The following is a 115,343-nucleotide window of genomic DNA, read 5'->3' as shown; positions in this document are numbered from 1 at the left end:
CGAATACACCTCGGCTCATTGCGGTCCGGGCAAAAACTCCGTCAATATTCCGGCGGCAGTTTCCCGTTGCTCCGCGAACGAGCGATTCACGCCAGAACGGTGGCCGGGAGAGACCCGGCACCGCCCCGCCCTTTCCCTGTTCGGTATATCGGCCGCCCGGCCGGCCTTTAGCCCCGGCGCGGCAGCGCTTCCCGTACCCATTGGCACGCGTCCCGTCCCCATTGCCATGTGGCGGCCAGCCGGGGGTATCGCTCACGCGTTTCCCGAGAGGCGCGGTCCAGCTCCTCCATCAGCCGCTTGGAACGGTTCTCCATGTCCAGCTCGTCCAGGATCCGGTCGATCTCCGCGAGCAGCGCGCCATGGAGCTGCCACTGACGAGGGTGCCGCTGGACGCCCTCCAGCAGCAGCCCCGCCAGCCGTTCCCGGCTCGCGTTCGCCGCCTCCAGATCCTCCGCGAGCCGTGCCTCGGCGGTCTCCGCGCTCCGGCTGACCTCCGTGGTGACCAGTACGGCGAAGCTCACGACGGCGTCGGCGACCCGGGCCAGCAGCTCCTGGAGCGCGATCCCCACCTCCTGCGGGAACAGCGGCTCCTCCGTACGCTCCTTGGCGAGGTCGGTCAGTGTCCTGGCCAGTACGCGCAGCACCACCGTGCAGATCTCCAGGGTGTCGAGACCGGTACGCAGCACCACACGGCGCAGCAGCCCCTCCTTGACCCGGGGGTTGAGCCGGACGCTGTCCTCGGCCTGCCGGAGATCCGCGTCCACCTCGCTGATGTCGTGGTCGAGACGGCGTGCCTCGTGCAGCCGGTCGGCGGCGCGCTCCACCGGAGTGGTCTCCGTCAGCCCCTCCCCGATGCGCAGCAGCAACTGGCGCATACGGCGGGAGAGATCCTCGATGGACTGGCCGGCGGTACGGACCCACACCGGCGGCACGAACAGGAAGTTGAACAGCAGCCCCACCACCGCGCCGATCAGTGTCTCCAGCACCCGGTCCCAGGCGGTCGACGCCACCCGTGTCACCCCGAGGACGAGCATGGCGCTGATCGCGACCTCCGGCACGAACTCGTCCACCCGGACCAGCCGTCCGACGATCAGCGAGGCCACGATGATCAGCCCCAGGCTCCACCACGTCAGCCCGACCAGCACACTGAAGCCACTGGCCACCAGCACCCCGGCGACGACGGAGTTCACCCTGCGGATGCCGGTGGTGAGGGTCGAGTAGAGCGTGACCTGCACGACGAGCAGCGCCGTCAGGGGAGCGGTCAGCGGCGCCGGTTCGTCGCTCAGCCACAGGGCGACCACGTAGGCGATCGTCGCGGCGGCGGCCGACCGCATCGTCTGTACCAGGATCGGCTGCGGGCGCCGTCCCTTCACCAGCTCGGCCACCGGCTCTCCCACGGCGTTTCGGACAAGACGCACGACCTCACCCTTCCCCCGCCGGGCCCGCTCGGCTCGCCCAACTCGTCCGGACCGCCCGGTCGGGACACCCGCCGACGTCCCGGACACGCCCTGGGAGCCGACGCCGGGACCGCCCCGGGCGCGCGCGGCGGTGCCCACGGCAGCCCGCGCTTCATTCATCCGTCCGAGTGCCCCCGCACGCGTTATCCGGCTACGGCCCTCGGTGCGCGGCCGGCCGAGCGGTTCGGGGGCTTCCTGATGCAGACCCCGCGGTCGCTCTCGCGTACCCTGAATCAGCTCCGTACGAGCATGCTCACCGACCGGTGGGCGGTGCGCGGACGGGCACTCTCACCACCCCGGCCCGCACCCGGTGGAACCGGCCGACGCGGTACGCCGGAGGAGCAGCCGGGACCGGCGGCGCCACGCTCCGGCCACCTGCGGTGATGCGGGACGGGGAATGATGAGGTAGACACCTTCCCAGCGGGTCGATCGGCATTCGGGCCGCGCGGCCGCTCGACTCTCCGAACGGTTGTGCATGCCTTCTTCACCGTCCCGTCAGGATCCGTCGCAGGAACCGAGCACGGGGGCCGCGCCGAACGCGCGTCCGCAGCATCACGACATCTTCCTCGAACCGCGCTACACCGTGGAACTGCCACCGCTGCCCGACGGCGAGGGGGAGGACGAGCCGTCCATGGACAGCGTGTTCGACCGGCCGGCGGCCCGCCGCCGTACGCCCACCCCGCGCCGCGGATAGCCGGGGACGAGGCGCGGCGGACCGCCCCGACGGGCCGGGTGACACCGGATCATCACCCGGCCTGCCGGCCGTCCGCCCAGACGATCCCGTAGTACTTCAGCTGCTCGTCCTCCGAGACGAGCCGCATCCCGACCGCCGTCATGACGCGCTGGGACGCGGTGTTCTCATGGTCGGTGTCGCCCTGGACACGGGTGATACCGCTCGTCCGCGCGAACCGCAGCAGCTCGCGCAGGGCCTCGGAGGCGTATCCCCTGCCGTGCTCCGACGGGATCAGGCCGTAGCCGATCGTGACGGTGAGGTTCTCGTCCGGGGCGCCGTGGAAACCGAGCCCGCCTATGGCGTACCCGTCCTCGCGACGGCGGATCTCGTACGGGCCGAAGGGGTGGGGATCACCGGTGATCGCACACGTCGTCAGATAGCGTCTGGCCCCCACCATGTCGCCGTCGGCGGGATACCCGGGCGCCCAGCGGTCCCCGTCCGCCGGCTCGGCCGCGGCCACCCGCTCGGCCTCCAGAACACTCAACGGATGAAGCACGAGCCGCTCAGTCACAAGATCGTCCATGACACGGAGACGTATCACGCGCCGCGGTGGCACCACACGTGTTTCATCCGATGTGCATGCCCCGTCCGCCGCCCCGTCGGGCGCCCGCCCCTCCGTACGGCCCTGATGGCCGGTCCCGGGGCGTCAGGATCGCGTCAAGGTCCGCGCGGCCGGCAGCAGGGCCGCGTCAAGACCCCCGGCGGTCCGGGTTCCCGGCGGCCGCCGAGGGAAGATCACAGGTCGAGGGCCGTTCGGCGGTCCTGAATCCGGCGGCCGGACCGGATGGGTCCGGCGTCCGAGGCACGACGGCGAGGTGGACCATGAGATTCCCGCTTCGCGACCGCATCGCACTGGGCGCGGCGCTGATCGCCCCCCTCGCGGTCGCCCTGGTGCTGCTGCCGCTCCGTTCGGGCATGGCGAGCGCCGATCTGGCGCTGATCCTCGTCGTGGTCGTCGTGTCGGTCGCCGCCATGGGCAACCGTGTCGCCGGCGCGGTGGCCGCGCTGTCGGCGGCCCTGTGGTTCGACTTCTTCCTGGCCCGGCCGTTCGAACGGTTCAGCATCACCGGCGCGAACGACATCGAGACCGCGGTGCTGCTGCTGGCGGTGGGGCTCGCCGTGTCGCAGCTGGCCGCCCACGCGAGACGGCTGCATGTGATGACGGTGGTGGACGCCGGGCTGCTCGGCAGGATCCATGACACCGCACGGCTCGCGCAGTCCACCGGCTCCCCCGACGCCGTGGTCGACCAGGTGAGCCGGCATCTCGTGGAGATCCTGCGGCTGCGCGGCTGCCGGTTCGAGTACGGCAGTCTCCTCGGCCACCCGGCGCGGCTGGAGCAGGACGGCACGCTGACCGTGGACCGCAAGCCGTGGGACATCGAACACCTCGGCTGGCCCGAGGGCGACATCGAGCTGCGGGCCTCGGGCGGCGGGCACTACGTGGGGCGGTTCATGCTCCGGCCCAACCCCGGCCTCGTACCGTCCAAGCAGGTGCGGCTGGTGGCGGTGACGCTCGCCGATGACGCCGGGGCCGCTCTCGACACCGTGGGTCCGGCCCTGAACGCGGGCTGAGGGGCGGGACCGGCCCACACCGCGTGAGGCTTCACGCGGCGACTCAGCGCAGGGGGAAGGACTCGCCGCGTTCCGCGTCGGGCCGCGGGCCGAAGATCCGGCGCTCGCTCTCCGGGATGGGTACGTCGTTGATGCTGGCCTCCCGGCGGGACATCAGGCCGTTCGCGTCGAACTCCCACAGCTCGTTGCCGTACGAGCGCCACCACTGGCCGTCCGCGTCATGGCTCTCGTACTGGAAGCGCACCGCGATGCGATCGCCCTCGAAGGCCCACAGGTCCTTGCGCAGCGCGTACTCCAGCTCGCGTTCCCACTTGCGCGTGAGCAGTTCGACGATGGCGTCCCGGCCGGTGACGAACGTGTCCCGGTTACGCCACCGCGAGTCCTCGGTGTAGGCGAGCGAGACCTTGTGCGGATCGCGGGTGTTCCACGCGTCCTCGGCGGCCTGGACCTTCTGCTTCGCCGTATCGAGGGTGAACGGCGGCAGGGGCGGACGGGTGCTCATCACGGGCTCCTTCTGGCGCGGGGTGCTGCGGACCGGTGCGGACCGGTATCGGCGCGGACCTGGTACCGGTGCGGACCACGAGGGAGAACCAGCGTTCTCCGCTCTCGTTGCTACGCTAGAGAACGATGGTTCTCCGGTCAAGGAGGCCGGTCGGGGAACGACGGGGCGAGGAACGGGTGGGAAGCGTGGCGAGGACGGACGGTGCGGTCGCCAGGGAACAGGCGCTGGACGCGGCGGAGCGGCTGTTCTACGCCCGCGGTGTCCAGAGCGTCGGCATGGACGACATCCGCGGGGCGTCCGGGGTCTCGCTCAAGCGGCTCTACCAGCTCTTCCCCGCCAAGGACCAGCTGGTCGAGGCGTACCTCGCGCGGCGCGACCTCGTGTGGCGCCGGCGACTGGCCGACCGGGTGGACCGCCACCGGGATCCCGAGGAACGGATCCTGGCGGTCTTCGATCATCTGCACGCGTGGTTCGGCGAGCCGGACTTCCGTGGCTGCGCCTGGATCAACGCGTACGGCGAACTCGGCGCCACCTCACCCCGGGTCGCGGCGCAGGCGCGGGCGCACAAGCTCGCCTTCAAGCGGTATCTGGCCGGTCTGGTGGCCGACGCGAGGCTTCCCCCGGACACGGCCGATCAGCTCCAGCTCCTGGCCGAGGGCGCCATGGTGACCGCCGCGATACTCGACACCGCGGAACCGGCGCTGCGGGCGCGGGAGGCCGCCGTCCTGCTGGTGCGGACCGCGCGCTGACGAGCCCTCCACCGAGGAGACACTCCGGGGCGCGGACGGGCTGGTCATTCCTCCGCGTCGCGGACCAGGAGTGCGATCTGCACCCGGTTCTCGACCGCCAGCTTGGCGAACAGGCCGCCGATGTGTGCTTTGACGGTCGCGACGCTGATGTGCAGCCTCCGGGCGATCTCCGGGTTGCCCAGCCCGTCCGCGACGGCCCGAGCGGTTTCGAGTTCGCGTTCGGTCAGTGCGGACAGCTGTTCACGCGCGGCTTCGCGGGATGAGTCGCGGACGTGAGAGGACCGCGGGCCGGTGGCCGCGGCGATCACCCGCGCCGCGGCCGCTGGAGACAGCGCCGGGTCGCCGTCCGCGACGGCCCGCACCGCGTCGAGAATCCGCTGCGGCTGGCTGTCCTTGAGGACGAACCCGACTGCCCCGGCGCGCAGCGCGCCGAGCACCAGATCGTCGGAGTCGAAGGTGGTCAGCATGAGCACCCGGGGCGGCGCCGGTCGGGTGAGAAGCTCCCGGGTCGCGCTGAGGCCGTCGCGGCCGGGCATCCGGACGTCCATCAGCACGACGTCCGGCCGCTGCTCGGCCACCACCGTGAGAGCGGCGTCCCCGTCGGCCGCCTCCCCGACGACGGTCAGATCCGGTTCGCCGCCGATGACGAGCCGCAGCGCCATCCGTACCAACTGGTCGTCGTCGACGATGACGACACGCACCGGTGCCCGTTCGCTGTCCACTCATACTCTCTTTTCGTGGGTGGGGTTCGGCCAGGGCAGTCGTGCGGTGAGGACGTAGCCGTCCTCGGGTGTGGGGTGATGGCTGAGTTCTCCGCCGGCGAGGCCGACTCGCTCGGTGAGGCCGAGCAGGCCGAATCCCGACGCCGGTGGTCGTGCGGTTTCCGTGGCGGCCGGGGAATTGCGGACGCTGACGTGGAGTGTGTCGCCGGGCGTTCCTTCGAGGGTGATGTGGACAGGTGCGCCCGGAGCGTGTTTGGCGGCGTTGGTCAGTCCTTCTTGGACGATCCGGTAGCAGGTCCGTCCGACGACGTCGGACGGTGTTCCCGTCACGGTGGTGGTGAGCGCGACGTCCAGTCCGGATGTGCGGGCGTCGGACACCAGATCGGGGATGCGATCGAGGGAGGGCTGCGGTGGTTCCGGGCAGCCCGGGTCGGCCCGGAGCACACCGAGGACGTCCCGTAGTTCTTCCAGTGCTTGGCGGGAGCCCTCGGCGATACCGCGGACCAGCACGCGGCTCTCCTCGGCCCCGAGGTCGCCGCGGTGATCCAGCACGCCGGCCTGCATGGCGACCAGGGAGATCCGGTGCGCGAGCACGTCATGCATCTCGCGGGCGATCCGGTTGCGTTCCAGGGCCCGTGCCTGCGCTGCTCGCGCGGCCTGTTCCCGTTCCGCGCTCTCCGCCCGGTCCCGCAGGGACCGCACTTCGACACGCCGCGCGCCGATGGCCATGCCCGCCGCCGCCGCGATGCCCGCGGTCAGTGTCGGCAACGTGAGCTGGAGCCACCACGAGCCGGGCGTGCTCTGGACCGGATAGAACTCGACGGTGAACTGTGACGCGGTCACGTAGGCCAGCCCGACGACCCCGATCTCCACCGGTCGGCGACGCGTGGAGATCGAGCCCAGCGCCACCAGCGCGGTGCCGGTGGCGAGTGCCGACGCGGTGGAGGCGATCGCGATCGTCACGGCGACGGTGAGAGGGAACCGCCGCCGCCACAGAAGCGCCGTCAGGCAGCCGAAGGCCACCAGCGGATCACCGATGAGGAACCAGGAGCCCGTCTCCGCCGCCTGCCACCGCAGCAGCACACCGGTGGAGAGCCAGAGCGGTATGCCCACGGCCGCGGCGGCCGCCAGCCGCCAGGTCTGCTGCCACCACCCGAGCCGTGGCGCGACGTCGATGTTCACCCGGTCATTATCGCGAAACCACGCGGCCGCTGAATCGGACCGAGGGCCAACTCCCCCTGGACCAGAGTCGAATCACCGCCTCGCCCGGGGTCGAGGACGGTACGAGCCGCCGGGCCGATGTGCCGGCCGCGCCGCACGAACAGACTCCTTCATGTGCCGGGACAACCGGAACAGGACGCCGAACGGGCCGGTGGTTCCGGCGGAATCCGCGGCCGGCGAACGGCCTGGCCCGATCCGGCGCCCCCGTGCGCCCTTCAGGAGGACACCAGATGCACACGACCCTGTCCCTCGCTCTCGCCGCCACCACACTGGCGGCGACCATGATGCCGGGAACACCGGCGGCGGCGACCCCGTCCACACCGCGGTGGGGCCCGTGCCCGGAGAAGACCGCCTCGCTTCCTCTGGAGTGCTCGACGCTCGAAGTCCCCCTGGACTACCGGGATCCGGACGGCGGGAAGACGGAGATCGCGATCTCCCGGCTGGCGAGCGCGAAACCGGCCCAGCGCCGCGGCGTGCTGCTGACGAATCCGGGCGGCCCCGGCGCCGCGGGACTCGGCTACCCGGCCGTTCTCGCCGCCTCCGGACTGCCACAGGAGGTGCTGGACTCCTACGACGTGATCGGCTTCGACCCGCGTGGCGTCGGCCGCAGCGCGCCGGTGACCTGCGATCTGACGGCGGATCAGCTGGCACGTGGCAACTTCCCGCCGTACGCGCACACCGCGGCCGATGTCGCGCGGTCGGCCGCGAACGCGCGGACCATCGCCGAGCAGTGCGCCACCTCACGGACGGCGGGGACGCTGCCGCACATCACCACCGCGAACACCGCGCGCGACATGGACCGGATCCGGGCGGCGCTGGGCGAGCCGAAGCTGTCGTACCTCGGTGCCTCCTACGGCAGCTACCTCGGTGCGGTCTACACGACGATGTTCCCGGAGCGCGGCGACCGGATCGTGCTCGACAGCAACCTGGGCCCCGGCGGTTACGACGTCACGGCCCTGCGGATGTTCGCCCGGGGGCTGGAGGACCGGTTCCCGGACTTCGCGGCGTTCGCCGTCGCGCACCCCGAGTACGGTCTGGGCACCACACCGCGGCAGGTGACCGCGAGGTTCTTCGATCTCGCGGAGCGGCTGGAGGCGAACCCGGTCCAGGGCGTCGACGGGACGCTGTTCCGCGGGGTCACGCTCGACCATCTCTTCAGCGACGTGACCATGCCCCGGCTGGCCGGGATCTGGCAGGCACTCGACACGGGCGGGCCGCTGCCGCCCGGCCCGCCGCTGACCCCGCCGGACAACCTCTCCTCCAGCCGTTATCACGTCATCTGCGGTGATTCGCAGTGGCCGGAGACGGTCCGGGAGTATCAGAAGGACGTCGCCGTCGACCGGCTCAACCACCCGATGCTGGGCGGGTCCACGGCCAATATCGGACCGTGCGCGTTCTGGCCGGACGAGCGGGTCGAGCCGCCGGTGCGCATCGGTGACCGGGGCCCGTCGAACGTCCTCATGGTGCAGAACGAGCGTGACCCGGGAACGCCGCTGGCCGGCGCCCGGAAGCTGCGGAGGGCCCTCGGGGAACGGGCCGTGATGGTGACCGCCGACCAGGGCGGGCACGGTGTCTATCTCTTCGGCCGCAACGTGTGCGCGAACGACGCGGTGACGGCCTTCCTGACCGCCGGACAGCGCCCGCCCCAGGACCTCGCCTGCGCGGCCGAGCCGAACGGATAACGGGAACGGGAGCGGAGACGACAGCCGGCTGTCCGACCGCGAAACCCGCCCATGGGGATGACCTGTCAGCGGCGCCCCACCGGCCCGGGGCGCTCCTCCGGCAGCCGGCCCGCCGCGAGGGCCGCGGCGAGCGTGGCATGGTCGGCCGCGTTCCGGTCGGCGTAACGCAGCGCGAAGTCGGCCATGGCGCGGTCGAAGGCGTCGGAGCCGCCGAGGTAGTGCGCGATGGCGATCCGGTCGCCGGACCGGGCGTGCGCGCGGGCCAGCGCCGCGCCGCACAGCCGCGCGTAGTCGTGCAGCAGCGGCGGCGACATGTCCTCGACGACGAGGGAGCCCTTCATGTCACGCAGCTGACGCCAGTAGAAGTGCCGGCCCTCGGGCCCGGTCACCCACCCGAGGAAGATGTCGCTCGCCGCCTGGAGCAGCCGCTGTCCCGCCACCACCCGGTGGCCCTGGTGCGCGTAGGTGCTCTGCTGGAGATGGGGTTCGAGCACGGACCGCTCGGCCTCCCTGATCTGGAGGAACAGCGGATCCCCGGCGTGCCGGCCCTCCAGCAGCACGATGTAGCAGCGGGTCCCGACGCTGCTGACGCCCACGACCTTGCGGGCCGCGTCGATGAAGCGGAACCGGTCGAGGAGTGTGCGCCGCTCCTCCGGGAGCGTGCTCCGGTAGCCGATGAAGATCCGGCGGAGCACGGCCATGTCGAGCCGGCTCACCGGTTCGAGCAGGGGCGGGTCGGGGGTGATCCTGCGCTGCCCGTCCGGCGCGTCGGTGAGCATGTCCAGCGTCCGCAGCCCGATGCGCTCCCCGGCGCGCGCCAGCTGCGACTCGACCCGCTTGCGATGTTCCGCGCGCATGAGCGGAAGGATGTCCTCGGCGTCGAGACGCTCGTACCAGACGTCGAGTTCACCGCGGGCGGACAGCCGCCGCATCGACGTCCGGTAGGCGGCGGACGCGGTGTGCACGGCCTGCCGGGTGTGGGCCTCGGAGTGACCGTTCTCGCCCGCGGCGACCGCGATGCTCGCGGCGAGCCGCTTCACATCCCACTCGAAGGGGCCGGGAAGCGTCTCGTCGAAGTCATTGAGGTCGAAGAGCAGCGCGCGCTCGGGCGAGGCGAACACACCGAAGTTCAGCAGATGGGCGTCCCCGCAGAGCTGGACGGTGAGTCCCGTGCGGGGCTGGGTGGCCAGATCCGCGGCCATCACGGCGGCGGCGCCGCGCAGAAAGGCGAACGGGGAGGCGGCCATGCGCTCGTAGCGCAGCGGCAGCAGTTCGGGGACGCGGTTGGCGGTCTGGCGTGCCAGTACGGTGAGCGGATCGAGCCGGTCGGCGGCGGGTATCCACAGACCGTGCGAGGAGCGGGACGCCTCTTTGCGTGCGGCCCGGCCGCGCTCCGCCCGGTCCGCGGGAGTGGTCATCACGGCCCCGCTCCCTCCGCTCGTCGGTGACGCCGAATCGCCGTGAGCACGAGCATCGCGTTCCGGGGCCGGGGGAGCCCGGCGTGACGGCCATTCGGGTGGTTTTCACACGGGAATGCACCGTGACGGCGGACAGCGGAGCATTCTCGGATTACGGCGTGTCGGCCGACGACGCGTGCCATGCTCGATAAGCGCCCTCACCCCACGCGACAACGCAACACAGCACGTTCACAGGGCGATTCGGGGAGGTCGGATGGATCCGGTCCGGAAATCCACAGACACGTCGCCGGCCGGTACGGGCCGGTCGCCCGCGCGAACGGGACCACCACCCGCCGACGCGCGACCCTCGCCCCCGGAGACGGGTCCGCCGTCCGCCGGGACGGGCCGGTCCCCCGGGGACACACCACCGGCGCAGGACCGCACGGGCCAGACGCGCAGGGCACGGCGCCGCGAGCGGCTGCTCACGACCGCCACCGAACTGTTCACCACGCGCGGTTACCCGGCCACGTCCATCGAGCGGATCTGTGTCACCGCGCGGGTCTCCATCCGCGCGTTCTACGAGGAGTTCGAGGGGCGCGAGGCGCTGCTGATCGCGCTGCACAACGATGTCGCCCGTTCGGGCATGGAAGCCGCCCTGACCGTCCTCAGCGATCCCGCGGCGGAGTCCGCCGACACCCGTGACCGGATCACGGCCCTGACCCGCGCCTACGTGGACGCCGTCACCGCCGATCCCGCGGCCACCCGGATCGCCTTCATCGAGGTCATCGGCGCCGGACGCGCGGTGGAGGAGCACCGGCTGCTCTGGCGCGGCCTGTGGACCGATTTCCTGATCGGGGAAGCCGAGCGCGCCGTGGAGCGCGGCGAGGCCGTACGGCGCGATTACGCGCTCGCCATGGTCGCCCTCATCGGGGCGGTCAACGAACTGGTCGGGCACTGGGCCCGTAACGCCGACGCGTTCTCGCCGCCGCTGCTGGCCGACGAACTGGTCCACCACGCTCTCGCCGTCCTCGGTCTCTCCGTCCGCCCCGGCGGATCCGGTTGTCCCACGGACGGTGCGGACGGTGCGGTCGGCGAGGACGGCGAGGACCGTGTGAACGGTGCGGACGGCGTGGGCAGTGCGGACGGCGTCGGCAGTGTGGACGGCACGCGCAGCGGCCTCGCGGACGAAGGGAAATGACGCGATGACCGGACTCTGGCACCAGGTCCTGCGCACCATGTCCCAGCCGGGCGCGTCTCCCGACGACGATCTGCTCGCACGGGCGGCGGCGGACATCGCGCTGCGTGAACACCCTCATCCGCCCGCCGACGCCCAGGTGGTGCTGGAGATCGCCCGCAACGAGTTCGCCGCCGTCCTCACGGTCGGGCAGGCGCGGACGGCCCTGGACCGCGCGCGCCGGACGGCGAAGGACGGACCGGACCGGTGAGCGTACGGAGCGGCGGTGGGCCGGCGGCGGGCGAGGCGGCCACGCGGCGCGCCGAACCCGTACTGAACAGGCACCGCGTGAGCCTCGGGGCGTACGCCGTGCTCCCAGACGGATAGCCTGTGACCACGATGAACCGTTTGACGACACCCTGGGGCGAGTTCGGCCTCACCCGATTCCCCGAGCATCCCCGCGACACGCTGCGCGCGTGGGACGCCGCCGACGAGTATCTGCTGCGGCACCTCGCGGGAGCCGGCACGGGGCAGGGGGACACGGGCCGGGCGGACACGGGCCCGACCGACACGGGCCCGGCGGGCGACGCGCGGGAAGCCACCGAACCGACGGACCTGTCGGGCACGGTGGTCGTCGTCGGGGACCGCTGGGGCGCCCTGACCACGGTGCTCGCCGCGCGCCGGCTCGAACAGCTCGTCGCGGACCCGCTCGTCCAGATCACCGACTCGTATCTCACCCAGCAGGCGACCCGCGCCAATCTGCGCCGGGCCGGTGTCGGCGATGATTCCGTACGGCTGCTCTCGGCCAGGGACACCCCGCCGGAGCGCGTCGACGTGCTGCTGATCCGCATCCCCAAGAGCCTCGCGCTGCTGGAGGACCAACTGCACCGTCTCGCCCCGGCGGTGCATCCGGGGACCGTGGTCATCGGTACGGGACGGGTCACCGAGATCCACACCTCCACACTGAAGCTGTTCGACCAGATCCTCGGCCCGACCAGGACCTCGCTCGCGGTCAGAAAGGCACGGCTGATCTTCGGCACGGCCGCGCCGGGGCGCACACGCACGGCCGGCCCCTGGCCGCACAGCTACGCGCTGCCGGAAGGGCTCGGATCCGTATCGGGCCGTACGGTCGTCAACCACGCGGGGATCTTCTGCGCCGAGCGGCTCGACATCGGTACGCGCTTCCTGCTGCGCCATCTGCCCCGGCGCCACGGCCCCGAGCACGTGGTCGACCTCGGCTGCGGCAACGGTGTCGTGGGCACGGCCATGGCGCTGGAGAACCCGGCGGCCCGGGTGACATTCATCGACGAGTCCTTCTCGGCGGTGGCCTCGGCCGAGGCCACCTTCCGCAAGAACGTCGACGCCGGGACCGCGGCCGAGTTCGTCCTCGGCGACAGCATGACGGACGTACCGGCGGGGACGGTCGATCTCGTACTGAACAACCCGCCGTTCCACACGCATCAGGCGACCACCGACGCGACGGCATGGCGGATGTTCACCGGCTCGCGCGCCGCGCTGCGGCCCGGGGGCGAGCTGTGGGTCGTCGGCAACCGCCACCTCGGCTACCACATCAAGCTGCGGCGGCTCTTCGGCAACTGCGAGACCGTGACCAGCGATCCGAAGTTCGTCATCCTGCGGGCCGTCAAGCGCTGAGCCGGCTGTCCGGCGCCAGGCCGGCCACCGGGGCTTTCGGCGCTTCCTCCAGGCACCTCGCAAACGCGCTGGATGATTGACGTGAGAATTGTATGTGCGAGCGAATACGGCCTATCTTGTCGCACATGCAGTCCTACACCATCGGTCAGGCGGCCAGGCTTCTCGGGGTGAGCCCCGACACCGCGCGCCGCTGGGCCGACGCGGGCCGGGTCGCGACCCATCGCGACGAGGGCGGGCGCCGTCTCATCGACGGCCGCGCGCTCGCGGCGTTCTCCATCGAGCTCGCGCAGAACGACACGGGCGAGGAGGACGTCTCGTACACCTCGGCCCGTAACGCGTTTCCCGGCATCGTCACCGCCGTGAAGCTCGGTGATGTCGCCGCCCAGGTGGAGATCCAGGCCGGTCCGCACCGGCTGGTCTCCCTGCTGACCCGGGAAGCCGTCGAGGAACTGGGTCTCGAGGTCGGCGTACAGGCCACCGCCCGCGTGAAGTCCACCAGCGTGCACATCGACCGCACGTGACCCGCGCGGTTCCCGAGGCGTCGTGGTGTTCGTGGTGTGCGCCGCGCCGCCGCCGTTCCCCGGGCCCTCGCGGCCCGCTGGCCTTCCGTGTCGCGTTCCGTACCGTTTTTCGCGCCGATTCTTATGCCGCTTTTCGTACCGCCCCGAGGCGTCGCCCGTCCCCGGCGCTCCTGTCACTGTCCGCTCGCGTGCCCATACCGGGCCCGTACCGCCAAGGAGTCCCCCCTCATGTCTCTCGCCCTCACCCGGCGCCGTGCCGCGACCGTGCTCATGACCGCCGCCCTGCTCGTGCCGCTGGCCGCCTGCGGCGGTGAAAGCGACAGCGAGAAGGACTCCGACGCGGGCTCCACCGCCGAGGCCTCGGCGAGCGGCGCCCACGCGGCGGATCTGACCGTACTGGCCGCCTCTTCGCTGACCGATGTGTTCAAGACGGCGGGCGCCGCCTACGAGAAGGCGCACCCGGGCACGAAGGTGACGTTCTCCTTCGCCGGTTCGCAGGAGCTGGCCGCCCAGGTCAAGCAGGGCGCTCCGGCCGACGCGCTGGTCACCGCCGACACGAAGACGATGGACGGTCTCCGGGGCGACACCGGCTCCCCGGAGATCATCGCCAAGAACCGGCTGGTGATCGCCACCGGCGAGGGCAACCCGGACCGGATCGAGAGCCTGAAGGACCTCGCCGACCCCAAGCTGAAGGTCGTCCTGGCCGCGCCCGAGGTGCCCGTCGGCCGCTACAGCAAGCAGGTCCTGGACGCGCAGAAGATCGTGGTCAAGCCGGTCTCGCAGGAGCCGAACGTGCGTGCCGTGCTGAGCAAGGTCGAGCTGGGCGAGGCCGACGCGGGCATCGTCTACAAGACCGACGCCGAGTCCGCGACCGGCAAGGTCGACGCCGTCGCCATCCCCGACGCGCAGAACGCCATCGCCGAGTACCCCGCCGCCACCCTCAAGACCTCCCAGCACACCGAGGCCGCCGCCGCGTTCGTCAGCTGGCTCGGCGGGCCCGAGGCGCAGAAGATCCTCCAGGACGCCGGGTTCCAGAAGCCGTAGCCCCCTCCCAGCGACTCCACCTCCCAGGACCCCCGATGAGACGCATGCGCGCCCGAGGCACCGGCGCTCCCGTGGCGCTGGCGCTTCCCGCGCTGCTCGCGATCGCGTTTCTGCTGCTGCCCCTGCTCGGCATTCTCGTCCGTACCCCCTGGGGCGATCTGGGGACGCATCTCACCGCTCCTGGTGTGGTGGAGGCGCTGCGGCTGTCGCTGCTGGTCTCCTTCTGGGCGCTCGGTCTCTCCCTGCTTCTCGGGGTGCCGCTGGCATGGCTGCTGGCCCGGGTGAGGTTCCCGGGCAGGACGCTGGTACGCGCGCTGGTCCTGCTGCCGATGGTGCTGCCGCCCACGGTCGGCGGGGTCGCGCTGCTGCTCGGCTTCGGCCGGCGGGGGCTGCTCGGACCGTGGCTGGAGGACTCCTTCGGCATCACCCTGCCGTTCCACACCTCGGGCGCGGTGATCGCCGCGACGTTCGTGGCGATGCCGTTCCTCATCATCAGCCTCGAAGGCACCCTCGCCGGAATGCGGCCCGCCTACGAGGAGACCGCCGCGTCCCTGGGCGCCTCGCCGGTACGGGTGTTCCTCACCGTCACCCTGCCCATGGTCGCCCCGGGGCTCGCCGCGGGCGCCGCGCTGACCTGGGCGCGCGCTCTCGGCGAGTTCGGCGCCACGATCACCTTCGCGGGCAACCTCCCCGGCACCACCCAGACCCTTCCGCTCCAGGTCTATCTGCTGCTCCAGGACTCGCCCGAGGCCGCGACCTCGGTCTCCCTGCTGCTGCTCGCCATCGCGATGGGCGTACTGATCGCCCTGCGGGGACGCTGGACGGGCGTGACGGCCGACCGCGTACCGGGCCGTGCCCCGCTGCCGGACGACACCGACACGCCGTCCGCACCGCCCGGATCCGCCGGACCGGACGACACCGCCCTCACGCCGGGCACGGCCCCGGCCCCGGCCGGACAGTGGCCGCTGCACGCGGAGGTCACCGGCTTCAACCAGCTCGTCCTGGACGCCGAGCCCGGCACGACCATCGCCGTCGTCGGCCCCAACGGCGCCGGCAAGACGACACTGCTGCGCGCCCTCCTCGGCCTCACCCCGCGCGCCCACGCCGCACTCCGTCTCGGCGACCGCGATGTCACCGCCCTCCCGCCGCACCGCCGCGGTGTCGCCTGGGTCCCGCAGGACGGCGCGCTCTTCCCCCATCTCACCGCGCTCGCCAACACCGCGTACGGCCTGCGCGCCCATGGCGTCCCGCGCGCCGAGGCCCGCCGCAGCGCGGGGGAGTGGCTCGACCGGCTCGGCGTCGGACAACTCGCCCACCGCAAGCCGCATCAGCTCTCCGGCGGACAGGCGCAGCGGGTCGCGCTGGCCCGCGCGCTCGCCGCCCGGCCCCGGCTGCTGCTTCTCGACGAACCGCTCGCCGCGCTCGACCAGACCACCCGCGCACGGGTGCGGCACACCCTGCGCGGCCATCTCGACGGCTTCGGCGGGGTCTGTCTGATCGTCACCCATGACCCGGTCGAGGCGGTCTCGCTGGCCGACCGGGTCCTCGTACTCGACGACGGCAGGGTCCTCCAGGACGCCCCGCCCGCCGAGGTGACCCGCAACCCGCGTTCGCCGTGGGTCGCCCGGATGCTCGGGCGCAACGCCTGGGCGGGCAGGTCGGGGCCCGCCGGGTTCGAACTCGCCGCCGGCGGGCGGCTGATCGTCGCCGAGCCGCCCGCCGAGGGCGTGGCGGCCCTCGCGATCATCGCCCCCGAGGCCGTCTCCGTACACCGTGAGCGCCCTGCCGGCAGCCCGCGCAACGTCTGGCGCGGGACGGTCCGCGAGATCACCGCGCTCGGCAGCAGGCTGCGCGTACTGATCACCTCGGACGAGGCCCCCGATCTGGTCGCCGAGATCACGCCGCAGTCCGCCGCCGAGCTCGGCCTGGCCGACGGCGTATCCGTATGGACCAGTGTCAAGGCCACCGAGGTCACCCTCGTCGCCCTGTGAGACCGGGCCCGCCGGGGAGGTCCCGCCGGCGGCGCGGGCCTGACAGGGTGAGTACGCGGACCGAGCAGGGGAGCGAGCGATGTTGCTGCGTCAGCTGGAGTATCTGGTCGCACTCGCCAGGGAACGGCACTTCGCCCGTGCCGCGGCGGCCTGTTTCGTGTCGCAGCCCTCGCTGTCCGCGGCGATCCGCAAACTGGAGCACGAACTGGACGTGCCCATCGTCCAGCGAGGACGCCGCTTCGAGGGGCTGACCCCCGAGGGCGAACGGGTGCTGCTCTGGGCACACCGCATCCTCGCCGAGCGCGACGCCCTGCGCCATGAACTCTCCGCGATGCGCGACGGTCTGGCCGGTACCCTGCGGCTGGGCGCCATCCCCACCGCCCTGACCGCCGCCAGCCTGCTCACCACCCCCTTCGTGGAACGGCATCCCCGCGCCCGGGTCTCGCTCGACTCCCTCTCCTCCCGCGAGATCGCCCAGCGGCTGGCCGAGTTCGAACTGGACATCGCCCTCACCTATCTCGACGACGACAGCCTCGGTCACGTCCGCAGGAGTCCGCTGTACGAGGAGCGCTATCTGCTGCTCACCCCACACGACGGATCGATGACGGGCCGCCCCGCCGCCCGCTGGGCGGAGATCGCCGGGCTGCCGCTCTGCCTGCTCTCCCCGCAGATGCGCAACCGCCGGATCATGGACGAGTACTTCGCCGCCGAGGGCGTGACCGCCGTGACCCCCGCCATCGAGACGGACTCCGTCGCCGGTCTGTACGCGCATCTCACGGCCGGTCACTGGTCGAGCGTCATCTCCCACGCCTGGCTGCACATGTTCGGAGTTCCCGACGGGATGCGGGTGATCCCGCTGGAACACCCGGCGCGCGGACCGCGTGTGGGCCTGGTCATCGCCGACCGCAGTCCCGAACCCGTGCTGGCCAGAGCCCTGTTGGAGATAGCCAGGGAGGCGGGCGTACGGGAGGCGCTCGACCGGCTCCTGGACACCTATCTGAGTCCGGCGACCCCGCAGGGAGATCCGGGATAGCCGCTTCCTATCCCGACATAGAAGCATTCATTTTGACCATGACCCGGCGGTGCAGGAGTGTGGAAGACACCTTCCCGCAGCGATGAATGAGGAGCCGCAGTCATGGCAAAGGTGCTGTGTGTGCTGTACGACGACCCGGTCGACGGATACCCCAAGACGTACGCGCGCGACGACCTCCCGCGCATCGACCACTACCCGGGCGGCCAGACCACCCCCACTCCGCAGGGCATCGACTTCACCCCCGGGCAGCTCCTCGGCAGTGTCTCCGGTGAGCTGGGGCTGCGTACGTTCCTGGAGTCCCGCGGCCACACCCTCGTCGTCACCTCGGACAAGGACCGGGAGGGCTCGGTCTTCGACCAGGAGCTGGTCGACGCCGATGTGGTCATCTCGCAGCCGTTCTGGCCCGCGTACCTGACGGCGGAGCGCATCGCCAAGGCCGAGAACCTGAAGCTCGCCATCACGGCGGGCATCGGTTCCGACCATGTCGACCTCGACGCCGCCATCGCCAAGGGCATCACCGTCGCCGAGGTCACGTACTGCAACAGCATCAGCGTCGCCGAGCATGTCGTGATGATGACGCTGTCGCTCGTACGGAACTACCTGCCCTCGCACCAGTGGGTCCTGGACGGCGGCTGGAACATCGCGGACTGCGTCGCCCGGTCGTACGACCTGGAGGGCATGCAGGTCGGCACCGTCGCCGCGGGCCGGATCGGGCTCGCCGTCCTGCGCAGGCTGGCACCCTTCGACGTCGGGCTGCACTACACCGACCGTCACCGGCTGCCCGAGTCCGTCGAGCAGGAGCTGGGGCTCACCTGGCACGAGAGCGCGGCCGACATGGTCCCGCACTGCGACGTGGTGACGATCAACGCGCCCCTCCACCCCGAGACGGAGGGACTCTTCGGCGACGAGCTGCTCGCCACCATGAAGCGCGGCGCCTACCTCATCAACACCGCCCGCGCGAAGATCGCCGACCGCGACGCCATCGACCGCGCGCTGCGCAGCGGTCAGCTCGCCGGTTACGCGGGCGACGTGTGGTACCCGCAGCCCGCGCCGGCCGACCACCCGTGGCGGACCATGCCGCACCACGGCATGACCCCGCACATCTCCGGCTCCTCGCTCTCCGCCCAGGCCCGCTACGCCGCGGGTACCCGGGAGATCCTGGAGTCCTTCTTCGCGGACACCCCGCTGCGCGACGAGTACCTGATCGTCGACAAGGGGGCGCTGGCCGGTGTCGGTGCCCACTCGTACTCCGTGAAGAACACCTGATCGGGACGTTGGCCGGGAGTCCGACCGAGACACCCGATCAGGCGCTTGATCGGGATTTCTGATCTCGTGTCATAGTTCCCCGGCACAAAGCGTTCTGACATCGATTCAGCCGCTCTCGGCCCCACGCTCCCGGCCGGGGCGGCTGTGTCGCGTCCGCTCACCCGTTCGGCACACTGGTGCCGTGTCCACACTTCCTCACCAGGTACAACAGGGCCTTCCGACCGGCCATATGGTCGTCTGCGGCGACGACACCCTGGCCCACCGGCTGGCGAGCGAGCTGCGCGACGTCTATGGCGAACGGGTGACGCTCGTCGTCCCGCCGGTACGCCCCTCCCGGCTCCCGCCCGCTCCGCTGGCCGGTCCGGGCCGGGCCTCGGCCTTCTTCGGACGGATGTCAGCGGCCATGGCCCGAACGGCCGCGACGCTCCCCGAACCGGCGGGGGAGGGGACCAGGAGACCGGACGGTCCCCGCCTCCTCGAAGCGGCGGAACTCGACGAGGACGTCCTCGTCGACGCCGGAGTGGACGAGGCGGCGGCGCTCGCCCTCGTCCATGACGACGACGACATCAACATCCGGGTCGCGCTCGCCGCCCGCCGGCTCAATCCCCAGCTGCGGCTGGTCATCCGGCTCTACAACCGCAAGCTCGGCCAGCATCTGGAGGAGCTGCTCGACCAGGCCGCGGCCGTCGCCCTCCCCGGTCTCGACCGGGCGGCCCTGGACGCCACCACCACCGTCCTCTCGGACGCCGACACCGCCGCCCCCGCACTGGCCGCCACCGCCGTCGCGGGGACCAGCAAGGTGGTACGGGCCGACGGCCTGCTGCTGCGGGCCGTGGAGCGCAACCCGCCGGGGCCGGGCGAGGTCGCCGACCCGGGGCTGTGCACCCTCGCCCTGCTCTCCGCCACCACCAACGACCCGGCCGGGGCGGAGGGTTCGGACAACAGCGGTCAGGACGGCCCGCGACTGCTGCCCGACGACGCGAGCGCCGCCGCCGCCACCGGACGCGGCACGGTCGTGCTGGAAGCGGTCTCGCACGCCGCGCCCGACCTGCCGCCGCGCAGGCTCACGGGCCGCGGCGCCCCGCTCGCCTCACTGTTCTCCCGTCGGCTGCGGTGGTCCTTCGCCGGGATCATCGCCGCCGTGCTCGCCCTCGCGGTCGTGTCGTCGCTGGTCACCGGGGCGCATCCGCTGGGCGCGATGTACCTCACGCTGCTCGATCTCTTCGCCATCGGCGATCCCGCCGTGGGCGAGCCCGCGCCCCGGCAGGTCATGCAGCTGCTCGCCATGGTCACCGGAGTCCTGCTGCTGCCCGTGGTGCTCGCGGCGGTCCTGGAGGCGCTCGGCACGTTCCGTACGGCATCGGCGCTGCGCCGCCCGCCGCGCGGCATCTCCGGTCATGTCGTACTCCTCGGACTCGGCAAGATCGGCAGCCGGGTGCTCGTACGCCTGCGTGAGCTGGGCATCCCCGTGGTGTGCGTGGAGGAGGACCCCGACGCGCGGGGGATCGCGCTCGCCCGCGCCCTGCGCGTGCCGACCGTCCTGGGGGACGTGACCCAGGAGGGGGTACTGGAGGCGGCCAAGATCGAGCGGGCGCACGCCCTGCTCGCCCTCACCAGCGTCGACACCACCAACCTTGAGGCCGCGCTCTACGCGCGCTCCGTCGCCCCCGATCTGCGGGTGGCGCTGCGGCTGTACGACGACGACTTCGCGACCGCCGTCTACCGCACCCTGCGCGCCGCGCACCCCGGGGCGCTCACCCGCAGCCGCAGCGTCTCCACCCTGGCGGCCCCCGCCTTCGCCATCGCCATGATGGGGCGCCAGATCCTCGGGGCGATCCCGGTGGAACGCAAGGTGCTGCTGATGGCCGCCATCGATGTGGCGGGTCATCCTCGGCTGGAGGGCCGTACGGTCGCGGAGGTGTTCCGGCCGGGCGCCTGGCGGGTCATCGCGCTGGACACCGCCGCGCCCGGGGACCGGGTGCCCGATCTCGCCGACACCCGGCTCGATCACGAGGAGCGGCGGCCGGCCGGGCTGGTCTGGGATCTGCACCCCGGCTATGTGCTGCACCCCCGGGACCGGGTGGTGCTGGCCGCGACCCGCAGGGGCCTGGCGGAACTGCTCGGGCGGCGGTCCGCCTCCCGGACCCGCCCGGCGGGGTGATCCCCGGCCGCCCAGGCCGTGGCGCGGCCTTCCACCGGGGCCTACCGGGGATGCGGCGGGGCCCGGCGGGCACGAGAATGGCGAACACCGGATGAACGAGGAGGCGGCATGAACGCAGAGTCCACGGCGCAACCGGAGCCCGAGAGCGTGACCCCCGACCGGCTGCTGCACACCGGCGCGTGCGACCAGGTCACGGCCGAAGATCTCGCGCTCGCCTCCGGCCGCGATCTCACCCCGGAGAACATCGAATGGGCCAGGCGCCGACTGGCCGAGAAGGGCCGCGCGGCCATCGAGGAGCAGCTGCCGTAGCCGTACCGCGGGGGCGCGACCGTGACGGCCGCCGCGCCCCCGACCACGCGCCTCGCGCACCGAGCGCGCCCCGCCGAGCGGCGGGGCGCTTCTCCGTGCGGCGGGCCGGGCGTCATCTCCGTCGCGGCAGCCTCGCGGAACCACCGTGCACGACAGGGGAGTTGAGCGGTCAGCGTGGTTGGCGCAGTCCCGCGACGAGGAGCGCGACCAGTCCGCGTGCGTCGTAGTCGGGATCGCTGTCGGCGCCGACGCAGAGATTTCCGATGCCGTGCATGAGCTGGAGGGCGTCGAGGCCGGAGCGGATCTCACCGGCGGCGACAGCGGCGTCGAGCAGCTCGGCGCACACCGGCACGAGGCGGTCGAGGAAGTAGGCGTGCAGCGTCTCGAAGCGGGCGTTGTCGGTCCGCAGCGCGGCGGCGAGACCGTGCTTGGTGACCAGGAAGTCGACGAAGAGATCGACCCACCGTCCGAGTGCGGCGTGAGGTGTCGGGCCGGCCGCCAGCAGGACCGGCCCGGCCTCGGCGCAGGCGTCGACCTGATGGCGGTAGACGGCGATGACGAGGTCCGCCCGGGTGGGGAAGTGGCGGTAGATCGTGCCCATCCCGACGCCGGCCTTGGCCGCGATATCGCGTACCGGGGCTTCCACACCCGAGGTGACGAAGACCGTGGCCGCCGCCTCCAGCAGGGTCTGGCGGTTGCGCCGGGCGTCCTTGCGCTGGGATCCGGCCGCGCTTCCCGTGCTCCGGCTCCGGCCGCTGTCGTTCACCGCGACGCTCCTTCCGTGAGGTACAAAGCGGAACGATGATCCGTCTCGCGAATGGAGCAGGGTTCCGTTTCGCCCATGATGGCAGACCCGGAGGGCCGGGCGTCCGGCGCCGGCGACCGCGTCGATGATCCCCGGGCCCGTTTCCCCGCTGATCGCATCCGTAAGCTCGCGTCCTCCCGCGCGTCACCGAACTCGCCTACGCTCCCTCTCGGTTGACATGCCCAAGACATGCGCAACGGGAGGAACAAGGGATATGGCAAAGCTCCTTCGCACGATGGTGGCGGCCGGTGCCGTCGCCGTGCTCGCCTTCGCCACCACGTCGGCCGCCGCCGACGACACGAGCACGCTGCCGTACCCCTCCACCACCGGGGTCGGTGTCCACAACGCGTACGAGAAGGCCACCTTCCCGTACTTCGCGGACGCGCTGGACTCCGGTGCCGGGATGCTCGAACTCGACGTATGGACCAATGTGTTCGGCGCCTCCTGGCGCGTGTCGCACAGCAATCCGCTGGGCAACGACAACAACTGCGCCAACGCCACCACGGTGAGCCAGCTGCGTACCAACGCGAAGGACCGCGATCTGGCCGGCTGTCTGACCGACCTCAAGACCTGGCACGACGCCCACCAGGGCCACCGTCCCATCGTCATCAAGATCGAGATGAAGGACGGCTTCCAGGGCCAGGCCGGCCGTGGCCCCGGCGCCCTCGACGCGCTGCTCAACAGCAAGCTCGGCGACGCGCTCTACCGCCCCGCCGACCTGGCGGGCGACCGCGGCGACCTCGACCAGGCGGCCCAGGCCGGCGCCTGGCCCACGCGCGCGCAGATGGCCGGCAAGTTCATCGTCGAGCTGATCCCCGGCACGGTGGAGGAGCAGAATCCGCTCGACACCCTGTGGACCGACCGTGAGTACGCCACCTATCTGCGTGACCTCAAGGCGGCGGGCCGGCTGGGCGAGGCCGCAGCCTTCCCCGCCGTCCACAAGGCCACCGCCGGTGATCCGCGCACCCGCTACACGGACGCGACGATCAGGCCCTGGTTCGTGTTCTTCGACGGCGACGCCTCCGCCTACGCGGCCGGCACCATCGACACCGCCTGGTACGCGCAGCGGAACTACTTCCTGCTGATGACGGACGCCCACAACGTGCCGCCGGCCATCGACGGCTCCAACCCCACCGAGCAGCAGGCCCGCGACCGGCTGACGCTGCTGGCCCAGCGGAACGCCAGCCTGATCTCGGCCGACTGGCGCTCACTGCCGACGGTGCTCGCGACCGTCGTCCCGCGCGGCTGAGGAGCCCAGCCGGGCCGAGGAGCCGAGCCGGGCCGAGGAGCCCAGCCGGGCCGAGAAGCCCGGCGCGCCCGAGGAGCCCGGCGGGGCATAGGCACCCGGCGCGGAGCATCCCGCGGGGGACCGCACACGTCCCGGGGCCGGTACCGCTCACCGGCCCCGGGGCTCGCCGCCCTGCCGGGCGGCCCGGTCACACCGTCGCGTCCGTCCCGCGCTGTCGGCCGTGGTCCGGCACGTCGTGCGCCGCGAGGACCGTCTCGACCGTGTCCGCCTCGGTCGCGGGCTTGTCCTCGCGGTAGCGGACCACCCGGGCGAAGCGCAGCGTCACGCCCGCCGGGTAGCGGGACGAGCGCTGGAGACCGTCGTACGCGATCTCGACCACCAGCTCAGGACGTACGGTCACGGTGAAGCCGTCGTCACGGACCGCCAGTTCCCGCAGACGTTCCGTCTGCCACTCCAGCATCTGGTCCGTCAGCCCCTTGAACGTCTTGCCGAGCATCGCGAACGAGCCGTCCGGCCGGCGCGCGCCCAGATGCAGATTGGAGAGTCTGCCGGTGCGCCTGCCGTGTCCCCACTCCGCGGCGAGCACCACGAGATCCAGGGTGTGCACCGGTTTCACCTTCAGCCAGCCCGCCCCGCGCCGGCCCGCGCTGTAGGGGGTGTCGAGCGCCTTGATCACCACACCCTCGTGGCCCCGGGCCAGGGTGTCGCGCAGAAACGCCTCGGCGGCCCGCGCCTCCTCCCGGGCCGCGCCGGTGACCACGAGCCGCCGTACCCGCATCGGCTCGGGGACCAGCCGCGCCAGCGCCTCGTGCCGCTCCGCGCACGGCAGTTCCAGCACGTCCTCGCCCCCGGCGGCGAGGATGTCGAAGAAGACCGGTGACAGCGGCACGGCCGCGGCGGCGGACCGTACGTCCATCCGCGAGCCGACCCGGCTCGCGATCTCCTGGAACGGCCTCGGCCTGCCCTCCGCGTCCAGCGCGATGACCTCCCCGTCCAGGACGAAGCGGTCGCCCGGCAGCTCCAGGGCGATCGCGGTCACCTCGGGCAGCCGGTCCGTGATGTCGTCGAGCGTGCGCGTGAAGATCCGTACCGTCGGCCCGTCGCGGTGCACCTGCACCCGGATGCCGTCCAGTTTCTCCTCGATGGCGCACTCCCCGAGCCGGTCGATCGCCTCCGCGACGCTCGCCGCGCTCTGCGCGAGCATCGGCAGAACGGGCCGTCCCACCGTGAGCAGGAACTCCTCGAGCACCCGCGGCCCCTCCGCCAGCAGCCGCTCCGCCACCTTCTGGAGGGAACCCGCCAGCATCACCGCCCGGCGCACCGCGGCGGGCCGCGCGCCCGAGGTCTCCGCCAGCGCCTCGACGGCGACGGCGTCCAGCGCGCCCTGGCGCACCTCGCCGGAGACCAGCCCCACCAGGAAGCGCTGCTCCTCCTCGGTGGCCGCGCCCAGCAGTTCCTGGACCAGCCGCCGTCGCTCGCCCTGCGCCCCGCGGCCCGCCACGGCGGCGAGGGCGGTGAAGGTGGCATCGACCCGGTGCACGGTCAGCAGCGCGCGGTCCGCCGGCGGGGGCGGGTCCTTCAGCGCGTTCCAGCCGACTCCGATCCTGCCCTGCGGCAGCCGCCCGGCCAGATACGGAATGACGATGGGCACGTCCTCGGGTCCCGCCGTACGGAAGAGTCCGGCCAGCAGGGAGATCTTCCGGGAGCGCGCCGACGTCTCGGCGACCTCCCGGGAGACATGCGCGAGCGGTGCCAACAGCATGCTGCCATCGTGCTACGCCGCGCGCGAGTCCGCCCGTCCTGGCCGGATACCCGTTCGCATACCCGTCCGCGCGCGAGCCCGGCAGGGCCGGGTCGAACGGCCATTCCCGCCCGGGTGCGGTGGTGGCCGCCGCCGCGGCACATTCTCCGGGCAATGGCCGGGCTCGGCCCCCGACACCCGTCCCGCCCCGTACACACTCCAGGACGGTGCGGCCATACTGGACGGGCCGGGGAGGGCGCAGCGAGGCGACGGGGGCGACAGCACGCGATGGCGGACACCAGGCTGATCCAAGGCCGCTACCGGCTGCTCGACCGGATCGGGCGCGGGGGGATGGGCGAGGTGTGGCGGGCCCGCGACGAATCGCTCGGCAGGCACGTCGCGGTCAAGTGCCTCAAGCCGCTGGGCCCGCAGCAGGACCAGTCCTTCACCCGGATCATGCGGGAGCGGTTCCGCAGGGAGGCGCGGGTCGCCGCCGCCCTCCAGCACCGGGGTGTCACCGTCGTCCACGACTTCGGCGAGGACGACGGCGTGCTCTATCTCGTGATGGAGCTGCTCGACGGACGCAACCTCAGCCAGCTGCTGGAGGACAACCAGCAGCATCCGCTGCCGGTGCCCCATGTCGTCGACATCGCCGAGCAGGTCGCGGACGCCCTCGCGTACACCCATGGCCAGGGCATCGTCCACCGGGACCTGAAGCCCGCCAACATCATGCGGCTCTCCGACGGCACGGTGAAGATCTGCGACTTCGGCATCGCGCGGCTCGGCCATGACATCGGCTTCACCTCGCGGCTGACCGGCACGGGCATCGCGATGGGCACCCCGCACTACATGTCGCCCGAGCAGATCGGCGCCGGCCAGATCGACCACCGCAGCGACCTCTACTCGCTGGGCTGTGTGCTGTACGAGATCGCCACCGGCGCCCCGCCGTTCGACCTGGGCGACACCTGGGCGGTACTGGTCGGCCACCGCGACACGATCCCGGAGCCGCCGCGCAAGCACCGGTCCGAGCTGCCGGAGTTCTTCGACCGGCTCGTCCTCGATCTGCTGGCCAAGACACCGGAGGAGCGGCCCGCCGACGCGGGGGACCTGCGGCGCAGGATCGGCGCCGCGCGTACGGCCCCGGGCGCGGCGGGCACGGTTCCGGGGAGCACGGCGCCCGGGTACCCGGGCCCGGTCAGTACGGGCCCGGTGAGCACCGGGCCGCACACACCCCCGGCGTTCCCCGCGCGGGACGAGGCGGAGCCGCTGTCGGGCGGTTCCCGGCTGCCGTCCTGGGCCCGCTCCATGACCACCGGTCACAAGGCGACCGGTGTGTCCGTGCTGCGGCCCACCCCGCCCGACCACTCCGCGGGGCTCACCGGCGAGTGGACCCGGCCCGCCGATCCGCGCGCCACCACCGGCACGTACCCGGCCGCGGCGCGGCCCACCCCGTCACCCGAGCAGCTCGCGGTCCTCGTCAGCCGGCACAACGCCGGTCTGAGCCTCGGCCGGCTCGGCCGCTGGGAGGAGGCGGGCGAGGTGCACCGCGCGGTCGCCGCGGAACGCGAGCACGCCCTCGGCCCCGACCATCCCGACACCCTCGCCAGCCGGTACGAGGTCGGGTTCACGCTCAGCAGGACCGGGCGCGCGGCGGACGCGCTGCGCGAGTTCACCCGCGTCGCGGAGGGACGGGCCCGCGCGCTCGGCCAGGACCATCCGGAGACGCTGGCCGCCCGCCAGGAGACGGCGTTCGCGCTGGGGCAGCTCGGCCGGCATTTCGAGGCCCATGACGTGTTCGCCGCGGTGCTCGCCTCGCGCGAGCGCACGATGGGCCCCGACCATCCGGACACCCTGCGCTGCCGCCACAACCTGGCGTACAACCTCAGCCGTCTCGGCCGGCTGGAGGACGCGTACCGGCTGGCCCACTCGGTCGCCGTGGCGCGCGCCCGGGTGCTCGGCGCCGACCATCCCGACACGCTGGTCAGCCAGTACGAGGTGGGTTACGCGCTGGGGCGGCTCGGCCGCTGGCCGGAGGCGCTGGGCGCCTACCGTGAGGTGGCCGCCGTCCGCGCCCGCGCGCTGGGCCCCGACCACCCCGACACGCTCTCCGCGCGCTACGAGATCGGCATCAGCCTGGGACGGCTGGGCCGCAGCGAGGAGGCGCTCGATCTGTACCGCGGGCTCGTCGCCGACCGGCGCCGTGTCCAGGGGCCGCTGCATCCGGAGACCCTCCGGGCCCGGCACGGCTTCGGGGTCAACCTGGGCCGGCTCGCGCGCTGGGACGAGGCGCTCGCGGAGGCCCGTGAGGTGTGCGCGGCCCGGGAACAGGTCCTCGGCCCCGATCACCCCGACACCCTCGTCAGCCGCCGGGAGATCGCCGTCGGCCTGGGCTGGCTGGAGCGCTGGCCCGAGGCCCTGACCGTCTACCGCAGGGTCGCGGAGGCCCGGGACCGGGTCCTGGGCCCCGTCCACCCGGAGACCCTGGCGGCCAGGAACGACGAGGCGCACTGCCTGGAACAGCTGGGACGGGGAGCCGAGGCGGTGGAGCTGTACCGGCAGGTCGCCGCGTTGCGCCAGCAGCACGGCACCAGGGGCCGCTGAGCGCACCTCCCCGCTGCCGGCCCCCGTCGCCGGCCCCGGACCCCTGACGCGTACGTACCGCCAGACCCGCGCGTGTCTCGTACCACGCGGTCGTCGTCCGGGGCGGCCACAACCGTCAGTCCTCCGACGCCACCCAGCCGGCCGCCTCGATGCGCGCCGCGTCCTTCCGCCGCGCCTCGTCGAAGACCGGGCGCCCGCCGTCCTCGATCCGCAGCCCGTCCACGTACGCGCCGCGTCCCACGTACAGCCGGTCCGTCGTGTACCGCCAGCGCAGCCGTACCGCCGTGTCGCGCCAGGCCGCCAGGTCCGCGGTCAGCCGGTGCCAGACGCGGTCCGACCAGCCCGTGGCCGAACCCGCCGGGTGCGCCAGCGGCTCCCGCCCGGCGCGTACGGTCGTGAAGGGCACCGGCCGCCAGCTCGTCCCGGCGTCGGCCGACGCCTCCAGGAACAGCCCGTCCGTGTCCGGCTCGGTGTCCCACCACAGCGAACAGCGCAGCACCCCGGCGCGGGCCGTGACCGGGGGCAGGGTCAGCGTGGCCGTCGAGGCGCCCGCCATGCCGGAGAACCACGCGGTACGGCCGTGCGCGGGCCGCACCGCGACGGCGCGTGCCATCCGGTCGGCCGTCGCGACGCGCGGCGCGCTGCCGGACCGCCAGCTCCGCACGGGGTGCACCGAGTTGCCGAGCACGATCAGGAAGGAGTCGGTCGTCGGGTCGAGGACGAGACTGGTGCCGGTGAACCCGGTGTGGCCCGCCGTGCCCGGGGTCGCCATGGCGCCCATGTACCAGTGCTGGTAGAGCTCGAAGCCCAGTCCGTGGGCGTCGCCGGGGAAGCCGGTGTTGAAGTCGGTGAACATCAGCTCCACGGACTCGGGCCGCAGGATCCGGGCCCGGCCGTACGCGCCGCCGTTCAGCAGCGTACGGGCGAGGATCGCCAGGTCCCAGGCGGTGGAGAAGACCCCGGCGTGGCCCGCGACCCCGCCGAGGCTGTAGGCGTTCTCGTCGTGCACCTCGCCCCACACCAGCCCCCGGTCGAGCCCGGACCACGGCGGGCGCGCGTCCTCGGTGGCGGCGATCCTCGGTCTCCAGGAGGCGGGCGGGTTGTAGCGCGTGCGGTGCATCGAGAGCGGAGCGGTGATCTCGTCGTGGAGCAGTGTGTCCAGTGTGTGACCGGTGATCCGCTCCAGGATCAGCTGGAGCGAGATCAGATTGAGGTCCGAATACAGATAGGCCGTACCGGGCGGGCTCACCGGAGCCTCGTTCCACAGCAGCTGGAGCTTGCCCTCGTACGTCGGCGCCGTATAGAGCGGGACCCAGGCGCGGAAGCCGGACGTGTGCGTCAGCAGCTGGCGCACGGTCACGTCCTGCTTGCCCGCCCGCCCGAACTCCGGGAGGTACGTGGTGACGCGGGCCGTCAGCTCCAGTGCTCCGCGCTCGATCTGCTGGACGGCGAGGATCGAGGTGAACAGCTTGGAGAGGGAGGCGAGATCGAAGACCGTGTCCTCGGCCATCGCGATCCGCCGCTCCGGCGGCAGCTCCACTCCGGTGTCGGTCTTCTCGTCGTAGGCCGCGTAGCGCACGGCCGCACCGAGCGGCCGGTGCAGGGCGACCGTCCCGCCGCGCCCGGCGAGCAGCACCGCGCCCGCGTACCAGGGGTGCGCGGGGGAGGGGCCGAGGAAGGCCGTCGCCTCGTCGACCAGCCGGTCCAGCTGGCCGGGGAGGAGCCCGGCCCGCTCGGCGGAGCCGTGCCGCAGCGTCGTCCGCCCCCGGCCACCGGACCCGCCACGCGGTCCCGCCGCGGCGGCGCGGGCCGCGCCGTCGGCGAACGGGATCGGTGCCACGGCGAGGGCCCCGCCCAGGGCCAGCATCCCGCCGCCCAGCCTGCGCCGGCTCAGAGGCCGCGCGCCGCCCCGTCCGCCGCCCGCCGCGCCGCCCCCCGCGCCGGCCTCCGTACCGCTCGCTCCCTGTCCGTGCGCCCGGTCCTCCGCCATGCGGCAGCCCTCCCCTGAACGTCGTCTCCTGGGATCTCACCGTCAGGACCTCTTACCACAGCGGAACTGACACCGCATCACGGGCCACGGCACGGGGCCGCCGTACGGCGGCGTCACCGAGCGCACCACCAGCACCTCTGGCAGCGTGAGGCGCATGAGGATGAGCATCGGCATCAGGTCACTGGTGTCCCAGTGGACCGTGGTGGTGCCGCTGGTCGCGGTGGTCGCGCTGGTCCTCAGCTGGGGGCGCAGCCTGCCGGGCTTCGCGGTCGCGCTCGTCGCCCTCTGTCTCGCGGGCGCCGTGCTCGCGGCCGTGCACCACGCCGAGGTCGTGGCCCACCGGGTGGGGGAGCCCTTCGGCTCACTCGTCCTCGCCGTCGCGGTCACGGTCATCGAGGTGGCGCTCATCGTCACGCTGATGATCGACGGCGGCGACAAGACCGCCTCCCTCGCCCGTGACACGGTCTTCGCCGCCGTCATGATCACCTGCAACGGCATTCTCGGGCTCTGCCTGCTGGTCGGCGCCGTGCGCAGCAGGGTCGCCGTGTTCAACGCGGAGGGCACGGGCACCGCGCTGGCCACCGTCGCCACCCTGGCCACTCTGACGCTGGTGATCCCGACGTTCACCACCAGCAAGCCGGGCCCCGAGTTCTCGCCCGCGCAACTGGGCTTCGCCGCGGTCGCCTCGCTCGTCCTGTACGGGCTCTTCGTCGCCGTACAGACCGTCCGTCACCGCGACTACTTTCTGCCCGTCACCCAGGCGGGGGATGTGCGGGAGGAGGACTCGCACGCCCCGCTGCCCACCCGCTCCGCGACCGTCCTCAGCCTGGTGATGCTGGTCGTGGCACTGATCGCCGTCGTCGGGGACGCGAAGGCGGTGTCCCCCACCATCGAGTCGGGTGTGGAGTCGGCCGGACTGCCACAGGCCGTGGTCGGTGTGGTCATCGCGTTGCTGGTACTGCTGCCCGAGACGCTCGCCGCCGTACGCGCCGCCCGCCGCGAGCGGGTGCAGACCAGCCTCAATCTGGCGCTCGGCTCCGCCATAGCGAGCATCGGTCTGACGATCCCGGCCATCGCGCTCGCCACGATCTGGCTGAGCGGGCCGCTGGTGCTCGGGCTGGGCGCCATCCATATGGTGCTGCTCGCGCTGACCGTGGTGGTGGGCGCCCTGACCGTCGCTCCGGGCCGGGCCACGCTGCTCCAGGGCGGCGTGCATCTGGGGATCTTCGCCGCGTTCGTCTTCCTCGCCCTCAGCCCATGACCCGGACACGACCCGGCGGGTCCCGTGGCGGTCGGGAGGCGGTCCGGGGGATTGACCCGCGCCGCGGCGGCCCGGAGGATCGCGCCATGAACGCCGAGGACCACACCGCGCCGGAACCCGACGATCCCCTGCGGGAGTTGCTCGACAGCACCGTCGACGGCGTGGTGCGCCGTACCGCGGCCCGGGTGCCCGGCCGTGTGGCCGTACGGTACGCGGACCGCGCCTGGACCTACGCGGAGCTGGACGCCGCCGTTTCCACCGCCGCCGCCGAGCTGCGCGGGCACGGTCTCGCGGACGGCGACCGGGTGGCGTCCTACGGCCACAACTCGGACGTCTATCTGATCGCCTACCTCGCCTGCGCGCGGGCCGGGCTCGTCCACGTACCGGTCAATCAGCACCTCACCGGCGACGACCTCGGCTATCTCGTACGGCAGTCGGGCAGCGCGCTCGTCCTCGCGGATCCGGGACTCGCCGGGCGGATCCCCGGAGACGTTCCGGTACGCGCGCTGCGGGACACCGACGACTCGCTGCTCGCCGCACTGGCCGCGCCGAGGCCGTACGAACGCGCCGGCGACCCGGGCGAGCTGTCCCAGCTGCTCTACACCTCGGGCACCACCGCGCTGCCCAAGGGCGCCATGATGACGCACCGCGCCCAGGTGCACGCGTACGCCAGCTCCATCGCCGCCCTGGACCTGCGGGAGAGCGACCGGCCGGTCCACTCGCTGCCGCTCTACCACTCCGCCCAGATGCATGTCTTCCTGCTGCCGTATCTCGCGGTCGGCGCGGAGAACACGATCCTGGACGCGCCGGACGCGGAGGCGATCTTCGCACTCGTCGGCGCGGGCCGTGCGGACAGCCTCTTCGCGCCGCCCACCGTATGGATCGGCCTCTCGCGGCACCCCGAGTTCACGACGCGCGACCTGACCGCGCTGCGCAAGGCGTACTACGGCGCCTCGGTCATGCCGGTGCCCGTACTGGAACGGCTGCGCGCCCGGCTGCCCTCGCTCGCCTTCTACAACTGCTTCGGACAGAGCGAGATCGGCCCCCTCGCCACGGTCCTCGGACCCGACGAGCACGAGGGCCGGATGGACTCCTGCGGCAGGCCCGTCCGGCATGTCGAGGCACGGATCGTCGACGAGAGCGGCGAGGACGTTCCGGACGGTACGGCGGGCGAGGTCGTCTACCGGTCGCCGCAGCTCTGCGCGGGGTACTGGGACAAGCCGGAGGAGACGGCGGAGGCGTTCCGCGACGGCTGGTTCCACTCCGGGGACCTCGCCGTGCGGGACGCGGAGGGTTACTACACGGTCGTGGACCGGGTGAAGGACGTCATCAACTCCGGCGGGGTGCTGGTCGCGTCCCGGCAGGTCGAGGACGCGCTCTACACCCATCCCGGCGTCGCCGAGGCCGCGGTCGTCGGACTGCCCGACGACCGCTGGATCGAGGCCGTCACCGCCGTCGTCGTCCCGCGCGGCGAGGTCACCGAGGCCGAACTCCTCGCCCACGCGCGCGAGAAGCTCGCCCACTTCAAGGCGCCGAAGCGGATCGTGTTCGTGGCGGCGCTGCCGCGCAACGCCAGCGGGAAGATCCTCAAGCGTGAGCTGCGGGACCGTCTCGGCCGGTCCTGAGGCACTTGCGCGGCACCGGACGCCGGGGACCGGGCGTCGGGCCCGGTGGCCGGGCCGGGTGGCCGGGCCCCGGAGGGCAGGACCGGAGGGCAGGACCGGAGGGCAGGACCGGAGGGCAGGACCGGAGGGCAGGACCGGAGGGCAGGACCGGCGCCCGGGACCCGAGGGCGGGACCGGCCGGGGTCCGGGACCCCGGGCTCAGTGGGGCCGGAGGTCCACGATCCGCTTGATCTTGCCCACCGAACGTTCCAGCGTCTCCGGATCGACGACCTCCACCGCCACCGAGACCCCCACCCCGTCCTTGACCGCCGTGGCGATCGCCCGCACCGCGTCCGCGCGCTGCGCGGAGGTCGCGTCCGCACGGGCCTCGGCCCGTACCGTCAGCGCGTCCATCCGGCCCTCGCGGGTCAGCCGGAGCTGGAAGTGCGGGGCCACCCCCGGCGTACGCAGCACGATCTCCTCGATCTGGGTGGGGAAGAGGTTCACCCCGCGCAGGATCACCATGTCGTCGGACCGGCCCGTGATCTTCTCCATCCGGCGGAAGACCCGGGCCGTACCGGGCAGCAGCCGGGTGAGATCCCGGGTCCGGTAGCGGATCACCGGCATCGCCTCCTTGGTGAGCGAGGTGAAGACCAACTCGCCCTCCGCGCCGTCCGGCAGCACCTCCCCGGTGAACGGATCGACCACTTCCGGATAGAAGTGGTCCTCCCAGATGTGCAGGCCGTCCTTCGTCTCCACGCACTCCTGGGCGACCCCCGGGCCCATCACCTCCGACAGCCCGTAGATGTCGACGGCGTCGATCGCGAACCGCTCCTCGATCTCGCGCCGCATCTCCTCCGTCCAGGGCTCCGCGCCGAAGATGCCCACCTGGAGGGAGGTCGTACGAGGGTCCACACCCTGGCGCTCGAACTCGTCGAGCAGCGTCAGCATGTACGACGGCGTCACCATGATGATCTCGGGGCGGAAGTCCTGGATCAGCTGGACCTGCCGGGCGGTCATGCCCCCGGACGCCGGGATCACCGTGCAGCCGAGCCGCTCGGCGCCGTAGTGCGCGCCGAGTCCGCCGGTGAAGAGGCCGTAGCCGTAGGCCACATGGACCTTGTGCCCGGGGCGGCCACCCGCCGCCCGGATCGAGCGGGCCACCACATCGGCCCAGGTGTCCAGATCCCGCTGGGTGTATCCGACGACGGTCGGCCGGCCCGTGGTGCCGCTGGAGGCGTGGACGCGCCGCACCTCCGACTGGTCCACGGCGAACATCCCGAACGGATAGTTGTCCCGCAGATCGGCCTTGACGGTGAACGGGAAGCGCGCCAGATCGGCGAGCGAGCGGCAGTCCTCGGGACGCAGCCCGGCCCGGTCGAAGGCCAGCCGGTAGTGGCCGACGTTCTCGTAGGCGTGCCGCAGTGTGGCGCGCAGCCGCTCCAGTTGCAGCACGGCCAGCTCGTCGCGGCTGAGCTGTTCCGCCGCGTCCAGCAGAGATGTCATGGGCGCTCTCCCGGTCCCTCGGACAGTGCGGTCCGATCGACCGATCATTCGGTTGATCGTCCCGGGATCAGTAATTCAGGAGTGCCGGTGAGCGTCAAGAGCCGCGACACGGCCCGCGCGGTGATTCCCCGCCCCCAGGCCCGCCCGCCAGGCCCGCCCGCCAGGCCCGCCCGCCAGGCCCGCCCCCCGGCATCCCCGGCAACGATCCCGTTCGTGAGCGGCAGGTCGTGGAGACGGTCGCGCGGGCGGCCGGGCAGCGCGCCGCGCCGTACCGGGGCGGTGCGCGCCGCGCCGTACCCCGGCGGTGTGCTGCCCGCCCCGGCGGTCCCGGCGGGCGCCGAACTGCCGCTGGACACACCGCATATAACGGCACCGCGCCGCGCCCTCGGCTCCGTCCGCCGGCCATGACCCGTCCCGCACGGACCCTGCGGCGCGGCCTGTCCGGGACCGGCGCCGGTCGATAGGGTGGCCCCGGGACGACGCAGTGGGAGGAGCAGGACGTGGCTGAGAGCACCACCACCCATAAGCCGCTTTCGGGCTGGGACAAGCCGGAACTCGATCTGAGCAACGCGGACTGGCAGTCGAGCAGCCGGGGCACCGGCGACGTCCAGATCGCCTTCGTCGAGGGGTTCATCGCCATGCGCAACAGCGGCCGGCCGGAGAGCCCGTCGCTGATCTTCAGCCCGGCCGAGTGGCGGGCCTTCGTGATCAACGCGCGCGACGGGGAGTTCGACCTCACCTGACGGAGCGGAGCCGGCGCGGGCGGCGCCGCCGGCGGAGCGCGTCCCGGCTGACAGAGCGTGGGCGGCCGGCTCCGGTGGAGTGGTACGACCCCGTACCATGGTGGGATGTCCTTTCTCCGCCGCCGCAGCGCCGCCACACCCGCGGGCCCGGACTTCGATGTCCTGGCCATGGACCCGGGTGACTGGCCCGGCAATCTGGGGGCGGGGCTGCTGCCCGCGCCCGATGGCAGCTGCCAGGGTGTCTTCCTCCGGTACGACCTGTTCGGTGGCCGTGGCCCCGCGATGATCATCGGCAATCTGCCCGCGGGGTCGCCCGCCCGCGAGCTGGCCGACGGGCAGATCCCGTTCGAGGTGGCGCAGCTGCTGCTGGCGCTGGAGAACGAGGAGCCGGTCGAGGTGACCGGGGCCGAGGACATTCCGGTGATGCAGGGGGACAACCTCCTGATCGTGCGCCGGCTCAAGCTCTCGGAAAGCCGGATCTCCTGCGTGCAGTTCGACCGCAGCGACGATGTGCTGGTCACCATCGCCAGCTGGGACCGGCCCATCACGGACGATCTCTACGCGCTGCTGAAGCCGCTGCCCGCGGAGCTGTTCCAGCAGGGCTGAGCCAGGGGCGGAGCGGAGCCGGGCCAGGAGCCGATCGCTCCCGCGCGGTGTGGATCACGGGTCGGAACCGGCCGTGATCGCACCGCCCGGGAGCGAATTTGTCATGTCCCTTGCCCTTTCAGTCATCGGACTTTTACCGTGCCTGCCATGACCCCTGGGATGAGCCGCAGAACCACGATCAAGTCCGCGCTCGGGGTAACGGGCGCGCTGACGCTGGGTATTCCGGCAATGTCCGGATCCGCAGCCGCCGTTAACCCCTCCGATGAATTGACGCTCAGGTACCACACACCCGCCGCCGACTGGGAGCGCGAGTCGCTGCCCATCGGCAGCGGCGCGCTCGGCGCGAGCGTGTTCGGCACCCTCGCCACCGAGCGCCTCACCCTCAATGAGAAGACCCTGTGGACCGGCGGCCCCGGTGCCGCCGGATACGACCACGGCAACTGGACCCAGCCCCGGCCCGGAGTCCTCGCCTCCGTACAGCGGCGCCTGGACACCGAGGGCAAGCTCACGCCGGAAGCCGTCGCCGCCGAACTCGGCCAGCCGAAGCACGGCTTCGGCGCGTACCAGGTGCTCGGCGATCTGGAGCTGGCCGTACCGGGCGCCCCGTCGGCCCCCGACGGCTCCTACCGCCGCACCCTCGATCTCGCGTCCGCGCTCGCCGCCGTCACGTACACCCACCAAGGCGTCGCGTACACACGGGAGTTCTTCGCCTCCTACCCCGGCAAGGTCATCGTCGGCCGGTTCTCCGCCAACCAGCCGGGAAAGATCGGCTTCACCCTCCGGTACACCTCGCCGCGCACCGACTTCACCGCCACGGCGAGCGGTGACCGGCTCACCGTCAAGGGCGCGCTCCAGGACAACGGAATGCGGTTCGAGACCCAGATCCGGGTACGGACCGACGGCGGCCGGGTCACCGCCGGGGCGAACGGCACCCTCACCGTCACCGGTGCCAACAGCGCCTGGTTCGTCCTCGCCGCCGGTACCGACTACGCCGACACCTATCCGCGCTACCGGGGCGCCGACCCGCACGGCGCGGTCACCGGCGCGGTCGACACGGCCGCCCGCCGCTCGTACGACGCCCTGCGCACCGCCCATGTGAACGACCACGGCGCGCTCTTCGGCCGGGTCTCCCTCGCCATCGGCCAGCAACTCCCCGACCTGCCCACCAACCAGCTGCTGGCGCAGTACACGGGGGGCGGCAGCGCCGCCGACCGGGCGCTCGAAGCGCTGTTCTTCCAGTACGGCCGCTACCTGCTGATCGCCTCCTCGCGGGCCGGCTCCCTGCCCGCGAACCTCCAGGGCGTATGGAACAACGTCACCAACCCGCCCTGGTCGGCGGACTATCACGTCAACATCAACCTCCAGATGAACTACTGGCTCGCCGAGGTCACCAACCTCGCCGAGACCACGGCTCCCTACGACCGCTATGTCGAGGCGATGCGCGCGCCCGGCCGCGTGAGCGCGCGGGAGATCTTCGGCTCGGCCGGCTGGGTCGTACAGAACGAGACCAACCCGTTCGGCTTCACGGGCGTGCACGACTGGGCCACCTCGTTCTGGTTCCCGGAGGCCGCGGCCTGGCTCACCCAGCAGCTCTACGACCACTACCGGTTCAACGGCTCCACCGACTATCTGCGCTCCACCGCCTACCCGGTGATGAAGGAGGCCGCGGAGTTCTGGCTCGTCAATCTCCGCACCGACCCGCGCGACGGGAAGCTCGTCGTCACACCCAGCTACTCACCGGAGCACGGGGACTTCACGGCGGGGGCGGCGATGTCCCAGCAGATCGTGTACGACCTGTTCACCAACACCCTGGAGGCCGCCAGGACCCTGGGGGACGCGCCCGGCTTTCGTACCCGGCTGGAGACCGCACTCCGCGACCTCGACCCCGGGCTCCGTGTCGGCTCCTGGGGTCAGCTCCAGGAGTGGAAGACCGATGTCGACGGCCGGACCGACGACCACCGCCATGTCTCGCATCTCTTCGCTCTCCACCCGGGCCGGCAGATTGTCGCGGGCAGTACGTGGGCCGAGGCGGCCAAGGTCTCGCTGACCGCGCGCGGCGACGGCGGGACCGGCTGGAGCAAGGCATGGAAGATCAACTTCTGGGCGCGGCTGCGCGACGGCGACCACGCCCACAAGATGCTCTCGGAGCAGCTCAAGAGCTCCACCCTGCCCAATCTCTGGGACACCCACCCGCCCTTCCAGATCGACGGTAACTTCGGCGCCACCTCGGGGGTCGCCGAGATGCTGGTCCAGAGCCAGCACGGCCCGATCGAGATCCTGCCCGCCCTGCCGGGCTCCTGGCCGGACGGCCGGGTGACGGGACTGCGGGCGCGCGGCGGCGTCACGCTCGACATCAGCTGGAGCGGCGGCAGGGCGAGCCGGATCACGCTGCGCGCGAGCCGTACGACGGACCTGACCCTGCGCAGCACCCTGCTGCCCGGCGGTGAACGGACCTTCCGGGCGACCGCGGGACAGACGTACGAGTTCACCCCGTAGGTCTCGGACGGTCTCGGACCGGGGCCCCACCGGCCGTACGGCCGGTGGGGCCCTCCCGGCCGGGCGGACCGCCCCTCCTGCGGAACCGGGCGGAATCGCGCAAGATGGATGCACGAGTGGGGGCCGGCGCGCCTGTCCGCCCGCCGCCGGACCTTCATCGAGCGAAGGGACAGCATGGACAGCAATGGTCTGAACCCCGACGTCCTGCGGGAACTGCGTGCGCCACGCACCTATCCGGCCGTGTCCCTGACGATGCCCACGCACCGCCGCGAACCCCACCACGAGCAGGACGCGGTACGGCTGCGCAATCTGCTGGCCGAGGCGGGACGCCGGCTGGAGGCCGAACCCGGTCTGGACAAGCGGACCCGCGCCGCCGTCAGAGGCCGGCTCGACAAGGCCGTCGCCGAGGTCGATCTGCGCCATCTGCTCGACGGGCTGCTGCTGCTCGCCGACGCCGGGGAGTTCCGGGTCTGGTACCTGCCGCGCGAGGTGCCCGAGCGCGTCGTCCTCTCCGACACCTATCTGACCCGCAACCTCGTGGCGGCCACCGCGCAGTCACGGCCGTTCTGGGTGCTGGCGATCGCCGCCGACCGCGCGACGCTCTGGAGCGGGTCCGGGGAGTCCCTGCGCGAGCACCGCGAGGACGGATTTCCCCTGACGCCTCCCGAGGACACCTGGGACGTCGAACGCGAGGAACGGATCGGTGACACCCCGAGCACCTTCACCGACGAGGAGACCCGCCGTTTCCTGCGGTCCGTCGACGAGACCATGGGCGCGGTGCTGGCGCGCCGCCCCCGGCCGCTTTATCTGGTCGGCCTCGCCCCCGCGCTCGCCCTGCTGGAGGAGACGGGCAGCGCCACCCGTACGGCCGTCGGACGGCTGGTCAAGGGCGGTCTGACGGACGGCCCCGCCCCCGTCCTGCTGAAGGAACTCCGGCCCGTGGTCGAGGAGTACGCGCGCCGGGAGAAGGCCGAGGTACTGACCCGGCTGGACGACGCCAAGGGCAGGCGCACCTTCGCCGCAGGACTCGACGAGGTCTGGGAGTCCGTACGCGAGAAGCGGGCCGAGCTGGTCGCGCTCGAAGAGCACTACCGCCGTACGGTCCGCGTCAGCGACGGGCATCTGATCCCGGTCGACGACGAGTCCGCCACGGGCCCCGACGTACGCGAGGACATCGTCGACGAACTCGTCGAAACGGCCCTGGACGGCGGCGCCGAGGTGGTCTTCCTCCCGGACGACGCGCTCGCCGTCCACGACCGGATCGCCGCCGTCCTGCGCTACTGACTCCGACTCCCCGGCACCACACCGCCGTGCCACCACACCGCCGTACGCAGCCGGACGGATCACCTCCCCGGACCGACCACGTACCCGGACAGACAGAGGCCGGGCGTCACCGGCTCCCCCGCGGCCGGCGACGCCCGGCATCCCCCTGCCGGTTCGGTATCAGCGTGCCGGGCGTACCTCCACGTCGGCCGCCTTCACATAGGCGACCCGGTGCCCGAACTGGATCTCGTAGTACGTGTCCTCGCCCCGCACCACCCGGTGTCCGGCGGTGTCGAAGGTCGGCGCGAAGAAGTACTCACTCGGTGCCTGGGCGCCCACCACATAGCGCTGGCCGGCGAGCAGCTTGTAGGGGAACGCCGAGACCGTCTGGACCGGAACCCCCTCGGGGTAGGCCCCGGCCTCCGGATAGGCCCTTCCGTACACCGGGATCTCCGCCAGCCCGGCCTTCGGCGTCAGCACCTGCGCCGTGGCGCCCACGGCGACCGGCTTCGTACGCGGGTTGTGGAACCACGCCTTCTGGCCGAGATACCAGATCGCCGTCCAGTCGCCCTGGCGGCCGGCGACCGCGTACTGCTGGCCGGTCGAGGCGCGGGCGCCCAGGTCGTTGACGTCGGTCGTGGAGTCCTCGCCGCCGGGCCGCAGCCCGATGTCCTTCACGAGCGGCGCGTCCGCGGCCGGGGCGGTGTGCAGCCGTACGGCGCCCGAGCCGTGCGGGGCGCAGGCCTGGCCCGCCTTCTCGCAGCCGGTGTAGGACGGCTGGTTGGCCGCGTAGTCCGGACGGATCGTGACCACGGACGCCGCCGGCCCCGCGGTCGCCCTGAACGGCTTTCCGAGCAGCTGGAAGTAGTGCGCCCAGTCCCAGTAGGGGCCGGGGTCGGTGTGCATTCCGGGGATCGTCGAGGTGGTCGTGCCGGGCACATTGTCATGGCCCAGGATGTGCTGACGGTCCAGCGGGATGTCGTACTTCTTCGCCAGGTACCCGACCAGCCGCGCCGAGGTGCGGTACATCGCCTCCGTGTACCAGGCGTCCGGCGCGGTGAGGAAGCCCTCGTGCTCCAGACCCACCGACTTGGAGTTGATGTACCAGTTGCCGGCGTGCCAGGCGACATCCTTGGTCGCCACATGCTGGGCGACATGCCCGTCGGACGAGCGCAACGTGTAGTTCCACGACACATACTTCGGGTCCTGGATCAGCTTGATGGTGGTGTCCCAGGAGCCCTCGGTGTCATGAATGACGATGTAGTCGACCGACTGGGACCTCGGCCGGTCCGCCTTGTCGTGGTTCCCGTAGTCGCCCTCGCCGAACTCCGCGTACGGCGCCGGGATCCACTCGCAGGCGACCGTACCGGGACACTCGGCCCGTCCCGCGTCGGCCTTCCGCAGACCGAGCCGCGCGGTCTGCGCGGTGTCGGGGGAGACCCGGGGGGCCGCGCGCAGCGCCACTCGCTGGCCGCTGTCCGTCGTACGGTGCTCGCCGTTCCTGATCACGTCGTACACGTCATCGGCGTAGGTCGCGGCCGTCGCGGAGTCGTCCGCCCCGGAGAACCGGGCCACCGCTCCGTACCAGTCGGCCGGATCGCCGCTCAGCGGCTGTCCCAGCTCCCGCTGGGCCGCGGCCAGCAGCGCCGCGCCACCCCGGACATTGGCCGCGGGGCTGCGCCGCAGCTCCTTGGCGGGCAGCCCGGTCAGCTCGGCGGCGCGGTCCAGGGTGCGCAGCCGGGCGGGCAGTTCGGAGGTCTTCGGCAGCGCGGCCCCGGTGACGGTCTTCGCCGCGCGCGAGGTGTCCCCGCGCGGGTCCTCCGTACCCTCCGAGTGGTGCGGCGCGTCGGCGAGCGCGGTCCTGGCGTCGGTCAGATGCATCGGGCCGTAGCCGCCGGTGACGCTCGGGGCGCCGCTGTGCGTGTCCCAGCGGGACTGGAGATACGAGACACCGAGCAGCACGCTCTGCGGCACCTGGTACCGCGCGGCGGCGGCCGCGAACTCACGCTGCAACGCGCCGGATCCCGGCTGTTCCGCGGTGACGGACGGAGTGGCGGAGACCAGGGGCAGCAGCAGCGCGGCGGACGCCACGACACCCCCCGCTCGCAGCGCGCGACCACGCGGGAATCTCGGTCGTGGGGGGACGGAACCTTGCAATGCAGCCTCCAGTGACGGGTGATGCGCGAAGGGGCCTGCCGGGCCGACTGGACTACAGGGGTATCGGCTTCCGGAGGATCCGTCAATCATCAGGCATGGAGGGGATTTCGCACGTCAGCGTGGGTGTCACGGAGTTTCGCGGCGGTGGGGTCCGGGCCTGCGGCGCGTCAGTGGAATGGACCAATGATCAGACATGCGCCCCTGGGAGCGGCCCGAAGCCGCCCGGGGAGGCCGGATAGGCCCGGGAGTCGCGCGGTACCGGGGCCGGCCCGGAGATACGCCGGACGCGCCGCGCGCCCCGTGGTCCGCGCGGGGCGTGCGGCACTGTTCGTTCTCGCCCGGTGCGGCCGGCCGGCCGGATCAGCGGGTCCCCACCGCCGCGCGCACGGCCCGCCGCGCCATCGCGCAGTCGTCGTGCAACCGCCGCAGCAGCAGCCGCTGCTCCTCGGCCGGCGTCAGCCCGCTCTGGTGCACGGACGGCGACGGGTGGGCGGACGGCCCGGTACCGGATGACGGCGTCTCACGCAGCGCGCGCTGCACCGCCGTCTCGTACATCCGGATCTCCCGGGTCAGTACGAGCATCAGATTGACCAGGAACGCGTCCCGCGCCACCGGTCCACTGGCCTGCGCGAGCTGACTGATCCGGCGGCGCGCCAGCGGGGCATCCCCGAGCACCGCCCAGAGCGTCGCCAGGTCGTAGCCCGGCAGATACCAGCCCGCGTGCTCCCAGTCGACGAGCACAGGACCGGCCGGGGACAGCAGGACATTGGAGAGCAGGGCGTCGCCGTGACAGAACTCCATGCCCTGTCTGGCGCCGGCCAGACCGTGCAGCAGCTTCTGCAGATCGCCCAGGTCCCGGTCGGTGAACAGCCCCAGCTCGTGGTAACGGGCGATCCGCGACGCGTAGTCGAGCGGCTTGTCGAACAGGCCGGCCGGGGGCCGCCAGGTGTTCAGCCTGGTGATCGCGCCGAGCGCGGCCCGCAGATCGGCGCGCGGCGGCGCCTCCACCGGATGGCGCGTCAGCGCGGCGGCCCGCCCCGGCATCCGCTCGATCACCAGCGCGCAGTTCTCCGGGTCCGCGGCGATCAGCCGGGGGACCCGTACCGGCGGCCGGTGCCGGACGAAGGAGCGATAAGCAGCTATTTCGTGCCTGAACCGTTCGGTCCAGACGGGGGAGTGGTCCAGCAGGCACTTGGCGACCGCGTTGGCGCGCCCCGTGGTGCCGACGAGCAGAACGGAGCGCCCGCTGCGCCGCAGTACCTGCACCGGGTTGAACTCCGGGCAGACCCGGTGCACCGCCGTGATCGCCATGCGCAGCTGCGCGCCCTGGGGGCCGGACAAGTCGATTCTCCCGCTGAGCGGTTGGGTGACCGTCCCCGCCCTGAGCCGCGGCCGCCCCGCATGCGTGGGGTCGAGATACGGCCCGCCGCCGGGGGCGACCGTACGCTGCGACCGGGGCGGAGCGGACACGGAGGACGATGCTGTGTACATGGGCGATACAGATCCCTTCGTGTGCCGACGAATTACTCGCGCCTCCCGCCCGGCAGCCATGGGGCACCCTGGGGAGTACGTCCGGCTGCCGGGCCGGGATGGCGCGTTCCTACCTGACACCGTCGACCCCCTGGCACACGAGCTGGCGAAGCCTGGCGAACCGTGGCGAATAGTCGCCACGCCTCTGACAGGCGGTTACTGTCAACTCAGCCGAGAACCTGGGGGCTTGACGTGAGCGGAGAACCCAACACCCGTCTGTCGGATCTGTTCGGCCTGGCCGGCTGGTCCAAGGGCGAACTCGCACGGCTGGTGAACCGGCAGGCGGCGGCCATGGGCCACCCCCAGCTGGCCACCGACACCTCGCGGGTGAGGCGTTGGATCGACATGGGGGAGACCCCGCGCGATCCCGTGCCGAGAGTGCTGGTAGCCCTGTTCACCGAGCGGCTCGGTCGTGTCGTGACCATCGAGGACCTCGGGTTCGTACGGAGCGGGCGCGCGGGGAAACGACGGGACGCCGGGAACGCGGACAACCCCGACGCCCTCCCCTGGGCGCCCGACCGGACGGCTGCGGTCCTCACCGAATTCACGGGAATGGACCTCATGCTCAACCGTCGCGGCTTGGTGGGCGCGGGTGCCGCGCTCACCGCAGGCTCAGCACTCACCAGCGCCATGCATGACTGGCTGCACTCCGACCCCGCACTCTCGTCCGACGCCCCCCGGATCGACGATCCCCTGCACGCGGAACCCGCCGGGTTCGACCGTTACGAGGCCGCCCCCATCGGGTCGCAGGAGATCGAGGCCCTGGAGCGATCCGTCGAGGTGTTCCGCGCCTGGGACGCCGCCCGGGGCGGCGGGCTCCAGCGCAAGGCCGTGGTGGGCCAGCTCAACGAGGTGGGCGGCATGCTCGCCTACCGTCACCCCGACCATCTCCAGCGGCGCCTCTGGGGCGTCGCCGCCAACCTCGCCGTACTCGCCGGCTGGATGTCCCACGACATCGGTCTCGAACCCACGGCCCAGAAGTACTTCGTCATCGCCACTCACGCGGCGCGCGAGGGCGGCGACCGGCCCCGCGCGGGCGAGGCCCTGTCCAGGGCCGCTCGTCAGATGGTCCACCTCGGCAGGCCCGACGAGGCACTCGATCTGATGAAGCTCGCGGATTCGGGTTCGGGCGAGGAGGCGCTGCCCCGCACCCGGGCCATGCTGCGCACCATCGAGGCATGGGCGCACGCGTCCATGGGCCGCGGCAAGGCCATGCGCCGCACCCTGGGCGAGGCGGAGGAACTCTTCGTCGCGGACAAGCAGGATGTCCCGTCGCCCTGCTGGATGCAGATGTTCGACGAGGCCGATCTGCACGGCATGGAGGCCCTGGCCTTCCGTACCCTCGCCGACCACGAGCCCGCGGCGGCGATCACCGCGCAGCAGCACGCCAAGCGCGCGCTGGAACTGCGCGGCAACGACCGGCAGCGCTCCAAGATCTTCGACTACATCTCGCTGGCGTCCGCCTGCTTCATCGCCGACGATCCCGAACAGGCCGACCGCTACGCGCGGCTGGCGCTGGTGTCGATGGGGGAGACCTCCTCGCACCGCACCTGGGACCGGCTGCGGGAGATGTACCGGCTCACCGGCCAGTACGCGGGGTCCGAGAAGATCGACGATCTGCGCGAGGAACTGAAGCTGGCCATGCCGAGGGGGCCGGTGAAGCGGACGGGGAAGGCGGATGTCTGACGTCCCTCCGCTGTACGGAGCCGCTTTCGGGGGAGCCGTGCTTCCGGGAGCCGCCCTTCGGGGAGCCGCCCTTCGGGGAGTCGCTCCTCGGGGTCGCCCGGGGATTCTCCGTCAGTCGGGACTTCTCCGTCAGTCGGGACTTGTCTGTCAGCCGGGGATCCTGACGACCATCAGACAGGCGGCGTCCGCGCGTTCGGCGCTGTCGCACTCCTCGGCGATCAACTGAGCCCACTCCCGCGCGGAGCGGGTCCCGGCCGCCCGGGGCGCCAGTCCGATCAGGCGCTCGCGCGTCGGCCCGTCGCCGTCGGTGTGCAGCACCAGGAGATCCCCGGGCAGGAGCTGGACTTCGGCCTGCTCGTACGCGGCCCCCGAGGTCGCCCCGAGCAGTACGCCGTCCGGCGGCGTGAGCGCGCGCCCCGTCCCGTCGCGGAACAGCAGCGGGGCGGGGTGGCCCGCCTGCGCCCAGGAGAAGGTCCGGGTCTCCGGGGCGTAGCGGGAGCAGAGCGCGCTGCCCAGCGCCGGCTGTTCCGAGGACTCCAGCAGCTGGTTGAGATGGCCGAGCAGGGCTCCGGGCGCGATACCCGCCACGGCCATTCCGCGCAGCGCGCCCAGCAGCATGGCCATCGAGGACGCCCCGGCCACCCCGCGTCCGGTCAGCTCGCCGATGGTCAACAGCGACTCCCCGGAGGGGAGTTCGAGGGCGTCGAACCAGTGACCACCGGTCGCCGGGTGCGCCGTGGCGGGGAGCCTGCGGGCGGCCAGGTCCAGCGCGTCGGGCCCGCTGCTCGGCAGATACGAGGAGCCGTGCCAGGCGGGGAGCACCGCCTCGTGCAACTCGGCCACCAGCCGGTGTTCGGTCTGCGCGAGATGGTGCTCGCGCCGGAGGGAGTCACGGGAGTCGCGTAAGGACCGCTCGCCGTCGCGCAGCACGCTGATGTCGCGCATCACGGCCCACATGGAGGCGGTGCAGCCGTCGGTGTCGAGGACGGGCTCGCCCATCATGTGCAGCGTACGGACCTCGCTGTCGGCACCGACGATCCTGAACTCGCCGTCGATGGGCTTCCCGTCGATCAGACAGTCCGTCACCATCACGGTGAGCAGCGCCTGGTCCTCGGGGAGCACCAGGGACGGGAGTTCGTCGAGTGTCAGCGGTCCGCTCCGCGGATCGCGTCCGAGGATCCGGAACAGTTCCTCCGACCAACTGACCTCGTCGGTCAGGAGGTTCCACTCCCCGCTGCCCACCCGGCCGGGCCGTGTTCCGGGGCCGTCCTGAGCGGAGTCCTGGTTCGGGGAAGCGTCCTGTGCCGGACGGCCGGACGCGCCTTCCGTCTCCGGCCTGCCCGCCCTGAGCTGGTCCAAGTGGGATCCCAGCTGGTCCAGTTGACGTACCGCCAGATCGCAGAGCGCCCGCTGCCAGCGCCAGAGCGTGTTGCCGTCGTCGACCTCGGTGTCCCGGCGTACGGCGTCCACGTCACCGCGCAGCCGGCGGGTCCGGGTGATGAGCGCGTCCACCGTCCCCGGCTCGGCGGGTTGCGGCGCGGGGCGGTCCGCGAACAGAGGGGACGGCATCTCGTACTCCGATACGGGGTGGCGCGGCCTGTCGGTGGGGGGACCATGACGACTGTCGCACAGGCGCCCCGGGCACGTAAGGCGTTTGGCAACACTCGGGTCGATCGTGCCTTTGGCATATGCCGCAGGCTGTACGTCTCGCATGCACGCACCGCCGTTCTCGCCCTCGCCGTGGTCACGCACCGCCGGCCGGACCGGCCTCGCGCCGTACTCCTCCGCCGGGGCGCTCAGGCGACCGGCATACGGTGCAGCGCCACCAGCAGCCGCCAGACGCGTGCCGCGATGTCCTCCGGCGTGTCCTCGATCAGCCCGTGCAGCCAGTCCGCCAGCACCCCGGCGAAGGCGGCGGCCACCGCCGACGCGATCAGCTCGGGCGCGGGCGCCCCGGCCAGGGTCCGCTCGACGCGGCTGCGCTCCCGCAGTTCACGGTGGAGCAGTTCGCCGAGCGGGCCGCTCCCACCCGGGCGCAGCAGCGTCCGGTAGAGCGCGGCATGCGGAGTGAGGCCGGTGAAGAACGAGGTCAGCGCGGGCGGTGGGACACGTGGATCGGGGGTGCCGCGCCAGGCGTGCAAGGCGTCCACGGCGTCCCGGACCACCTCCGCGCAGGCGTCGACCGCCAGCGCCTGAAGGTCGGGGTAGTGCAGATAGAACGTGGCCCTGCCCATCCCGGCGCGGCGCACCAGGGCGGCGACACCGACCTCCTCGAACGGGTGCTCCGCGCAGGCGTCGAGCAGGGCCTGCCGGAGCCTGGCCCGGGTCCTGGCCGTACGGGGATCGCCCGTAGGCCCGCTCGCGGGCGGTCCCGCCGGTGCGCCGGTCATCCCGCCGCCAGCACCGCGGCCAGGGTGACCGCGCCCGGCAGCGCCTGCACGAACAGGATGCGCCTGTTCGCGGTGGCCCCGCCGTACACACCGGCCACGACCACGCAGATGAGGAAGAAGAGCTGGACGCGGTGCCCCGTCGGGTCCGCGGCGATCAGTCCCCATATCAGCCCCGCGGCCAGGAAGCCGTTGTAGAGACCCTGGTTGGCGGCGAGGGGCGCGGTCGCGCGGGCCATGTCGGCGTCGAATCCGGACAGTTCACGGCCGGGCTTGCGCTCCCACAGGAACATCTCCAGCACCATCACATAGACGTGGAACGCGGCCACCAGGCCGACCAGGACATTCGCGGCGGTCTGCATGATCGGGTCTCCTGGGGTTCGGGCACTGCTGGACAGGTGTCCATGAATCATAGACACCTGTCCAGTAACTGCCCCGGGCGGGGTGCGGTGGCGGCCTCCGGGCGGTGCGCCGGTGGCTACGGCAGCCGGAAGGCGTCGGCCAGCGTGTCCATCTGGGCCGTCAGCAGGGTGCTCGACCGGTGCCCCATCCCCCCGTACAGGCCGGAGACCTCCAGGCTCACCGTGCCGTGCAGTTGGGACCAGGCCAGCACGGTCCCGGCGAGCGCCGCGCCGGCTCCCGCCGCCGGTGCGGCCGTGCCGGTGTACTCCGTCAGCCAGTCGCCCACCGTGCCGTCGTCCCCGGCCCACGCGTCCATCTCGGCGACGACCGGCCGAACCGCGTCGGTGGGTTCGGCGCCCGCGAACACCTTCAGGAACGGGCCGAGCGCGGCCCGCGCGCGCAGCAGGGTGTCGGGCGGGGCCGCGTAGCCGGGGACCGGCGTCCCCTGGATCAGCAGATAGCGGTGCGGCTGGGCGACGGCCCAGTCGCGGTACGTCCCGGCCAGTACATGCAGGGTGGCGCGGGCGCTCCCGGGCGGCGCGCCGGCCGCCGCGCGTTCCATGGTCCGCGCCACCTCGTCGTAGGCGTCCCGGATCAGCGCGCTGAGCAGATCGTCACGGCCGGCGAAGTACCGGTACAGCGCGGGCCCCGAGAGGCCCATCTCCTTGGCGATCCGGGTCAGCGCCACGGCCTGCACGCCGCCCTCGGCGAGCTGCTGGAGCGCCGCCGACTTGATCTCCGCGCGGGTCTGTTCGCGGTAGCGCGCCCGGGGGGTCCGTGCCGCGTCGGCCATGACGTCCTCCTGTGTGCGTGATGGTGCCTCGTGAAGATTACAGGCCATAGCTCCTCAGGGCGGGGTACGGAACGGGCCGCTTGTGATTCACCATCGCGAGAGTTATGGTCAATAACAGAAGTGAGCGACAGTAGCTCTACGGGGGCTCACAACACCCCTCGGACTCCGAACGAAAGGGACTCGTCATGTCCGCTGCCGACCGCGACCTCCACACCGTGCTGGGGGCGGGCCCCGCCGGCACCACCCTCGCCGTCGAACTCGCCCGCCGCGGCCGTCCCGTACGACTCGTGGACCGCGCGGGGGCGGGAGATCCCCTCGAAGGCGTGGAGCGGTTCGCCGCCGATGTGTCCACTCCCGAAGGGGCTCTGGCCGCGGTGGACGGCGCCGCCGTCGTATACCACTGCGTGAACGTCGCCTATCACCTCCAGGTCGAGGCGATGCCCCGGATCCAGCGGGCGGTACTGGGCGCGGTGGAGGCCACCGGCGCGCGCCTGGTGGTGCTGGACACCCTCTATCCGTACGGCGAGACGCACGGCGAGGTCATGACCGAGGACACGCCCTGGCGGGCGACGTCACGCAAGGGCCGGATGCGGGCGCGGCTCGACGAGGACTATCTCGCCGCGCACCGCGACGGGCGGGTTCGCGCGGTGCTCGCCCGGTCGGCCGACTTCGTCGGTCCCGGCGTGCTCAACTCGTCGCTGGGCGGGGCCACCTTCCCGGCCGCGCTGACGGGTGGTGAGGTACTCGCCCTGGGCGACATCGACCTGCCGCACAGCTATACGAACATCGGTGACGTGGCGACGGGACTGGCCACGCTCGGCGAGCGGCCTGAGGGTGACGGGCGGGTCTGGCATCTGCCCACCGCGCCCGCCGTCACCACCCGCGAGATCCACGCGATGATCGAGCGGCGGGTGGGCGGCGCGCTCAAGACGTTCGTGCTCGACGCGCCGCGCCCCGTCGGGCCGTTCGACGAGGTCTTCATGCGGGAGTACGAGGAGATGTTCTACCAGCACACCGAGGCGCAGATCATGGACTCGTCGGCCTTCGAGCGGACGTTCGATATCCGGCCCACCCCGCTGTCCGAGACCATCGACGCCACGCTGGACTGGTACCGCGGCCTGCCGGCCCGGTAACCGGTAACGGCACCGGTCGCGGGCCGGACGCCGGGCCACGTACCGGGGTACGCGCCAGGGCAAGCCGAAGCCCCCGGGCGAAGCGTGTCCCGGGGGCTCGGCCAGCATTCCCCGCTGGGGGCGCTTGGAGTTAACGCGGCACAGTCTGGCACCGCGGGCGATCAGGCGCGGGCAGGCCGCGCCGTGATCACCGGACGGCCCGCACGATCACCAGATGGACTCCACCCATTCCGGGTGGTCGATGAACGGGTTGCGGTTGTGCTGGAACTGGTCGTATATGACCTGGTTGCGGCGCTGCTCGAAGGCGTCCGGCGGGTCCTCGTCGTTCCACTGCTTGAGTACGGACAGCTTCCCTATCGCGGGGCTCGATCCGTTGTTGACCCGCTCGTTGGGTTCGAGGTCGGGCCAGGAGTCGTCGCCCTCGTACCGTACGGCCATGTACAGGATCATCCGGGCGACATCGCCCTTCACCGCGTCGCGCGGCTCGAAGGAGTCGGAGTCCGTGTAGTTGCCGGGCGCGCCGGAGACCGCGCTGCCGCCGTTGTCGAAGTCCTTGTTCCCGCGAATGGAGTTGACGCCGACGTCCTCCGGGCGCAGATGGTGGACATCGGTGCCGGGGCCGGTCGCCTCGCCGAAGTCGCCGTGGGACTTGGCCCAGACGTGTTCGCGGTTCCACTGGCCCGAGTTGCCGCCGTTGCTCGACTTGGAGATGGACCGGCCGGTGTACAGCTCGATCACGTTCGACGAGTTCTTGGGGTCCTGGTCCGTGGCCTTGAGCGCGGTCCAGACCTGGGCATAGGTGATCTTCGTCTGGTTCTTGATGATCGAGTGCAGCGACGACTTGAGCGCGGCGCCGGTCTTGCCGATGGCGCCCTGGTAGTACGTGTCGTCGAGCGCGGCGGTGGCCGCGGCGGCGGGTGCGCTCTCCTGGGAGGCGACGGCGGGTGCGGCGGCCGCGGTGGTGGCGAGCACCGCGGTGGCGGCGCAGAGAGCCAACAGCGTGCGTCGGGTGGGACGTTGGCGACGGGACATGGGGGAGCTGTCCTCTCCGGCGGGACCACCGCGGCGCACGGCCACAGGGTGGGGGGCAGCGCGGCGCGTGGTCGTGAAGTAACGGTTCAGCGGGAGCCTTCCACAGGGCATGTGTCCTCGTGTGAACGCCCGGTGTCGGTCATGTGCAGGTCAAGTTTTGGCTTCACTGTCCGACGTCATCCCGGCGTCATCCGGCCTGGTTGTGGCGGGTCTGCGTTCATATGTATGGGCGCTGGACGTAAATCTGGTCAACTTTGGTCCATACCAGCTTCTTGACGGCCCCTCGCACCCTCCCTTAAATCAAGTATTGAAATAAGCGCCCGAGGCGGCTCTCCCCGAAGCTCCCGGGCGTGTGCGATGTCATGCGCATGACCCCCCACTCGAAGTGATGTGATGACCTGTGCGAATCCCCATGGGACGCCGAATTGCGCTCTACGCGCTCGCTCTTCTCTGCTGTTCCAGCCTGGCGGCGGCGGTCCCCGCCGCCGCGGCCCCCGCACCCGAGCCGTCGGCCGGCGGGGTCGGGGCGGCGGCGGTCACGTTCTCCGACGACTTCAACGGCGCCGCGGGATCGGCCGTCGACGGCGGCAAGTGGCAGATCGAGACCGGCGACAACGTCAACAACCACGAACGGCAGTACTACACGGCGGGCAACAACAACGCCGCGCTCGACGGCCAGGGCAACCTGGTCATCACCGCGCGCAAGGACAACCCCGGCAACTACCAGTGCTGGTACGGCCGGTGCGAGTACACCTCGGCCCGGCTCAACACGTCCGGCAAGTTCACCTCGACCTACGGACGGGTCGAGGCCCGGCTGAAGGTCCCGCGCGGCCAGGGCATGTGGCCCGCGTTCTGGATGCTCGGGAACGACATCGGCAACGTCGGCTGGCCCAACAGCGGTGAGATCGACATCATGGAGAACGTCGGCTTCGAGCCCGGCACGGTCCATGGCACCCTGCACGGCCCCGGCTACTCCGGCTCGGGCGGCATCGGCGCCGGCTACACCCTGCCGAACGGCCAGGCGTTCGCCGACGCCTTCCACACCTTCGCCATCGACTGGTCGCCCAACGCCATCACCTGGAGCGTCGACGGCAACGTCTACCAGACACGCACCCCGGCGGATCTCGGCGGCCGTTCCTGGGTGTTCAACAAGCCCTTCTTCATCATCCTGAACCTCGCGGTCGGCGGCTACTGGCCCGGCGACCCCAACGGCAGCACGCCGTTCCCGTCCCAGCTCGTCGTCGACTACGTGCGCGTGAGCACGATCGACGGCGGCTCCGGCGGCACCGGGGGCACGATCACCGGACTCGGCGGCAAGTGCATGGACGTGGCGTCCGCCAGCTCCGCCAACGGCACGCCCGTACAGCTCTACGACTGCAACGGCTCCGCCGCCCAGAAGTGGACCGTCGCCTCCGACGGCTCGCTCCGCGCGCTCGGCAAGTGCCTGGACGTGAAGGACAACAGCACGGCGGACGGCGCGCAGCTCCAGCTGTGGGACTGCACCGGCGGCCCCAATCAGCGCTGGGCCGTCCCGGACGCCCGCGACATCGTGAACATCCAGGCCAACAAATGCGTCGACGTGGCCGGCAACAGCTCCGCCAACGGCACCCGGCTCCAGATCTGGACCTGCACGGGCGCCGCGAACCAGAAGTGGACGGTGAACCGCGCATGACGACGGTACGCACCCTCCGCACGCCCCTCAGATCCTTCGCCCTGCTGGCGGCGCTGCCCCTCGCGATCGGCGCGTCGCTCGTCACCGCGCCCACCCCCGCCACCGCGGCGGTCGCCGCCGTCGGCACGATCACGGGCCTGGGCGGCAAGTGCGTGGACGTGGCGTCCGGCAGCTCCGCCAACGGCGCGGCCGTACAGCTCTACGACTGCAACGGCTCGGCCGCCCAGCAGTGGGACGTCGCCTCCGACGGCTCGATCAGGGCCCTCGGCAAGTGCCTCGACGTCAAGGACAACAGCACCACGAACGGCGCGCAGCTCCAGCTGTGGACCTGCACGGGATCCGCCAACCAGAAGTGGTCCGTCTCCGCGGCCCGCGACATCGTCAACACCCAGGCCGACAAGTGCCTGGACGTGACGGGCAACAGCTCCGCCAACGGCACCCGGCTCCAGATCTGGACCTGCACCGGAACGGCCAACCAGAAGTGGACCGCGCCCCCGGGCGGCGGCGGCAACCCCGCCCCCGGCGGACCCATGGCGGTCGCACCGTACATCTACAACGGCTGGGGCAGCCCGCCCAACCCGACCACCGTCATGAACGCGACCGGCGTGAAGTGGTTCACCCTGGCGTTCGTGCTCAGCAACGGCTACTGCAACCCCCAGTGGGACGGCGGACGCCCGCTGACCGGTGGAGTGGACCAGCAGACCATCAACACCGTGCGCGGCGCGGGCGGCGACATCATCCCGTCCTTCGGCGGCTGGAGCGGCAACAAACTGGAGAGCTCCTGCTCCAGCGCGGGTGAACTGGCCGCGGCCTACCAGAAGGTCATCAACGCGTACGGCCTCAAGGCGATCGACATCGACATCGAGGCCGCCGCGTACGACAGCCCCACCGTCCAGCAGCGGACCGTGGACGCGCTCAAGACCATCAAGGCCAACAACCCAGGCATCAAGGTCTATGTCACCTTCGGGACCGGCCAGAACGGTCCGGACACCAGCCTGATCAACCGCGCGGCCGCCGCCGGGCTCACCGTCGACAGCTGGACGATCATGCCGTTCAACTTCGGCGGAGCCGGACAGAACATGGGCACGCTCACCACCCGCGCCGCCGAGGGCCTCAAGAACGCGGTCAAGAACGCGTACGGGTACAGCGATGACCAGACGTACCGCAGCATCGGCATCTCGTCGATGAACGGCATCACCGACAACAACGAGACGGTGACCGTCGCGGACTTCCGCACCATCCTCGCCTACGCGCAGCAGCACCATCTGGCCCGGCTGACCTTCTGGTCGGTCAACCGCGACCGGCCCTGCACCGGCGGCGGAGCCGACACCTGCTCCGGCGTGAGCCAGCAGGCGTGGGACTTCACCCGCGTCTTCGCCCAGTACGCCGGCTGACCGGGCGAGGAGCCTCCATGAACCAACACCTCGACGGCGGCGGGCAGTCCCGCCGCCGGCTCCACCCGCTCACCCTGCTGCTGACCGTGGTGGCCCTGTGCGCCTCCCTGATCGGTCTGCCCCAGCAGGAGGCCGCCGCGGGCACCACCGCGGCGGCGGCCCTGCCCACCGGCTGGGCCACGATCAGCAACAAGGGCAACGGCAAGTGCGTGGACGCCCGCGCCGCGGCGACCGGCAACGGCACCGCGGTGCAGCAGTACGCCTGCAACGGCAGCCTCGCGCAGAACTGGTCGCTGACGGCGACCGGCGCCGGCTACGTCAGGGCGGGCAACCGCAACGCCGACAGCCAGGTCTGGGACGTCACCGACGTCTCGGCCGCCGACGCCGCCACGATCCAGCTCTGGACGTACAGCGGAGGCAACAACCAGCAGTGGCAGCCGGTGGAGGAGGCCGACGGCGCCTACCACTTCGTCAACCGCAACAGCGGGAAGTGCCTCGACGTACCGAGCGCCTCGACCGCCGACAGCGTCCAGCTCCAGCAGTACACCTGCAACGGATCCGCCGCCCAGTCCTTCCGGGTGCAGGCCGCTGATCCGCCGGCGCCCCCCGGCACCCCGGATCTCGGTCCCAACGTCGTCGTCTTCGATCCGTCGATGTCGGCCTCCTCGATCCAGAACCGGGTGAACGCGACCTTCCGGCAGCAGGAGACCAATCAGTTCGGCGCCCAGCGCGCGGCGTTCCTGTTCAAGCCGGGCACCTACGACGCCGATGTGAACGTCGGCTTCTACACGCAGGTGGCCGGCCTCGGACTCTCGCCGGACGACGTCAATATCCGGGGCGCCGTCCATGTGGAGGCCGACTGGTTCCCGCCGCAGAACGCGACCCAGAACTTCTGGCGCAGCGCCGAGAACCTGTCCGTCACCCCCACCACCGGCACCGACCGCTGGGCCGTCTCGCAGGCCGCCCCGTACCGCCGGATGCATGTCCGCGGCAACCTCGCGCTGGACGACGGCGGCTGGGCCAGCGGCGGATTCATGGCCGACTCGAAGGTCGACGGCCAGGTCAGGTCCGGTTCGCAGCAGCAGTGGCTGTCCCGGAACACCGAATGGGGCAGCTGGACGGGGTCCAACTGGAACATGGTGTTCGTCGGCGCCCAGAACGCGCCCGCGAACAGCTTCCCCAACCCGCCCTACACCACGGTCGACCAGACGCCGCAGGTGCGCGAGAAGCCCTTCCTGTACGTCGACTCGGCCGGCGCCTACAAGGTGTTCGTGCCCGCGCTGCGCAGCAACTCGAAGGGCACGACCTGGTCGGGCGGCGCTCCCGCGGGTACGTCGCTCCCGCTGGACCAGTTCTACATCGCCAAGCCCGGCGCGACGGCCGCGGACATGAACGCCGCGCTGGCGGCGGGCAAGAACCTGCTCGTCACCCCCGGCGTCTACCACCTCAACCAGACGCTGAGGATCACCCGTCCCGACACCGTCGTCCTCGGCCTCGGCCTCGCCACCCTCATCCCGGACAACGGCATCACCGCGGTGTCGGTCGCCGATGTGGACGGCGTCAAGGTGGCGGGTGTGCTCATCGACGCGGGCACGGTCAACTCCCAGCGGCTGATGGAGGTCGGCGCCGACGGCTCGAACGCGAGCCACGCCGCCAACCCCACCTCGCTGCACGATGTGTTCTTCCGCATCGGCGGCGCGGGCGTCGGCAAGGCGACCACCAGCCTGGTCGTCAACAGCCGCAATGTGATCGGCGACCATATGTGGATCTGGCGCGCGGATCACGGCAGCGGGGTCGGCTGGAACACCAACACGGCGGACACCGGTCTGGTCGTGAACGGCGCCGACGTCACGATGTACGGCCTGTTCGTCGAGCACTACCAGAAGCATCAGACGATCTGGAACGGCAACGGCGGCAGAACGTACTTCTACCAGAACGAGATGCCGTACGACCCGCCCAACCAGGCGGCCTGGATGAACGGCGCGACCCAGGGATACGCCGCCTACAAGGTGGCCGACTCGGTGACCAGCCATCAGGCGTACGGCCTCGGCAGCTACTGCTTCTTCAACGTCAACAACAGTGTGACGGCGGAGCACGCGTTCGAAGTGCCCAACAACGCCAATGTCCGCTTCCGCAACATGGTGACGGTGTCGCTGGGCGGTACGGGCACCATCCGGCATGTCATCAACGACAGGGGAGGCCCGTCGAACTCGGCCACCAACGTGGCCAATCTCGTCAGCTACCCCTGAGCGGGCAGACCGGGTCCTGACCCACGGGCGGACCCGGGGACGGACCGAGGAACAACGGGAACACCCCGGGCACCGGAGCGACATGACGGTGCGCGGGGTGTTCCCGTTTCTGTCCTCGCCCGTCCTCCACCGGGCGGGCGCGGTCGGGAAGCGGCTCAGGAGGCCGGCTCCACCTCCAGGAAGCGCCGTCGCCGCGGCCCGCGGTAGAGCAGGGCCTCCCACCCCAGGCGCGTCAGTACGGCGGCGCACTCCGTCAGGGCCCGTTCCTCGTCCTGGGCGGCCCCTCCGCCGTGCGGGCCGAGCCACTCCACCCGTACGGCGGCGGGAGTCCCCCCGGCCCTTGCGGCGGCCGGGGGATCAGCCGCGCCTACGCGATATCCCGTCGCGACGCGCTGTCCCGAGCCGTCGACCGCGGACGCCGGGAGACCGGCGGCCTCCAGCGCGAGCGCGACGGCGCGCACCGGCCGCCGCCGCTCCCACGGGGCGGGAACCGCCGCCGCGTCCCCCGGCCCGGTGTGTGTCAGCCGTCGGATCTGGAGCAGTCCCTCGAAGGCGACCCGGACCTCGGCCGTACGCTCCCGGGGCGTCGTCCCGCACACCGGGCCGTCGCCCGTCGCGGCCTCGAAGCCACCGGGCCGCTCCGTCCCCTCGTCCTCGCTCGTCATCCCCGCCGCCGTCCCCTTCCGCCCCGCTCTCGCGCCCGGACCGACAGAAGACCCCGACCGGACGGGGGACGCCGGTCGGGGTCGTCATCAGGGAGAGCGTGGATGGCGGTCGCCTCGCGGCGATAGGCTCCATGGGGCTTCAGCCGAACGATCTTCCCCATGGGCGATTCTCATATGGGGCCCGGGGACTCAGTTCCATCCACACCCTCACTGGGTCCAACGGCGGACCCCCGCCGATTGTTCCCGGGGGTACGGTCAGGACGGGAGCACCCAGATGGGGTTCGAGTAGAACCACAGGTCCTTCCACGGGTCGGCGTCGCCCAGCACGTCCATCGCCGGGCCCACGGGGTCGACGGACGCGCCGTTCGGCCCCACGGCGGTGCGGTTGCCGTCCGTGCCGCGCAGCCGGACGTAGAGCGGTCCGGATACCCGGCCGAGCCGGTACGTGAGCCGCACGGTGCCCGTCGACTTGTTGACCTCGAAGGACTTCGCGACCCTGGCGGTCGGCGCGGTGAAGGTGTCCCTGTCGTGGACGTGGCCGGTGACCTGGCCCTGGATGACATCGACCCGGGCCAGCTTCGGCACGAACTGCGCCCAGTTGGTGCCGTTGGCCAGCGCGATGTCGATGGACAGCTCGACGTCCGTACCGCGCTTGACGTGCAGTGCGCCGCCGAGCGTGGCCCAGCGCCCACCGCCCTTGACCCGGGCGTCCAGACCGCTGATCAGACCGCCGTGGTCGACCCAGATCCGGCCGGCCCGCATACCGTCCATGACCGCCGCGTACGAGAACCGGTCCGCGCCGACATGCGTACGGCTGTAGTGGCCCGGCCAGTAGTCGCCCTTCCCGAGGTCGAGGCCCGTTCCGTACACGGGGTCGGAGTGCTTGCCGTTGGCGTTGAAGTCGTCGTCGGGCCCGATCACGGACGGCTCGGCGTAGACGCTGTGCGAGTCCGAGTTGGCGGTGATCCACCACGGCTTGCCCTCGGCCAGCAGACTGTCCCAGAGACCGCCGACCGTGGAGGTCATCCAGTCGAAACCGCCCCAGGTGCGGTAGCTCTCCGGCGGATACGCGGCGAAGGAGTTCGCGCCGGGCGCGTTCTCGTAGTAACCGCGGCCGCCGCCGCTGCCGACCGGCTTCGGCAGACCCGCCGCCTGGTGGCCGGGCGCGCCCTCCATACCGATGGCGATGGGGTGGCCGGCCGAGGTGGCGTCGCGCCAGCCGCGGATCTCGTGGGGCGAGTCGATGCCGTTGCGGGCCGGGTGGTTGGCGAGCATCACCGCGTCGTCGACCTTGCGCCGGCGCACCTGGTCGGCGAGGAACTGGAGCCCGGAGACGGCCAGTGCCTCGTTCGTGGCGTTGGAGGTACTGGGGTGCAGGCTGCCGTCGTAGTCGGTCTCGAACTTCTTCAGCACCTCCACCTCGTTGCGGCCCGGGTGGACGAAGACCGTGGCGTGCTCGGCGCCCGGGATGTTCCACTCCAGGCCCTGGAAGACGAGCTGGTCCTTGTAGGTCTCGCGGGCTTCCTTGATGTCCGGGTTGACCTTCTCCACACCGATCTTGGCGTGCGCCGCGCTGCCGTGGTCGGTGATGACCATCCAGTCGAGACCGTGCGCCGTGCCCTGGCGCACCTGGTCGACGACGCGGTACTTGCCGTCGCTGCTGTACTGCGTGTGGATGTGGTGGTCGCCCGCCAGCCAGAGGAAGCCGTCGCTCTTGCCCCGGCCGGACGCGTTGCCGGAACCGCCCGGACGCGCGGCCGCGGCGGCGGCCCCGCCCAGCACGCCCGCTCCCGCCAGGCCCGCGCCGAGCAGACCGGTGCGGCGCAGCATCGAGCGGCGGGACAACTGGCTGGGCGACAGCTCACTGTCCGGCACGCCGGCGTCGAGCGCCGGAGGCAAGGGGCCGGTTTCGGCCTGGACGTGGTGCGTGTGGTCGTGTGCGTGGTCGTGCGGGTGGTGATGGCCGTGGCCCATTGCTGCTCCTCGCCGATGCCTGTGATGCCCAGCGGGTCAGATGTTCGATTACTGGGATGACGGCGCGGCGACGGGAGCGCGTACGTGCGATGTTGAATGCCGTACGGAGTCCTGGTCCGGGTACGTCGGTGCAGGTCGTACGGGTGCGGGGCGCCGTCGCTGAACCTCCCCGGGAAGGAGGGCGGCCCGCTATGCACTGCATGTATACGCGCTATGTATAGTGCGGGTATGTCATTCGGCCATGCCCTGTCCGGGCGAGTGAACTCCGCTTCGCCGTGCCCGCTGCCCGCGGCGGCGCCCCGCCGCGTACGTCGTGTGTTCGGTGTGTTCGGCGTGTTCCGGATGGCATAGCCGACTCGCCGGGCCCTCCGGGGCCGCGGCCGAACCGACGTCACCCGGCGCGCCGTCCCGCGCGCCGGCTCCCACCCAGGCCCGGTGCGGGCTCAGTGCTGCGCGACTGAGGCCCTCTCTCCCACCGGCCACCCAGCCATCGGAAGAGGGATTTGTCATGCCAAAAAACACTTCGGTACGCGGCCTGAGGGCAGCGAGCGCGCTGGCGGCGGTCGCCGTGCTCGGTCTGATGCTGACCGGCTGCTCCTCGTACGACGGCCACTCGCCCGCCGACGCCAGAGGCGACGCCGCGAACGGGGCGAAGGTCGCGGCCGGTGCGGTCGACTGCGCGAAGGAACGCTGTATAGCCCTCACCTTCGACGCGGGACCGTCCGAGCACACCCCCGCACTGCTCGACCTCCTCAAGAGGGAGAAGGTCCCCGCGACGTTCTTCCTGCTCGGCAAGAACCACGTCGTCAAACACCCCGACCTCGTGCGCCGGATCGCGGCCGAGGGCCACGAGGTGGCCAACCACACCTGGTCGCACGAGATCCTGACGGACCAGGACCCCGACGCCGTCCGCGAGGAACTCTCACGTACGCAGGACGCCATAGCGGAGATCACCGGTCGCGAGCCCACGCTGATGCGCCCGCCGCAGGGCCGTACCGATGACGAGGTCACGAAGGTGAGCCGTGAGCTAGGCCTCGCGCAGATCATGTGGAGCGCCACCGCCAAGGACTACTCGACGACGGACTCCGCGCTCATCGAGAAGCGCATCCTCGACCAGGCGGACCGTGACGGCATCATCCTGCTGCACGACATCTACGACGGCACCGTGCCCGCCGTCCCCGGGATCATCGAGGAGCTCAAGAAGCGCGGCTACACGTTCGTCACGGTCCCCCAGCTGCTGGCGCCGGGACACGCCGAACCGGGGAAGGTCTACAAGCCCTGACCTCCGCCGCCTCCGTCACCCCCGGGTTCCCCTCCTGCTGGCGGTGGCGGAGGACCGGCCGTACGGTGAAAAAAAGGCGACTGACTCGAAGTGACCTGTGCGAGTGACCTGTGCGGTCGGACGGGCGGCGGCGTGATGACGGAGAGCGGAGAGCGCGTGGGAGGGTTCATCTGCGGTCATCTCGCGGATGTGCGGCCGGTGACCCCGGACAGCCCGGACAGCTGTACCGACTGTGTCGCCATCGGCGACACCTGGGTGCATCTGCGGGAGTGCCAGGGCTGCGGTCACATCGGCTGCTGCGACTCCTCCAAGAACAAGCACGCCACCGCGCACCACAACGCGTCCGGCCACCCCCTCATCCGTTCGTACGAGCCGGGTGAGGGCTGGTGGTGGTGTTACGAGGACGAGGTCGTCTTCGAGGTCGAGGGCATGCCGCCGGTACGGTCCGCCTGACGGGCCGGCGCGGCGCACCGCACCGGCCCGAGGGGCACCGGCCGGACGGTCACACGCCGGACGCCCCCGCTCCGTCAGCCCGACGTCACGGTGAACAGCGCGCCGTCGGGATCGCGCAGCGCCGCCTCGGCCGGGGCCGGTGACGCGTCCGGCGGCGAGAGCAGCGCGCCGCCGCCCTTGAGTGCAGCCTCCACCGAACCGGACACCTCCGGCACCCGGAAATACACATGCCAGCGCGGGCGGATCCGCGGATCGGGCGTGGCCTGTACGGCGCCGCCGCGGATCTTGGCGACCACATGCTCGTCCTGCCGCAGCACCGCGTGATCGTCTTCACGGACGAGGGTGAAACCGCCCTCGGTCTCCGGCGCCCAGCCGAGGACCTGGCTGTAGAACCTGGCCGCGTCGTCGGTGTCGCGGGTGTGCAGCTCCAGCCAGGCCGGGGCACTGCCGCGCCCCACGGTCCAGTCGGAGCGCACCGCGCCCTCCCAGATGCCGAACGCCGCGCCGTCGGGGTCCGCGGCCAGTGCGGCCCGGCCCGAATGGAACGCCAGCGGACCCACCGCGACGGTCGCCCCGCGCTCCCTGATCCGGGCCGCGGCCTCGTCCACATCGGCCACCGCGAAGTACGGCGTCCAGGAGACGGCGACCTGGAGCGAGGCCGCCAGCGCGCCGATGCCCGCGACCGGCATTCCGTCGGAGAGGGCGACGCAGAAGTCGTCCCCGAGCCCCGCCGGCCGGTAGGTCCAGCCCAGTACATCGCTGTAGAACGCCTGGGCGGCGGGCAGTTCACGGGAGAGCAGCGTCACCCAGCAGGGACCTCCGGCCACCGTCTGTGAGTCAATCTTGTCCTGCTCCACACCGTTCACTCCACCCTCGCCCCGACTCTTGTCGCTCTCCGACACCACTACCTGCTGCCCCCGTTCGGTGCCCCTACTCTGCCAGGCCCGGCGCCACTTCCCCGACGGGGCAGCGGTTCCGGGGGTCCGCCCCGCCCGCGGACCCCCGGAGCGACTCAGCGCCGGGCGGCGGCCGGTGCGGTGTCCGCCCCGGCGCGGGTGGGCTGCCAGAGCGTGGTGACCGGCTCCCAGACCCGGATGCCCGCAGGCGACCCCAGGGAGGCGGCGTCGAACCGCGTGCCGTGGTGCGAGGGGTCGCCCGCGACGGTCAGATACGCGACCGTACGGGAGTCCTCGGCGGCCGGGTCGATGGTGCGCACCACGGCGTACGCGGTACCTCCGGCGGCGAGCCTGTACGGCGCGCTCTCCACGGGCGGTACGGGCTGGGCCGTTCCGTCCAGATCCCCGAACGTGACGGTCGGGATGTGGTCCACGGCGCAGGCGCGGCCACTGTTGTTGGTGACGCTGATACGGATCTGGTCGACCGTGCCGGACGCGGTCGCGGTCACCTTGACCGCGCCTTCGCGGCAGGTGGCGAGCGCCGCGGGCGTGAAGATCCCGGCGGGCGCGGGAACGGCGGCCGAGGCGCCCGTGGCGAGCAGGAGCACGGTGAGGGCGGCGGCCGCGGGGGCGACGAGGGCAGGACGGATACGCATGGACGGATTCCCCGTTTCGGTCGATCGGTGATGAGCGGCACGGCGCCGGACAGCGGTCCCGGCCGGCAGTGGTCGTGCTGTACCGCTTGCCAGAGATGACACGCGAACGGCTCCGGCGGTTGTGCCGGACCGGCGAGATTCGATCACGGGGTCGCCGGATGCGCGCCGGCGTGCGCCGGTGTGTGCTCCCGGCCGCCGGGGTGCCGGTGTCGCCAGAACCAGAACACGGTGACGGACACGAACGCCCAGCCCGCCAGGACGGCGAAGGGGAACACATGCTGGGCGTGGCCGAAGTACACCGCGGTGTGGTTGGCGTTGATCGAGGCGCCCGGAGGCAGCCACCGTCCGATGTGCCCCAGCACGGAGGGAAGCAGCGGCCAGGAGACGGCCCCGCCGGAGGAGGGATTGCCCAGCAGCACCATCAGCCCCCAGGTCGGAAGCATCGCCCACCGGCCCATGAGGGTGTTGAACATGGAGAAGACCATCCCGGATGTGAACATGGTGAACGCCAGGATCAGCCAGGACTCCAGGAACGGAAGATCGAGCGCGCCGAGCCACCAGTCGACCACGGACGCGATCGCGAAGGCGCCGAGCAGGGAGTACGCCACGGTGAAGGCGATCCGTTCCCAGGGGTTCAGCTCCCGCGCGTGGACGCTCAGTTGAATCGCCCCGACGAAGCCGATGATCACGGCGGCGAGCGAGACGTAGAAGAGCGCCAGCCCGCGCGGATCGCCCTTCTGGAGCGGTTTGACGTCGCTGATCCGCAGGGGGAGCCCGGCGGCCTTGGCCACGGGCAGGGCCGTCTCCGTGAGCAGTTGCGCGACGGAGGCGCCCGCCGCACCGGCCACCGCGAAGTCGGCGCGGTCCGTACGGAACGTCAGAATCGCGAAGACTTCCTGCTCCTCCACCCCGCGCCGCGCCGCCGTGTCGCTCGGATAGCGATGAAGTTCGAGCGCGCCGTTCAGGGCCTTCTCCATGCCGTTCACGAACGCGGTGGCGTGTGCCGTGCCGGTGGGCCCCACCACGGCGGCGGGGATCCGATGGGGCGTCGGATTCGCCATGTTGTACGTGTAGGAACCCGCGAAGAGCCCGGCCGCCGCCGCGAGGATGAAGGTCAGGACGATCGCGGGGAGGAAGGGGGAGGCGGTGAAGGCGGACCAGCGTTCGCGCATCGTCCGATGTCTGCCGTGCGCACCGCCGGAGCGTGGGTGACCTTCATGATCCGCGTCCATGGAGGCACCGTAAACCACCCATATCGGAATGGCCGTACATGTCCTCCGCGCCCGGCGGGCAGTGTGGGGACGCGGTTCAGCGCAGCAGAAGCTGTAGGCCGCCGAGGACGGTCGCGCCGATCACCAGCCGCTCGAAGACCCGTTGGTCGATCCGGTCCACGCACGCCTTGCCGATGAGGGCGCCGGGGAAGACGAAGAGCACGAGAGCGGCGTCGAGCAGCAGGGAACGGCCGTCGATCAGGCCGAGTCCCACGCTGAAGGGCAGCTTGGACGTGTTGACGATCAGGAAGAACCACGCGGAGGTGCCGAGGAAACCGAGCTTCCGGAAACCCGCGGAGAGCAGATAGAGCGACATGACGGGGCCGCCCGCGTTGGCGACCATGGTGGTGAAGCCGCCGAGCACGCCGTACGAACGCGCCGTGACGCGACCGGCGGACGACGCCTTCGAGTTGCCCTTCCCGGGGACCGTCTCCGGCGCCTCCTTCGCGCCGCCCGAGCTGCCCGTGTTGTCCGCGCCCTGGCGTCGCCGCCAGATCGTGACGCCCGCCATCAGCAGCAGGATCGCGCCGATCGAGGTGCGGACGGCGGCGTCATCGGCCCGGAGCAGGAAGACGGTGCCCGCCACCACCCCCGCGGCGACCGCGGGAAACAGCCGCCAGAGGGTCGGCCAGTGGGCATGCCGCCGGTAGGTGAGCACGGCCACCACATCGCCGACGATCAGGATCGGCAGCAGTATGCCCGTCGACTCACGCGCCGGCAGCACGGCCGCGAAAACGGCCAGACTGACCGTATTCGCGCCGCTCACCGCCGTCTTCGAGAAGCCGACGAGCGCCGCCGCCGCGGCGAGCGCGGCGAATCCCCACCAAGATATGTCCATTTCGGCAAACGATGGTATGCCCTGGTGCGGGACCGCTGCGGGGCGGGCGGCGCTCGAAGTGGCACTCAGCCGGGTACCGGCCGGGTCGCCGGAGCGGTCAGCCGGCCGCCGCGCGCCAGTGCGAACACCGCTCCGGCGCAGGTCAGGCCCGTACAGGTCAGCATCGCCCAGGGCAGCCAGCGGGCGTCGTGGCGCTGTGCCACATCCCACAGCGCGCCCGTGCCCAGATTGCCGAGCGTGATCCCCAGCCCGGAGACGGTGTTGTAGAGGCCGTAGTGGGTGGCGACCAGCCGGTCGCCCGACAGCGCGACGACCGTGTCCATCTCGAACGGATAGACCACCGCGCTCCCGACGGCCAGCGCGACGACCGCCGCCACCAGCGCGGCGAGCATCCACAGCCGTACCGTACGCCCGTCACCGGCGGGGACCAGAGCCGGCGGGACGAACGCCAGCCCCATGACGGTCAGCCCCCGCGTCAGCGCTCCCGGCGCACTCCAGCGCCGCGTGGCCCAGCGCGTCAGCCGGGTCTGCCCCACCACCGCGACGGCGGCCGAGATCACGAACAGGGCGCCCGTGGCCTTCTCGGCGGCCGGCCCCAGCGCGTCGGAGGCGGCCAGCGGCAGGGCCAGATAGACCTGGAACGTCAGTACGTACGAGCCGATCATCGCCAGCGAGAACAGCAGGAACGGCCGGTTGCCCAGCACCGTGCGCCACTGCGCGCCCACCCCTGAGGGCCGTTCACCCGCGCGCTCCCCGCCGCCCCGTGCGGGCAGCGCGCGCCACTGGAGCGCGGTCAGCGCGGCGAAGATCACCGCGGCGACCACGCACACCAGCCGGAAGTCGGCGGCGAGCAGCACGAGACCCACCGGCGGACCCAGCAACATCCCGGCCTGGTAATGGACGTTGAAGACCGCGAAGGCCTCGACCCGCCGCTCGCCCGCCTCCGCCGCCAGATACGCGCGTACCGCCGGATTGAACAGCGCGCCCGCGAACCCGGTCGCCGCCGACGCCACGATCAGCGCGGGCAGTTGGTCCACCCAGCCCAGCAGGGCGAAGCCGCCCGTGCGCAGCAGACAGCCGGCCATGATCGGCGCCTTGTAGCCGAAGCGGTCGGCGAGGGCGCCGCCGATCAGGAACATCCCCTGCTGCGAGAGCGTGCGTACGCCGAGGACCAGACCGACCGCCCAGGCGGCCAGCCCGAGCCCACCGGCCAGATGCGCCGCGAGATAGGGCATGAGCATGTAGAAGGCGAGATTGATGGCGAACTGGTTCACCATCAGCAGACGTGCCGCGGGCGGAAAGGACCGGGTCGTGGCCCACAGGCCCGTCGTCCGGGCATGCGGGCCGGGGGCTGTCACGGATCCCTTCACCGGGCCACCCCCGCCAGGCCGGCGCCGCCCGCTTCCGGACCGGTCGCGGCGAGCGGGTCCACCACCGTGGTACAGCGCGTCCACCGGGTGACGGTGCGTTCGCCGGGATGCGCGATCTCCCGGGGGTGGTCGGCGGGCCGGTGGCCCAGCAACCCGTGCTCACGGCAGTACGCGTCGTCGAAGACCGTCCCGACATAGCGCTGCGGCCCGTCCGGGAAGACCGCCACGATCCGCTCCTCGGGCGGCCGTACGGCGGCCAGCCAGCGCGAGACCAGAGCGACGGCCCCGACGCTCCAGCCGCCCGTCGCGTAACGCGCCCGCGCCAGCGCACGCGCGGCCCAGACCGCTTCCGGGGCGGCCACCCAGTGCACTTCGTCGAAGAGGCCGTACGCGACATTGCGCGGATGGATGCTGCTGCCCAGACCGCGCATCAGCCGGGGCGTCGCGGGCTGGCCGAAGATGGTCGAGCCGGTGGTGTCCACGCCCACCACCCGCAGGGTGGGGAAGTGGTGGCGCAGCACACTGGCGATCCCGGCGGAGTGCCCGCCCGTTCCGACACTCGCCACCAGCGTGTCGATCCGGCCCAGTTGGGACACCAACTCCTGGGCGAGCGGACGGTACGCGGCCACATTGTCGGGGTTGTGGTACTGATCCGGGCACCACGCATCCGGATGCGCGGCGAGCAGCTCCGTCACCCGGCGCCGCCGGGCCTCCTGCCAGCCACCCACCGGATGCGGCGCCCGTACCAGCTCGATGTCCGCGCCGTACGCCGTCAGCAGCCCGGTCACCAGCGGTTCCATTCCCGGATCGGTGACGACGGTGACGGGATGGCCGAAGGTCACCCCGGCCAGTGCCAGCCCCAGGCCCAGCGTGCCGGAGGTGGATTCCACGATCCGTGCCCCGGGCGGCAGTTCGCCGCGCTCCCGGGCGCGCGCCACCATGTAGAGGGCTGTCCGGTCCTTGATTCCGCCGGGATTGTGTCCCTCCAGCTTGGCCCAGAAGCCACGGCCGGGGGCCGTGAACGGGGCGCCGATCCAGAGCGTCGGGGTGTCGCCGACCAGCGCCGCGGGGGTGTGGGCCGGCTGAGGGGCGGGGGAAATGTCGAAGTGGTCCATCGCGCAGAGCTCCAGTGGCCGGCCGCGCGGGGGCGCGACCGGGCCGTGGTGAGGGGGTGAACGGTCGGAGGGTCTGGGGGGCCACCGGCGGTACGGGCGGGCAGGACCGCTCGCGCACCGTCAGAGGCCCGGGGCCCTCGTCAGTTCCGCCAGACACCCAGCGCCGCGCGCCGTCGCTGTTCCGCGCCCCGGCCCCCGGGGGCGTCCCCGCGCGCCGCAGGGGCACGCGCGCCCATCGCGTTCCGTACGGCGGTGTCCGGCGCGTTCGGTCCGTCCGCCGTGAGGGGCACGGGGGAGGCGTCCGGGCGCTGCGGCAGGAGGCTCGGCTCGTCCGCGTCGGTGCAGGAAGCCGCCCCATGACTGGCCCGGCCGGCGCAGCCGGCCACCGGCGTGGACGGGCGACCGGGGGCGGGGTACTGCGTCGCGACCGCCGCCGTGGGTGCCGCCACGCTCCGGAGCGGCGCGGCGGAGACCGGACCGTGCGCGCAGCCCAGCACATGCAGGAGCGCGGCCAGCACGGTGAGCAGCACGAGGCAGGACCTCGACCCGCGCCCGCTCTCCCCGCTCCACGCCGCACCGTTCATGTAGCGCAGCGTATGTGATCGGTCACCCCAGGTCGCAACCGGAGGTCGCTCGCCGCGCTGCGCGGCGCGCGGCCCGTGGGACCTCTGGCCGCCCCGGGCGGCAGGCCCCGCGCGCGGAAAACTCGGAGGACACCGGCTTCCGTGATCCGTAACCTCCCCGGTGGCGCGGCGCGCGAAGACCGCGCCGGTTTCCACGAGTTGACGCGTACGACGGACACGCCCGAGGGCGCGTACGACGCATATGACGGGCAGGACGGGCATGGAGAACGCGATGGACGCTGTCGGCCGACCGATCCTCGATCTGCTGTCCCGGTACCGGACACGGGATCCGGGTGAGGCCGCCGACGCGGCCCGCGTCCGCGCGCTCGCGGAGGGCGCGGAGGATCCCTGGCTGCGTTCGATTCCGCTGCATGTGACGGCGTCCGCGTTGATCGTGCATCCCGCGAGCGGACGGGTGCTGATGCGCTGGCACGCCCGCCAGGGCTCATGGCTCCAGGTCGGGGGCCACGGCGATCCGGGGGAGAGCGATCCGCTGGACATCGTGCTGCGGGAGGGCCGGGAGGAGACCGGGCTCGGGGATCTGGTCCCGTATCCGGAGTCGCCCGCCCGGCTCGTACAGGTGGTGATCGTGCCGGTCGCCGCGGGCGGCGGCGAACCCGCGCATGAACACGCGGACCTCCGGTTCGTCCTGGCCACGGCCGAACCCGACGCGGCGCGTCCCGAGAACCCCGAGGCCCCGCTGCGCTGGATGACCCCGGCCGAGGCGCGGCAGGCCACCTCCGAGGAGAACGTCCGTGAAGCGCTGCGCAGGGTCGAGGAATTGCTGACCGTCACCGCGGAGCGCGGCTGACCGGTAGGCGGCGCGGGCCGGGCGGCCTCAGGCGGCGGAGTCGTCCGGCAGGGCGGTCGGCACCGGTGCCAGCGCGAAGACACCGGCGGCGCCCGCCACCAGGACGGCGGCCAGCCCCACCACACCCGCGAGGGTCGTCTGAAGCAGCAGCGCGCCGACCGCCGCCCCGGCGAACATGGTCAGCACCGAGCCGATCTTGCGGTGTGGTTTCCGGCCGATGCCCGCCCCGAGCACGCTCTCCGCCGAGAGCCCGGTGAGTGTCTGGGTGAGGACGGTCGTCATCAGATCCCGGGGGGCGAGCAGGCGCACCGTCGCGTTCTGTAGCCCGCTGCACGCACCGAGCAGTGCGATGATCACGAGAGTGATCCGGCCCTCGGCGCGCAGCACCCCCGTGGCGAGCAGCAGCGCCGTCAGTGTGAGTCCGGCGGCCTGGCAGGCGAAGGCGCAGACCAGCCAGAACCGCGGCCGGCCGCCGAGGAACCTGCTGAGCCGCCCGCCGAGAAACGCCCCCAGCACGAAGGCCGCCATGGCCACGATCGGTGCCAGCACCGGCAGCCGGTACCGCTCGGCGAGGGAGAACCCGAGGAAGACGACGTTGCCGGTCATATTGGCGACGAAGACGTGCTCCAGCCGCAGATAGCTCACCGCGTCCACGAGACCGGTCGCGAAGGTCATGGTCAGCAGTGCCCCCACGGCCCACCGCGGTGCCACGGGAAGTCTTTCGGGCACGGGGGTACCTGCCTTCCTTCGCGCTCTCCGCACCGGCGCACGGCGTCCGCGGGCGCCTTCCCCCGGACGACTTCCCGCACGGACCGCACGGACCGGACGGACCGACACCCTAGCCCCGGGGTATTGGTCGTCCGGCCCGCACCACGCGGACCGGAGCCGCGGGCGCATGAGGTAAGAAGTACGGGAGCGGGCGTGCCACCACGTCGGACCGCCACACCGGACCGCCGAGCCCCGAGCCCCGAGCCCCGACCGCAGACTCCGACCAACAGACCCCGACCCACAGACCCCGACCCACAGACCCCGACCCACAGACCCCGACCGCGAAGAAGGAGAACTCCGTGCTCCAGCCGCCCGGAAGCCCCGACGTTCCCCGAGACCGGGCCATACCCCCCGTGATGAGGAACTGGGCGGGCAACATCACCTTCAACGCGGCGCGCGTCCACACCCCGTCCTCGGTGGAGCGGCTGCGGGAGATCGTCGCCGGGAGCGGATCCGTGCGCGCGCTGGGCAGCGGCCACTCGTTCAACACCATCGCGGACACCCATGGCGATCTGGTCTCGGTGGCCGGACTGCCCCGGATCGTGGAGATCGACGAGGCGGCGGCCACCGTCACGGTCAGCGCGGGCCTGCGGTTCGCCGAGTTCACCGGAGCCGTCCACCGGGCGGGCCTGGCGCTGCACAACCTCGGCTCGCTCCCGCACATCTCCGTCGCCGGTGCCTGCGCCACCGGAACACATGGTTCCGGGGCGGGCAACGGCACACTGGCCTCGGCGGTACGCGCGCTCGAACTCGTCACGGCGGACGGCGAACTGCTCGTTCTCGACCGGGACGACCCGGACTTCGCGGGGGCGGTGGTTGCCCTGGGCGCGGCCGGCATCGTGACCCGTATGACGCTGGACCTCGTCCCCGCGTACGACGTCCGGCAGTGGGTGTACGAGGGGCTCCCGTACGAGCGACTGCGCGAGCGGTTCGACGAGGTGCTCTCCGCCGCGTACAGCGTGAGCCTCTTCACCAGCTGGCGTACGGAGCGGATCGAGCTGATGTGGCTCAAGGAGCGTATCGGCGACGGCGCTCCGGATCCGGCACCGGACCGCCGGTTCGGTGCCGTACGCGCCGACGGCCCCCGGCACCCGGTGCCCGGCATGGACCCCTCGACCTGCACCGAGCAGTCCGGCGTCCCCGGGCCGTGGCACGAACGACTGCCGCACTTCCGGCCCGAGTTCACGCCGAGCAACGGCGAGGAGCTCCAGAGCGAGTACTTCGTGGCGCGGGAGGACGGGCGGGCGGCCTTCGACGCGCTGGCCCGGATCGGGGAGCGCATCGCGCCGGTCCTCCAGATCGGTGAGATCCGGACGGTCGCGGCCGACGGACTATGGCTGAGTCCCGCCTATGGACGGGACACCGTGGCCTTCCATTTCACCTGGCACCCGGACACCGAGGCCGTCACACCCGTACTGGACGCGATCGAGGAGGCGCTGGCGCCGTTCGAGGTCAGACCGCACTGGGGGAAACTGTTCACGATGGGCCCGGAACGGGTCGCGGGGCTGTACGAGCGGTACGCCGACTTCGAGGCGCTGACGGCGAAGCTGGACCCGCGGGGCGTCTTCCGTAACGAGCTGCTGGAACGATACTTCCCGGGCGGGCGCGGATAACGGCGGACGGCGGTCCCCGGCCGATCCGCACCGCGTAAACATGGCGGGATTTACCCCGGAAGATCCTCCTATCCCGACCTCGGGGACCGTCGTTTTGCGGCACGCTACTCGGGTGAGCGCGAACCCCAACGAAGCGGCGGACGATGAGACGGCGGACGACGAGTCCACGGGCGAGTTATTCGATGACGCCGCGGCCCGGCGGCTGCTGGAGCTGGGCCGGCGTGAGGAGGCGCTGCGGCGCAAGTTCCCGGTGAGCGGTCCGGACTGGGAGCGGACGTCGGTCTCCCACTACACGGCGTATGCGGCGATGCTCCATGAGGACGGGGGCTGGCGACAGCTCTTTCCGGCCGTTCCCGCCGAGGAGGAGGCCAGGACGGATCTCCGTGATGTGCTGCGGGTACGGGCCCTGGACGCGGGCGAGCTGGGGCCGCGCTTCAGCCGGGCCGCCGAGGCGGTCGTGCGCGGCGAGGACCAGGTGATCATCGGCGGTGATGTCTACCGTGTGGTGCGCATCGAACAGACCATCATCATGACCGGCCATGGTCCGCAGCCGCCGCAGCCGCGCGACCAGGAGTTTCCCGAAGTCCTCGACGAACGTCCGGGGCCCCGGGGACCGGGACGGGCACTGGACGACTGACCGGAGCCGGATCCCGCGGGGCCGGCGCGGGCCCCGCGAGGACCGGGATCACTCCCGGCGTGCCACCACCAGGGCGCATCGGGGGCTGCCGTCCGGGCGTTGCCCGAGGTCCGTCAGCGGGAGGAGGCGCGTGGTGAACCCCGTCCTGGCCAGATCGTCCAGCACGTCGGGCAGCTTGAACGTGCGGTAGTACATGACGAACCGCGGATGCCAGAGCAGATTGCGCAGACGCATCGCCGTGTCGAAGCCCCAGAGCGCCCAGTAGAGCGGGGAGCCGACGCGCGGCGGGGCCGGAACGGGAAAGACGAAGAGGCCGCCCGGCCGCAGCACCGCGTGTGCCTGCGCGAAGAGCACGGGCCGCTCGGCGGGCAGGAAATGGCCGAACGCCCCGAAGCTGACGGCCAGATCGAAGACCGGCGCGAAGGGCAGGGCGCGCGCGTCGGCCCGTACCCAGTCCACGGCCGCCGAGGTGAACTCCGGGGAGGCGGCGGAGGAGGCGGAGGCGGCGGCCGCGGTGAGCATGCCCGCGCTGAAGTCGACACCGGTCACCCGCTCGTCGCACAGCCGCCGCAGCGCACCCACTCCGGCCCCGGTCCCACAGCAGACGTCGAGTCCCGTGGCGAACGGGCCGAGCGGCCGGACCGTACGCACCACCGCGTCCAGCAGATGACCGGGCGTACGGAACGGGGTGTGGTCGAACTTCGGCGCCAGCAGGTCGTAGCCGTGCTCGATGGAGGAGAACGCCTGCACGGCGAGTTCGCGGAGGGTCGGGCCCTGGGGTGTGAACATCAGGGCCCAGGGTAACGACAGAGCCCCACGTGCCGTCCATGTATCGGCCCAGGCGTCGCTCCCCGCGCCTCGGGAGGTGGCGGTCGGCGAGGCGCTCCGGATGGTCACCACCGCTCGGCAGGGGCGTCAGAGGTGGAGGTTGCGGCCCAGCCGCCACAGCGCGAGGGCCAGTTGCAGCCGCAGCCGTCCCCGTGGCTCGTGCACCGGCCAGCCGAGCCAGTGCTCCGCCTGCGCCAGCCGGTCCTGAAGCGTGGAGTGATGCATGTTCAGCTCCGCGGCGGCGGCGCGCAGGCTCGTGGCGTACGCGACCGTGTGGAGTGTGCTTGCCGCCCACGGGGCCGCGGCGACGGCCCGGTCGAGCGCGCGTACATCGGGGATCGGTTCCGTGTCCGGGCCGACGGAGGCCGCCAGCACGGCGAGACCGCCCAACTCGTCCGCGTACACCGCCCTCGGCCCGGGATCCCGGTCGGTGCCCTCCGCGGTGAACCGCAGCGCGGTCCTGGCCGCCGCCGCGGACGCCGGCAGTTCGAGCACGGGCACCGCGGGACCGACGCCCGCGCGCCGGCCGTCGGACAGCGGCGGGGCTTCCGGGGCGCGCACCACCTCGACCACCGGCACAGCGCCCGCGGCGGCCACCACCCGGGCCAGTGCCGCCTTCCGCAGCCCGAGCCGGCCGGCCGCCTGCCACCGGGCGTGCTCCGGGGCCGACGCGTCGAGCAGCACCTCCACCGAGGCGGGATCGGCGGCCGGGCCCGCCAGCGGCGCCCGGCCGCGGGTCCGGTCGAGGACCACACGGGCGGCGGCCACGGTCCGTTCCAGCACCATGCCGTGGACTCCGCCGGGCGGTCCCGCGCTCTCCAGCCAGACCGCCGGGGCGCCGCCGGGTACCAGCGGGGCGGACATCCACGACGACAGCGCCGGTCCTGCCCGGTCCTGGCGTATCCCGTCGGCGTCGACCCGGATACGTACGCCCCGCTCGTCGTCCACCAGCCGGGCCGGGCAGCCCGACAGCACGGCCGCGCCGCGCACCAGCGACTCCAGGCCCGCGCGGCCCTCGATCAGCCGGTCGAAGTACGCGATCACCTGGAGGGCCGCCCCCGCGTCGGGGTCCAGCGCCGCGAGCCTGCCCGCGAGTTCCTTCACACCCTCATCCTGCTTCTCCGAACGGCCGGCGCCAACCACTCCCGGGCTCTTTCCGGAAGATCACGGTCCGTTCGCCTTCCCCTCGGCCGGTCCTGATGTGGTCCGGTCGCGCGTCCGGCTCCGGGTCCGGCCGCCGGTCGCCTCGTCAGCCGGCGGCGAGCAGTCTGCGCAGCCATGTCAGCTGCGCGTTCCGCGCGTCCTGGGAGATCACCGCCTGCGGCGCCAGGCTCTCGAACCCGTGGAAGCCGCCGGGCCACACATGCAGCTCGGCCCGGCCACCGGCCTGCCACAGCCGGCTGGCGTACGTGACGTCCTCGTCCCGGAAGGTCTCCGCGGAACCGACGTCGATGAACGCCGGAGGCAGCCCCGACAGATCCTCGGCACGGGCGGGCGCGGCGTACGGGGAGACATCGGGGCCGCCGCGCCGGTCCCCGAGAAGCGCGGTCCACCCCGTCTGGTTCGCCGCCTTGTCCCAGATCCCGAGACCGGCCATCTGATGACTGGACACGGTGTCGTTACGGTCGTCGAGCATCGGGCACATCAGCATCTGCCCGGCCAGCGCGGGGCCGCCCCGGTCGCGTGCCATCAGTGCGACGGCGGCGGCCAGGCCACCGCCCGCGCTGCCGCCGGCGACGATGATCCGCCCGGGATCGATGCCGAGTTCACCGGCGTGGCCGGCGGTCCAGACGAGCCCCGCGTAGGCGTCCTCCACCGGCGCGGGGTGCGGATGTTCGGGGGCCAGCCGGTACTCCACCGAGACGATCACCAGGTGGAGTTCCCGTGCCACGTCGAGGAAGGGCATGATCCCCGACCTGTTGTCGCCGAGGATCATCCCGCCACCGTGGATGTTGTACAGCGCGGGCAGCGCCGTGCCGGCCCCCGTCGGCCGCGCGATCAGCAGGGAGATGTCCGGCTCGCCCGGCGGGCCCGGTACCGCCCGCTCCTCGATCTCGAACGCGCCGTCCTGTCGCAGGTCGTCGTCCGAGAGCCGGTCGATGATCCCGGTCCCGCGCATGGCGGGGATGTCATCGAGGTTCAGCACGGTGCCCAGGCGCTCACCGATGACGCCGAGCGCCGCGGCGAGTTCCGGATCGAACGGCGGAGGTGGCGGACCGGGCCGGCCGGCCCGTACACCGGAGGACGGAGTGGCGTTCATGGGTACCTCCCAGAGTCGCGGTCACGCCCCTGTGACCGGTGCGGCCATCCTGCCTCCGGACCCGAGCCCGTCGGGGGTGCCGGACGGCGGAGATCGTCCGCCGGACGGCGGGTGCCGCGCGGGCTGCGCGCGGTGTGCGTGGTGTGCCCGGGGTGCGGGCCGAGGGGGCCGCGTGAGCTGCCCGGCGTGCGGGCACGAGCCGGCCGGGGCGCGGTGGTGTGCGGCGTGGCACCGAGGGCCTGAGGGGCGGATCCCGGCCACACGGGCCCGCCCACCGGCGGAATTCATGCGATCGCAATGCCCTGATCTCGACAGAGCCCCCCGCACGGTGCCACTCTCCCGCCATGCACCTCACCGCCCGAAGCCTTCTCCCCGCGCTTCCCGCCCTCCTCGTCATCGCCGCCGCCACGGCCTGCGCCCCGCAGGACACCTCGACCGGGGCCGACGCGTCGTCCTCCGGGTCCTCCGCGTCCGCCTGCGACCCGGGCGCACTGGCCACGCGAGCGAAGGGGAAGCTGACGGTGGGTACGGACAAGCCGGCCTACGCGCCCTGGTTCCAGGACGACGACCCGGCGAGCGGCAAGGGCTTCGAGTCGGCGGTGACATACGCCGTGGCCAAGGCCCTCGGGTACGAGAAGAACCAGGTCGTCTGGCAGACCGTGCCGTTCAACAACTCGTTCGCACCGGGCGAGAAGAACTTCGATTTCGACATCAACCAGGTCTCCATCAGCGACGAGCGCAAGAAGGCCGTCGACTTCTCCTCGGGCTACTACGACGTACGGCAGGCCGTCATCGCGCTGAAGGACTCCCCGTACGCCAAGGCGACGACCGCGGCCGGTCTCAAGGACGCCAAGCTCGGCGCGCAGGTCGGCACCACGAGCCTCGACACGATCAACCAGATCATCAAGCCGACGCGGCAGCCCGCCGTCTTCCAGAAGAACGACTTCGCGAAGTCGGCCCTGCGCAACGGCCAGGTCGACGCGATCGTCGTCGATCTGCCCACGGCCTTCTACATCACCGGGGCGGAGGTGCCGGACGCGAAGGTGGTCGGCCAGTTCGCGGACTCGGCCGGTGTGGCCGAGCGGTTCGGACTCGTCCTCGACAAGGGCAGCGCACTCACGTCGTGCGTCACGCGGGCCGTCGACGGACTGCGGGCGGACGGCACGCTCGCCGCGTTGGAGAAGCAGTGGCTCTCCGACGCCGTGAACGCCCCGGTGCTCAAGTGACCTCCTCGAACACCGTCCGGCTGACGAAGGGCGAAGGAGAGGGCGAGGGCGAGGGCCAGGACGAGGGCCGGCCCGGCGCCGGGGGCGAGGACACCTACACGCCCTCGGCGCGGCGGATCGCGCGCGAGCGGTACAAACGCGCCCGTGCCCGCCGGGCCACCGCCGTCGCCGCGCTCTCCACGCTGGTGACGGGTGTGGTCCTGTTCCTCGTGATCACCGGCTCGCCCGGCTGGCAGCGCACCCGCGAGACCTTCTTCAGCGCCGAGTACGCGCGGATGGCGCTGCCGAAGGTCCTCGACGGACTGCTGCTCAATCTGCGGCTGCTGGCGGTCTGCGGGGTGTGCGTCCTGCTGCTCGGGCTGCTGCTGGCCGTCGCCCGCACCCTGCGCGGCCCGGTCTTCTTCCCCGTGCGCGCCCTGGCCACCGCGTACACCGACTTCTTCCGCGGGCTGCCGCTGATCATCTGCCTGCTGATGGTCGTGTTCGGCGTCCCGGCGCTGCGGCTGGAGGGCGTCACCACGGACCCCGTGCTGCTGGGCGGGACGGCGCTGGTGCTGACGTACTCCGCGTATGTCGCCGAGGTCTTCCGGGCGGGCATCGAGTCCGTACACCCCTCCCAGCGGGCGGCGGCCCGTTCGCTGGGGCTGTCCAGCGCAAAGACGCTGCGGTACGTCGTGCTTCCGCAGGCCGTACGGCGCGTCGTGCCGCCCCTGCTCAACGACCTGGTGTCGTTGCAGAAGGACACCGGTCTCGTGTCGATCGCCGGTGCCGTGGACGCCGTGTACGCGGCACAGATCATCGCCGGAAAGTACTTCAACTACACGCCGTATGTGGTCGCGGGCCTGGTCTTCGTCGCGCTGACGATTCCGATGACCCGCTTCACGGACTGGGTCACGGCCCGGATGGACCGCCGACGCGCCCAGGGAGGAACCGTATGACGGCCGACGACACCCGTACGGAGGCCGCAGGTACGGAGCCCACCGGCGATGGCCCGGTGCTGCGACTGGACTCCGTACGCAAGACCTTCGGCCGGGACCGGGTCGTCCTGCGCGATGTCAGTCTCGAGGTGGCCCCGCACACCGTCACCGCGCTGATCGGCGCCTCGGGATCCGGCAAGTCGACCCTGCTGAGGTGCGCCAATCTGCTGGAGGAGATCGACGACGGCGCGATCTTCCTCGACGGTGAGGAGATCACCGACCCGCGGACCGACCCGGACGCGGTGCGCCGCCGTATCGGGGTGGTGTTCCAGTCGTACAACCTCTTCCCGCACATGACGGTCCTCCAGAACATCACACTCGCGCCGCGCCGGGTCCTCGGCGTCCCCCGCGAGGAGGCGGAGTCGCGGGCGCGCGAACTGCTGGTACGGCTCGGCCTCGGGGACAAGGCGGGGGAGTACCCGGACCGGCTCAGCGGTGGTCAGCAGCAGCGCGCGGCGATCGTACGCGCGCTCGCGGTACGGCCGCGGCTGCTGCTCCTGGACGAGATCACCGCGGCGCTCGACCCCGAACTCGTCGGCGAGGTGCTCTCGGTCGTACGCGACCTGAAGGGCGACGGGATGACGATGGTCCTGGCCACCCACGAGATGGGCTTCGCCCGCGAGGTGGCGGACCAGGTGTGCTTCCTGGACAACGGGGTGGTGCTGGAGCGCGGTACGCCCCAGCGGGTGTTCGGGGATCCGGAACAGGAGCGTACGCGGCGCTTCCTCCGGCGGATCGTCGAGGCGGGCCGGCTGTGACGCGGGCGCGCCGGCCACGCCGAGGCGACCGGTATCCGTCGGCCCGGCCCTAAGCCCTGACGGTCCTGTCGGCGGCGGTCCTGTGGGAGGACGGTCCTATCGGCGGCCGAGTCCCGGCCGCGGAGAACTCCACGGGAAGGGAGACCGGAATACGCGTCCAGGGGGACGGGCGCCAGGCCACCCGATCGGCGGGGATGGTGAGCCTCATGTCGGGCAGCAGATGGAAAGCCGTGCTGACGGCGGTACGGGTGATCAGGCGTGCGGGTACCTGCGCGGGGCAGACGTGGGGGCCGGCGGAGAAGGCGAGGTGGGCGCGGTTGCCGGGTTCTCCGGCGGTGTCGTCGGGGCGGATGGCGGGGTCGTCGTTGGCGGCGGCGATGCCGAGGATGAGGACGTCACCGCGGCGGACGCGCCGGCCGCCGAGTTCGGTGTCGTGCAGGGCGTAGCGGGCGGGCATGTTGTGCAGGGGCGGGTCGCGCCAGAGGGCCTCGTCGAGGGCGTCGTCCACGCCGAGCCGGCCGCCGTGCGTCCGGGCGGCGAACCGCGGATCGGTGAGCATCAGCCGGAGTGCGTGTGAGATCCAGGCCGTGACGGTCCCGTTCCCCGCCGAGAGCATCACCGCCATCGACTGGAGGCGCTCCGCGTCGCTCTCCAGATTCGTATGGCTGATGAACGCCGTCGTCAGATCGTCCGTCGGGTTCTCCCGCCGTGCGCGCAGGGTGCCGGCGAGGATCTCCTCGAAGGGGCGGTCACCGTCGTGCGCGTCGTCGGCGCTGTCGGCGGACAGCGCGGTGAGCGCCCGCAGCAGTTCCCGGCCCTCCTCGCCGCCCAGTCCGAGCAGGGAGGCGAGGGAGAGCGAGGGCACAACCGTGGCGTACTCGTCCACCAGATCGGCCCGGCCCCGCCGGGCGAACCCCTCGATCAGCTCCGTGCACAGCGCTTCGACCTGGAGCCGTGCCCTGCGCTGGTCGATCCGCGCCACACCGTCGTCCAGCGGCTTGCGCAGCCTGCGGTGTTCGGGGCCGTCGGCCCCTGTCACGTCGGGGCGCCGGGCCATCATCGGCAGCAGCCCGGAGCGCGGTGAGACGACCTTCTTCGTGAGATCGCGCCAGTTGCGGGCGTCGCGGGAGAAGACCTGCTCCTGCCGGGTGATGGTCAGCAGCTCCCGGTAGCCCATGACGAGCCAGGCGGGTACGCCCGGTTCCAGTTCGACGCGGGCGACATTGCCGTACCGCTCACGCAGCCCGCGGTAGACCTCGCGGGGGCGGTACGCGCCGGTCGCGGCGGGGAGCGGAAGCAGGTCCGTGTCGAGAGAGGCGGAGGAGGAGACGGAGGCGGAGGGGGAGACGGAGGCGGAGGCGGAAGGCAAGGAGGAGGGGCCGGTGGAGTGCGCCGGGCACCCGGGCGGCGGGGAGAGCGCCGGGGGCGGAGCGGGCGGGGAGGAGCGGTTCATGACGCGGTCTCCTTGGTACGTACCGTACCGACGCTCGACACGTACTCGACCAGGCTGATCAGCGCGTCCACCGACGCGGCCCGCTCCCGCGCGTCGCACATCACCACGGGAGTCTCCGGCAACAGGTCGAGCGCGGTGCGCAGTTCCTCCACCCCGTACTCCTCGCTGTCCGGGAACTGGTTGACCGCCACCGCGAACGGCAGCCCCCGCAGCTCCAGTTGTTCCAGAACGTCGAAGCTGTCCTCCAGCCGTCTGGTGTCGACGATGACGAGCACACCGAGGGCACCCTCGGCGAGGCCGTCCCACAGATCCCAGAACCGCCGCTGTCCCGGGGTGCCGAACAGATAGAGGACCAGCCAGGAGTTGAGGGTGATCCGGCCGAAGTCCATGGCGACCGTCGTGGTGGTCTTGGTGCTCATGCCGGCCAGATCGTCCACGCCGACACTCGCCTCGGTCATCACCTCCTCCGTGCGCAGCGGTGAGATCTCGCTGACCGAGCCGACCAGGGTGGTCTTCCCGACGCCGAAGGCGCCCACCACGAGAATCTTGACGGCCTGCTGGACCGTGTCGGGCAAATAGCGGTCAGCGGAGCCGACGGAGACCATCCAGTACCTCCTGAAGCAGTTGCGAGTCGGGCAGAACGGCCTGCGGAACGCCGGAGCGCGCGGACAGATGGCCACTGTCGACGAGATCGGATGCCAGCACCTTCACCAGACTCACCGGCAGTTCGAGATGGGCGGCGGCCTCCACCAGCGACAGCAGGCGCTCGCACATCCGCACGAGCGCGCGCTCCTCCCGCGTCGCGGAGACCGGAACGTCGCGCGGGGGATCGACGGCGATGAGGAGGGTCTCGACTCCTATGGTGTTACGAGAGGGCCTGGAGCGTCCCTTGGTAATCACATAGGGACGTAACGCACTGGCCGAGTACTCACCGTCCGGTTCACTCACCGCGCGGACTCCTGTCGCGGCGGGCTGCTCAGATTGCCGGCGCCGATCTTCATGACCTGCGCCTGCATCTGACGGGCGACCAGCTTCGGGTCCACCACGGGGCCCGTCACCACCGCGAGATGGGCCCCGTTGGCGCTGCGCATGAACAGGAACCCGCCGTTGAACTCCACCATCTGCTGATGGACGGCCCCGCCCTCCTCACCGAACTCCCGGCCCAGGCTGCGGGCCAGGGACTGGAGACCCGAGCAGTTCGCCGACAGCCGGTCGGCGGAGTCCCGGTTCATCCCCTCGGAACTGGCCAGCAGCAGTCCGTCGGCGCTGAAGACGATCACCTCGCGCACCCCGGGAACCGCGGCGACCTCGGCGATCATCCAGCCTCGCTGCTCCGGGTTCTCCACGTAACTCATGCTCACGTCAGTCCTTCCGGTGAATCGGGGGTGGGGGAGGAAGAGCCGTCCTGGCCCTCGTACGGGACGGAGCCGGACGGCGGGATGGACCGGCCGCCCTCGAAGAACTGCTCCATCCAGTCACCGGCCTGTTCCGGTGTGCCCGGAGGTGTGAGGGCGGTGGGGGCCGCCTCCACCGCGGGCGCGTACTCGTCGCGACGTGAACGGCGCTGGGGGAGCCGGCGGCCGTTCCGCGACGGGAGGGCCGGCGCGCCGGACATCGGCATGTCCCGGCCCGTCGCGTCGCGTGCGGCGGGCACCGACACGTCCGGCGCCGGCGCGGCGCTTCCGGGGGCGGGTTCGGGCGTTGCGGGCCGGGATGCGACCGGCTCGGTCGCGGCCTCCGGAGCGGTGGTTCCGGGGACGGCGCTTCCGGGAGCGCTGGCTTCGGCGGCGGCGGTGCCGGGAGCGGCGGCTTCGGGGAAGGCCGGCCGAGCGACGGCCGGCCGGTCGGCGGCGGGGCCCGTTCCGGCGGCGGGCCTCTCCTGCGGGGTGCCGCTCGCGTCGGGCGCAGAGGTGGGCTGGGGCACGTGGGGTACCTGGGGTACGGGAGGGACGGGCTTTGCCGTGGTACCAGCGGGGGCGAGGGTCTCCAGTACCCCCGTGGGCACCAGCACCACGGCGCGGACCCCGCCGTACGGCGAAGGGCCCAGGTCGACCTGGAAGCCGTGCCGGTCGGCGAACCGGCCCACGACCGCGAAGCCGGTCTGCGGGATCTCACCCACCTCGCCGACCCCGAGCAGCCGGCAGCCGGAGACGATCTCGCGCGCCTCGGTGAGCCGGTACTCGTCCATGCCGAGACCGCCGTCGTCCACCTCGATGACCGCGCCGCGCTGCACCGTACGCACGGTCACGGGCACACCCGTCCGCGGCGGTGAGTACTCCGTGGCGTTGGCGAGCAGTTCGGCCAGCAGATGGATCAGCGGTTCGACCACCGACGGTGTGACCCCGACGTCCGGGTCGCCGGTGACCTCGACGCGCTTGTACGCCACGATCCGTCCGGACGCGGCCCTGACCACATCCACCATCGCCAGCGGCTTCTGCCACTGCTGTCCCGGCCATTCGCCGCAGAGCACCTTGAGGCTCTGCGCGTGCCGGGCCTGCTGGGTCGCCGCGTGATCCACCTGCATGGTGGTCTCCAGCAGATCGGCGTCACCGGGATAGCGGTCCGCCAGCCCCGTCACCGCCGCCTGGATCCGGTGTGCCGAGGTCTGCACCCGGCTGGCCAGCTCGACCAGCGCGAGCCGCTGCGACTCCTCACGGTGGTCCACCGCCTCGGCGACCTCGGCCAGCAGCCGGCCGAACCAGTCGGTGACCCCTTCGCCCAGCCGTTCGGCGCCGTGCAGCGGTCCGGGGATCTCGGTCCTGGCGAGCGCGGCGGGCAGCCTCTCCTTGACGAGATGCTCGACCTCCTCCCGTACCAGCTCGGACTGGTGCTGGACATGGGAGCGCCAGCGGGTGTCGCGACGGGCCGTTTCCGCCTCCCGCTCCCGTGTCTCGTCGCCGTAGCGGACCACATCGGACTCGGCGCGCCGGTGCTGCCCGCGCAGCACCGACAGGGAGACGAAGACCAGCAGCGCGACCACGCCGTAGGCCGTGGTCGGGCCGGCCCCGAGACGCGTTATGGGCACGATCGCGACGGCGAATGAGGCGAGGGCGGCCACCAGAGTCGTCGACCAGAGCCACGGAGACCTGCGGGTTGGGGGAGAGGGCGCGGGGGAACGTGCCATGGAGAACCTTCGAGTTGGCTGAGAATGTGGTGCGGAGGATTCACCCGGCAGTGGTCACGGGGAGTGGGGGCGGCGCGGCGCCGGTACGACTGCCAGGTGCGAGGGTGTCCGTCGGCCGGGTATCTCAGTCCCACCACGGCCATGCGACTTGATCATGGTTTGAACTACCTCTTCACCAGACGTTGTTGAGGGATCGTATATCCGCCGGGCGTCACCTGAAGTCATATCCCGGCCACCGAGGGTGGCGAATAGGTGCTCCATGACCGGCGCACGCCGGTGTTGTTCTGAGCATGATCGACGCGGTGACGTCGACGAGCCGGAGCCTCCACGGCCCGCCTGGCGAGGCGGTTTTCCTCTCGGAACGTCTCATTCCGGGGGCGCGGGAAAGGGCTCCGGGTGCCTCGTGTATTCCCTTCGGCGTTCCGGGGATGACGGTTGGCGCCAGGGCAAAGAAAAGGCAAAGATCGATAGACGTGGTGTCATACGGGTGGGGTGTGCTTCCGCGACGGTCGGCGCTCCACGGAAAAGCTTCACGGAAAGCTTCACGGGAAAGGGGGTTGACCGATCCTTTGAGCGAATTCGCGCGTTTCTCAAGCGCTTCGGGGAGCGAATCCGTGAGTCTCGTGGAGCGGGAAAGGGAATTCGCTTGTCCCGGGGAGCCGTTGGCGGGCCGCGGGGAAGGGGGAGCGGAGCCGTCGCGGGCCGGGGCCGTCGCGGGCCGGGGCCGTCACGCCGCTCGGCCGGGGCGGCGGGTTCAGCGCTTCATGCGGTCGATCTCGCGGATCTTGTTGGTCACATCGAGGGCGGCGACCTTGTACGACTCGGCCAGCGTCGGATAGTTGAACACCGCGTCCACCAGATAGTCGACCGTACCGCCGCACCCCATCACGGCCTGGCCGATATGTATCAGCTCCGTCGCCCCGGAACCGAAACAGTGCACGCCGAGCAGCCGCCGGTCCTCCGGGGAGACCAGCAGCTTCAGCACGCCGTGCGCGTCCCCGACGATCTGGCCCCTGGCCAGTTCGCGATAGCGGGAGACCCCGACCTCGAACGGCACGCGCTCCTTTGTCAGCTGGTCCTCGGTCCGGCCGATGAAGCTGATCTCCGGGATGGTGTAGATACCGATCGGCTGTAGATGGTGCATCGGATTGACCGGCTCGTCGCACGCGTGGTAGGCGGCGGCCCGGCCCTGCTCCATCGAGGTCGCGGCAAGGGCGGGGAAGCCTATGACGTCGCCGACGGCGTAGATGTGCGGAACCTCGGTGCGGTAGTGCTCGTCGACCGTGATCCGTCCGCGCGCGTCGGCGGAGAGACCCGCCTTGCCGAGGTCGAGTTCCTCGGTCAGTCCCTGGCGCCCGGCGGAGTACATCACGGCGTCGGCGGCGATCTTCTTGCCGCTCTCCAGAATGGTGAGCGTGCCCTGCTCGTGCCGTTCGACCGCCGCCACCGTCTCGCCGAAGCGGAACGTCACCGCCAGATCCCGCAGCCGGTACTTGAGGGCCTCGACCACCTCGACATCACAGAAATCCAGCATCCCGGCGCGCTGTTCGACCACAGTGATCTTGCTGCCGAGGGCGGCGAACATCGACGCGTATTCCATGCCGATGACCCCGGCGCCCACGATCACCATGGACCGGGGCACCTTCTCCATGCTGAGCACACTGTCCGAGTCCATGACCGTACGGTCGTCGAACTCGACGCTCGCCGGGCGGGCCGGCCGGGTGCCGGTGGCGATCACGATGTGATCGGCGGTGAGCAGCCGGTCCTGGCCGGAGGCGTCCCGTACGGCGACCGTGTGGTCGTCCACGAACCGGCCGGTGCCCGCGAGCAGTGTGATCTGGTTCCTGGCCAGCTGACTGCGTACGACGTCGACCTCCAGGCCGACGACATGCTGCGTCCGGGCCGTCAGATCGGCGACGGTGATCTCTTCCTTGAGCCGGTAGCTCTGGCCGTACAGATCCCGCTGAGCCAGCCCCGTGAGATAGAGCACCGCTTCGCGCAGGGTCTTGGAGGGGACGGTTCCGGTATGAATGGAGACGCCACCGACCATGTCGGGGCGGTCGATCACGGCGACCCGGCGACCGAGCTTGGCCGCCGCGATGGCGGCCTTCTGGCCGCCCGGTCCTGATCCGATGACAAGCATGTCGAAGTCGGGCACGGGAGGAGTCTGTCAGCCGTGCGTGTTTCCCGGAAGAGCCGGCTTCACGGTGAGACGCTGACCGGGCCTCACGGAGGGGAAGCCGGGGCCTCACCGAGGGGGAAGCGGCGCCTCACCGAGGGGAAGTGGATGACCAGATGGTTCTGAAGACATTCAGATGGGCGTTTGTCGTCACCGCGGCGGGCCTCGCCGTCGGGGCGCTGTACGGCGGTTGGGCCGCCCTGTGGATCGTCGCCATCCTCGCGGTCCTGGAGATCTCGCTCTCCTTCGACAACGCGGTGATCAACGCCGGGATCCTGAAGAAGATGAGCGCCTTCTGGCAGACGATCTTCCTCACCGTCGGGGTGCTGATCGCCGTCTTCGGCATGCGGCTCGTCTTTCCCGTCCTGATCGTCTCCCTCACCGCCAAGATCGGCCCGGTCGAGGCGGTGCGGCTGGCCATCAACGACAAGGACCGGTACCAGCAGCTGGTGACGGACGCGCATCCGTCGATCGCCGCCTTCGGCGGGATCTTCCTGCTGATGATCTTCCTCAACTTCATCTTCGAGGACCGGGAGATCAAGTGGCAGGCCTGGCTGGAGAGGCCGCTGGCGAAGCTCGGCCGGATCGACATGCTCGCCGTCTGTATCGCGCTGATCGTGCTGCTCGTCGCGTCCATGACGGTCGCCACCCATGCCCACCAGCACGGCGGCGCACACGCGGACAAGGCCCAGACGGTCCTGACGGCCGGCGTCGCGGGGCTCATCACCTATCTGATCGTCGGCGGGCTCTCCCGCTTCTTCGAGAACCGCATCGAGGACGAGGAGGAACGGGTCGAGGAAGCCGCCAGGAAGCGCGGATCCGGCTCGGCGGTCGCGCTCACCGGCAACGCCGCGTTCTTCATGTTCCTGTATCTGGAGGTGATCGACGCGTCGTTCTCGTTCGACGGGGTCATCGGCGCCTTCGCGATCACCAACGACATCGTGCTGATGGCCCTCGGCCTCGGCATCGGCGCGATGTACGTCAGGTCCCTCACGGTCTATCTGGTCCGGCAGGGGACACTCGACGACTTCGTCTATCTGGAGCACGGCGCGCACTACGCCATCGGCGCGCTGGCGCTGATCCTGCTGATCACCATCCAGTACCAGATCAGCGAACTCATCACCGGACTCGTCGGTGTCGTCCTGATCGGCTGGTCCTTCTGGTCCTCGGTCCGCCGTAACGCGCGCCTGGCCGAGTGACCCCCGGGCGTGGCCCGCTCACGCCGAGACGATCGTGAAGAGGCCGCCGTCGGGGTCGCGGAGGGTGGCCTCCTCACCGGCCGGGGTGAGGCCCGGCGGAGTGACGACGACCCCGCCGGCCGCGGCGGCGGCCCGCGCGGCGGCGCTCACGTCGGCCGCCCGGAAGTACACATGCCAGCGCGGTCTGATCTGCGGGTCCGGGGCGCTCTCGACCGCTCCGCCGCGCAGCGCCGCGACCGTGTGCGTGCCGTCGCGCACCAGTACCTGATCGTCCTCGTAGTGGACCTCGCAGCTCGCCTTCTCGTCCGAGCCCCAGCCGAGGACCTGCCCGTAGAAGATGGCGGCGGCGAACGCGTCCCGGGTGCGCAGCTCCAGCCGCGCCGGCGCGCTGCCCCGCCCCACGGACCACCCGGCGACGGTCCGGCCCTCCCAGAAGCCGAACACGGCGCCGTCCGGATCGGCGGCGAGGGTGGCACGTCCCGTGTGCATGGGGAGCGGCCCCACCGCCACGGTCGCGCCCCGCTCGCGGATACGGGACGCGACCAGGTCGGCGTCATCGACGGCGAAGTACGGGGTCCAGGCGACCGCGGCCTGGAGGCTCGGAGCCAGCGCCCCGATCCCCGCGACCGCCGCGCCGTCGTCGAGCGCGAGACTGAACTCGTCGCCCAGGGCCGTGGGCCGGAACCTCCAGCCGAGGACTGCTCCGTAGAAGATCTGGGCGGCCTTCAGGTCGCGGGCCATCAGACTCACCCAGCAGGGGGCCCCGGACACGGGGTGACGTGACGCCGGCATGATTCCTGTCCGCTCCCTTCCGGCCCTCAGCCCATCGCCCGGTCGAGGTTGATCGCCGAGCTGATCAGGGCGAGGTGGGTGAACGCCTGCGGGAAGTTGCCCAGATGCTCACCGGTCAGCCCGATCTGCTCGGCGTACAGCCCCACATGGTTGGCGTACGTGAACATCTTCTCCAGCGCCAGCCGCGCCTGCTCCACCTCGCCGGTGCGGGCGAGCGCCTCCACCCACCAGAACGAACAGATCGAGAACGTGCCCTCGGAACCGTCGAGCCCGTCCGGGGCCTGCGACGGGTCGTACCGGAACACCAGGTTGTCCATCACGAGCCGGTCCGCGATCGCCTCGACGGTGGACAGGAACCGCGGATCGACCGGCGAGATGAACTTGACCATGGGCATCAGCAGCAGCGAGGCGTCCAGGATGCTCTCGGGAGGCCGGCCGGGCTCGGCGGAGAGCCGCTGGACGAAGGTACGGGTCCGCGGGTCCCAGCCCCGCTCCATGATCTGGTGGTAGATCTCGTCCCGGGCGGCCGTCCAGCGGACCAGATCGCCGGGCAGTCCGCGCTGGCGCGCCATCCTGATCATGCGCTCGACGGCGACCCAGCACATCAGCCGCGAGTACGTGTGGTTCTGCTGGCCCGCCCTGGTCTCCCAGATGGACTGGTCGGCGGAGTCCCAGTGCCTCAGCAGCCACTCCAGGATCTCGCACAGATCGGTCCAGCTCTCGTGCGAGATACCCGCGCCGTACTTGTTGAACAGATAGATCGAGTCGATCAGTTCGCCGTAGATGTCCAGCTGGCGCTGGTCGCTGGCGTTGTTGCCGACACGCACCGGATGCGAGCCCCGGTACCCCTCCAGATCCCCGAGCACCTCCTCGGGGAGATGGTCGTGACCGTCGATGGAGTACACGACGCGCAGCGGGCCCACCCTGCCGTCCGTCGCGTCCCGCAGCCGCTCGGCCAGCCAGCTGATGAACCCCTGGGCCTCCTGGGTGAACCCCATCCGCAACAGCGCGTACAGGGAGAACGCGGCGTCCCTGATCCATACGTAGCGGTAGTCCCAGTTGCGCGCGCCGCCGAGCTGTTCGGGAAGCCCGAGCGTCGGCGCGGCGATGATGGCACCCGTCGGTTCATGCGTCAGCAGCTTGAGGGTCAGCGCCGAGCGGTGGACCATCTCCCGCCAGCGCCCGGTGTACGTCGACTGCCGCAGCCAGCGGCGCCAGAAGGCCACGGTGGCCACGAAGAGCGCCTCGGCGGCCTCGGCGTCGACCGCGCACGGATCCGGCCCGGTGTTCCCGCCGATCTCCGCGTCCGCGGCGGCATACGCGGAGGCATAGTCCGTTTCGAGGTCGAACAGGGCCGTCTCGCCCTCGTCGAGATCGAACGTCGCGTAGGCGTCGGTGTCGTCGAGTTCCAGCGCGACGGAGGACCGCAGCGACAGCGCGAGGACGTCGCCGACGAACCGTACGCCGTCGGGCATGCGCTCCAGCCGGTGCCGGTCCCGGCCGTAGTTCAGCCGCGGCGCGATCCGTACCCCCAGCCGCATCCGGCCACGTACGTTCACCACCCGCCGCACCAGCCGCTGCCGGTGGTGCGGGTCCTGCTCCCGCACGATCGGCATGAAGTCCTGGACCTCCACGATGCCGTCGGCGGTGAGCATCCGGGTGATCAGGATGTTCGTGTCGGGGAAGTAGAACTGGTTGTGGGTGGAGACCTGGCACACCGGCCGGATGTCCCAGGAGCCGCCGCGCTCCGCGTCCAGCAGGGATCCGAAGACGCTGGGGGCGTCGAAGCGGGGAGCGCAGAACCAGTCGATCCGGCCGTCGGTGCCCACCAGCGCCGCGGTCCGCAGATCCCCGATCAGACCGTGCTCGGCGATCGGCAGATACGCCTCGCCCCGCTGGTCACCGACCGGGGTGTCCGTCTCCTGAGCGTCCTCGTTCATGGTGCTGTCGAGTCTCGCGCACCGGCCCCCGGCCCGCATGTCGGTTCAGGGGGCGGCGTGGTTCGGGAGGCGCGGTGTTCAGGAGGCGGCGCGGTTCAGGAGCGGGCGCCGTACACCCGGAGGTAGTCGACCCCGTACGACATCGCGGTCACCCCCGGCTGCGGGGCGGGGTGGTACCGGCCGGCGCAGACGGAGAGATTGACGATGAGGTGGGCCCGCCAGTCGCGGCCCACGCCCCTGCCGTCGGCGAAGACGCGCCGGCCGTTGACCCACCAGACGACCGTCCTGGACCGGAACTCCACCTTCAGCGCCACCCGCGCGCCGGGGCGGATCGCCTGGTCCGTGTAGTAGCGCTCGCTGCCCCGCACACGGTTCGACAGCTCCAGCAGATGGGGGTTGTCGGGGTGGTACTCGAAGACGTCGATCTCGTTCCCGCCGTCCAGCCAGGTCCAGATCGCGGGCCACGCGCCGGTCTCGGTGGGCAGCAGCACGCCCGTCTCCAGCACGTCTCCGGTGCGGACGGTGAACTCCTCGGGGCTGCCCTCCGTGGTCAGCAGCCCCGTGTTCCACCAGCCGTCGGACCGGAGCGTCGCCCGGAAGGTGCCACCGCGGCAGTACTCCGCGTCGGGCACGAGATGATCGAGCTTGTTGTCCCCCGGATTGGTCGGCCCGCCGCCGGGATACGCCCACGAGCGCCCCGCGACCCACTGCTCGGTGGACGCGAAGTCGGCGGTGAAGCGCGGCGTACGGGCTGTCAGGGACGGATCGGGCGTACCGCTGCTCATGACATCCCCTCATGGGACCCGGGCCACGCGGGCGGTCGCCGGGGCCGCTCGGTTTCATGCTAGGGACCGGCGGCGGGCAGTGGGGGCGCGGTGCCACGCGGGCGAGGGCGGCTGTTTGTTCGTACGTCACCCCGTCCGTGGCCGGGGGGCGGCCGGAAGGCGCCGGGCCCACACCAGGACCAGGACGGACGCCACCGCCGCGAGGCCGCACCAGGTGGAGATGAACTCCAGCCGCCAGAGCGTCACGCACAGCACCGCCGCGTACGCGACGACCACGCCGAGCAGCCGCACCGTCGGATCACCGCCGATGAGCAGCGCCCCGACGGTGGCCAGGGCGTAGGCCCCCACCAGCAGCGGGACGTGCGGAAGATCGAGCGCGAACCCCATGGTGTGGCCGCGGATCTCGGCCCTCGCCGTCCGGTGGACGAGGTAGTACGACAGCACCGCGGCGGTGCCGAGCCCGATCACGGCCGGAATCAGCAGCCGGCGCCGCGCCCGGGGCGGCGCGGCGAGCAGGACGGCGAACGGCACCCACACCGCCAGGACCGGCAGTGCGATCACGACCCAGGCGAGGGTGGCGGGGCCCGCACCGCCGCCGGAGCGCCACACGACCGATTCGATGATCTGGTGCGCCCCCAGCAGCAACGGCAGCGCGGCGAGCGGCAGATCCCGGACCCTGCGTACCCGCGACACACAGGCCACGCCGACCACGGTGATACCGGCGCCCACCACAAGATCGGCTGTCGCACTCCAGCACACGCGTCTCACGGTACGCGTCACCGGATTTCCTGCCAGGCGTCCCGGCGGCCCCCGGCCCCGACGCCTGGGTGCGGCGCCCCGGCGGACGGGGGCGGAGCCCACGGCTCCTGAATATCTGTGGTCGCTGGTGCAGAAATTGGCTTGATGCGTGATGAAGATTTGTGGCACGGCGGACGGAGTGATATTGCCTGCCGTACCCGGCCGCTCGCGCCGTGCTACTGTTGATCTCAGTTGCAGTTGTGGTTCCCAAAGACTTCAAGTGCTCTTACCGGCTTTATGTGCCGGTGGGTGCGCTTTTGTATTTCCGGGCTTTCTCCGGACGGGGTAATCATCGCGGTGACGTGGGGTCCGCACAGTGCGGGCCTCCGGGCTAAATGCCCCGAAGGAGATCAACATGGCCAGTGGCACCGTCAAGTGGTTCAACGCGGAAAAGGGTTTCGGCTTCATCGAGCAGGACGGCGGCGGCGCCGACGTCTTCGCCCACTACTCGAACATCGCCGCCCAGGGCTTCCGTGAGCTGCAGGAGGGCCAGAAGGTGAACTTCGACGTCACGCAGGGCCAGAAGGGCCCGCAGGCGGAGAACATCGTTCCCGCCTGACGCTGAATTCATGACGTAGCTGGGGTCCGCACCTAGAAATGCGGGCCCCAGCTCGTTGTTTTTATATTTTTCACGTGGTTTTCCCGTAATCTTCCACGTTTCGACAGAGCCTGTTCCGCGTGCCCTGATGGTGTGCGGAACGCGACGCACGGTTCCGGCTGTTCTCCGCCCCGGCGCGGCTCTGGTCTCTGTATGTAATCGGCTCGTTCTTGCGATTCTTCGTGCGGTGTTTCTGCCGGGAATTCTCGATACGTGCCCATCGAGAAAGGTTCTGAATGAACCGCGCAGCACGCACGAACGACCGTTACTCCCGCACACGCACGGGCGGCTCCGCCGGCTCCGGCCGTGGCGGCAGGTTCGGCTCGGGTGCCTCCAGCCGTTCGGGTTCCCAGGGACGCTCCGGCGCCCCGGGCCGTTCCGGTGGCGGACATGGGCGGCGCCCCGCCGCGCTGAAGGGCGAGTTCGCCCTCCCGGTCACCCTCACCCCGGCGCTGCCCGCCGTCGCGGCCTTCGCCGACCTGGACATGCCGTCCGAACTGCTCAAGACGCTCGGCGGCCTGGGGGTCACCGAGCCGTTCCCGATCCAGGCGGCCACCCTGCCCAACTCGCTGGCCGGCCGGGACGTTCTCGGCCGGGGACGTACCGGCTCCGGCAAGACCCTCGCCTTCGGCCTGGCGGTGCTGGCCCGTACCGCCGGACAGCGCGCCCAGCCCAAGCAGCCGCTCGCCCTGATCCTCGTCCCCACCCGGGAACTGGCCCAGCAGGTCACCGACGCGCTCACCCCGTACGCCCGGTCGCTGAAGCTGCGGCTGGCCACGGTCGTCGGCGGTATGTCGATCGGCCGCCAGTCCAGCGCGCTGCGCGGCGGCACGGAGATCGTCGTCGCCACCCCGGGACGGCTCAAGGACCTCATCGACCGCGGCGACTGCCGGCTGGACCGGGTCGCCATCACGGTGCTCGACGAGGCCGACCAGATGGCCGACATGGGATTCATGCCGCAGGTCACCGCGCTGCTCGACCAGGTGCGCACCGAGGGCCAGCGGCTGCTGTTCTCCGCCACCCTCGACCGCAATGTCGATCTCCTGGTCCGCCGCTACCTCCACGACCCGGTGGTCCACTCCGTCGACCCGTCCGCGGGCGCGGTCACCACGATGGAGCACCATGTGCTCCACGTACACGGCGCCGACAAGTACGCCACCACCACCGAGATCGCGGCGCGCGACGGCCGGGTGCTGATGTTCCTGGACACCAAGCACGCCGTCGACCGGCTCACCGAGCACCTGCTGAACAGCGGCGTACGCGCCGCCGCGCTGCACGGCGGCAAGTCCCAGCCCCAGCGCACCCGCACCCTCGCGCAGTTCAAGACGGGCCATGTCACGGTGCTGGTGGCCACGAACGTCGCGGCCCGCGGCATTCACATCGACAACCTCGACCTCGTCGTCAACGTCGACCCGCCCAGCGACCACAAGGACTATCTGCACCGCGGCGGACGCACCGCACGGGCCGGCGAGTCCGGCAGTGTCGTCACGCTCGTCCTGCCGAACCAGCGGCGCGAGATGACCCGGCTGATGGCCGACGCGGGCATCACGCCGCAGACCGCCCAGGTCCGCTCGGGCGAGGCCGAACTGAGCCGCATCACGGGCGCCCAGGCGCCCTCGGGGGTTCCGGTCACCATCACCGCGCCGGTCACCGAGCGGGCCAAGCGCGGCCCCTCCCAGGGCCGCGGCCGTGGCCGCGCGGGTCAGGGCCGCCGCTCCTCCTCCGCGGGCTCCGCGGCGCGCACCGGCGGCGCACCGCGCCAGTCGCCCCGTAACAGCACCGCCTGAGCCACGGGCGGAACGCACAGCGGAAGTGCCCCGGTACCGACTGGTACCGGGGCACTTCCGCTGAGGTGTGCGAAGGGGGTTCGGAGGGGGAGCGGACGGCGTCAGCCGTCGGAGTAGCTGAAGTCTCCCACCGTCCAGGCGTTCACGTCCTCGATGGCGATGCGGTACATGCCACCGGTCTCCGGGATCCCGAAACTTCCCTGGAGGATCCGGGCGACATGGAAATGCAGATGGGTGGGCGGCTCGTCCGGGCGCGATGAGCGGGCGTTCGCGGCGGCCGGACCGAAGACGGCGGAGAACGGTCCCAGTCGCTCGGAGTCCTCCAGGACCTCGGCGACCCGCTCCCTCCACACAACTTCGGGCGCCAGCCGTCCTGTGATGACGGCGCCCTGGACGACCACGGTGAGGGACATCTGATTGCTTTGCTCGGACTCCACGGTGGTGGCGATGTCAACAAGCAGATGATCAGGCTTCGACATGGGCGCCGACTCTACTACGCGGGCGCCGCCCTGAGTGAGCGTACGAAACACCGGCCGTGGCCCGTCCGGCGCGTATCAGTCCCGCGCGCCGGGGCCGAGCAGCGCCGACGCGGTTTCGAGCGGGGTGAGCGGCTCCGGCGCGACGGGAGCCGGGACGGCGTGGCACGTGAAGCCGAGCCTGGTCAGCGCCCTCGTCACCTCGAAGGAGGTGAAATCGCGGCGGTCCTGCCGTGTGATGACCTCCCCCACCTGCTTGACGGGGTAGGCGCGGCGGCCGATGACCACGGATTCACCGGTGATGGGTTCCGGCTTGATGCCCTTCATCGCCTGCTGCACCTCGCTCTTGACCAGTTCGAAGGGGAAGCGGGCGATGACGCAGCGCATAGTGCCTCGGGGGGAAGAAGGGAGGTGCGGATACGTCAGCATCCCACAAGAACCCGCGTGGAGGCGCCGGTGACGGCGGTGGGATCAGGGAAGCCGCTCCGCGCGGGTGATCCGCTCCAGGTGGTAGTAGTCGGCGACACATCGGGCCGGCCAGGTCTTGCCGCCCCTGTGCGCGAACGGCTCCCCCATCCCGCTGACGGACAGCGGCTTGTACGGCAGGACCCGCGCGCCCCGCGCCGCCCGCTCCCGCAGCCAGCGGTCCTGGTGGTCCCACTTCTCGGCCCTTACGCGCATGCTCTCGCCCAGTTCGCCGAGCGGAAAGGCCAGTCCGACGCACACCGCGACGCACATCGCCGCTCCGGCGGCCATCGCGACGGCGCACGTACGCGCCGCGCGCCCCCGCGTCGCGTGTCCCCGCAACGCCCGGCCCAGGAGCGCTCCGGCACCCACCAGAAGCACGACATACAGCAGGAGATAGTCGTTCCAGGTCCGGTGCGCGAACACCACATGCGGTCCGAAGAGCGGGTACGTGATGACCGTGCAGACGTATCCGGCGACCAGGAACGTGACGGTGCCCGTGCCCAGCAGGAAGAGCGGGCGGCACGGCAGCAGCACCGGCGCGTGCCCTTTCCGCTTCCCGGTCAGCAGCGCCAGCACCACACCGGCCGCGAGGGCGCCCAGATACCACCAGGTGGTGAACAGGGTCCCGAGGATGTCCAGGAACCCGTCCAGCGAGCCGGCGAGCGATTCGGGCGCGAACATCGAGCCGGTCCCGGCGTCGTACCGCGCACGTCGGTTGCGCGATCCGGGGGAGGTGAGCAGCAGCAGCGTGCCGATCACGATCCCGGCCCCACCGGCCAGGCACCAGGCGCGCGCGTGGGCCCGTGCGCGAGGGACGAGGATCCGGTGGCCGAGCAGCAGCAGGGTCAGGAGCACGACCAGCGCGACGACCGACGTCTCCTCCGAGAGGGTGCCGAGGAAGGCGCCCATGACGAGCGCGCAGGCCCCCGCCGCGACGCGTCCCCGGCGCGACCCGGCCCACAGCAGGGGGACGGCGGCGGCGCAGGCCAGTACCGGCGCGACGGTGTGCGAGACGGAGGAGGCGGGCCAGTAGAACGTCTTGTACGTGTTGAGGCTCGCGAAGAGGAACACCACCGTCACCATGGACGCCACGAACAGCGGCACGCCACGCGGCGCCGTCCGGCCCGTCAGACGCAGCAGCAGTACGGTCACGGCCCACAGCAGCCCCAGCATCACCACACCACTGACCAGACCGAACCACTGGTGGCCCGCGACCCCGTACTTCGCGTACGCCCCGACCAGCAGGCCGTTCCCGAGCCGTCCGTTGTCCGTCAGGTAGAACTTCCCCACCAGCCCCGTGATGCCGTGATCGCGCACGCTGGGCAGGAAACACCACTCGTCCGCGCTGGGACGCACATGGCGGCCGAGCCAGAACGCCGATCCGAGAAGTCCCAGTGGCAGTGACAGCAGGCCCAGTACGCCGTATCCCGGCCACGCACGTACGGAGAGTACGGATGACCCGCGGCCGTTCTCCCGCCGCCGCCGGGGCCGTCCGCCCGGTTGCTCCGGGATGATGACGCGTGACGCGCCCGCGGCCATGTACACCACTGCCTTTCGAAAGGGGAGGTTCCGTTTCCGGCTGGACCGCGTCCGGCGGGAACGCGTCCGGCCGCCGGTTCCCTATCGCTCCGAACGGGCTTGCCCGACGGAGACCGCCGATGGCGCACCGGACGGAAAGGGCGTACGCGTCGTATCCGTTTCCCGGACCACATAGTGCGGACGGCGCTTCGCCTCGTGGTAAATCCGTCCGACGTATTCGCCGATGACGCCGAGCGTGGCGAGCTGGATTCCGCTGAGCGCCACGATGGCGGTCATGAGCGTCGTATAGCCCGGCGCGTCCACACCGTTCAGGGCGACATTCGCGATGATCCACAGCGCGTATACGAGAGCGGAGAGGAAGAGCCAGAGACCGGTATGGATGGCGAGCCGCAGGGGGCGGCTGTTGAAGGAGAGCAGTCCGTCGATGCCGTAGTTGAGCAGATTCCGGCCGCCCCACTTGGAGGTGCCGGCCGCGCGCTGGACATTCCGGTAGGTGAAGCTCGCCGTGTCGAAGCCGATCCAGGAGAAGATTCCCTTGGAGAATCTGTTGCTCTCCGGCAGGGACAGCACACTGTTCACCGCGTGCCGCGAGAGCAGTCTGAAATCGCCCGCGCCGTCCACGACATGGACATCCATGCAGCGCCGCACCAGCCGGTAGTAGACCCTGCTGAGCGCGGTGCGCAGGGCGCTCTCGCCCGTGCGGTCGCGCTGGGCCACGACCTGGTCGTAGCCGTGCCGGTGCAGCTCAAGCATGCGGGGCACCAGCTCCGGGGGGTGCTGGAGGTCCGCGTCCATGAGCACGACCGCGTCTCCCCGGGACATGCGCAGTCCCGCGAGCATGGCGGCCTCCTTGCCGAAGTTGCGACTGAAGGAGGTGTACCGGACGCGCGGGTCCGCTGCCGCGAGTTCGCTGAGGTGTCTTCTGGTGCCGTCCGCGCTGCCGTCGTCCACGTAGCAGATCTCAAAGGTCTGCCGGGTCGGTTCGAGGGCGGCGAGCAGTGCGGTGTGAAAGGCGGCGAGTACTTCGCTCTCGTTGAAACACGGTACGACGACGGAAATCTGAGGGGGAGTCATCTCGCTCCGCATGCCCGTGGGCGGGAAGGAATGGTCACCGAAAGAGAACGGTTCGCGAGGGGAAACCGTTGGAGTACGGTGCTGTGCGTGGTCATGAGGGGGCGTTAACCGGTCATGCCCGTACCGATTTCCGGAGCTGTCACGGAAAGAGATGACGGGCGCGCGGGGACCTGTTACGTCAACGGGTGGCGGCGGGCGGGCATATGGGCAGGAAGAGCTGTGATGGAACGTTCCTCACTCTTCTTCCTCCGGTTCACGCCGCGTTCACTGATGCGGTGGCAACTATAAGATTTATCGATCGCCTGCTCAAGCGTCACCACGGCATGGCGCCGAGTCAGGTGAAGCGTTTCTGCGGCATTGTCACGCCGTGTAGGCATGCCCCGTGGGCGACAGAATGCGAGACCCGGGTACTGTGATCTGTGGCACAGCCGATGACCCGGAGACAGATCCTGCATTTCATGGGCATGACAGGTCGATATCACGCACATGATCCGCGGATTGCGGTCCTGGTAAGGCGTCCGATTACTGCCCCCTCGCGAGGTTCTTCGACTACGGAGTGTGTGGGGCAGCGGCTACGCGTAACTCGTTGCGCAGCGTGAGCAGTTGACCCCCGGGAGGGAGGGCCAGTTAACTACCGGCCAGTCAACCTCACGGTCTGCCCCCCACGGTCAAGCCCTCGGTCAACCCCCCACCTCGATCCGGGAGACTTCATGCGGATGCCGGAATCCGTCGCGTCCATTGAGTTCTCGCTGCCTCAGTCGGTCATCGCCGTCAACCCCCTGCACCGCTCGTCGCCACGGCTGACGGCCGCCGCCGCACGGGCGGGTGCGCTCAGCGTGCTGGAGCTGTCGGCCGGTGACCCCAGGAGCGTCGCCGACACACTCGACCGCACCCTGCGCTGGTCGTCGCTGCCGTTCGGTGTGCGGATACGTCCCGGCTGCACCGTCACCGCGGCGGATCTGCCCGAGCCGGTGGACACCGTGCTGCTGGCGGACCCCGGGCGTACACCGGAGGAGTTCGCCGGCCGCCGGGTCCTCGTGGAGGTGACCGGTCTGGCGGGCGCGCGGGAGGCCGCGGGAGCCGGGGCGGCCGGACTGATCGTGCGTGGCGCGGAGAGCGGTGGCAGGGCGGGCGAGCTGAGTACGTTCGTCCTGCTCCAGCAGGTGCTGGCGGACCCGGACATCGCGCTGCCGGTCTGGGCGTGCGGTGGCATCGGGCCGCACACGGCCGCCGCCGTCGTCGCGGGAGGCGCGGCGGGTGTCGTACTCGACACCCAGCTCGCGCTGTTCGACGAGGCGGGCCTGCCCGCGGAGCTGACCGGCGCGCTCACCGGACTCGACGGCTCGGAGACGGTGCTGCACCACGGGACGCGGGTGCTGCGGCGCCGTGGTCCCGGTGCCCCCGAACTCCCTGATGATCCGGCCGAGTTCGCGGCCAGGGTGGGCAGTGACGATCTCCGCACACAGTTTCTGCCGGTGGGCCAGGACGCGTTTCTCGCGGCCTCCTTCGCCCGGCGCTGGAAGTCGGCGGGCGACGCGATCCGGGGCGTCAGGGCGGCGATATCCGCCGCCGTCGAGGACGACCTGCCCGCCGCCGCGCTGGCCGCGGGATCGGCGGGCGCACGGGCACTCGGCACCGAATTCCCCATCGCCCAGGGGCCGATGACCAGGGTCAGCGACGAGCCCGCGTTCGCCGCCGCCGTCGCGGCCGGGGGCGGCCTGCCGTTCCTGGCGCTCGCGCTGGCGAACGCGGACCGCACCCGGACGATGCTGGAGCGCACCCGCGACGCCCTCGGCGACGCGCCCTGGGGCGTCGGTGTCCTCGGGTTCGCGGACGAGGAGATCAGGTCCGCGCAGCTGGAGGTGGTACGCGAGCTGAGGCCGACGCACGCGATCATCGCGGGCGGCAGGCCCGCCCAGGCCGCCGCGCTGGAGGCGGAGGGCATCGCCACCTTCCTGCATGTGCCCTCCCCGGGGCTGCTGCGGCAGTTCCTCGCCGCCGGCGCGCGCCGGTTCATCTTCGAGGGCGCCGAGTGCGGCGGGCATGTCGGACCGCGCAACAGCTTCCCGCTGTGGGAGGCGCAGACCGAGGTCCTGCTCGACTTCGTGGCCGAATCCGGTGACGAGGCCGCCGCCGAGCTGACCGTCCTGTTCGCCGGAGGCATCCACGACGCCCGCTCGGCCGCGATGGCGGCGGCCCTCGCCGCCCCGCTGACCCGCGCGGGAGCCGCGTTCGGCGTGCTGATGGGCACCGCGTATCTCTTCACCGAGGAGGCGGTCGCGGCCGGTGCCATCCAGCCGCTCTTCCAGCGCAGCATCGTCGCCGCCGAGCGGACCGACCTGCTGGAGACCGCCCCCGGACACGCCACCCGCTGCGCCCACAGCGCCATCACCCAGGACTTCGCGCACCTCAAGGACGAACTGCGCGAACAGGGCGTGCCCGACCGGGAGATCTGGGAACGGCTGGAGCGGTTCAACGTCGGCAGGCTCCGGCTCGCCAGCAAGGGCATCGAGCGGGTCGGCGACGAACTGCGGCCGGTCGACGAGACCCGCCAGTCCGACGAGGGCATGTTCATGGCGGGCGAGGTCTGCGTCCTGCGCGAATCCGTCACCACCGTCGCGGCGCTCCACGAGTCCGTCGCCGAAGGGGCCGCCGGATGGCTGCGCTCCCGGGCCGCGGGACTGCGCACCGCACTCGGACTCGACCGGGTGGACGAGGACGCGGAGAGCGCCCCCGAACCGCTGCGGATCGCCGTGGTGGGCATGGCCGGCATGTTCCCCGGCGCCCCCGACCTCGCCGAGTTCTGGGCCAACATCCTGGCGGGCAAGGACTGCGTCACCGAAGTCCCGGCGCACCGCTGGGACGCGGAGCGGTACTACGCGCCCGACGGCGACGGCGAGCGCACCCCTTCGCGCTGGGGCGGATTCCTGCCCGAGATCCCCTTCGACCCGCTGCGCTACGGCATCCCGCCGGCCTCGCTGGCCAGCATCGAACCCGTACAGCTGCTCGCGCTGGAGGCGGCGCGGCGCGCGCTCGCCGACGCCGGGTACGACGGCGCGGACACCGATCACGCCCGTACCTCCGTGGTGTTCGGCGCGGAAGCGGGCAGCGATCTGTCCAACGCGACGACCCTGCGCACGGTGCTGCCCGGATACGTCGGCACCATCCCGTCCGCACTCGACGAGCAGCTGCCGCGGCTGACCGAGGACTCCTTCCCGGGCATGCTCGCCAATGTCATCGCGGGCCGGATCGCCAACCGGCTCGACCTCGGCGGCGCCAACTACACCGTGGACGCGGCCTGCGCGTCCTCGCTCACCGCCGTGGACGTGGCCTGCAAGGAACTGGTCACCGGCACCAGCGATCTGGTGCTCTGCGGCGGCGCCGACCTGCACAACGGCATCAACGACTATCTGCTGTTCTCCTCCGTGCACGCGCTCTCCCCGACCGGCCGCTCCGCCACCTTCGACGGCGCCGCCGACGGCATCGCGCTCGGCGAGGGGGTCGCCTGCGTGGCGCTCAAGCGGCTGGCCGACGCCGAGCGCGACGGCGACCGGATCTACGCCGTGATCGACGGCGTCGGCAGCGCCAGCGACGGCCGGGCGCTCGGCCTGACCGCGCCCCGCCCGGCGGGCCAGCGCTCCGCGCTCACCCGCGCCTACCGCAACGCCGGTGTGTCCCCGGCCGATGTCGGACTGATCGAGGCGCACGGCACCGGCACCGTCGTCGGCGACCGCACCGAACTCGCCACGCTGACCGAGGTGTTCACCGAGGCGGGGGCCGAGCCGGCCGGCTGTGCGATCGGCTCGGTGAAGTCCCAGATCGGCCACACCAAGTGCGCGGCCGGACTGGCCGGGCTGATCAAGACCACACTGGCGCTCTACCACGGGGTGAAGCCGCCCACCCTGCACGTGCGCCGGCCCAACGAGGCATGGGACGGCGGCAGCAGCCCGTTCGTCTTCCACACCGCCGCCCGGCCATGGGCCTCGGAGCCCGCGGACCGTGTCGCGGGAGTAAGCGCTTTCGGATTCGGCGGCACCAATTTCCACGTCGTTCTACGCGCGTATGACCAGGCGCCGCCTGCCCATACGCTGGACGCGTGGCCCGCGGAGCTGTTCACGTTCCGTGGCCGGGACGCCGCCGCGGCGCGCCGCGCGGCGCGTGCGCTGCTCGACCTGATCCAGCGCGGAGGCGACTGGCGGCTGCGCGACTACGCGCGGCACGCGGCCCACCGCGCCGACCAGGCGGCGGTACGCGGCGAGCCCGTACGGATCGCCGTGGTGGCCCCGAGCCTCGCGGCGCTGCCCGAACTGCTGCGCAGGGCCGCCGAAGGGGAGCACGACCCGGAGGCCGGGCTCCATGTCTCCGACGACACCGCGCTCGACGGCACCACGACCGGGGCCACGGACACCGACGGCGAGGGAGCCGGAAAGCTGGCCTTCCTCTTCCCGGGCCAGGGCAGCCAGCGCCCCGGCATGCTCGCCGAACTCTTCGTCGCCTTCCCCGAGTTGCAGCGCTACCTCCAGCTCGGCGCGCGCTGGGCGGACGCGCTCTACCCGCCGGCCGCCTTCGACGAGGAGACGAAGGCCGGCCAGCTGGCCCGGATCACCGACACCTCCGTCGCCCAGCCCGCGCTCGGTGTGGTCGAACTCGCCGCCGCGGAACTGCTCGCCTCGGTCGGCGTACGCCCCGCCATGGCCGCCGGTCACAGCTACGGCGAACTCGTCGCGCTCGGTGTGGCCGGGGCGCTCGCGCCCCAGGACGTCCTGACCGCGAGCGCCGCCCGCGCCGAGGCGATCCTCGCCCAGGTGGCGGACGGCGACGCCGGCACGATGGCGGCCGTCACCGCCACCGTCGAGCAGGTCGAGGAGGTACTGCGGCTGGCCGGTCTCGCCGAGGACGTCGTCGCCGCCAACCACAACGCGCCCCGGCAGACCGTCATCTCGGGTCCCACCGAGCCGATGGCCGCGGCCGTCGCCCATCTGCGGGACGCCGGCCACCCGGCGAAGCCGCTCCAGGTGGCCTGTGCCTTCCACAGCCCCCTGCTGGCCGGCGCGGGCGACGCCTTCGCCGACCGCCTGGAGTCCATGACCGTCTACCCGACCGCCTTCGACGTCTGGGCCAACCGCACGGCCGAGTCGTACCCGGCCGAGCCCGCGGCGATCCGGGCCGGACTCGCCGCGCAGATCGGCGCGCCCGTCCGGTTCACCGAGCAGATCGAGGCCATGTACGCGGCGGGCGCCCGGGTCTTCGCCGAGGTGGGCCCCGGCCGCGTACTGAGCAAGCTGGTCTCCGCCGTCCTGGGCGACCGCCCGCACCGTACGATCCCGCTCGACGGCGGCCGGGGCGCCGGACTGACCGGCTTCCTCACCGCCCTGGCCCAGCTCGCCGTCAGCGGAGCCGACGTCCGCGCCGGCCGGCTCTTCCAGGGACGCGACGCGGTCGACCCCGAGACCGCCGTCCCCGGGCGCACCGCCGGATGGACGGTGGACGGCCAGCTCGTCCGCCTCGCCGACGGCTCCATTCCCCCCAACGCCCTGCACCCCGCCAGACCCGTTACGGAGCTGATCGTGCCGGAGAACTACGCCCCCCACGGCGCCGCGGCGTCCGGTCCCGACGCACTCGTCGCCGAATTCCTGCGCACCAGCCGGGACTTGGTGGCGGCGCAGCGAGACGTCATGCTGAGCTATCTGGGCGGCCCCGCGGCCGTCCCCGCGGACCGGCCGCCCGTCTACGCCGCCGCACCACAGCTGTCCGCCCCCGCCGCGCTGCCCGCGCCCGTCCCGGCGACCGCTGTCGTCACGGCCGCCACCGTGGCGCCCGCCGCCGCTGCTCCGGTGCTGGACCGTGAGGCGGTGCTCGGTGCGGTGTTGGCGGTGGTGGCGGAGCGTACGGGTTATCCGGTGGACATGATTGAGCCTGATCTTGATCTGGAAGCGGATCTGAGTGTGGACTCGATCAAGCGGACGGAGATCGCGGGTGAGCTGGCGGTCAGGCTGGGTCTGCCGGTCGACGGGGGTGCGGAGCTGGACGGGCTGAGCGCCGCCCGCACGGCCGCCGGGATCGCCGGACTGCTCGCCACGAAGGTCGCCGGACTGCCCGCGCAGTCGCCCGCCTCCGCTGTGGCGGCGCCCGCTGCCGCCGGTCCGGTGCTGGACCGTGAGGCGGTGCTCGGTGCGGTGTTGGCGGTGGTGGCGGAGCGTACGGGTTATCCGGTGGACATGATTGAGCCTGATCTTGATCTGGAAGCGGATCTGAGTGTGGACTCGATCAAGCGGACGGAGATCGCGGGTGAGCTGGCGGTCAGGCTGGGTCTCCCCGTCGACGGCGGTGCGGAGCTGGACGGGCTGAGCGCCGCCCGTACCGCCGCGGGCATCGCCGGACTGCTCACCACCCGGCTCGGCGGAGGGGAGACGACCTCCGGGACGAGCGACGCCCAGGCCGTACCCGCCGCGCCCGCCGGACCCGCGGCCGAGGTCGTGCCCCCGCAGCGGCTGGAGTTCACCGAGGCCGAACTGCCCGCCGTGACCGGGACCGTGGACAGCGGCAGTACGGTGCTGATCCTGGGCGGCGGTGAGCTGGCCCCGGTCGTGGCCGAGCGGCTGCGCGCCGCCGGCGCCGAGCCCCGGCTCGTACCCACCGGAGAGCTGCCGGAGAGCGGCGCCGACGCCGTGCTCTACCTGGACGCCCTCGACGCGGCCGAGGCGCCGCTGCCCGAGGCCTTCCCGCTCTTCCAGAGCGTGCTGGCCGGCGCCCCGCGCCGACTGCTCGCCGTCGAGCGCAGGACCGAGGGCGCGGCCAGCGGGCTGCGCGGCTTCTTCCGCAGCGTCGACCGCGAATACCCGGACCTCGCCGCGACCCTGGTCGAGGTGGCGCCCGGCGCGGCACCGGACGCGGTCGCCGACGCGCTGGTCACCGAACTCGCCGCCACCGAGCGGGAACCGGTCGTCCTGACCGACGGCGGCACCCGGCGCGCCCTGCGGCTGACCCTCACCGATCTGGGCGCGCTGGCCGCCACCGGCGCGGGCCCGGCCGGTGACGGGGTCGCGGAGGCCGAGGCGGCGGGGCTCGACCGTGACGCGGTCGTCCTGCTGGTCGGCGGAGCCCGCGGGATCACCGCGCGGTTCGCCCGTACGATCGCCTCCGTCAGCCGGTGCCGTATCGAACTGATGGGCCGCACACCGGTCCCCTCCGACACCGAGGACCCGGCGACCGCCGGAGCCGCGGACCGCGCCGGGCTGCGGGCCGCCTTCCTCGCCTCCGGGCTGACCTCGCCCGCCGAGGTCGAGCGCCGGGTGTCCGCCACTCTCGCCGCGCGCGAGGTGCGCGACACCATCGCCGGACTGCGGGCGTACGGCAGCCAGGTCCGCTACCACTGCGTCGATGTGCTCGACGCGGAGGCGGTACGGGCCACGGTGAAGGACATCCACGCCGAGCACGGCAGGCTCGACGGTCTCGTCTACGCGGCCGGGGTCATCGAGGACAAGCTGATCGCCGAGAAGCCGGTCGAGTCGTTCCGCCGGGTGTTCTCCACCAAGGTGGGCGGGGCCCGCGCGGTGCTCGACGCGGTCGACTCGCTGCCCACCGGACCGCGCTTCGCCGTACTGTTCGGCAGCATCGCCGCCGCGCTCGGCAACCGGGGCCAGTCCGACTACGCCGCCGCCAACGACGCGCTGGAGGAGCTGGGGCGCCGCTGGTCCACCGCGGACCGGCGCGGGCTGACCGTCCACTGGGGCCCCTGGGCGGCCTCCGAGACGAACGGCGGCATGGTCACCCCGGAGCTGATGCGGTCGTACGCGTCCCGCGGGATCAAGCTCATCGACCCGGAAGAGGGACCGCTGAGCCTGCTGCGTGAACTCGCCTGGGGCGCCCCCTCGGTGCACGCCGCGGTCTACACCGCCTCCGGCTGGTGACCGGGATGGATCCCCGGACGCCCGCCGGTCCCGCGACACCGGTGGCCATCGTCGGGATGGCCGCGTTCTTCCCCGGCGCGAGGGACCTGGACGGCTACTGGCACAACATCGTCAACGGGGTCGACGCGATCGGCGACGTACCGGCCGACCGCTGGGACGGCGAGTTCTACGCGCCCGACGGGCCCCGGCGCAGCGACCGGGTGTACTGCCGGCGCGGCGGATTCGTCGACCAGGAAGCCGAGTTCGATGTCACGCGGTTCGGCATCATGCCCACGTCCGTGGCGGGCACCGAGCCCGACCAGCTGATCGCGCTGGATGTCGCCCACCGGTCCATCGAGGACGCCGGCGGGGACCCCGTACTCCCCGCCGACCGGCAGCGCGCCGGGATCGTCCTCGGCCGGGGCGGGTATCTGACGCCCGGTCTGGTCAGGCTCGACCAGCGGGTGCGTACGGCCGGCCAGCTGGCCCGTACGCTCCGGGAACTGGCGCCCGAGCTGGGCGAGGACAGGATCGAGGAGGTACGGGCGGCGTTCGCCGCGCAACTCGGGCCGGAACAGCCGGAGTCGGCCATCGGGCTGGTGCCCAACCTGGCCGCCTCGCGCGTCGCGAACCGGCTCGATCTGCGCGGCCCCGCCTACACCGTGGACGCCGCCTGCGCGTCCTCGCTGGTGGCGGTCGACCACGCGGTCCGCGAACTGGCCGCCGGCCGGTGTGATGTCATGCTGGCCGGCGGTGTGCACCACTGCCACGACATCACCCTCTGGAGTGTGTTCAGTCAGCTCGGCGCGCTCTCGCCGAGCGAGCGGATCCGCCCGCTGCACGCCGGCGCGGACGGCGTGCTCATCGGTGAGGGCACCGGCATCGTGGTGCTCAAGCGGCTCGCGGACGCCGAGCGCGACGGCGACCGTGTCTACGCGGTGGTGTCCGGGACCGGAGTGGCCAGCGACGGCCGGTCCGCCAGCCTCTTCAACCCCGACCCCGGCGGCCAGATCCGCGCGGTGCGGCAGGCGTGGGACGCGGCGGGGCTCGACCCGCGCGCGGCCGACGCCCTGGGGCTGCTGGAGGCACACGGCACCGCCACCGTCGCCGGTGACCGCGCCGAACTGACCACGCTCGCCGAGGTGTTCGGACCGGCGGTGGGCGAGCGGGCGGCGATCGGCTCGGTGAAGTCCATGATCGGACACACCATGCCGGCCGCCGGGATCGCCGGGCTGATCAAGGCGGCGCTCGCGATCCACCACGGGGTGCTGCCCCCGACCCTGCACTGCGACGAGCCGAACCCGGCCCTGGACGGCACCCGGTTCGCCCCCCTCGCGAAGGCCAGGCCCTGGGCGGAGCCCGCCACCGGCGCCCCGCGCCGCGCGGGCGTCAACGCCTTCGGCTTCGGCGGCATCAACGCCCATGTCGTCCTGGAGCAGCCGGCCACCGCCCCGGCCGCGCGGACAGCCCGTACGACGGTGACCGAGCCCGAGCGGGTGCTGCGGCTCGCCGCGGCGGGCCCGGCGGAGCTGGCCGCACTGCTGGACGCCGACGACTCCACGGTCCTGGCGGCCGGGCTCGACGAGCGCGACCCGGCGGCGGCCTCGGCGGGCCCCGTCCGCCTCGGCATCGTCGACCCGACCGCGCGCCGGCTGAAGCTGGCACGCAAGGCCGTGAGCAAGGGCAACGCCTGGCGCGGACGCAGCGACGTGTGGTTCAGCCCGCGCCCGCTGCTGGGCCCGGCGGGCGGCGGGCGCACCGCGTTCGTCTTCCCCGGCCTCGAAGCGGAGTTCGAGCCCCAAGTGGCCGAACTCGCCGAGCGGTTCGGCCTTCCGTGGTCGGCGGGCGAGGACGCCAGGGTCGGCGATGTGGGGCGGCACGGCGCCGCGGTGTTCCAGCTCGGCCGCGTCCTCGACACCGCGCTGCGCAGGCTCGCCGTCGTGCCCGACGCGGTCGCCGGGCACAGCGTGGGCGAGTGGACCGCCATGGCCTGCGGCGGCATCCACGCCGCCGACGAGGTGGACACCTTCCTCGCGGGCTTCGACCCGGACGCGCTGCGTGTCCCCGGCGCGGTCTTCGCCGTGCTCGGCATGCCCGCCGACAAGGTACTGGCCGAGCTGGGCGGACGTACCGATGTGGTGCTCTCGCACGACAACGCGCCCAACCAGTCGATGATCTGCGGCCCGGAGGAGGCCGTCGGCGAACTGGTCCTGCGCTTCAGGGGCCAGGGGGTGATCGGGCAGGTGCTGCCGTTCCGCTCCGGTTTCCACACGCCGATGCTCGCGCCGTACCTCGATCCGATCCGGCGCGCGGCGGAGACGTACACCCTCCATCCGCAGACCACCCCGGTCTGGTCCGCGACGACCGCCGCGCTCTACCCGGCGGAACCGGCCGCCGTACGCGAGCTGTTCGTCCGGCATCTGCTCGAACCGGTGCGGTTCCGGCTCATGATCGCCGCGATGCACGAGGCGGGGTACCGCGCGTTCATCCAGCTGGGCGCCGGGCAGCTCGGCTCGCTCATCGACGACACCCTGGCCGGCGAGGACCGGCTCGTCGTCTCCGCCCACTCCACGGCCAGGGACAGTCTGGCGCAGCTGCGCCGGGTGGTCACCGCGCTCTGGGTGGACGGCGCCGCACCCGAGGTCGCCCCGCTGCTGGGGCCCGTGACCGCCGCGGCGGCCCGTACGGCGACCACGTCCGCGCGGCCGGTCCGGGCAGGGGTACGGCTGGATCTCGGCGGGGCGCTCGTCTCCCTGCCCGAGCAGACCAGAAAGGCGCTGACGGGGATCGTGCCCCGGCCCGTCACCCCCGCCGCCTCGCCCGCGCTCGCCGTCGCCGACGGCGGGGCGCTGGAGCTGCTCGGCCGGGCCGGCGCGCGCTTCCCGGTGGCCGCCGAACTCTCCGCGCTGCTCAACGACACCGCGGCCGTCGCGAACGAACTCATCGGCGCGGGCGCCGCGCACCGGCGTACCGCCCCGGTCCGCCGGGGACCGTCGGCGGGCACGCCCGCTCCCGTCCCCGCTCCGGCCGCGGCGCCGGTCCCCGAGGTGCTGCGGGTGGACGTCGCCGCGATGCCGTATCTGCTCGACCACTGCTTCTTCCGGCAGCGCCCCGGCTGGCCCGACGAGGCCGACCGCTGGCCGATCGTCCCCGCCACCACGGTCATCGGCCATCTCATGGAGATCGCCGAACGCGCCGTGCCCGGGACGCGGGCCGTCGCCGTGCACGAGGTGCGGCTGCTGAAGTGGATCGAGGCCATGCCGTCCGTCGACGTACCGGTGGTGGTACGGCGCCAGGCGCCCGACCGGGTCGAGGTCGGCCTGACCGGCTACTCCCGGGCGGTGGTCGAACTGGCCCCGCGCTACCCGGAACCGCCCGCGCCCTGGCCGGTGGACCCGGCCGCCGAGCGCACCCCCGGGCTGCGGGCCGAACAGCTCTACAGCGAACGGTGGATGTTCCACGGGCCGCGCTTCCAGGGCGTCAGCGAACTGACCGCCCTCGGCGATCTGTCGGTGCGGGGCGTCATCACCGCGCCGGACGCCCCCGGCGCCCTGCTGGACAACGTCGGGCAGCTCCTCGGTTACTGGATCATGGCGACGCTCACCGAGCGCACCACGGTCTTCCCGATCGGGATGGACCGGATCCGCTTCCACGGGCCGGAGCCGAAGCCGGGCGAACGGCTGGACTGCCTGATCCGTATCACCGAGGTCACCGACCTCACGCTCACCGCGGACATGCAGCTCGTCCACGAGGGCCGGGTCTGGGCCGAGTTCACCGGCTGGCAGGACCGGAGGTTCGACACCGACCCCAACATCCGCGCGGTGGACCGCTTCCCGGGCCGCAACACCCTCTCCACCGCCGAGCCCGGGGGCTGGACGAAGGTGCACGAGCGCTGGCCCGACCTGGCCACCCGCGAGCTGATCATGCGCAATATGCTCGGTGGCGCGGAACGCGCGGGGTACGAGGGACTGCCCCCCGTCCGCCGCCGTCAGTGGCTGCTCGGCAGGGTCGCCGCCAAGGACGCGGTCCGCGGACTGCTGTGGGGCGAGGGCGCGGACGAGATCTATCCGGCCGAGATCGCGATACGCAACGACGACACGGGGCGGCCCGTCGCCCACGGTGTGCACGGACGCGTGCCGGGCGAGCTGACCGTGTCGATCGCGCACTGCCGGGAGACCGGCGTGGCCCTCGCCCGGCGCGGCGCGTGCGGGATCGACATCGAGGAGATCACCGACCGGCCGAGGTCCGCCGTCGAGATGGCCTGCGACAGCGGCGAACTGGCCCTGCTGGACGGGCTGGTGGCGGCGGACCCGGACAGCGGGCCCGGCTGGTTCGCCCGGTTCTGGACGGCCAAGGAGGCCGTCGCCAAGGCACGCGGCACCGGTCTGCGGGGCCGTCCCGCCGACTACCGCGTGGTGGCGGCGGACGCGGGCAGGCTGCGCGTGGAGACCGAGGGCCGGGCGTACGGGGTGAGTGTGCGGCAGGTGGCCAATCCACCGGGACTGCCCGAGCGGCAGTACATCGTCGCCTGGACGACCGATGACAACGAGACAGGAGAGTCTGATGAGCACTGAGGCGATCGGGTTCATGACCACGGAGCCGCGGGACACCGATGATGCCGCTGTGCTGGCGGACATCACCCGGATGCTGCGCGAACTGCTGGAGGAGGACGGTCTCGACGACGCCGAGATCACCCGGGAGACCACCTTCCACGACGATCTCGAACTGGAGAGCATCGACCTGGTGACGCTCGCCGGTGTCCTGCGCGAGCACTACGGGGACCGGGTCAACCTCGCCCTGTTCATCGCCGATCTCGAACTCGACGAGATCATCGCCCTCACCGTCGGTGAGCTGGCCGACTATGTCGCGGCGTCGCTGCGCGCCGACGGGCAGGGCTGATCCGATGACCAAGATACGTACCGGCGAGATCACCACGCATGTGCAGCGGCTGCCCGCCGCCACCCGGCCCGCCGACGGGAGTGAACCGGACGTCGTCGTCTTCGTGCACGGGCTGCTCACCGACAGCCTGGCCAGCTACTACTTCACCCTCGGCCCGGCCTTCGCCGCCGCGGGCTTCGACGTGATCATGTACGACCTGCGCGGCCACGGCCGCAGCGACCGGCCGGCCACCGGCTACCGCCTGGAGTCCTTCGTCGGCGACCTCGCCGGGCTGCTCGACGCGCTGGGCGAGACCCGCCGGGTGCATGTCGTCGGCAACTCCTTCGGCGGTACGGTGGCCGCCGGTCTCGCCGCGTGGCACCCCGACCGGGTCGCCACGGTCACCATGATCGAGTCCGAACCCCCGGTCGCGGAGTGGACCCGGCACATGGCCGACGGACTCGCGGACGCCAAGCGCCAGCTCGCCCGCGAGGATGTCATCGGCTGGATCTCCGCCCATCACGGCGCGCACACCGCCCGGCTCTCCCGGGGCGCGAGCCGTATCCTGCGCGTCACCACCCTTGCCGAGGACATCCCGGCGGGCCACGTCATCGACGACGATCTCTCCGCGCTCGGCTGCCCGGTCCTGGCCATCTTCGGCGACGAGTCCGGGCTGAGCGCCCAAGTGGACTCCCTGGAGGCCAAGCTGGCGTCCTGCCGCACCGTGGTCCTCGCCGAGCAGGGGCACTCCGTACTCGTGGAGCGGACCGAGGAGACCCGGGACCTGATCCTGGAGTGGATACGGGATCACACACTCGCCGGGGCGGTGCGGTGACCCGCTTCCTGCTCGTCGTCCCGCCGCTCGTCGGGCATGTCAACCCGCTGGTCGGCGTGGCCGGTGAACTCGCCGGGCGGGGGCACCAGGTGGCGTGGGCGGGCCGGGCCGAGCAGATCCGCCGGCTCGCGGGCGCGGACGCCACGGTCTTCGACTGCGCCATGCCCGCCCAGGGGCTGTCCAGGCCGCCGGAGCTGACCGGGCCCGCCGCCTTCCGGTTCCTGTGGGCGGAGTTCTTCGTTCCGCTGGCCGACATGATGGCGCCGGCCATCGAGGCCGCCATCGACGCCTTCCGGCCCGACGTCGTCCTCGGTGACCAGCACGCCGTGGCGGGCGCGCTCGTCGCCGAGCGCAAGGGCATCCCCTACGTCACATCCGCGACCACCTCCGCCGAACTCATCGACCCACTGGCGGCGATGCCCAAGGTGGCCGCCTGGCTCGGTGACCTGCTGGGCGCGCTGCGCACCCGGATCGGCGACCCGGCGGGCACGGCCGACCCGCGGTTCTCCCCGTACGGTGTCATCGCCTTCACCGGACGCGAACTGCTCGGCGACGCACCGCTGCCCTGGGAGCGGACGCATCTGGTCGGACCGGCCATCGCCCCTCGCGCCGACCACTCCGACTTCCCCTGGGAAGAGCTGGATCCCGGACGTCCCACCGTGCTCGTCTCGCTCGGCACGGCCAACGCGGACGCGGGCGGCCGGTTCCTGGCGGAGGCGGTCACCGCGCTCGACGGGCTCGGGGACGCGGTCCAGGGCGTCGTCGTCGACCCCGGCCATACGCTCTCCGCGGTGCCGCCGGGGGTGCTCGTACGCGCCCACGTCCCCCAACTCGACCTGCTGGCACGGGCCGACGCCGTCGTCTGCCACGCCGGACACAACACCGTGTGCGAGTCGCTCTGGCACGGACTGCCGCTCGTACTCGCCCCCATCCGCGACGACCAGCCCATCGTCGCCCAACAGGTGGTCGACGCGGGCGCGGGGGTACGGGTCCGCTTCAACCGGGTGAACGCCGCCCGGCTGGCCACGGCCGTCGAAACCGTACTGGACAGCGCGGGCGGCCACCGCGCGGCGGCCGAGGCGATCGGCCGGTCCTTCCGCGCGGCGGGCGGCCAGGTCACCGCCGCCGACCACCTGGAGCGGATCGCGGCGCGGCGCGCGACCGCGCCCGTCCCCGCGACCCACTGAACACCCCGCTCCGCACCGGCGAGCACCATTCACCCCCCACCGGGAACCCCCCTCCCGACCAGCGAACCCGGGACCACCCATGACAACGGCTTCCGCCCCTCCCGCGCCGGCTGAGACCCCGCGGCCACCCGCGCAGGATCAGCCCCCCGAGCCGCCCGCCACGCCCCCGCTGCGCGTACTGCTGCGCTACGCCCGCCCGCACCGGACGGTGCTGCTCGCCACCCTGCTCCTCGTGCTGGCCGCCAGCGCGGCCGGACTCGTCCAGCCGCTCGTGGCCCAGCACGTACTGGACGGACTGAGCGACGGACGCGGGGTGCTGGGGCCCGTGCTCCTGCTGGCCGCGCTCGTCGTCCTGGGCGCCGGACTCACCGGACTCCAGTCCTGGTGGCAGCAGCGCACCTCGGAACGGGTCGTCCGGCAGATCCGCCGCGACCTGGTGTTCCGGCTGATACGGCTGCGCGTACCCGAACTGGACCGCCGTCCACCCGGCGACCTCATCTCCCGCGTCACCTCCGACAGCGCCCTCGTCCAGAACGCCGCCACCGAAGGGCTGGTGATGGTCTCCAACGGAGTGCTCAGCATCCTCGGCGCGGTGGTCCTGATGGGCGTCGTGCATCTGGGACTCCTCGGGGTGACCGCCGCCGTCCTGATCGCCGTCGCCCTGATGATGGTGCTCGTGCTGCCCCGGATCCGGGAGGCGGTCGCCCGCGCCCAGGAATCGGTCGGCGCGGTGGGCGCCGCGCTCGACCGTACGCTCGGCGCCGCCAGGACCGTGAAGGCCAACGGCGCCGAGGGCCGGGAGACCGAACGCGCGGGAGAGGCCATCGAGGGCGCCTACCGCGCGGGACTGGCCGGCGCGCGCTACGTCGCGCTGGTGAAGGTCCTCTCCGGGGTGTCCATCCAGGCGGCGTTCCTCGCGGTGCTCGGCGTGGGCGGGGCGCTGGTCGCCTCCGGCAGCCTCGAAGCCTCCGCGCTGATCGCCTTCCTGCTGTACGTGTTCTATCTGGCCAGCCCCGTCGGCTCGCTGGTCGCCGGGCTGAGCATGCTGCAACAGGGGCTCGGGGCCGTCGGCCGTATCGAGCAGGTCAAGCACATGCCCGTCGAAGACGATGTGGACGACCTCCGCGACCCGCGCGAACCGCTCGCCGCCGTGGCCGCGCCCGGCGCGCCCCCGGTCGAGTTCCGGGACGTACGGTTCTCCTACCCCGGCCGCGCACCCGCCCTGCGCGGTATCTCGTACACCGTCCCCGGCGGCACCCAGACCGCGCTGGTCGGGCTCTCCGGCGCGGGCAAGACCACGATGTTCGCCCTGCTCCAGCGCTTCCACGACCCGGCCGCGGGACAGATCCTGATCGACGGCGTCGACATCGCCACCCTGCCCCGGTCGGAGGTGCGCCGGCGCATCGCCTACGTGGAGCAGGAGTCGCCGGTGATGGCCGGCACCATCGGGGACAACCTGCGGTACGCGGCGACCGGCGCCTCGGACGAGGACATCGCGGAGGTCCTGCGGCTCACCCGGCTCGACACCCTGATCGACCGGCTGCCCGACGGACTGCGCACCGAGGTCGGCAACCGCGGCGTCACCCTGTCGGGCGGCGAGCGGCAGCGGCTGGCCATCGCGCGGGCCCTGCTGCGCCGGCCGGAGGTGCTTCTCCTCGACGAGGCCACCGCCCAGCTCGACGCGAGCAATGAACGGGCACTGCGGGACGCGGTGGACCAGGCGGCCAGGCGCTGCACCGTGATCCTGATCGCGCACCGGCTGTCCACCGTGACCGGCGCCGACCAGATCGTGGTCCTCGAACACGGTCTGGTGCGCGCCGCGGGAACCCACGCGGAGCTGGTCGAGGCCGATGTCCTCTACCGCGAACTCGCGTCCTCCCAGATGCTGGTGAGCGAAGGAAATGAGGACGTCGGCGAATTGGCCGATGCGCCGCGCTGAAAAAGGAAACGGCAGTGGGGGCGTTCCGCCGAATGAAGCGGAACGCCCCCACTTATGTGATCCGTCGGCCGGTCGGCCGGTCGCTCCGTCAGCCGGTGAGGGCGTTCAGAGCGGCCAGATAACCATCGCGGTGGCCCGCGGCGTTCGGGTGGTAGGACTCGTTGATCTTGTCCCATTCCAGACTGGTGACCCAGGGGGAACCGGACGAGCAGAGCGTGTGCGGGTCGAATGCCGGTCGCGCGTCGAGGAATTCGAAACCGGCGGCCGCCGCACGGCTGGACATGACCGACGCGAGAGTGTCGGCGGCGGAGTTCATCGCGGCACGCTCGGTGTCGCTCAGGCCGAGCACGCCGCAGGAACCCCCGATGGTGTAGAGCCGGGGATATCCGACGACGATGACTCTCGCGTTGGGCGCGGCGGCGCGCACCGCCCCGTAGGTCTGCGTGAGCGCGGGGGACAGGACCGACTGCGCCGCCTGCTTGGCCAGCTCGACCCCGTTGACGCAGTCCCGGTCGTCGATGGTGAGGATGCAGTTCGTCAGTACATCGACGAAGCCGACGTCATTGCCGCCGACCTGCAACGTCACCAGGGTGGTGTCCGCCGTGAGCTGCGGTATCTGGGAATTGATCACATCGGTCGTGGTCGCACCAGAACACGACGCCTCGACGAATGCCACCGAGCTGTGCTGAGCCGCCCACAGCCGCGGGTAGGTCAGCGGGCCCCGGCGGCACGCGTCGTTGGGGTCGTCGTAGGTACGGGTGCCGGGAGCGACCGCGTACGAGTCGCCCAGCGCCACGTACTTGCCGTCGGCCGCGTGGGCGGAGGGTGAGATCGTGACCGCTGCGACGATCGCCAGAAGTGCGGCGAACAGTGCCTTCGTTGAACGCATGGAGATGCTTCTCCAGGAGTGGGGGGACAAGGACCCCACTTGGATAGCAGCTCACGGGGATGATTGACGATGGATTCAATGAAAAACTGATGACGATTCAGACGCCAGATGGATCGCGGTGGCCACCAGGCCGCGTTCCGCGATCCAACGGCCCTGGAATTCACCGATATGACGGCCATTCACGATGGGGCCCGGTACCAGAAGCCTTGCCTGAAAGGTCCGTTCAACCGGATCGATGTCGATTTCCGCCTCGGAGAAGTCGAGTTCGCGTCCGGTGAGCGGATACCACACCTTGAAAACGCTTTCCTTGGCGCTGAAAATCAACCGGTCATAGCTGACCCCGGGGTGACGCGCGGTCAGCGACGCGATCCGCGTCCGCTCGGGCGGCAGCGCGATGACGTCCAGCACCCCCTCGGGCAGTGGCGCGTCGGGCTCCGCGTCGATGCCGAGCGCCGCCGTCTCCTCGGACCTGGCCACGACCGCCGCGCGGTAGCCGTCGCAGTGCGTCATGCTCCCGACGATGCCGTCCGGCCACTGCGGCGCCCCGCGCCGGTTGGGCAGCAGCGGTACGGGCCGCTGACCGAGACGGCGCATCGCGCGCCTGGCCAGGAACCGTACGGTGGTGAACTCCCGCTGCCGTTTGGAGACCGCGTTCGCCACCAGCGCCTTCTCCTGCGGGAACAGCTCTTCGCCCGGCTCGTGCCCGTCGTCGTAGGCCGCCTCGCAGACGACCGCGGCGGGCAGCACCTCCCCGATCACCGGGCGGCCTGTCCGGCCGGCTCGGGCAGGATCTGGCGCAACGGCTCCCGGGGCGGGCGTTTGCGCCACTCGCGCGGATAGCCGATGGAGACCTCCTCGAAGCGCACCCCGTCGTGCCAGGTGACCCGGGGGATGTGCAGATGGCCGTAGACCACGGCGGCGGCACGGAAGCGCACATGCCAGTCGGCGGTCAGTTCCGTACCGCACCACTGCGCGAACTCCGGGTAGTACAGAATGCGGGTGGGGTCACGGACCAGCGGGAAGTGATTGATCAGCACCGTACGCAGGGACGGATCGACGGCCGACAGCCGGCGCTCGGTCTCCTCGACCCGCGACCAGCACCAGGCGTCCCGGCCCGCGAACGGGTCGGCGTGCAGGAAGTACTCGTCGGAGCAGACCACGCCCGCCTCATGGGCCAGCCGCAGCGACTCCTCCGTGGTGGTGGCGCCCGGCGCCCGGAACGAGTAGTCGTAGAGCACGAACAGCGGAGCGATCGCCACCGGCCCGCCGGCGCCCCGCCAGACGGGATAGGGGTCCTCCGGGGTGGCGATGCCCAGGCCCCGGCACAGCTCCACCAGATGGAGATAGCGCTTCTCGCCCCGCAGATCGCAGGGGTCCTGCGGATGGGTCCACAGCTCGTGATTGCCCGGAGCCCAGATCACCTTGGCGAACCGCTCGCTGAGCAGCCGTAGCGCCCACTCGATATCGGCGTACTTCTCGGCGACATCCCCCGCGACGATCAGCCAGTCGTCGTCCGAGGCCGGGCGCAGTTCCTCGACCAGCGCGCGGTTCTCGTCGTACACGACATGCAGATCGCTGACGGCCAGGAGTTTTCCGTCGGGCACAATACCGTCCTTATCGGTCGGGCTCGAACGCCGGTGGTCGGACCGGGTGCGCTGACCCTTCGAGGTTACGCGGAAGCGGGCGGCGGTGCGTCAGCCACCGGTAACCAGCCGCTCGTCGTCGGCGGCCGGCCGGGGGGAGCCAGGGGAGCGGGCGGCGTGCAGCCGCGCGTATGCGCCCTGCTCACGGATCAGTTCGTCGTGCGTACCGCGCTCCACGATCCGCCCCGACTCCATGACGACGATCACATCGGCGTCGCGGATGGTGGACAGCCGGTGCGCGATGACGAAGCTGGTCCTGCCCGCGCGCAGGGTGTTCATCGCGCGCTGGATCAGTACTTCCGTCCGGGTGTCGACGGAACTCGTCGCCTCGTCGAGCACCAGCACGGCGGGCCGGGCGAGAAAGGCCCTGGCGACCGTGATCAGCTGCTTCTCGCCCGCGCTCACACCGGCCGACTCGTCGTCCAGCACGGTGTCGTAGCCGTCGGGCAGCGTACGGATGAAGCGGTCCGCGCAGGTGGCGCGCGCCGCGGCGACGATCTCCTCACGACCGGCGCCGGCGTGGCCGTACGCGATGTTCTCGGCGATCGTGCCGCCGAACAGCCAGGTGTCCTGGAGCACCAGGCCGAACTGCGCACGCAGATCGTCGCGGGTCATCGTCGCGATGTCCGTGCCGTCGAGCAGGATCCGGCCCTCGTCCACCTCGTAGAAGCGCATGAGGAGATTGCCCAGTGTGGTCTTGCCCGCCCCGGTCGGGCCGACGATCGCGACCGTGCTGCCGGGTGCCACGGTCAGGGAGAGATCCTCGATGAGCGGTGTCTCGGGGGAGTAGCGGAAGCTCACCCGGTCGAACTCCACCCGCCCCGTGACCCGTTCGGGCCGGACCGGGCGGACCGGGTCGGGCCCCTGTTCCTCCGCGTCGAGCAGGGTGAAGACCCGTGCGGCGGAGGCGATCCCGGACTGGAGGCGGCCGGCCACACTGGCGACCTGCACGATCGGCTGGCTGAACTGCCGGGAGTACAGGATGAACGCCTGGACGTCGCCGAGCGTCAGCGCGCCGCTCACGACCTTCCACGCGCCCACCACCGCCACCACCACATAGCCGAGGTTGGCGATGAACATCATGGCGGGTTCGATGGTGCCCGAGGCGAACTGGGCCCTGGCGCCCGCCCGGAACAACGCGTCGTTGTGCGCGTCGAACCGCCGCTCGGCCTGCTCGCGCCTGCCGAAGCCCTTGATCAGCGAGTGGCCGGTATAGACCTCCTCGACCTGTGCGTTCATCGAACCGGTGGCGGCCCACTGTTCGGCGAACCGGGGCTGGGCGCGCTTGCTTATCCACGCGGCGAGCACCCCCGACACCGGCACGCTCGCCAGCATGATCAGCGCCAGGGACGGCGAGATCACC

At 71.8% G+C, this 115,343-nt stretch carries 93 protein-coding genes (1 of these 93 running past the window's edge); 45 read left to right on the top strand and 48 right to left on the bottom strand.

Annotated features, from left to right (window positions below):
- Positions 1-167: 167 nt before the first annotated feature.
- Positions 168-1,334: an aromatic acid exporter family protein gene (locus tag ACIOGX_RS03175; protein ID WP_356509901.1), complete on the bottom strand. Its 1,167-nt coding sequence runs from the start codon at positions 1,332-1,334 to the stop codon at positions 168-170.
- Between the two features lie 598 nt (positions 1,335-1,932).
- On the opposite strand from ACIOGX_RS03175, the gene ACIOGX_RS03170 reads away from it, so the two are divergent.
- On the top strand, positions 1,933-2,151 hold the full coding sequence (locus ACIOGX_RS03170) for a hypothetical protein (protein ID WP_129767582.1): 219 nt from the start codon (positions 1,933-1,935) through the stop codon (positions 2,149-2,151).
- A 52-nt stretch (positions 2,152-2,203) separates the two neighbouring features.
- On the opposite strand, the gene ACIOGX_RS03165 is transcribed toward ACIOGX_RS03170, so the two are convergent.
- Positions 2,204-2,713 carry a GNAT family N-acetyltransferase gene (locus ACIOGX_RS03165; protein ID WP_356509548.1) on the bottom strand — a complete coding sequence of 170 codons (510 nt, stop codon included), beginning with the start codon at positions 2,711-2,713 and terminating at the stop codon, positions 2,204-2,206.
- Positions 2,714-3,012: 299 nt separating this feature from the next.
- On the opposite strand from ACIOGX_RS03165, the gene ACIOGX_RS03160 reads away from it, so the two are divergent.
- On the top strand, positions 3,013-3,762 hold the full coding sequence (locus tag ACIOGX_RS03160) for a DUF4118 domain-containing protein (RefSeq protein ID WP_401909801.1): 750 nt from the start codon (positions 3,013-3,015) through the stop codon (positions 3,760-3,762).
- A 43-nt stretch (positions 3,763-3,805) separates the two neighbouring features.
- On the opposite strand, the gene ACIOGX_RS03155 is transcribed toward ACIOGX_RS03160, so the two are convergent.
- Positions 3,806-4,264 carry a DUF1348 family protein gene (locus ACIOGX_RS03155; protein ID WP_383968622.1) on the bottom strand — a complete coding sequence of 153 codons (459 nt, stop codon included), beginning with the start codon at positions 4,262-4,264 and terminating at the stop codon, positions 3,806-3,808.
- Positions 4,265-4,449: 185 nt separating this feature from the next.
- On the opposite strand from ACIOGX_RS03155, the gene ACIOGX_RS03150 reads away from it, so the two are divergent.
- Complete coding sequence (locus ACIOGX_RS03150) at positions 4,450-5,013, top strand: TetR/AcrR family transcriptional regulator (RefSeq protein ID WP_401909798.1); 564 nt, start codon at positions 4,450-4,452, stop codon at positions 5,011-5,013.
- A 44-nt stretch (positions 5,014-5,057) separates the two neighbouring features.
- Here ACIOGX_RS03150 and ACIOGX_RS03145 read toward each other — a convergent pair whose 3' ends face one another.
- Both ACIOGX_RS03145 and ACIOGX_RS03140 read right to left on the bottom strand, forming a co-directional pair.
- On the bottom strand, positions 5,058-5,735 hold the full coding sequence (locus ACIOGX_RS03145; RefSeq protein ID WP_356509556.1) for a response regulator transcription factor: 678 nt from the start codon (positions 5,733-5,735) through the stop codon (positions 5,058-5,060).
- On the bottom strand, positions 5,736-6,917 hold the full coding sequence (locus ACIOGX_RS03140) for a sensor histidine kinase (RefSeq protein ID WP_401909795.1): 1,182 nt from the start codon (positions 6,915-6,917) through the stop codon (positions 5,736-5,738).
- A gap of 269 nt (positions 6,918-7,186) precedes the next feature.
- Between ACIOGX_RS03140 and ACIOGX_RS03135 the strand changes: the two genes are divergently transcribed.
- Positions 7,187-8,638: an alpha/beta hydrolase gene (locus ACIOGX_RS03135; RefSeq protein WP_401909793.1), complete on the top strand. Its 1,452-nt coding sequence runs from the start codon at positions 7,187-7,189 to the stop codon at positions 8,636-8,638.
- A gap of 65 nt (positions 8,639-8,703) precedes the next feature.
- On the opposite strand, the gene ACIOGX_RS03130 is transcribed toward ACIOGX_RS03135, so the two are convergent.
- Positions 8,704-10,056 carry a DUF2252 domain-containing protein gene (locus ACIOGX_RS03130; protein WP_356509562.1) on the bottom strand — a complete coding sequence of 451 codons (1,353 nt, stop codon included), beginning with the start codon at positions 10,054-10,056 and terminating at the stop codon, positions 8,704-8,706.
- Between the two features lie 253 nt (positions 10,057-10,309).
- Between ACIOGX_RS03130 and ACIOGX_RS03125 the strand changes: the two genes are divergently transcribed.
- The 10 genes from ACIOGX_RS03125 (at position 10,310) to ACIOGX_RS03080 (ending at position 21,187) form a co-directional block, all read left to right on the top strand.
- Positions 10,310-11,233 (top strand): TetR family transcriptional regulator, encoded by a 924-nt coding sequence (locus ACIOGX_RS03125; protein ID WP_401909790.1) that lies wholly within the window; start codon positions 10,310-10,312, stop codon positions 11,231-11,233.
- 4 nt (positions 11,234-11,237) lie between these two features.
- Positions 11,238-11,480: a hypothetical protein gene (locus tag ACIOGX_RS03120; protein ID WP_356509566.1), complete on the top strand. Its 243-nt coding sequence runs from the start codon at positions 11,238-11,240 to the stop codon at positions 11,478-11,480.
- A gap of 128 nt (positions 11,481-11,608) precedes the next feature.
- Positions 11,609-12,862: a methyltransferase gene (locus tag ACIOGX_RS03115; RefSeq protein WP_401910521.1), complete on the top strand. Its 1,254-nt coding sequence runs from the start codon at positions 11,609-11,611 to the stop codon at positions 12,860-12,862.
- A 125-nt stretch (positions 12,863-12,987) separates the two neighbouring features.
- The gene (locus ACIOGX_RS03110; RefSeq protein ID WP_356509568.1) at positions 12,988-13,383 is read left to right on the top strand and encodes a helix-turn-helix transcriptional regulator; all 396 of its coding nucleotides are present in this window, start codon (positions 12,988-12,990) and stop codon (positions 13,381-13,383) included.
- A gap of 228 nt (positions 13,384-13,611) precedes the next feature.
- Complete coding sequence (gene modA, locus ACIOGX_RS03105) at positions 13,612-14,427, top strand: molybdate ABC transporter substrate-binding protein (RefSeq protein WP_384765200.1); 816 nt, start codon at positions 13,612-13,614, stop codon at positions 14,425-14,427.
- Positions 14,428-14,462: 35 nt separating this feature from the next.
- Positions 14,463-16,418 carry an ABC transporter permease gene (locus ACIOGX_RS03100; protein ID WP_401909786.1) on the top strand — a complete coding sequence of 652 codons (1,956 nt, stop codon included), beginning with the start codon at positions 14,463-14,465 and terminating at the stop codon, positions 16,416-16,418.
- Positions 16,419-16,497: 79 nt separating this feature from the next.
- The gene (locus ACIOGX_RS03095) at positions 16,498-17,451 is read left to right on the top strand and encodes a LysR family transcriptional regulator (RefSeq protein WP_356509574.1); all 954 of its coding nucleotides are present in this window, start codon (positions 16,498-16,500) and stop codon (positions 17,449-17,451) included.
- Positions 17,452-17,553: 102 nt separating this feature from the next.
- Positions 17,554-18,717, top strand: a complete 1,164-nt coding sequence (locus tag ACIOGX_RS03090) for an NAD-dependent formate dehydrogenase (RefSeq protein ID WP_129767568.1) — start codon at positions 17,554-17,556, stop codon at positions 18,715-18,717.
- A gap of 229 nt (positions 18,718-18,946) precedes the next feature.
- Positions 18,947-20,878, top strand: coding sequence for an NAD-binding protein (locus tag ACIOGX_RS03085; RefSeq protein ID WP_356509905.1), 1,932 nt, complete (start codon positions 18,947-18,949; stop codon positions 20,876-20,878).
- 108 nt (positions 20,879-20,986) lie between these two features.
- Entirely contained in the window at positions 20,987-21,187 is a 201-nt protein-coding gene (locus ACIOGX_RS03080; protein WP_356509576.1) for a hypothetical protein, read from the top strand.
- A 169-nt stretch (positions 21,188-21,356) separates the two neighbouring features.
- Here the strand turns inward: ACIOGX_RS03080 and ACIOGX_RS03075 are convergent, their stop codons facing one another.
- Entirely contained in the window at positions 21,357-21,953 is a 597-nt protein-coding gene (locus ACIOGX_RS03075; protein ID WP_356509578.1) for a TetR/AcrR family transcriptional regulator, read from the bottom strand.
- Positions 21,954-22,206: 253 nt separating this feature from the next.
- Here ACIOGX_RS03075 and ACIOGX_RS03070 point away from each other — a divergent pair, with 253 nt between their 5' ends.
- Entirely contained in the window at positions 22,207-23,241 is a 1,035-nt protein-coding gene (locus tag ACIOGX_RS03070) for a phosphatidylinositol-specific phospholipase C domain-containing protein (RefSeq protein WP_401909781.1), read from the top strand.
- Positions 23,242-23,428: 187 nt separating this feature from the next.
- Here ACIOGX_RS03070 and ACIOGX_RS03065 read toward each other — a convergent pair whose 3' ends face one another.
- The gene (locus tag ACIOGX_RS03065; RefSeq protein ID WP_401909778.1) at positions 23,429-25,003 is read right to left on the bottom strand and encodes an ATP-dependent DNA ligase; all 1,575 of its coding nucleotides are present in this window, start codon (positions 25,001-25,003) and stop codon (positions 23,429-23,431) included.
- Positions 25,004-25,270: 267 nt separating this feature from the next.
- Here ACIOGX_RS03065 and ACIOGX_RS03060 point away from each other — a divergent pair, with 267 nt between their 5' ends.
- Positions 25,271-27,583: a tetratricopeptide repeat protein gene (locus tag ACIOGX_RS03060; RefSeq protein ID WP_401909776.1), complete on the top strand. Its 2,313-nt coding sequence runs from the start codon at positions 25,271-25,273 to the stop codon at positions 27,581-27,583.
- A gap of 115 nt (positions 27,584-27,698) precedes the next feature.
- On the opposite strand, the gene ACIOGX_RS03055 is transcribed toward ACIOGX_RS03060, so the two are convergent.
- The gene (locus tag ACIOGX_RS03055; RefSeq protein WP_401910519.1) at positions 27,699-29,450 is read right to left on the bottom strand and encodes a serine hydrolase; all 1,752 of its coding nucleotides are present in this window, start codon (positions 29,448-29,450) and stop codon (positions 27,699-27,701) included.
- Positions 29,451-29,733: 283 nt separating this feature from the next.
- Here ACIOGX_RS03055 and ACIOGX_RS03050 point away from each other — a divergent pair, with 283 nt between their 5' ends.
- Positions 29,734-30,834, top strand: coding sequence for a calcium:proton antiporter (locus tag ACIOGX_RS03050; RefSeq protein ID WP_401910516.1), 1,101 nt, complete (start codon positions 29,734-29,736; stop codon positions 30,832-30,834).
- A gap of 86 nt (positions 30,835-30,920) precedes the next feature.
- Positions 30,921-32,459, top strand: a complete 1,539-nt coding sequence (locus ACIOGX_RS03045; RefSeq protein WP_401909773.1) for a fatty acyl-CoA synthetase — start codon at positions 30,921-30,923, stop codon at positions 32,457-32,459.
- 198 nt (positions 32,460-32,657) lie between these two features.
- Here the strand turns inward: ACIOGX_RS03045 and paaK are convergent, their stop codons facing one another.
- Entirely contained in the window at positions 32,658-33,944 is a 1,287-nt protein-coding gene (paaK, locus tag ACIOGX_RS03040; protein WP_356509589.1) for a phenylacetate--CoA ligase PaaK, read from the bottom strand.
- Between the two features lie 213 nt (positions 33,945-34,157).
- Between paaK and ACIOGX_RS03035 the strand changes: the two genes are divergently transcribed.
- From ACIOGX_RS03035 to ACIOGX_RS03015, 5 genes are all read left to right on the top strand, one after another.
- Complete coding sequence (locus tag ACIOGX_RS03035; RefSeq protein ID WP_401909770.1) at positions 34,158-34,352, top strand: hypothetical protein; 195 nt, start codon at positions 34,158-34,160, stop codon at positions 34,350-34,352.
- A 92-nt stretch (positions 34,353-34,444) separates the two neighbouring features.
- Positions 34,445-34,687: a DUF397 domain-containing protein gene (locus tag ACIOGX_RS03030; protein WP_129767557.1), complete on the top strand. Its 243-nt coding sequence runs from the start codon at positions 34,445-34,447 to the stop codon at positions 34,685-34,687.
- A gap of 105 nt (positions 34,688-34,792) precedes the next feature.
- Positions 34,793-35,293 (top strand): hypothetical protein, encoded by a 501-nt coding sequence (locus tag ACIOGX_RS03025; RefSeq protein WP_030353882.1) that lies wholly within the window; start codon positions 34,793-34,795, stop codon positions 35,291-35,293.
- A gap of 228 nt (positions 35,294-35,521) precedes the next feature.
- The gene (locus ACIOGX_RS03020; RefSeq protein WP_401910513.1) at positions 35,522-37,789 is read left to right on the top strand and encodes a glycosyl hydrolase family 95 catalytic domain-containing protein; all 2,268 of its coding nucleotides are present in this window, start codon (positions 35,522-35,524) and stop codon (positions 37,787-37,789) included.
- 174 nt (positions 37,790-37,963) lie between these two features.
- Positions 37,964-39,073, top strand: coding sequence for a chemotaxis protein (locus ACIOGX_RS03015; RefSeq protein WP_356509593.1), 1,110 nt, complete (start codon positions 37,964-37,966; stop codon positions 39,071-39,073).
- 159 nt (positions 39,074-39,232) lie between these two features.
- Here the strand turns inward: ACIOGX_RS03015 and ACIOGX_RS03010 are convergent, their stop codons facing one another.
- Positions 39,233-41,209: an N-acetylmuramoyl-L-alanine amidase gene (locus ACIOGX_RS03010; protein ID WP_401909765.1), complete on the bottom strand. Its 1,977-nt coding sequence runs from the start codon at positions 41,207-41,209 to the stop codon at positions 39,233-39,235.
- Positions 41,210-41,569: 360 nt separating this feature from the next.
- The gene (locus tag ACIOGX_RS03005; protein ID WP_356509597.1) at positions 41,570-42,700 is read right to left on the bottom strand and encodes an aminoglycoside phosphotransferase family protein; all 1,131 of its coding nucleotides are present in this window, start codon (positions 42,698-42,700) and stop codon (positions 41,570-41,572) included.
- A gap of 231 nt (positions 42,701-42,931) precedes the next feature.
- Between ACIOGX_RS03005 and ACIOGX_RS03000 the strand changes: the two genes are divergently transcribed.
- Positions 42,932-44,425, top strand: a complete 1,494-nt coding sequence (locus ACIOGX_RS03000; protein WP_356509599.1) for a hypothetical protein — start codon at positions 42,932-42,934, stop codon at positions 44,423-44,425.
- A gap of 147 nt (positions 44,426-44,572) precedes the next feature.
- Here the strand turns inward: ACIOGX_RS03000 and ACIOGX_RS02995 are convergent, their stop codons facing one another.
- From ACIOGX_RS02995 to ACIOGX_RS02980, 4 genes are all read right to left on the bottom strand, one after another.
- A complete protein-coding gene (locus tag ACIOGX_RS02995) occupies positions 44,573-45,994 on the bottom strand; it encodes a PP2C family protein-serine/threonine phosphatase (protein WP_401909761.1) in 1,422 nt (473 codons plus the stop codon).
- A 227-nt stretch (positions 45,995-46,221) separates the two neighbouring features.
- A complete protein-coding gene (locus ACIOGX_RS02990) occupies positions 46,222-46,815 on the bottom strand; it encodes a TetR/AcrR family transcriptional regulator (RefSeq protein WP_401759298.1) in 594 nt (197 codons plus the stop codon).
- The gene (locus ACIOGX_RS02985; protein ID WP_401909758.1) at positions 46,812-47,174 is read right to left on the bottom strand and encodes a DUF1304 domain-containing protein; all 363 of its coding nucleotides are present in this window, start codon (positions 47,172-47,174) and stop codon (positions 46,812-46,814) included. Before ACIOGX_RS02985 ends, ACIOGX_RS02990 begins: the two co-directional genes overlap by 4 nt.
- A gap of 116 nt (positions 47,175-47,290) precedes the next feature.
- The gene (locus ACIOGX_RS02980) at positions 47,291-48,007 is read right to left on the bottom strand and encodes a TetR/AcrR family transcriptional regulator (protein WP_401909755.1); all 717 of its coding nucleotides are present in this window, start codon (positions 48,005-48,007) and stop codon (positions 47,291-47,293) included.
- A 185-nt stretch (positions 48,008-48,192) separates the two neighbouring features.
- Between ACIOGX_RS02980 and ACIOGX_RS02975 the strand changes: the two genes are divergently transcribed.
- Positions 48,193-49,140, top strand: coding sequence for an NAD-dependent epimerase/dehydratase family protein (locus tag ACIOGX_RS02975; RefSeq protein WP_401909752.1), 948 nt, complete (start codon positions 48,193-48,195; stop codon positions 49,138-49,140).
- Positions 49,141-49,347: 207 nt separating this feature from the next.
- Here the strand turns inward: ACIOGX_RS02975 and ACIOGX_RS02970 are convergent, their stop codons facing one another.
- A complete protein-coding gene (locus tag ACIOGX_RS02970) occupies positions 49,348-50,172 on the bottom strand; it encodes an endonuclease (protein ID WP_356509611.1) in 825 nt (274 codons plus the stop codon).
- A 412-nt stretch (positions 50,173-50,584) separates the two neighbouring features.
- Between ACIOGX_RS02970 and ACIOGX_RS02965 the strand changes: the two genes are divergently transcribed.
- From ACIOGX_RS02965 to ACIOGX_RS02955, 3 genes are read left to right on the top strand one after another with little or no spacing between them, the layout of a single operon-like run.
- Complete coding sequence (locus ACIOGX_RS02965) at positions 50,585-51,844, top strand: ricin-type beta-trefoil lectin domain protein (RefSeq protein ID WP_356509613.1); 1,260 nt, start codon at positions 50,585-50,587, stop codon at positions 51,842-51,844.
- Complete coding sequence (locus tag ACIOGX_RS02960) at positions 51,841-53,238, top strand: ricin-type beta-trefoil lectin domain protein (RefSeq protein WP_401909748.1); 1,398 nt, start codon at positions 51,841-51,843, stop codon at positions 53,236-53,238. Before ACIOGX_RS02965 ends, ACIOGX_RS02960 begins: the two co-directional genes overlap by 4 nt.
- Positions 53,239-53,255: 17 nt before the next feature.
- Positions 53,256-55,487 (top strand): RICIN domain-containing protein, encoded by a 2,232-nt coding sequence (locus ACIOGX_RS02955; protein WP_401909745.1) that lies wholly within the window; start codon positions 53,256-53,258, stop codon positions 55,485-55,487.
- 155 nt (positions 55,488-55,642) lie between these two features.
- Here the strand turns inward: ACIOGX_RS02955 and ACIOGX_RS02950 are convergent, their stop codons facing one another.
- Together ACIOGX_RS02950 and ACIOGX_RS02945 are read right to left on the bottom strand one after the other, a co-directional pair.
- Complete coding sequence (locus tag ACIOGX_RS02950; protein WP_356509619.1) at positions 55,643-56,152, bottom strand: hypothetical protein; 510 nt, start codon at positions 56,150-56,152, stop codon at positions 55,643-55,645.
- A gap of 255 nt (positions 56,153-56,407) precedes the next feature.
- Positions 56,408-58,126, bottom strand: coding sequence for a PHP domain-containing protein (locus ACIOGX_RS02945; protein WP_356509621.1), 1,719 nt, complete (start codon positions 58,124-58,126; stop codon positions 56,408-56,410).
- A 508-nt stretch (positions 58,127-58,634) separates the two neighbouring features.
- On the opposite strand from ACIOGX_RS02945, the gene ACIOGX_RS02940 reads away from it, so the two are divergent.
- Positions 58,635-59,408, top strand: a complete 774-nt coding sequence (locus tag ACIOGX_RS02940) for a polysaccharide deacetylase family protein (protein WP_356509623.1) — start codon at positions 58,635-58,637, stop codon at positions 59,406-59,408.
- 135 nt (positions 59,409-59,543) lie between these two features.
- Complete coding sequence (locus ACIOGX_RS02935) at positions 59,544-59,861, top strand: UBP-type zinc finger domain-containing protein (RefSeq protein WP_383972706.1); 318 nt, start codon at positions 59,544-59,546, stop codon at positions 59,859-59,861.
- A gap of 74 nt (positions 59,862-59,935) precedes the next feature.
- Here the strand turns inward: ACIOGX_RS02935 and ACIOGX_RS02930 are convergent, their stop codons facing one another.
- The 7 genes from ACIOGX_RS02930 to ACIOGX_RS02900 form a co-directional block, all read right to left on the bottom strand.
- Positions 59,936-60,718 carry a VOC family protein gene (locus ACIOGX_RS02930; RefSeq protein ID WP_356509627.1) on the bottom strand — a complete coding sequence of 261 codons (783 nt, stop codon included), beginning with the start codon at positions 60,716-60,718 and terminating at the stop codon, positions 59,936-59,938.
- A 155-nt stretch (positions 60,719-60,873) separates the two neighbouring features.
- Positions 60,874-61,413 (bottom strand): DUF4232 domain-containing protein, encoded by a 540-nt coding sequence (locus ACIOGX_RS02925; protein WP_401909740.1) that lies wholly within the window; start codon positions 61,411-61,413, stop codon positions 60,874-60,876.
- 143 nt (positions 61,414-61,556) lie between these two features.
- Positions 61,557-62,645 (bottom strand): ABC transporter permease, encoded by a 1,089-nt coding sequence (locus tag ACIOGX_RS02920; RefSeq protein ID WP_401909738.1) that lies wholly within the window; start codon positions 62,643-62,645, stop codon positions 61,557-61,559.
- A 76-nt stretch (positions 62,646-62,721) separates the two neighbouring features.
- A complete protein-coding gene (locus tag ACIOGX_RS02915; RefSeq protein ID WP_356509631.1) occupies positions 62,722-63,522 on the bottom strand; it encodes a sulfite exporter TauE/SafE family protein in 801 nt (266 codons plus the stop codon).
- Between the two features lie 65 nt (positions 63,523-63,587).
- Entirely contained in the window at positions 63,588-64,799 is a 1,212-nt protein-coding gene (locus ACIOGX_RS02910) for an MFS transporter (protein ID WP_401760173.1), read from the bottom strand.
- Positions 64,800-64,888: 89 nt separating this feature from the next.
- The gene (locus ACIOGX_RS02905; RefSeq protein WP_401909735.1) at positions 64,889-66,007 is read right to left on the bottom strand and encodes a PLP-dependent cysteine synthase family protein; all 1,119 of its coding nucleotides are present in this window, start codon (positions 66,005-66,007) and stop codon (positions 64,889-64,891) included.
- 140 nt (positions 66,008-66,147) lie between these two features.
- A complete protein-coding gene (locus ACIOGX_RS02900) occupies positions 66,148-66,591 on the bottom strand; it encodes a hypothetical protein (RefSeq protein ID WP_401909733.1) in 444 nt (147 codons plus the stop codon).
- 271 nt (positions 66,592-66,862) lie between these two features.
- Here ACIOGX_RS02900 and ACIOGX_RS02895 point away from each other — a divergent pair, with 271 nt between their 5' ends.
- On the top strand, positions 66,863-67,441 hold the full coding sequence (locus ACIOGX_RS02895; RefSeq protein ID WP_387017181.1) for an NUDIX hydrolase: 579 nt from the start codon (positions 66,863-66,865) through the stop codon (positions 67,439-67,441).
- Positions 67,442-67,468: 27 nt separating this feature from the next.
- Here ACIOGX_RS02895 and ACIOGX_RS02890 read toward each other — a convergent pair whose 3' ends face one another.
- Entirely contained in the window at positions 67,469-68,152 is a 684-nt protein-coding gene (locus tag ACIOGX_RS02890; protein ID WP_401909730.1) for a YoaK family protein, read from the bottom strand.
- A gap of 413 nt (positions 68,153-68,565) precedes the next feature.
- Between ACIOGX_RS02890 and ACIOGX_RS02885 the strand changes: the two genes are divergently transcribed.
- Entirely contained in the window at positions 68,566-69,822 is a 1,257-nt protein-coding gene (locus ACIOGX_RS02885) for a D-arabinono-1,4-lactone oxidase (protein ID WP_401909728.1), read from the top strand.
- Positions 69,823-69,934: 112 nt separating this feature from the next.
- Positions 69,935-70,459 (top strand): DUF5954 family protein, encoded by a 525-nt coding sequence (locus ACIOGX_RS02880; protein ID WP_401909725.1) that lies wholly within the window; start codon positions 69,935-69,937, stop codon positions 70,457-70,459.
- A gap of 48 nt (positions 70,460-70,507) precedes the next feature.
- Here ACIOGX_RS02880 and ACIOGX_RS02875 read toward each other — a convergent pair whose 3' ends face one another.
- The 3 genes from ACIOGX_RS02875 to ACIOGX_RS02865 all read right to left on the bottom strand — a co-directional run bounded on the left by ACIOGX_RS02875 (position 70,508) and on the right by ACIOGX_RS02865 (position 73,547).
- Positions 70,508-71,248, bottom strand: coding sequence for a class I SAM-dependent methyltransferase (locus tag ACIOGX_RS02875; RefSeq protein ID WP_356509646.1), 741 nt, complete (start codon positions 71,246-71,248; stop codon positions 70,508-70,510).
- 126 nt (positions 71,249-71,374) lie between these two features.
- A complete protein-coding gene (locus ACIOGX_RS02870) occupies positions 71,375-72,391 on the bottom strand; it encodes a helix-turn-helix domain-containing protein (RefSeq protein ID WP_383972728.1) in 1,017 nt (338 codons plus the stop codon).
- A 145-nt stretch (positions 72,392-72,536) separates the two neighbouring features.
- A complete protein-coding gene (locus ACIOGX_RS02865) occupies positions 72,537-73,547 on the bottom strand; it encodes an alpha/beta hydrolase (RefSeq protein ID WP_401909721.1) in 1,011 nt (336 codons plus the stop codon).
- A gap of 344 nt (positions 73,548-73,891) precedes the next feature.
- Between ACIOGX_RS02865 and ACIOGX_RS02860 the strand changes: the two genes are divergently transcribed.
- The 3 genes from ACIOGX_RS02860 (at position 73,892) to ACIOGX_RS02850 (ending at position 76,508) form a co-directional block, all read left to right on the top strand.
- Positions 73,892-74,773 carry an ABC transporter substrate-binding protein gene (locus ACIOGX_RS02860; protein WP_383972731.1) on the top strand — a complete coding sequence of 294 codons (882 nt, stop codon included), beginning with the start codon at positions 73,892-73,894 and terminating at the stop codon, positions 74,771-74,773.
- A gap of 116 nt (positions 74,774-74,889) precedes the next feature.
- A complete protein-coding gene (locus tag ACIOGX_RS02855) occupies positions 74,890-75,711 on the top strand; it encodes an amino acid ABC transporter permease (RefSeq protein ID WP_240045421.1) in 822 nt (273 codons plus the stop codon).
- Positions 75,708-76,508, top strand: a complete 801-nt coding sequence (locus ACIOGX_RS02850; RefSeq protein WP_356509653.1) for an amino acid ABC transporter ATP-binding protein — start codon at positions 75,708-75,710, stop codon at positions 76,506-76,508. Before ACIOGX_RS02855 ends, ACIOGX_RS02850 begins: the two co-directional genes overlap by 4 nt.
- A 49-nt stretch (positions 76,509-76,557) precedes the next feature.
- Here ACIOGX_RS02850 and ACIOGX_RS02845 read toward each other — a convergent pair whose 3' ends face one another.
- The 6 genes from ACIOGX_RS02845 to sthA all read right to left on the bottom strand — a co-directional run bounded on the left by ACIOGX_RS02845 (position 76,558) and on the right by sthA (position 83,243).
- Positions 76,558-77,961: a cytochrome P450 gene (locus ACIOGX_RS02845; protein WP_401909717.1), complete on the bottom strand. Its 1,404-nt coding sequence runs from the start codon at positions 77,959-77,961 to the stop codon at positions 76,558-76,560.
- Entirely contained in the window at positions 77,958-78,566 is a 609-nt protein-coding gene (locus ACIOGX_RS02840; protein ID WP_384765144.1) for an ATP/GTP-binding protein, read from the bottom strand. Before ACIOGX_RS02840 ends, ACIOGX_RS02845 begins: the two co-directional genes overlap by 4 nt.
- Positions 78,544-78,909: a DUF742 domain-containing protein gene (locus ACIOGX_RS02835; RefSeq protein ID WP_129767524.1), complete on the bottom strand. Its 366-nt coding sequence runs from the start codon at positions 78,907-78,909 to the stop codon at positions 78,544-78,546. The genes ACIOGX_RS02840 and ACIOGX_RS02835 overlap by 23 nt, the downstream gene beginning before the upstream one ends.
- The gene (locus tag ACIOGX_RS02830) at positions 78,906-79,316 is read right to left on the bottom strand and encodes a roadblock/LC7 domain-containing protein (protein ID WP_129767523.1); all 411 of its coding nucleotides are present in this window, start codon (positions 79,314-79,316) and stop codon (positions 78,906-78,908) included. Before ACIOGX_RS02830 ends, ACIOGX_RS02835 begins: the two co-directional genes overlap by 4 nt.
- Positions 79,317-79,318: 2 nt before the next feature.
- Positions 79,319-81,085, bottom strand: a complete 1,767-nt coding sequence (locus tag ACIOGX_RS02825) for an ATP-binding protein (RefSeq protein WP_401909713.1) — start codon at positions 81,083-81,085, stop codon at positions 79,319-79,321.
- Between the two features lie 754 nt (positions 81,086-81,839).
- The gene (sthA, locus tag ACIOGX_RS02820; protein ID WP_356509661.1) at positions 81,840-83,243 is read right to left on the bottom strand and encodes a Si-specific NAD(P)(+) transhydrogenase; all 1,404 of its coding nucleotides are present in this window, start codon (positions 83,241-83,243) and stop codon (positions 81,840-81,842) included.
- Between the two features lie 137 nt (positions 83,244-83,380).
- Between sthA and ACIOGX_RS02815 the strand changes: the two genes are divergently transcribed.
- The gene (locus ACIOGX_RS02815; protein ID WP_401759239.1) at positions 83,381-84,463 is read left to right on the top strand and encodes a DUF475 domain-containing protein; all 1,083 of its coding nucleotides are present in this window, start codon (positions 83,381-83,383) and stop codon (positions 84,461-84,463) included.
- An 18-nt stretch (positions 84,464-84,481) separates the two neighbouring features.
- On the opposite strand, the gene ACIOGX_RS02810 is transcribed toward ACIOGX_RS02815, so the two are convergent.
- From ACIOGX_RS02810 to ACIOGX_RS02795, 4 genes are all read right to left on the bottom strand, one after another.
- On the bottom strand, positions 84,482-85,204 hold the full coding sequence (locus ACIOGX_RS02810; RefSeq protein WP_356509665.1) for a VOC family protein: 723 nt from the start codon (positions 85,202-85,204) through the stop codon (positions 84,482-84,484).
- A gap of 77 nt (positions 85,205-85,281) precedes the next feature.
- Positions 85,282-87,195: a glycoside hydrolase family 15 protein gene (locus ACIOGX_RS02805; RefSeq protein ID WP_356509667.1), complete on the bottom strand. Its 1,914-nt coding sequence runs from the start codon at positions 87,193-87,195 to the stop codon at positions 85,282-85,284.
- Between the two features lie 95 nt (positions 87,196-87,290).
- On the bottom strand, positions 87,291-87,980 hold the full coding sequence (locus tag ACIOGX_RS02800) for a beta-glucanase (protein WP_401909708.1): 690 nt from the start codon (positions 87,978-87,980) through the stop codon (positions 87,291-87,293).
- 126 nt (positions 87,981-88,106) lie between these two features.
- Entirely contained in the window at positions 88,107-88,739 is a 633-nt protein-coding gene (locus tag ACIOGX_RS02795) for a DUF6629 family protein (RefSeq protein ID WP_401909705.1), read from the bottom strand.
- Between the two features lie 394 nt (positions 88,740-89,133).
- Here ACIOGX_RS02795 and ACIOGX_RS02790 point away from each other — a divergent pair, with 394 nt between their 5' ends.
- Complete coding sequence (locus tag ACIOGX_RS02790) at positions 89,134-89,337, top strand: cold-shock protein (protein ID WP_014061102.1); 204 nt, start codon at positions 89,134-89,136, stop codon at positions 89,335-89,337.
- Between the two features lie 275 nt (positions 89,338-89,612).
- Positions 89,613-91,163, top strand: coding sequence for a DEAD/DEAH box helicase (locus ACIOGX_RS02785; RefSeq protein ID WP_401759227.1), 1,551 nt, complete (start codon positions 89,613-89,615; stop codon positions 91,161-91,163).
- 101 nt (positions 91,164-91,264) lie between these two features.
- Here ACIOGX_RS02785 and ACIOGX_RS02780 read toward each other — a convergent pair whose 3' ends face one another.
- The 4 genes from ACIOGX_RS02780 to ACIOGX_RS02765 form a co-directional block, all read right to left on the bottom strand.
- Complete coding sequence (locus ACIOGX_RS02780) at positions 91,265-91,642, bottom strand: hypothetical protein (protein ID WP_356509675.1); 378 nt, start codon at positions 91,640-91,642, stop codon at positions 91,265-91,267.
- A gap of 75 nt (positions 91,643-91,717) precedes the next feature.
- Entirely contained in the window at positions 91,718-92,026 is a 309-nt protein-coding gene (locus ACIOGX_RS02775) for an SCO5918 family protein (protein ID WP_129767514.1), read from the bottom strand.
- Between the two features lie 84 nt (positions 92,027-92,110).
- Complete coding sequence (locus ACIOGX_RS02770; protein WP_401909701.1) at positions 92,111-93,646, bottom strand: DUF6056 family protein; 1,536 nt, start codon at positions 93,644-93,646, stop codon at positions 92,111-92,113.
- 81 nt (positions 93,647-93,727) lie between these two features.
- The gene (locus tag ACIOGX_RS02765) at positions 93,728-94,720 is read right to left on the bottom strand and encodes a glycosyltransferase family 2 protein (RefSeq protein WP_401909698.1); all 993 of its coding nucleotides are present in this window, start codon (positions 94,718-94,720) and stop codon (positions 93,728-93,730) included.
- A 716-nt stretch (positions 94,721-95,436) separates the two neighbouring features.
- Here ACIOGX_RS02765 and ACIOGX_RS02760 point away from each other — a divergent pair.
- The 6 genes from ACIOGX_RS02760 (at position 95,437) to ACIOGX_RS02735 (ending at position 111,448) form a co-directional block, all read left to right on the top strand.
- A complete protein-coding gene (locus tag ACIOGX_RS02760) occupies positions 95,437-102,630 on the top strand; it encodes an SDR family oxidoreductase (protein ID WP_401910509.1) in 7,194 nt (2,397 codons plus the stop codon).
- Positions 102,631-102,635: 5 nt separating this feature from the next.
- Positions 102,636-107,183: a beta-ketoacyl synthase N-terminal-like domain-containing protein gene (locus ACIOGX_RS02755; protein WP_401909696.1), complete on the top strand. Its 4,548-nt coding sequence runs from the start codon at positions 102,636-102,638 to the stop codon at positions 107,181-107,183.
- A complete protein-coding gene (locus ACIOGX_RS02750) occupies positions 107,173-107,508 on the top strand; it encodes a phosphopantetheine-binding protein (protein WP_356509684.1) in 336 nt (111 codons plus the stop codon). Before ACIOGX_RS02755 ends, ACIOGX_RS02750 begins: the two co-directional genes overlap by 11 nt.
- A gap of 4 nt (positions 107,509-107,512) precedes the next feature.
- Complete coding sequence (locus ACIOGX_RS02745) at positions 107,513-108,322, top strand: alpha/beta hydrolase (protein WP_356509686.1); 810 nt, start codon at positions 107,513-107,515, stop codon at positions 108,320-108,322.
- Positions 108,319-109,509 (top strand): glycosyltransferase, encoded by a 1,191-nt coding sequence (locus ACIOGX_RS02740; protein WP_401909692.1) that lies wholly within the window; start codon positions 108,319-108,321, stop codon positions 109,507-109,509. Before ACIOGX_RS02745 ends, ACIOGX_RS02740 begins: the two co-directional genes overlap by 4 nt.
- Before the next feature lie 79 nt (positions 109,510-109,588).
- Positions 109,589-111,448: an ABC transporter ATP-binding protein gene (locus ACIOGX_RS02735; protein ID WP_401909689.1), complete on the top strand. Its 1,860-nt coding sequence runs from the start codon at positions 109,589-109,591 to the stop codon at positions 111,446-111,448.
- Positions 111,449-111,536: 88 nt separating this feature from the next.
- On the opposite strand, the gene ACIOGX_RS02730 is transcribed toward ACIOGX_RS02735, so the two are convergent.
- The 4 genes from ACIOGX_RS02730 to ACIOGX_RS02715 all read right to left on the bottom strand — a co-directional run.
- Positions 111,537-112,337, bottom strand: a complete 801-nt coding sequence (locus ACIOGX_RS02730) for an SGNH/GDSL hydrolase family protein (protein ID WP_356509692.1) — start codon at positions 112,335-112,337, stop codon at positions 111,537-111,539.
- Positions 112,338-112,412: 75 nt separating this feature from the next.
- Positions 112,413-113,096, bottom strand: coding sequence for a 4'-phosphopantetheinyl transferase (locus ACIOGX_RS02725; RefSeq protein ID WP_401759203.1), 684 nt, complete (start codon positions 113,094-113,096; stop codon positions 112,413-112,415).
- On the bottom strand, positions 113,093-113,941 hold the full coding sequence (locus tag ACIOGX_RS02720; protein ID WP_129767504.1) for a metallophosphoesterase: 849 nt from the start codon (positions 113,939-113,941) through the stop codon (positions 113,093-113,095). Before ACIOGX_RS02720 ends, ACIOGX_RS02725 begins: the two co-directional genes overlap by 4 nt.
- 90 nt (positions 113,942-114,031) lie before the next feature.
- A protein-coding gene (locus tag ACIOGX_RS02715) for an ABC transporter ATP-binding protein (protein ID WP_401909685.1) crosses the window boundary here: on the bottom strand, positions 114,032-115,343 show its 3' portion. The gene runs 527 nt beyond the window's last position; only the last 1,312 of its 1,839 coding nucleotides appear in the window; its start codon lies beyond the right edge, outside the window; the stop codon is at positions 114,032-114,034.

It is taken from the genome of Streptomyces sp. NPDC088147 (genome assembly GCF_044741565.1).
GTDB lineage: Bacteria > Actinomycetota > Actinomycetes > Streptomycetales > Streptomycetaceae > Streptomyces.
The sequence above is the reverse complement of the archived record's forward strand: the minus strand, read 5'-3'. Positions and strand labels throughout refer to the sequence as shown.

Coding starts and splice junctions, on each gene's coding strand:
- ACIOGX_RS03165 (WP_356509548.1), bottom strand. CDS start 2,713: ATGGACGATCTTGTGACTGAGCGGCTCGTGCTTCATCCGTTGAGTGTT.
- ACIOGX_RS02745 (WP_356509686.1), top strand. CDS start 107,513: ATGACCAAGATACGTACCGGCGAGATCACCACGCATGTGCAGCGGCTG.
- paaK (WP_356509589.1), bottom strand. CDS start 33,944: ATGACATCTCTGCTGGACGCGGCGGAACAGCTCAGCCGCGACGAGCTG.
- ACIOGX_RS02900 (WP_401909733.1), bottom strand. CDS start 66,591: ATGAACGGTGCGGCGTGGAGCGGGGAGAGCGGGCGCGGGTCGAGGTCC.
- ACIOGX_RS02885 (WP_401909728.1), top strand. CDS start 68,566: ATGAGGAACTGGGCGGGCAACATCACCTTCAACGCGGCGCGCGTCCAC.
- ACIOGX_RS02935 (WP_383972706.1), top strand. CDS start 59,544: ATGACGGAGAGCGGAGAGCGCGTGGGAGGGTTCATCTGCGGTCATCTC.
- ACIOGX_RS03050 (WP_401910516.1), top strand. CDS start 29,734: ATGAGCATCGGCATCAGGTCACTGGTGTCCCAGTGGACCGTGGTGGTG.
- ACIOGX_RS02785 (WP_401759227.1), top strand. CDS start 89,613: ATGAACCGCGCAGCACGCACGAACGACCGTTACTCCCGCACACGCACG.
- modA (WP_384765200.1), top strand. CDS start 13,612: ATGTCTCTCGCCCTCACCCGGCGCCGTGCCGCGACCGTGCTCATGACC.
- ACIOGX_RS03100 (WP_401909786.1), top strand. CDS start 14,463: ATGAGACGCATGCGCGCCCGAGGCACCGGCGCTCCCGTGGCGCTGGCG.
- ACIOGX_RS02875 (WP_356509646.1), bottom strand. CDS start 71,248: ATGTTCACACCCCAGGGCCCGACCCTCCGCGAACTCGCCGTGCAGGCG.
- ACIOGX_RS02735 (WP_401909689.1), top strand. CDS start 109,589: ATGACAACGGCTTCCGCCCCTCCCGCGCCGGCTGAGACCCCGCGGCCA.
- ACIOGX_RS02975 (WP_401909752.1), top strand. CDS start 48,193: ATGTCCGCTGCCGACCGCGACCTCCACACCGTGCTGGGGGCGGGCCCC.
- ACIOGX_RS02945 (WP_356509621.1), bottom strand. CDS start 58,126: ATGGGCCACGGCCATCACCACCCGCACGACCACGCACACGACCACACG.
- ACIOGX_RS02910 (WP_401760173.1), bottom strand. CDS start 64,799: ATGGTGAACCAGTTCGCCATCAATCTCGCCTTCTACATGCTCATGCCC.
- ACIOGX_RS03065 (WP_401909778.1), bottom strand. CDS start 25,003: ATGCTGTTGGCACCGCTCGCGCATGTCTCCCGGGAGGTCGCCGAGACG.
- ACIOGX_RS02905 (WP_401909735.1), bottom strand. CDS start 66,007: ATGGACCACTTCGACATTTCCCCCGCCCCTCAGCCGGCCCACACCCCC.
- ACIOGX_RS02815 (WP_401759239.1), top strand. CDS start 83,381: ATGGTTCTGAAGACATTCAGATGGGCGTTTGTCGTCACCGCGGCGGGC.
- ACIOGX_RS02965 (WP_356509613.1), top strand. CDS start 50,585: ATGGGACGCCGAATTGCGCTCTACGCGCTCGCTCTTCTCTGCTGTTCC.
- ACIOGX_RS02790 (WP_014061102.1), top strand. CDS start 89,134: ATGGCCAGTGGCACCGTCAAGTGGTTCAACGCGGAAAAGGGTTTCGGC.
- ACIOGX_RS03070 (WP_401909781.1), top strand. CDS start 22,207: ATGGCAAAGCTCCTTCGCACGATGGTGGCGGCCGGTGCCGTCGCCGTG.
- ACIOGX_RS03125 (WP_401909790.1), top strand. CDS start 10,310: ATGGATCCGGTCCGGAAATCCACAGACACGTCGCCGGCCGGTACGGGC.
- ACIOGX_RS02775 (WP_129767514.1), bottom strand. CDS start 92,026: ATGCGCTGCGTCATCGCCCGCTTCCCCTTCGAACTGGTCAAGAGCGAG.
- ACIOGX_RS03120 (WP_356509566.1), top strand. CDS start 11,238: ATGACCGGACTCTGGCACCAGGTCCTGCGCACCATGTCCCAGCCGGGC.
- ACIOGX_RS02995 (WP_401909761.1), bottom strand. CDS start 45,994: ATGCCGTCCCCTCTGTTCGCGGACCGCCCCGCGCCGCAACCCGCCGAG.
- ACIOGX_RS03115 (WP_401910521.1), top strand. CDS start 11,609: ATGAACCGTTTGACGACACCCTGGGGCGAGTTCGGCCTCACCCGATTC.
- ACIOGX_RS03025 (WP_030353882.1), top strand. CDS start 34,793: ATGTCCTTTCTCCGCCGCCGCAGCGCCGCCACACCCGCGGGCCCGGAC.
- ACIOGX_RS03090 (WP_129767568.1), top strand. CDS start 17,554: ATGGCAAAGGTGCTGTGTGTGCTGTACGACGACCCGGTCGACGGATAC.
- ACIOGX_RS02940 (WP_356509623.1), top strand. CDS start 58,635: ATGCCAAAAAACACTTCGGTACGCGGCCTGAGGGCAGCGAGCGCGCTG.
- ACIOGX_RS03020 (WP_401910513.1), top strand. CDS start 35,522: ATGTCCGGATCCGCAGCCGCCGTTAACCCCTCCGATGAATTGACGCTC.
- ACIOGX_RS02765 (WP_401909698.1), bottom strand. CDS start 94,720: ATGACTCCCCCTCAGATTTCCGTCGTCGTACCGTGTTTCAACGAGAGC.
- ACIOGX_RS02925 (WP_401909740.1), bottom strand. CDS start 61,413: ATGCGTATCCGTCCTGCCCTCGTCGCCCCCGCGGCCGCCGCCCTCACC.
- ACIOGX_RS02950 (WP_356509619.1), bottom strand. CDS start 56,152: ATGACGAGCGAGGACGAGGGGACGGAGCGGCCCGGTGGCTTCGAGGCC.
- ACIOGX_RS03085 (WP_356509905.1), top strand. CDS start 18,947: ATGGTCGTCTGCGGCGACGACACCCTGGCCCACCGGCTGGCGAGCGAG.
- ACIOGX_RS03170 (WP_129767582.1), top strand. CDS start 1,933: ATGCCTTCTTCACCGTCCCGTCAGGATCCGTCGCAGGAACCGAGCACG.
- ACIOGX_RS02970 (WP_356509611.1), bottom strand. CDS start 50,172: ATGTCCCGTCGCCAACGTCCCACCCGACGCACGCTGTTGGCTCTCTGC.
- ACIOGX_RS02825 (WP_401909713.1), bottom strand. CDS start 81,085: ATGGCACGTTCCCCCGCGCCCTCTCCCCCAACCCGCAGGTCTCCGTGG.
- ACIOGX_RS02960 (WP_401909748.1), top strand. CDS start 51,841: ATGACGACGGTACGCACCCTCCGCACGCCCCTCAGATCCTTCGCCCTG.
- ACIOGX_RS02985 (WP_401909758.1), bottom strand. CDS start 47,174: ATGCAGACCGCCGCGAATGTCCTGGTCGGCCTGGTGGCCGCGTTCCAC.
- ACIOGX_RS02800 (WP_401909708.1), bottom strand. CDS start 87,980: ATGAGCAGCGGTACGCCCGATCCGTCCCTGACAGCCCGTACGCCGCGC.
- ACIOGX_RS03005 (WP_356509597.1), bottom strand. CDS start 42,700: ATGTACACAGCATCGTCCTCCGTGTCCGCTCCGCCCCGGTCGCAGCGT.
- ACIOGX_RS03045 (WP_401909773.1), top strand. CDS start 30,921: ATGAACGCCGAGGACCACACCGCGCCGGAACCCGACGATCCCCTGCGG.
- ACIOGX_RS02730 (WP_356509692.1), bottom strand. CDS start 112,337: ATGCGTTCAACGAAGGCACTGTTCGCCGCACTTCTGGCGATCGTCGCA.
- ACIOGX_RS02920 (WP_401909738.1), bottom strand. CDS start 62,645: ATGGACGCGGATCATGAAGGTCACCCACGCTCCGGCGGTGCGCACGGC.
- ACIOGX_RS03015 (WP_356509593.1), top strand. CDS start 37,964: ATGGACAGCAATGGTCTGAACCCCGACGTCCTGCGGGAACTGCGTGCG.
- ACIOGX_RS02840 (WP_384765144.1), bottom strand. CDS start 78,566: ATGGTCTCCGTCGGCTCCGCTGACCGCTATTTGCCCGACACGGTCCAG.
- ACIOGX_RS03110 (WP_356509568.1), top strand. CDS start 12,988: ATGCAGTCCTACACCATCGGTCAGGCGGCCAGGCTTCTCGGGGTGAGC.
- ACIOGX_RS02845 (WP_401909717.1), bottom strand. CDS start 77,961: ATGAACCGCTCCTCCCCGCCCGCTCCGCCCCCGGCGCTCTCCCCGCCG.
- ACIOGX_RS03095 (WP_356509574.1), top strand. CDS start 16,498: ATGTTGCTGCGTCAGCTGGAGTATCTGGTCGCACTCGCCAGGGAACGG.
- ACIOGX_RS02895 (WP_387017181.1), top strand. CDS start 66,863: ATGGACGCTGTCGGCCGACCGATCCTCGATCTGCTGTCCCGGTACCGG.
- ACIOGX_RS02990 (WP_401759298.1), bottom strand. CDS start 46,815: ATGACCGGCGCACCGGCGGGACCGCCCGCGAGCGGGCCTACGGGCGAT.
- ACIOGX_RS02750 (WP_356509684.1), top strand. CDS start 107,173: ATGAGCACTGAGGCGATCGGGTTCATGACCACGGAGCCGCGGGACACC.
- ACIOGX_RS02860 (WP_383972731.1), top strand. CDS start 73,892: ATGCACCTCACCGCCCGAAGCCTTCTCCCCGCGCTTCCCGCCCTCCTC.
- ACIOGX_RS03175 (WP_356509901.1), bottom strand. CDS start 1,334: ATGCGGTCGGCCGCCGCCGCGACGATCGCCTACGTGGTCGCCCTGTGG.
- ACIOGX_RS03135 (WP_401909793.1), top strand. CDS start 7,187: ATGCACACGACCCTGTCCCTCGCTCTCGCCGCCACCACACTGGCGGCG.
- ACIOGX_RS02770 (WP_401909701.1), bottom strand. CDS start 93,646: ATGGCCGCGGGCGCGTCACGCGTCATCATCCCGGAGCAACCGGGCGGA.
- ACIOGX_RS02805 (WP_356509667.1), bottom strand. CDS start 87,195: ATGAACGAGGACGCTCAGGAGACGGACACCCCGGTCGGTGACCAGCGG.
- ACIOGX_RS02915 (WP_356509631.1), bottom strand. CDS start 63,522: ATGGACATATCTTGGTGGGGATTCGCCGCGCTCGCCGCGGCGGCGGCG.
- ACIOGX_RS03160 (WP_401909801.1), top strand. CDS start 3,013: ATGAGATTCCCGCTTCGCGACCGCATCGCACTGGGCGCGGCGCTGATC.
- ACIOGX_RS02780 (WP_356509675.1), bottom strand. CDS start 91,642: ATGTCGAAGCCTGATCATCTGCTTGTTGACATCGCCACCACCGTGGAG.
- ACIOGX_RS02760 (WP_401910509.1), top strand. CDS start 95,437: ATGCCGGAATCCGTCGCGTCCATTGAGTTCTCGCTGCCTCAGTCGGTC.
- ACIOGX_RS03130 (WP_356509562.1), bottom strand. CDS start 10,056: ATGACCACTCCCGCGGACCGGGCGGAGCGCGGCCGGGCCGCACGCAAA.
- ACIOGX_RS02955 (WP_401909745.1), top strand. CDS start 53,256: ATGAACCAACACCTCGACGGCGGCGGGCAGTCCCGCCGCCGGCTCCAC.
- ACIOGX_RS03080 (WP_356509576.1), top strand. CDS start 20,987: ATGAACGCAGAGTCCACGGCGCAACCGGAGCCCGAGAGCGTGACCCCC.
- ACIOGX_RS03055 (WP_401910519.1), bottom strand. CDS start 29,450: ATGCTGGCCCTGGGCGGGGCCCTCGCCGTGGCACCGATCCCGTTCGCC.
- ACIOGX_RS02810 (WP_356509665.1), bottom strand. CDS start 85,204: ATGGCCCGCGACCTGAAGGCCGCCCAGATCTTCTACGGAGCAGTCCTC.
- ACIOGX_RS02850 (WP_356509653.1), top strand. CDS start 75,708: ATGACGGCCGACGACACCCGTACGGAGGCCGCAGGTACGGAGCCCACC.
- ACIOGX_RS02755 (WP_401909696.1), top strand. CDS start 102,636: ATGGATCCCCGGACGCCCGCCGGTCCCGCGACACCGGTGGCCATCGTC.
- ACIOGX_RS02865 (WP_401909721.1), bottom strand. CDS start 73,547: ATGAACGCCACTCCGTCCTCCGGTGTACGGGCCGGCCGGCCCGGTCCG.
- ACIOGX_RS02980 (WP_401909755.1), bottom strand. CDS start 48,007: ATGGCCGACGCGGCACGGACCCCCCGGGCGCGCTACCGCGAACAGACC.
- ACIOGX_RS02830 (WP_129767523.1), bottom strand. CDS start 79,316: ATGAGTTACGTGGAGAACCCGGAGCAGCGAGGCTGGATGATCGCCGAG.
- ACIOGX_RS03060 (WP_401909776.1), top strand. CDS start 25,271: ATGGCGGACACCAGGCTGATCCAAGGCCGCTACCGGCTGCTCGACCGG.
- ACIOGX_RS03155 (WP_383968622.1), bottom strand. CDS start 4,264: ATGAGCACCCGTCCGCCCCTGCCGCCGTTCACCCTCGATACGGCGAAG.